This is a genomic window from Streptomyces sp. NPDC057307, assembly GCF_042667665.1.
Classification (GTDB): Bacteria; Actinomycetota; Actinomycetes; order Streptomycetales; family Streptomycetaceae; genus Streptomyces.
The window spans coordinates 1-113,770 of sequence record NZ_JBHUZM010000007.1; the positions used below are offsets into that span (position 1 = coordinate 1).

Sequence of the window (113,770 nt, forward strand, 5' to 3'; positions counted from 1 at the left end):
CATCAGCCCGGCCGGCGCTCTCTCTACGTACGAAGGACAGGTTCAGCCGTACATCCGCCGCATCGCGAAGTCGACCATCTGCTCCACGGCCTTCGCGTCGAAGACCATCCGGTGGTCCCCCTCCATGTCGATCACGAAGCCGTACCCCGTCGGCAGCAGATCAATGACCTCCGCGCCCGTGATCACGAAGTACTTCGACTCCTTGCCCGCGTACCGCCGCAGCTCCTTGAGCGTGCTGAACATCGGGATGACCGGCTGCTGGGTGTTGTGCAGGGCCAGGAACCCGGGGTTGTCACCGCGCGGGCAGTAGACCTTCGACGTCGCGAAGATCTGCTGGAAGTCCTCGGCGGAGAGCGACCCGGTCGTGAACGCCCGCACCGCGTCCGCCAGCGACGGAGGGGACGGCTCGGGGTACAGCGGCTGCTCCCCGTAACCGCCGCCGCCCATCGGCTGCTGCGGGGGTGCGTACTGCTGCTGAGCGCCAGCGTTCTGGTCGTAGCCGTACATGCGCCCAAGACTACTGAGGAAAGGCCCGCCGATGGGCCGCATGCGCTCCTCGTCGTCCTCGTCACAGATGTCCGGTAGGGGTTGCATCTTATTACCGACGGGTAGCATCATCGGAGTCACTACTGATACGCGCCACTGATCGCGTACGAGGAATTCGCCTCCCAACCGCTTACGGAGCCGTCGCCATGGGGCACTACAAGTCGAATCTCCGCGACATCGAGTTCAACCTCTTCGAGGTCCTCGGGCGCGACAAGCTGTACGGCACAGGCCCGTTCGCGGAGATGGACGTCGAGACCGCCAGGACCATCCTTGCCGAGGTCACCAAGCTCGCCGAGTCCGAGCTGGCCGCCTCCTACGCCGACGCGGACCGCAATCCGCCCGTCTTCGACCCGGAGACCAACACTGCTCCCGTCCCCGCCTCCTTCAAGAAGAGCTACCAGGCCTTCATGGACTCGGAGTACTGGCGCCTCGGCCTCCCCGAGGAGATCGGCGGCACCACGTCGCCCCGCTCCCTGATCTGGGCCTACGCGGAGCTGCTGCTCGGCGCCAACCCGGCGATCTGGATGTACACCTCGGGCCCGGCCTTCGCCGGCATCCTCTTCGAGGAGGGCAACGAGGCGCAGAAGAAGATCGCCGAGATCGCCGTCGAGAAGCAGTGGGGCTCCACGATGGTGCTCACCGAGCCCGACGCAGGCTCGGACGTGGGCGCCGGCCGGTCGAAGGCCGTGAAGCAGGACGACGGCTCCTGGCACATCGAGGGCGTGAAGCGCTTCATCACCTCCGGCGAGCACGACATGTCGGAGAACATCCTTCATTACGTACTGGCCCGCCCCGAGGGCGCCGGACCCGGCACCAAGGGCCTGTCGCTCTTCCTCGTACCGAAGTACGAGTTCGACTGGGAGACCGGCGAGCTGGGCGAGCGCAACGGCGTGTACGCGACGAACGTCGAGCACAAGATGGGCCTCAAGGCGTCCAACACGTGCGAGCTGACGTTCGGCGACCGGCACCCCGCCAAGGGCTGGCTGATCGGTGACAAGCACGACGGCATCCGCCAGATGTTCATGATCATCGAGTTCGCGCGGATGATGGTCGGCACGAAGGCCATCGCCGCGCTCTCGACGGGTTATCTGAACGCGCTGGAGTACGCCAAGGAGCGCGTCCAGGGCCCCGACCTCTCGCAGTTCATGGACAAGAGCGCGCCCAAGGTCACCATCACGCACCACCCGGACGTGCGCCGCTCGCTGATGACGCAGAAGGCGTACGCGGAGGGCATGCGCGCGCTGGTGCTCTACACCGCCTCCCTCCAGGACGAGATCGCCAAGAAGGAGACGGAGGGCGAGGACGTCAAGGCGGAGCACGCGCTGAACGACCTGCTGCTGCCGATCGTGAAGGGCTACGGCTCCGAGAAGTCGTACGAACAGCTCGCCCAGTCGCTCCAGACGCTCGGCGGCTCGGGGTACCTCCAGGAGTACCCGATCGAGCAGTACATCCGGGACGCCAAGATCGACACTCTGTACGAGGGCACCACCGCCATCCAGGGCCAGGACTTCTTCTTCAGGAAGATCGTCCGCGACCAGGGCCAGGCGCTGAACACCCTCTCCGAGGAGATCAAGCAGTTCCTCGCCGTCGGCACCGGCGGCGCCGAGCTGGCCCCGGCCCGCGACGCGCTCGCCAAGGCGGCCGTCGACCTGGAGGCGATCGTCGGGCGGATGCTGACCGACCTCACCGCCACCGCCGAGGACGTCAAGAACATCTACAAGGTGGGCCTCAACACCACCCGCCTGCTGATGGCGTCGGGCGACGTCGTCGTCGGCTATCTGCTGCTGCGCGGTGCGGCGGTGGCCGTGGAGAAGCTGGAGACGGCCTCCGCGAAGGACGTGCCCTTCTACCAAGGCAAGATCGCGGCGGCGAAGTTCTTCGCCGCGAGCGTCCTGCCGGGTGTCTCGGTGGAGCGCGCGGTGGCCGAGTCGGTGGACAACTCGCTGATGGAGCTGGACGAGGCGGCGTTCTGACGTCGCCGCGGTAGTGCGGTGACCGGAATCGGTCACCGGGTCCGCCCGGTGACCGATTCCTACAAAGTTCCCCGGCCACAGCGCGCCTTGCCCACACGAACGGGCCAACCGTGTCTCGTTATGGTGATCCCATGAGCACATCCGCCCGCTTCGACCGCGGCCACACCGACGACCTCATGACCTTCCTCGCCGCCAGCCCGACGCCGTACCACGCGGTGGCGAACGCCGCCGAGCGCCTGGAGAAGGCCGGTTTCCGGCAGGTCCGGGAGACGGACGCGTGGGAGGGGACCACCGGCAGGAAGTACGTCCTGCGCGGCGGGGCGCTCATCGCCTGGTACGTCCCCGAGGGGGCCGAACCGCACACGCCGTTCCGGATCGTCGGCGCGCACACCGACTCCCCCAACCTGCGCGTGAAGCCGCTGCCGGACACCGGGGCGTACGGCTGGCGGCAGGTCGCCGTCGAGGTGTACGGCGGGCCGCTGCTCAACACCTGGCTGGACCGCGACCTCGGACTGGCCGGCCGTCTCTCCCTGCGGGACGGCACCCACCGCCTCGTCAACGTGGACCGGCCGCTGCTGCGCGTCCCGCAGCTGGCCGTCCACCTGGACCGCGGGGTCAACACCGACGGTCTGAAGCTGAACCCGCAGCGGCACATGCAGCCGATCTGGGGTCTCGGCGAGGCCGAGGAGGGCGACCTGATCCGCTTCGTCGCCGAGGAGGCCGGGGTCGACGCGTCCGACGTCACGGGCTGGGACCTGATGCCGCACTCCGTCGAACCGCCCGCCTACCTCGGGCGCGATCGCGAGCTGCTGGCCGGGCCGCGGATGGACAACCTGCTGTCGGTGCACGCCGGTACGGCCGCGCTGGCCGCCGTCGCCGGTGCCGCCGACTCGGGCACGGCCCTCCCGTACATCCCGGTGCTCGCCGCCTTCGACCACGAGGAGAGCGGCTCCCAGTCCGACACCGGCGCCGACGGGCCGCTGCTGGGCACGGTGATGGAGCGCTCGGTGATGGCACGGGGCGGTTCGTACGAGGACCGGGCGCGGGCGCTGGCGGCCACGGTCTGCCTCTCCTCCGACACCGGGCACGCCGTGCACCCCAACTACGCGGAGCGCCACGACCCGACGCACCACCCGCGCGTCAACGGCGGCCCGATCCTCAAGGTCAACGTCAACATGCGGTACTCGACGGACGGCGGCGGGCGCGCGGTGTTCGCGGCGGCGTGCGAGCGGGCGGGCGTGCCGTGGCAGTCGTTCGTCTCGAACAACTCGATGCCCTGCGGCACGACGATCGGCCCGATCACGGCGGCCAGGCACGGCATCAAGACGGTCGACATCGGCGCGGCGATCGTGTCGATGCACAGCGCGCGCGAACTGTGCGGCGCGGAGGACCCGTTCCTGTTGGCGAACGCGCTGGCGGCGTTCCTGGAGAGCTGAATTCCCCTCTCCTGCATGGGTGTTCCCGCGCCGGGTACCCGCGTAAGCGGCCCTGGAATGGCCACCATTCGTATCAGGAGGCGGGATTCATGGGCGTTGGCGGATGCATCGCACTCATCGCGGTGGGAGCGATCCTCACTTTCGCGACGGACTGGGAGGCGGAGAGCGTCAACCTCGACCTGGTCGGGGTGATTCTCATGGCGGTCGGCCTCATCGGCATCGCGACGTTCACGAGCATGGCGAAGCGCCGGCGGGCGATCGTACAACCGCCGACGGTGATCGAACGCGACCGGTAGGCCGACTCGACGCGCGCGGCGGGCACCTCAGGCCCGTCCGGCGATCGAGGACGAACCGGCCACCGGACGGCCCCGGTTGCACCACCCCCGCCCGGAGCCCTACGCGTCGAGGCCGGCCAGTACGAGGCCCAGGCGGCCCGTGCCCGACGCGGTGACGCGTACCGGCACACCCCAGTCCTGCTGGTGGACATGGCACGCGGGGTACTCGATCTCCGGGGCGTCGTCGCAGGACGCGGCCATCGCCGAGACGTGCAGCACGCCCTCGGTGACGCCGTCCGCCAGCACCAGCTCGCGGCCCAGGTCCGTGCCGGCACCGGAACCCTCCGCCAGCAGCTCCGGCGGTGTGGCGGAGACCAGGAGCCGGGTCGAGGGACCGTAACGGGTGTCCAGCTTCTGCCCCTTGGGCGCCTCGAAGACGACGTCGAGCCGCAGCGTGCCCGGCGCGACATCGGTCGCGGCGCGCCGGGTGCGGTGCGCGACCGACTCGACGCGGACGGCCTCCTCGGGCAGCCGCAGCCGGGTGAGCCGGTGCCGGGCGGACTCGACCACGACGATGTCGGCACCGACGAGCACCGCGTCGGACGGCTCCCGCAGATCCGTGGCGAGCGTCGTGACCTCGCCGGTCGCCGGGTCGTAGCGGCGCAGGGCGTGGTTGTACGTGTCCGACACGGCCACCGAGCCGTCCGGCAGCGCGGTCACGCCGAGCGGGTGCTGGAGCAGGGCCTGTTCGGCGGGGCCGTCGCGGTGGCCGAAGTCGAAGAGTCCCGTGCCGACGGCGGTCCGTACGACGAAGCCCTCCCCGTCGCCGTCCCCGTCGCCATCGCCGTCGCGGTCCCGCTGCACGTAACGCAGGGCGCTCGTCTCGGAGTCGGCGACCCACAGCCGGTCCTCGGTCGCGGCGAGCCCGGACGGCTGCGCGAACCACGCCTCGGCGGCGGGCCCGTCGACCAGGCCCTCGTTGGTGGTCCCGGCCGCGACGCCGACGGTGCCGGTCGCCGGGTCGTACGTCCACAGCTGGTGCACCCCGGCCATCGCGATCCACAGCCGGTCGTTCCACCAGGCCACGTCCCACGGCGAGGAGAGCGCCACGTCGAGGGCGGGCCCGTGGGTGGGTGAACCCTGCCACCACTGCCGGCCGGTGCCGGCGAGGGTCTCGACGGTGCCCGTGCCGGGGTCGTAGGCGCGGATCGCGTGGTTCACGGTGTCGGCGACCGCGATCCGCCCGTCGGGCAGCGGGGCGAGGCCCTGCGGCTCGTTGAAAGCCCCCGGACCGAGGCCGCGCTCGCCGTCGCCGATCCGCCGTACGACGCTCTCGCCGTCGGCCGCCAGCTCGACCAGCTGATGCCGGGTGGAGTCGGAGACCAGGAAATTCCCCGAGGGCAGCGCGAGCACCTTGCCGGGAAAGCGCAGGTCGGTGGCGACGGGTTCGGGCGCGACGTAGGGCCCGTCGCCGCGCCGCAGGGTCCCCTTCGCGGCGTGCTCGGCCTCCAGCTCCTCGACCAGCTTCTCGATGGCGTGCGCGTGGCCCTCGCCCGCGTGCTGCGCGACGACGTACCCCTCGGGGTCGATGACGACGAGCGTGGGCCAGGCCCGTACCGCGTACTGCTTCCAGGTCGCCAGCTCCGGGTCGTCCAGGACGGGGTGGTGCACCTCGTACCGCTCGACGGCGTCCACGACGGCCGCGTGCTCGGCCTCGTGGACGAACTTCGGCGAGTGGACGCCGATGATCACGACGGTGTCGCTGTGCTTCTGCTCCAGCTCCCGCAGCTCGTCGAGGACATGCAGACAGTTGATGCAGCAGAAGGTCCAGAAGTCGAGCAGAACGATGCGTCCGCGCAGGTCGGCGAGGGTGTACTGCTTGTCGCCGGTGTTCAGCCAGCCACCCTTGCCGATCAGCTCCGGAGCACGTACCCGGGCGCGGCGACGGGGTGCGGGGGCGGGTACGGATGCGTGCGCGTCGTTCATGGTTCAAGGGTGCCACCCGGCTCGGACAACGCTGCCCCGAGGCCGGTCGTCGCGCATGACAGTCGTGTGACGGCTGTTGCGGGTGGGACAGGCCGGGGCCGTCGTCGCCCACTGTCCTGAAAAGGGTGTACGGGCTACCGCCTACCGTGCCGCCCCGGCCGGCCGGGGGCAGGTGGGTCCCCTCGTGCGCGCCGTCGCGGACTACCCCGGGCGGTGACCCGCCCTTCCGCCGGGCGGTGACCGGCCGTTCCGTGGCTAGCCGGCCAGGTCCTCCGCCGGGTCGCCCGCCCGCACCAGTGCCTCGCCCGCCTCCGTACGGAAGTACAGCACCGAGCGGCCCGAGCGGCGCCGGCGGATCAGGCCCGCGTCCAGCAGCACCTTCAGATGGCGGCCCACCGACCCGAGCCCCTGGCCGGTCAGCGCCACGAGCTGGGTCGTGCTCTTGGGGGCGCCGAGCAGGACGAGGACCCCCGCCCGCGCGGGGCCCAGCAGCGCGCGCAGCGGCTCGGGCACCCGCGCCCGGTCCGTGTCGGCGAGGGCGCCCGCGCACGGGTACACCACCGCGTAACGGTCCGCCTGCCAGGACACCCAGCCCGTGTGCGGGGTGACGGGCACGAACATCAGCCGCACGCCGGGGATCACCTGCGAGGGGTTCAGGGGGCCGGCGCGCGTGGTGATCTGGAGGCGGCTGCCGCCCAGCCAGCGCATGCCGGGACGCATGTCGCTCAGCGCGCTCGCCCAGCCGCCCTGGCTCAACTGGGCGGTACGCGCGACCACATCGGCCTCGATGAGACGGCGGCGGCGCGGCCAGTACGGCAGCACGGCCTCCGTCCACACCCACTCCAGGACGGCGGCGGCACGCTCCGGCAGGTCGGAGCGGTTCAGCCGGGCGGGGAGGGGGCCCTCCACGGAGAGGAGCAGATCCTCACGGGCGCGCTCGGGCGACGTCTCCCGGATTCGTACGACCTCGTCCTCGAAAGCGGGCTCGCGGTCGCCGCAGCCGGAAGGCGGCGGGGTGATGAAGTCCGCGTTCCAGAAGCGGCCGAAGGCCGACCGTACGAGCAGCGCGGTGAGGGGGTCGGCCGCCTGGCGGGCGCGGTAGGCCGGCAGGTGCGCGTCCAGCCAGGCGCGCTCGCCGGGGTGCGCGCCCGTGTGCGCGGCCGTTCCGCGCTCCAGCGCCTTGAGGCTCGCGACCGTCTCCGCCAGCGGGGAGACCACGAACCGGCTGCCCGCCAGCGTGTCGGCGTCGATCTGCCACCAGCCCATGCGCCGCGCCCCTCCCCGCCTCCTGATGTTTCGCTCCGACGCGAAACATTAACGTGCCGCCAGTCGCCCCACCGAGACTCCCCGGCATGCGTACCTACCGGGAACTCTTCCGTACGAAGGAGTTCACTCCGCTCTTCCTGACCTCCGCCGCACAGGTCGCCGCCCAGACCGTGAGCGGACTCGCCCTGGGCACGCTCGTCTTCACCGCGACCGGCTCGCCCCTGCTCTCCGCGCTCGCCATGTTCGGCCCCAACCTCGCCCAGGTGATCGGCGCGACGACGCTGCTCTCGGCGGCCGACCGGCTGCCGCCGCGCGCCACACTGACCCTCGTCGCGGCCGTCTTCGCCCTCGGCACGGCGGCCACCGCCCTGCCCGGACTGCCCATCACCGCCGCCCTCGCGATCACCCTCGGCCTCGGGGTGGTCTCGGCGCTCGGCGGCGGGGTACGGCTCGGGCTCCTCAACGAGATCCTCTCCACCGAGGGCTACCTCCTCGGCCGCTCCACCCTCAACATGTCGAGCGGCCTGATGCAGATCGGCGGCTACGCGACCGGCGGCCTCCTGCTGACGGTCCTGTCCCCGCGCGGCACCCTGCTCACCGGCGCCGCCCTGTATCTCACCGCCGCCGTCGTGGCGCGGCTCGGCCTCAGTAGGAGGCCGTCCCGGGCGACCGGCCGGCCGTCGATCTCCGCGACCTGGCGCAACAACGCGCTCCTGTGGGCGTCCCGGCCCCGCCGCAGCGTGTTCCTGGGGCTGTGGGTACCCAACGGGCTGGTGGTGGGCTGCGAGTCCCTGTACGTGTCGTACGCGCCGGAGCACGCGGGTGTGCTGTTCGCCGCCGGCGCGGCCGGGATGCTGACGGGCGACATCCTGATCGGCCGCTTCGTGCCCCGCCGTTGGCGGACGCGGCTGGCCGTCCCGCTGTTGCTGCTGCTCGCCGCCCCGCATCTGCTCTTCGTCCTGGGTCCGCCGCTGCCGCTGGCCCTGGCGGCCGTCATGCTCGCCACCGTCGGCTTCGGGGCGAGCCTGGTGCTCCAGGAGCGTCTGATGGAGCTGACGCCGGAGGGACTGAGCGGGCACGCGCTGGGGCTGCACTCCGCGGGAATGATCACCATGCAGGGCGTGTGTGCGCTCCTGGCCGGCGCGGTGGCCGAACTGACGTCTCCCGCCACGGGAATCACGGTGATGGCGGCCGCCTCCCTGACAGTCACGCTGTCGTTGGCGCGGGGGCTGCGGGCGGGGGCGCGGGCGGAGGGTTCCGTCATCCGTACGCGTACAGCTGACCCAGCACCGCCGTCCCCCGGCAGCCCGGTGGGTACGGATACGGCATGAAGTACTTGGTGCGCGACAAGATCTTCGCCATCGGCGACGACTACTGGATCGAGGACGAGCAGGGCCGCCAGGCCTTCCTCGTGGACGGAAAGGCGCTGCGGCTGCGCGACACCCTGGAGTTGAAGGACCCTCAGGGGCGCGTCCTGGTCACACTCCGTCAGAAGCTGCTCAGCCTGCGCGACGCGATGACGATCGAGCGGGACGGCGAGCCGCTGGCCACCATCCGTAAGAAGAAGCTGTCGCTGCTGCGTAACCACTACCGGGTCGCCCTCGCCGAGGGCACCGAACTGGACGTGAGCGGGCGGATCCTGGACCGCGAGTTCGCGATCGAGTACGACGGGGAACTGCTGGCGCACGTCTCGCGCCGGTGGTTCCGGGTGCGGGAGACGTACGCCGTGGACGTCATCAGGGACGACGCGGATCCGTCGCTGCTGATCGCGGTCGCGGTGTGTGTGATCCGGATGGCGGAGAAGGAACGCGAGGAGGGCTGAGCGGCGGATCCGCCCACACCGTGACAGCCCGTGTGACGGCCCCCGTGGCGGCCTCCCGGGGCTCAGCGCCGGGGCGCCGTCACGCCCAGCAGACGGTCCTTCAGGACCGGGAACCGCTCGCGCGTCGTCGCGACCCTCGCCGGGTCGAACTCGACGGTCAGGACCTCCTCGCCCGTCCCCGCCTCCGCCAGCACCTCGCCCCACGGATCGACCACGATGCTGTGCCCGGACTGCTCCACGCCGGCGTGCGTCCCGGCCGTCGAGCAGGCCAGTACGTACGCCTGGTTCTCCACCGCGCGCGCCTGCGCCAGCAGTGTCCAGTGCGCGCGGCGGCGGGCCGGCCAGCCGGCCGGGACCACGAAGACCTGCGCGCCCTCGTCGAGCAGGCCCCGGAACAGCTCGGGGAACCGCAGGTCGTAGCAGGTCGCGAGGCCCAGCACCGCGTCCGGCAGCGCGACGGTCACCAGCTCGTCGCCCGCGCCCATCAGGGTCGCCTCGCCCTTGTCGAAACCGAAGCGGTGGATCTTGCGGTACGAGCGCACGAGAGCGCCGTCGGGCGAGATGACCAGCGCGGTGTTGTAGAGGTCGGCGGCGCCGTCCAGGACGGCCTCGGGGGCGCGTTCCACGATGGATCCGGCGTGCAGCCAGACACCCGCGTCTCTCGCCGCCTCCGACATCGCGCGGAACGTCGGACCGTCCAGCGCCTCCGCCTCGGCGGCGAACGACTCGTACGCGAAAGCACCCACCGGCCACAGCTCGGGCAGGACCACCAGGTCGGCGCCGCGCTGCTGCCTTACCAAAGAGGCGGCGCGCTGCCTACGGGAATTGACCGCTTCGTCCGGGTCTACTGCGATCTGGATGAGGGAGGCGCGCACACTACCACCGTCCTGGCATTCGAGCCTTCTACACGGGCCTACGATCGTCACACGAAAGCACTGCCGGGGTGCCAACGGGCAGCGTAACTTAGGCTCTCGAACCTCCCACGCAGCACGCAGCCCGCCGCCCGCATCCAGCAGCCCAGCCCGCTAACCGCAGAACCGTCGAGGGGTCCCGTGACCGTCCATCCCAGCCTTCAAAACTACGCCGATGCCTGGTCCCACTCCATTGAAGCCATAGCCGAGCTGGTACAGCCACTCGTCGAGGGTGAGTGGAACCGGCGCACGCCGTGCCCCGGCTGGTCGGTGCGGGACATCGTCTCGCATGTCATCGGGCTTGAATGCGAGATGCTCGGCGACCCGCGGCCGATCCACACGCTGCCCCGCGACCTGTACCACGTGCAGAGCGAGATCTCCCGCTACATGGAGATGCAGGTGGACGTACGGCGCCACCACACCGCTCCGGAGATGACCTCCGAGCTGGAGTACACGATCATCCGCCGCAACCGTCAGTTGCGGAACGAGAACCGCCAGCCCGGCACCATGGTCCGCGCCCCGCTCGGCACCGAGCAGACGCTCGAACACGCCATGCGGAACCGCGCGTTCGACATCTGGGTGCACGAGCAGGATCTCCGTACGACGCTGAGCAAGCCCGGCAACCTCGCCTCCGCCGGCGCGCTGGTCACCCGCGACGTACTCCTCGAAGCCCTCCCGAAGGTCGTCGCGAAGGAAGCGGGCGCGCCGCCGAACACGGCGATCGTGCTCGACGTGCACGGCCCGGTCGAGTTCCTGCGGACGATCCGGGTCGACGCGGACGGCCGCGGCACGATCGACGGCTCGCCCTCGCTCGGCCCCGCGGTGACGCTGGTGATGGACTGGGAGACGTACTTCCGGCTGGCGTGCGGGCGGGTACGGGCCGCCGCGGTGCCGGACCGGATCAAGACGGACGGCGACGCGGAGCTGGCGGCGGCGATCCTGCGGGAGTTCGCGGTCACGCCGTAACGCGCGGCGCCGCCCCCCTCCTTACAGAGGCCGCGTTCAGGCGGGTACGTGCACGGCCTCCACCCGGCTCGCCACCAGCCGCTCCCGCTCCCGCCGCGCCGTGCGCGCCCGCAGCCGCAGGATCTGGACGATCCCGAGCGCTTCGAGGACGAAGACGGACGAGAACGCGACGCGGTAGTTGCCGCCGGTCGCGTCGAGGAGCACGCCGACCGCGAACAGTGTCGTCATCGAGGCCACGAAACCGCCCATGTTGACGATGCCGGAGGCGGTGCCCTGACGGGCGGGCGGGTTCGCGGGCCGGGCGAAGTCGAAGCCGATCATCGACGCCGGTCCGCAGGCCCCGAGGACGACGCAGAGCGTAATCAGCAGCCACATCGGCGCGTGGGCGCCGGGGTAGGCCAGCGTCGATCCCCACACGAGCGCGGTCACACCGACCGTGCCGAGGGCGAGCGGGGCCCGGGCGGCGTGGTGGCGGGCGATGATCTGCCCGTAGACGAGGCCGATCACCATGTTGACGAGGACGATCAGGGTGAGCAGATCGCCCGCCGTGGCCCGGGACCGCCCCTGGGCCTCGACGAGGAACGGCAGGCCCCACAGCAGCAGGAAGACCATGGCGGGGAACTGGGTGGTGAAGTGCACCCAGAGCCCCAGCCGGGTGCCGGGCTCCCGCCACGACTCGGCGATCTGCTTCCGTACATAAGTCGCGCCGGCGTGCTCGGACGGCGGCGGCTCGTGGCCCTCGGGGTGGTCCTTGAGGAAGAACAGCATCAGTACGAGGACGACGACACCGGCCATCGAGCTGCCGACGAACGTCGTGGTCCAGCCGAGGTCGGTCAGCAGCCGGGCGATGACGAGGGTGGAGACGAGATTGCCGGCCATCCCGAAGAGCCCGGTGAACTGCGCGATCAACGGGCCCTGGCGGGCGGGGAACCAGTGGGCGCCGAGGCGCAGTACGGCGATGAAGGTCATCGCGTCGCCGCAGCCGAGGAGGGCGCGGGCGGCGAGGGCCATGCCGTAGGTGGGGGCGAGGGCGAAGCTGAGCTGGCCGAGGGTGAAGAGCGTCACGCCGAGGGTCAGGACCCGGCGGGTGCCGAGCCGGTCGACCATGAGGCCGACGGGTATCTGCATCCCGGCGTAGACGAGGAGTTGGAGGATCGAGAAGGTGGAGAGGGCGGAGGCGTTGACGTGGAAGCGGTCGGCGGCGTCGAGTCCGGCGACGCCCAGGCTCGTACGGAAGATGACGGCCACGAAGTAGACGGCGACGCCGATGCTCCACACGGCGACGGCGCGACGGCCGCCGGGCGGGTCACCGGGAAGACTCGGGGCCGGGCCGCGGCCGGACTTTCCTCCCGGCTCTCCTGAAGAGGCCGCGCTCACCTGGCCTCACCCCGGATGAGCACCTTGACCCGGCTGACGTGGGCGCGCACGCACCGCGCGGCGGCGTCGGCGTCACCGGCGCGGATGGCTTCGAGCAGTTCGGCGTGCTCGGTGATGCTGGTCCGTACGCGCTCGGGGTGCGCCTCCATGACGGCGACGCCCATTCTCAACTGCCGGTCCCTGAGCTGGTCGTAGAGCTTCGACAGGATCTCGTTGCCCGCGTTGCGCACGATCTCGGCGTGGAAACACCGGTCGGTGACGGCCACCGCGGCGAGGTCCCCCTCGTCGGCGAGGCGGCGCTGCTCGTCGAGGAGTTCCTCCAGGCGCGCGACGAGCCGCGCGGACGCGGGGACGGCCTTGCGGGCGGTGAACTCCTCGACCAGCAGGCGCGTTTCGACGACATCGGCGATCTCCTGCGCGGAGACGGCGAGGACGAGGGCGCCCTTCTTCGGATAGAGCTTGATCAGCCCCTCGACCTCCAGCTTGAGCAGCGCCTCGCGCACGGGAGTACGGGACACCCCGACGGCCTCGGCGAGTTCGCCCTCCGTAAGGAGGGTCCCGCCCTGGTAGTGCCGGTCGAGCACGCCCTGCTTGATGTGGCTGTAGACACGGTCGGCGGCGGGCGCGGGGGAGGTGGCGGCAGGCATGCGTACAGCTTAGATACAACAGAGATACGACGGGGATCCCGTCCACATCGCGGAACGACGGATTTCCCGGGCGTGCCGTACATCCCTCCGGGCGGCTCATGCGTCTTTCAGTGGACTCCCCCTTTATGGGCGCGCGTCCAATTCACTTCAGACCAATGCATTTGCGACATCGGAGCGTTCCATTGATAACCAGCCTCCCGGCCGTGCGCAGAAACGTGCGTAGGACCACCGTGGTCGCCCTCACCGCCGGCGCCATGCTGACGGGCACGGCCCTGGTCGCCCCGGCGACCGTGGCGGCCGAGTCCGCGCCGGCCGCCAAGGCCGCCGCTCTGCCGACGCTCTCCGCCAAGGGCGCCTTCCTGCTGGACGACACCACCGGCGCCAAGAAGTACGGCAAGGGCGCGGACGTCCGCCGCCAGATGGCGAGCACCACGAAGATCATGACCGCGGCCGTCGTGCTCAACACCAAGGGCATCGACCTCAACCGCAAGGTCACCATCAAGCAGACCTACCGCGACTACGTGACGCGGGAAGGCGCGAGCACCGCGGACCTGCGCACCGGCGACAAGGTGACGATCCGTCAGCTCCTCTCCGCCCTGATGCTCCCGTCCGGCTGCGACGCGGCGTACGCCCTGGCGGACGCGATCGGCACCGGCTCCACGGTCGCGGCGCGCACGAAGTCGTTCATCGGGAAGATGAACACGAAGGCCAAGGACCTGGGCCTGAAGAACACCAAGTTCGACTCGTTCGACGGCATCTCGGCGGCCGGCGACAACTACACGACCCCGCGTGATCTGGCGACGATCGCCGACTACGCGATGAACAACTCCACCCTGCGCACGGTCGTCAAGGCCACGAGCTACAAGGCCGCGGCGACGACGAGCACGGGCGGTACCCGCACCTACACCTGGTACAACACGAACCAGCTGCTCGGCTCGTACTCGGGCGCGTTCGGCGTCAAGACCGGCACCGGCACGGCCGCGGGCCCCTGCCTGATCTTCGCCGCCACCCGTAACGGCAAGACGCACATCGGCGTCATCCTGAACGGCACGGACCGCTACGGGGACGCGGCGAAGCTGCTCGACTACTACTCCGGCGCGTCGACGGCGAAGACGATGAAGCTCCGCCAGCTCCCGGCGGGCGCCCAGCGCGACTGACCCCCCTGCGGGATGCGGTAAGAGGCGCGGCCACCGGACGGTGGCCGCGCCTTCGTGTACGGGCCGGGCCCCGCGCGCCCCCCTGTAACCTTCCTCGGTCAGACGTCGGCCGACATCGAGGAGGACGGGTGGCCGGTCAGCGGATCACAACCCGCAACGCCCGCTTCCAGCAGTGGCACGCGCTGCTCGCCAACCGCAACAAGCGCAAGCGCCAGAACGAGTTCCTCGTCCAGGGCGTGCGCCCCATCACGATGGCCGTCGAACACGGCTGGACCGTACGCGCCCTGCTGTACGACGCGAGCCGCCCGCTCTCGCGGTGGGCCGAGGAGCTGCTGCGCGGCATCGTGACGGACCGTGTCGCGATGGCCCCCGAACTCCTCGCCGAGCTGGGCGAACGCACCGACGGCGCGCCCGAGGTCCTGGCCGTGGTCGAGATGCGGCCGGACGACCTGAGCCGTATCCGCGTCCATGACGCCTTCCTGGGCGTGCTGTTCGACCGCCCCAACCAGCCGGGCAACATCGGCAGCATCGTCCGCTCGGCGGACGCCTTCGGCGCGGACGGACTGATCGTCACCGGCCACGCGGCGGACGTCTACGACCCGAAGGCCGTACGCGCGACCACGGGCTCCCTGTTCGCGCTCCCGGTGGTCCGCAGCCCGTCGCACCACGAGGTGGGCGAGTGGCTGGCGAAGGAGCGGGCACAGGGCCACCCCGTCACGGTCGTCGGCACGGACGAGCACGGCGAGTCCGACGCGGACCAGTTCGACCTCACCCAGCCGGTGCTGCTGCTGATCGGCAACGAGACGACGGGCCTGAGCACGGGCTGGCGCGAGCTGTGCGACCACCTGGTGAGCATCCCGATGTCAGGCTCGGCAAGCTCCCTGAACGCGTCGAACGCGGCGACGGTGGTGCTGTACGAGACAGCGCGCCAGCGCCGGCGGGCCTGAGCCGGGGGGTTACGCGGACCGCCGCGCGTACGCGGTCAGCGCACGCCACGCACCGGGGCCGTCCGACCGTCCGCCCCCGCGTACCGCGCCCGGGACTCCGCCATCTCCGGCTCGTGGCGCACCGCCCAGTCCGCCAGGGCCGACAGTGGGGCGAGCAGCGTGCGGCCGAGTGGGGTCAGGCTGTACTCGACGGCCGGGGGCACCGTCGGGTGCACCTCGCGGCGGACCAGGCCGTCCGACTCCAGGCCGCGGAGCGTCCGCGTCAGCATGCGCTGGCTGATGCCCTCGATCGCGCGTTGCAGCTCGTTGTAGCGATGCGGACGACCGCCGAGCAGGACCACCACCAGCACGCTCCACTTGTCGCCCACCCGCCGGAACACCTCGCCGACCGGGCACGCTGCGAGTTCGTCCGCCGGGACGGGTCGCGGCAGTTCATGGGCCAGCATCGAGGGCAGCGACGGCGACGAGGGCACATCGGTGTGCGTACCGGACATGAAACTGCCTTCTTTCAGCATCCGACAGGGCGGCCCACGATGGACCGGTCGAGGCCGAGGCGGCGCCTCGGCACCGAGTCTATGGAGGACACCGTGACGGGCCACCCGACCAAGACCGTAGTCATCAGCGGCGGGACCGACGGCATGGGCCGGGCGACCGCGCTCGCACGCCTCGCGCGGGGCGACCGCGTCACCGTCATCGGCAGCAGCGAGTCCAAGGGGCGTGCACTGCTCGACCGGGCCGGAAACCCACGGCTGCGTTTCGTACGGGCGGACCTGTCGTCGATGGCGGAGGTCGAACGGGTGGCCGCTGTCGTGGCCGAGCAGTACGACGCGCTCGACGCGCTGGCGCTGTTCGCCAACCGGGTGAGCCCGAAGCGCCAAGAGACCCCGGACGGACTGGAGTTCACCTTCGCCCTGTACTACCTGAGCCGCTATCTGCTCGGCCGGCGGCTGCGCCCGTTGCTCGACGCGGCCCCCGACCCGCTGATCGTCAACGTCGCGGGCGTCGGGGCCACCGCGGGCCGGATCCTCTGGGACGACCCCCAACTCACCCGCCGCTACGGCCAGGTACGTGCCCAGCTCCAAGCCGGCCGGGCGAACGACCTGCTCGGTGTCGCGTTCGCCAACCAGGCGGAGGGCAAAGCCCGTTACGTGCTCTACCATCCCGGATTCACCCGCAGCGGGGCGGACGGGCACAGCAATCCGCTGGTCCGGGGCACGATCAAGCTGCTCGGGGCGTTCTTCGCGCGGCCCGTGGCCGACGCGGTACGGCCCGTCGTCGAGTGGATCGACCGGCCCCCCTCGGAGCCGCTGACCGCCATCGACCGGGGCAAGCCGGTCCCGAAGACACTGAAGACGCTCGACCCCGGCGACGCGGTCCGCCTCGCCACGTACACCGAGAGCCTGTTGCGGGGCCGTTGAGACGCACAGGCACCAGAAGGACGACAGGCGCCAGAAGGACCCAACTGACCGACGCGCGGCTCACTCAGCGGGAAATCGAGGGCGTCCCACCAGATTCTTGGGCTCGTCCAGCCATGTCTTCTGCCGCCCCCGCGGCGTCACCGTCAGGCCGAAGCGGGTCAGGGACGGGCGGTCCCGGGATTCCCACCAGGTCCGTGCCAAGGCGATCTCGTCCCAGAGGCGGCGGGTGCCCCACTGGCGTACCGCGTCCGGGGCGTCCCAGGTCTCGTAACGCACCGACGCCCACGAGCCGTTGCCGTCCGAGAGGGTGATCCGGTCCCAGGTGTGGACGTAGCACGCGTCCGGGACGTGGAGGCCGATCGTGAACGCCGCGTCCACGTTCGACAGCGCCAGGTCCGGGGCGATCGCGGACGGGCCCAGCCGGTCGGGGGGCACAGGGGGGAGGGTCACCTCGTGGGGGCGTTGGGCGCGCATCCACATGAAGCTGACGTTGTCCACGAAGCGGCCGTACGAGGGGGCGCCCGGCTCGCCCCGTACCAGGCGCAGCAGGCCGGTGTTGGCGTACGGGGTGCCCCACGGCGTCACGATGGTCGCGCCCGGGCGGGTCTGTGCGATCCAGGTGCGGGGAACGCGGCGTACGGCCGCCGTCGAGTGGATGTGGTCGTACGGCGCGCCCTTGGGCCAGCCCGCCAGGCCGTCGCCGACCACCACCCGCTCGGGCACCAGCCCGGCGGCCTTCACCCGGTCCGCGGCCTCCGCCGCGACGTTGGCGTCGACCTCCACCGTCGTGACGGACTCGCGGCCGAGTCGGGCCGCCAGCAGGGCACTTGTCCAGCCCGTGCCCGTGCCGATGTCGAGTACGCGGGCGCCGTCCACGACATCCAGCCGCCGCAGCATCGTCGCCACCTGCGAGGGCTTGGAGGCGCACGACGTGGGGACGCCGGGGCCGTCGTGGGCGCCGTCGTCCAGTTGCGTGACGATCACCTCGTCCGCGTCGACCAGCGCCCACCACGTCTCGGGCTCGACGACCCGGGAGACCCGTCGGTAGCCGGTGGGGATGGCGGCGTCCGGCGCCCATACGGACTCCGGGACGAACACCGGGCGGGGGGCGCGTTCGAACGCGCCGAGCCACCCTTCCTCCAATGCGCCGGACAGGGTCAGGCCGGCCAGCAAACGCTCGTAGCCGTCGCGCACTTCTTCGGGGTCTCCCTCTGCCGTGGGACCGGACGACTGCGTTCGGTCACCGAAACAGATATACCCGCTTCGCTCCGTAACCACAGGGGCGTACGGAAGCACGCCCGCCCCACCCGTCACGTACCGGCGTGAGAAACGAGAGAAGGGTCGCGACTCTGCGATGAGTCGCGACCCTTTTCCACGCCAGGTGATCAGCCCCAGGTGATCAGCCCCAGGTGATCAGTCGCTTCGGCTGTTCCAGGATCGCCGCGACGTCCGCCAGCACCTTGGAGCCCAACTCGCCGTCCACCAGCCGGTGGTCGAACGACAGGGCCAGCGTGGTGACCTGACGGGGCTTCACCTTGCCCTTGTGGACCCACGGTTGGAGCTTGATCGCACCGACCGCCAGGATCGCGGACTCGCCCGGGTTGAGGATCGGGGTGCCCGTGTCGACGCCGAAGACGCCGACGTTCGTGATGGTCACCGTGCCGCCCTGCATGGCCGCCGGGGTCGTCTTGCCCTCGCGGGCCGTGGACACCAGTTCGCCCAGGGACTGGGCGAGTTGGGGCAGGGTCTGGGCGTGCGCGTCCTTGATGTTCGGGACGAGCAGGCCGCGCGGCGTCGCCGCCGCGATGCCGAGGTTGACGTAGTGCTTGAGCACGATCTCCTGGGCGGCCTCGTCCCAGGTGGCGTTGACCTCGGGGTGGCGCTTGATGGCCACCAGGAGCGCCTTGGCGATGAGCAGCAGCGGGTTGACCCGTACGCCCGCCATGTCCTTGTCGGACTTCAGCTCGTCGACCAGCTTCATCGTGCGCGTCACGTCGACCGTCACGAACTCCGTGACGTGCGGCGCGGTGAACGCGCTGCCCACCATCGCCGCCGCCGTGGCCTTCCGTACGCCCTTGACGGGGATACGCGTCTCCCGGCCGACGGGTGCCGGCGCAACAGGCGCGGCGGTCACCGAAGCGGGCGCCGGGAGCGGTGCCTCAGGCGCCGCCGTGACCGCAGCCGTGACCGCAGCCGTCGCCGCGTGCACGTCCTCGCGGGTGATGATCCCGTCCGGGCCCGTCGGCGTGATCGTCGCCAGGTCCACGCCCAGGTCCTTGGCGAGCTTGCGCACCGGCGGCTTCGCCAGCGGGCGCGACAGGTCCTCGGCCACGGGGGCCGAAGCGACCCCGTTCATCTCCGCCTGGATCGCGGCGGCCGCGGCGCCCTGCTCGGGGACCGCCGCCGCTCCCCTGCGCGGACGCCGCTTCGTGGAAGCCTCCGAGACGCCGTAGCCCACGAGCACCGGCTGGCGCCCCTTCGGCTCGGCGGCCTCGGCCTCAGGCGCGACGGGCTCCACGGTCGGCGCGGCAGCAGGAGCCTCCGACGGAGTCCCCGGCGCCACGTCCACCGTGATGATCGACGCCCCGACATCCACGGTCGTGCCCTCGTCGAAGCGCAGCGCGTGCACCACCCCGTCGTAGGGGATGGGCAGTTCGACGGCCGCCTTCGCCGTCTCCACCTCGCACACCACCTGGCCGTCGACGACGGTGTCGCCCGGCTGTACGTACCACTTGAGAATCTCGGCCTCGGTGAGTCCTTCGCCCACGTCGGGCATCTTGAACTCTCGATAGCGGGCAGAAGTGTCAGTAGTCATGGTCACGGCACTCCTCAGTACGCGAGCGAGCGGTCGACGGCGTCGAGCACCCGGTCCAGACCCGGAAGGTACTCCTCCTCCAGGCGCGCCGGCGGATACGGGGCGTGGAAGCCGCCGACCCTCAGCACCGGAGCCTCCAGGTGGTAGAAGGAGCGCTCCGTGATCCGGGCGGCGATCTCCGCGCCGGAGCCGTAGAACACCGGCGCCTCGTGGACCACGACCAGCCGGCGGGTCTTCTCCACCGACGTCTGGATCGTGTCGAAGTCGATCGGGGACATCGAGCGGAGATCGACGACCTCCACCGACTTGCCCTCCTCGGCCGCGGCCGCCGCCGCCTCCAGACAGACCTTCACCATCGGGCCGTACGCCGCGAGCGTCAGGTCCGTGCCGGTCCGGGTGACCCGGGCCTTGTGCAGCGGGTCCGGGATGGACTCGGTGTCGACCTCGCCCTTGTCCCAGTAGCGCCGCTTGGGCTCGAAGAAGATGACCGGGTCGTCGCTCTGGATGGCCTGCTGCATCATCCAGTAGGCGTCCGCCGACGTCGACGGCGAGACGATCTTCAACCCGGCGACATGCGCGAACAGCGCCTCCGGCGACTCCGAGTGGTGCTCGACGGCGCCGATGCCACCGCCGTACGGAATACGGATGACGACCGGCATCTTGATCTTGCCGAGCGCGCGGGCGTGCATCTTGGCGAGCTGCGTGACGATCTGGTCGTACGCGGGGAAGACGAAACCGTCGAACTGGATCTCCACGACCGGCCGGTAGCCGCGCAGCGCGAGGCCGATCGCCGTACCGACGATGCCCGACTCGGCGAGCGGGGTGTCGATGACCCGGTCCTCGCCGAAGTCCTTCTGGAGTCCGTCGGTGACCCGGAAGACACCGCCGAGCTTGCCGACGTCCTCGCCCATGATCAGGACCTTGGGGTCGGTGTCGAGGGCGACGCGCAGCGACTCGTTGATCGCCTTCGCGAGGGGGAGTTTCTGTACGGCCATGGCTACTTGCCCTCCTCGAACGACGCCTGGTACGCGGCGAACTGCGCCCGCTCCTCGTCGACGAGCGCGTGCCCGTCCGCGTAGACATGATCGAAGATCGCCATGTGGTCCGGGTCGGGCATCGCCCGCACCGCCTCACGCACCCGCTTGCCGAGCGCCTCGCTCTCCTCCTCCAGAGCCGCGAAGAACGCCTCGTCGGCGGCCGACTCCCGCTCCAGATACGCGCGCAGCCGCAGGATCGGGTCCTTCGCCTCCCACGCCTCGCGCTCCTCGTCGGCCCGGTACTTGGTCGGGTCGTCGGAGGTGGTGTGCGCGCCCATCCGGTAGGTGAACGCCTCCACGAGCATCGGGCCCTGGCCGGTGCGGGCGCGCTCCAGCGCGGCGCGCGTCACGGCGAGACAGGCCAGTACGTCGTTGCCGTCGACCCGGACGCCGGGGAAGCCGAAGCCCTGCGCGCGCTGGTACAGCGGCACGCGCATCTGCTTCTCGGTCGGCTCCGAGATCGCCCACTGGTTGTTCTGGCAGAAGAACACCACCGGCGCGTTGTAGACGGCCGAGAAGGTGAACGATTCGGCAACATCGCCCTGGCTGGAGGCGCCGTCGCCGAAGTAGGCGATGACGGCCGAGTCCGCGCCGTCCTTGGCCACGCCCATCGCGTAGCCGGTGGCGTGCAGCGTCTGCGAGCCGATGACGATCGTGTACAGGTGGAAGTTGTTGGTCTTCGGGTCCCAGCCGCCGTGGTTCACACCGCGGAACATCCCCAGCAGGTTGGTCGGGTCCACGCCCCGGCACCAGGCGACGCCGTGCTCCCGGTAGGTCGGGAAGACGTAGTCGTCGTCGCGCAGCGCGCGTCCCGAGCCGATCTGGGCGGCCTCCTGGCCGAGCAGCGAGGCCCACAGGCCCAGCTCGCCCTGGCGCTGCAGGGACGTGGCCTCGGCGTCGAAACGGCGCGTGAGGACCATGTCGCGGTACAGCCCGCGCAGGGATTCGGGGGTGATGTCGGCTACATAGCCGTCGTACTCGGCGTTCTTGACGCGTTCGCCCTCGGGCGTCAGCAGCTGTACGAGCTGGGGCTCGGAAGCCTTCGGCTGCGGCGCCGTCTTGGCGCCGGCGCGCTTGGTGCCGCTGCTACGTCGCGGCTTTCGCGCGGCGGCAGTGCTCTCCACGGTCACGTGCGTGCTCCTCCGTCGGTCCGGTCCCCGGGATCCGCCGGGAACCAGTGCGGCTCGCCTGCTTCCGGACGCGTGCACGGGGTGGGTGCGGCCCGGCCGGGACAGGCGTGACAAGGTGCCCCGGCGAGCGCCCTGTCACAGGCACGTTACCCAGTGAGTCGCATTCCTGCGAAACCCCTGTTGACCTGCAATTTTGCTTGGATTTCCAAGTAAATCGCCAAACTCGGGGACAACCACTGGTCACAGCCTTGCAGGCCGCCGGAACAACGGCACGTTATCCCGACGGCCCACGACGGGGATAGGGGGAAGTGTGTTTGACTGATCTCGTGCCTGAAAAGGGAAAAATCACCGTATTTCTGCTGGACGACCACGAGGTCGTCAGGCGGGGCGTGCATGAGCTGCTCGCCGTCGAGGACGACATCGAGGTCGTGGGCGAGGCCGGTACGGCCGCGGACGCGCTGACCCGGATCCCGGCGACCCGGCCCGACGTCGCGGTGCTGGACGTACGACTGCCGGACGGCAGCGGGGTCGAGGTCTGCCGCGAGATCCGGTCCAGGGACGAGGGCATCAAGTGTCTGATGCTCACCTCGTTCTCCGACGACGAGGCGCTGTTCGACGCGATCATGGCCGGTGCCTCGGGATACGTGCTCAAGGCCATCCGCGGCGACGAGCTGCTGACCGCCGTACGGGACGTGGCGGCCGGCCGGTCCCTGCTGGACCCGGTGGCGACGGCGCGGGTGCTCCAGCGGCTCCGCGAGGGCAACACCCCCAAGGGCGACGACAAGCTCGCGAACCTCACCGACCAGGAGCGCAAGATCCTGGATCTCATCGGCGAGGGACTGACCAACCGCGCGATCGGCGAGCGGCTGCATCTCGCCGAGAAGACGATCAAGAATTACGTCTCCAGCCTGCTGTCCAAACTGGGCATGGAGCGCCGCTCGCAGGCCGCCGCGTACGTGGCGAGAATCCAGGCCGAGCAGCGCTGAGAGGAGCCAGCCGAACCGGGCCGGGCAGTGCGGGGACGGGCCCGCCGAACCGGCCCCGGCGGCCCTGAAACCTGTCGAAGGGCCTCACCCTGCCCGGGTTCCCCGAAGGCCCGGCAGGGACCAAGGTCCCCTTCATCCGGGGCGGGCGGCTCTGTTCCGTGGACGATCGGTGACAGAGAGTGGATGGCATGTCCACCGATGATCTGCGCGCGATCGAGCTGCTCAACCGGGTCCGCTACGGACGGGTGGCCACGAGCATGCGGGCGATGCCCTTCGTGGCACCGGCCCGGCACATCGTCAAGGACGAGAGCGTCGTCCTGCGGATGCACCGGGGGATGGGCTACCACCGCGCGTGCAGCGGCAGCGTGGTCGCGTACGGCGCCGACAACTTCAACACCGGCGAGCCCGATCTCTGGTCGGTCCAGTTCACCGGCACCGCGAGCATGATCAGGCCGACGACGGACGAGCTGGCGCTCTTCGGCCCGGGTCCGCACCATGTCGACGGCGAGCCGTTCGAGCCCGTCTACATGAGCCTGACGCCGCAGTTCGTGACCGTGCACATCCTTGAGTACTCGACCGAGCGGTCGGCAGAGCCCGCGGCCGAGCAGTCCGGCGAGCACCCGGCCGAGCCCGCGGCCGAGCTGAGCGGGAGCGGAAGCGGACGGCGACACGATCGCCACGCTGCGTGATCTATCATCTGAAGGGTGCCGTGCTCATCTGCAACGACCGCGACGATGCCCTATGTCGCGACCGCTCCACCCGTGGTGGACCTGCCCTTCGGTCTCCTGCCTCTCGGTGACCTGCTCCGACGCTACGACTACGGCGGCGAACCACTGGCCTGCCGACCCGTCGCCCAGGGCCTGCTGAACCGGGGCTACCGGCTCACCACCACCCACGGCACCTACTTCCTCAAGCACCACCTCGACGGCGACCGCGAGTCCATCGCCCGCCAGCACCTGGCCACCCACCGGCTCCAGGCGCTGGGCGTCCCCGTCGTACCGCCCGTCCGGGACACCGAGGGCGGCACCGTCGCCGTGGTCGGCGGCCACTGCTACGCGCTGCACCCCTGGATCGACGGCCGCCACCGCACCGGCGCCCAGCTGACGCTCGCCGCGTCGCGGCATCTCGGGTCGCTCCTCGGAGCCGTACACACCTGTCTGGCACAGGTCATGGAGTCGGCGACGGACCGCTTCACGTACCAAGGCGCGTACGACAGCGCCGCCCCCGCCGACACCTTCGCGCTCATCGACGAGTTACTCGCGCTCGCCCGCGGACGCACCCCGGGCGACGGCTTCGACTCACTCGCCGAACACCGGCTGCGGGAGCGCCGCGCCCTCCTGGAGCGGCACGCCCACCACCGGCCGCCGGCGGCCGCCGAGACGGCCACCGGCTGGGTGCACGGCGACTTCCACCCGCTGAACCTGCTCTACCGGGGCACGGACCCCGTCGCGATCGTCGACTGGGACCGGCTGTCCGTCCAGCCCCGCGCCGAGGAGGCCGTCCGGGCGGCGGCGATCTTCTTCGTACGGCCGTCGGGGGAGCTGGACCTGCCGAAGGTACGGGCGTACGCGCGCGCCTACCGGCTCGTCTCCGGGGCCGACACCGCCGAACTGGCCGCCGCCGTCCACCGGGTGTGGTGGGAGCGGCTGAACGACTTCTGGATACTGCGCTGGCGCTACCAGCTGGACGACCGAAGGGCCGACCCGCAGTTCCCTGCGGTGTCGGCCCTGGCGGTGTGGTGGACGCGGCGGTACGAAGAGGTGTCGGACGCGTTCGCGGGGTGAGCGGAGCGGTCAGCCGCTGTCTCCGACGCCGGCCGCGGTGCCCTCGACGACCCCTTCGGCGTCGCCCCCGCCGCCCGGCTCTCCGGTGCTGCCCTCGGTGGTGCCCGTGTTGGTCCCGCCTTCCACCGTGCCCGGGTCGGACGTCGACGGGTCGCCGGACGGCTCCCCGTTCCCGCCTTCCGTCGTGCCCTCGGTGTCACCGGGATCGGTGGACGACGGCGGGTCCGTCGGCTTGTCCGACTCCGACGGCTTCTCGCTCGGGGTGTCGTCCGTCGGGTAGCCCGGCTGTTGATTGCCGCCCGTGGAGGTGTCCGTGTCGTCGTCGTCGGAGGGAGCGGACTCCTCGTCCGACTCCGACGGCTTGTCGCTCGGGGTGGTGGACGGGCTCTGCGAGGTCTTCGTGTCCTGCTTGTTGTCGTCGCCCGTGCCGGAGATGTTGTTCACCGCGTACGCGGCACCCGCCAGGATCGCGACCACGGCGAACAGCGCGAACAGCCACATCTTGCCGCGGCCGCCGCTCCCGTTGCCGTGGTGACCGCCGTCGTAACCGCCGTCGTTCGGGTTCTGCGGCGGCAGCAGCGGGCGCTGCGCGGTGTCGCCGTGCGGCGGGTGACCGAGCGCGGTCGTCGCGGCGACGCCCATCGCCGGGGTGCCGCCCTCGTGCATGTCGACGGGGCCGGTGTTCCAGGTGCCCGTGTGGCTGCCCTGCTGCTGGAGCATCTGCATGCCGTACTGGACGAGGCCGCGCATCTCCTCGGCGCTCTGGAACCGGTCGTCCGGGTCCTTCGCGAGCGAGCGCATGACCAGCCCGTCCAGCTCCGGCGGCACCACGTCCGAGACCTCGGACGGCGGGACGGGGATGTCCTGGACGTGCTGGTACACGACGGAGAGCGGCGTCTCGCCGGTGAACGGCGGGCGCAGCGACAGGAGTTCGTAGAGCAGACAGCCCGTGGCGTACAGGTCGGACCGGTGGTCGACGGCCTTGCCGAGCGCCTGCTCGGGGGAGAGGTACTGCGGCGTGCCCATGACCATGCCGGTCTGGGTCATCGTCGACTGTGCGCCGTGCAGGGCACGCGCGATGCCGAAGTCCATCACCTTGACCGCGCCGCTGTCCGTGATGATCACGTTCGCGGGCTTGATGTCGCGGTGCACGATGCCGTGCTGGTGCGAGTACGCGAGCGCTTCGAGCACACCGGAGACGATGATCAACGCCTGCTCCGGCGGCGGCGCCTCGGCGTTGAGCAGCAGATCGCGGATCGTGCGGCCCTCGACGAGTTCCATGACGATGTACGGGACGGTCTGGCCGCCCACGACATCCTCACCGGAGTCGTACACCGCGACCACAGCATGGTGGTTGAGACCGGCCACCGACTGTGCCTCACGGGTGAAGCGGGCCTTGGAGACCGGGTCCTCGGCGAGGTCGGACCGCAGCAGCTTGACGGCCACGGTGCGGCCGAGCCGGACGTCCTCCGCCGCGTACACCTCCGCCATACCGCCCCGGCCGAGGCGGTACGTCATCCGGTAGCGGCCGTCTCCGACCAGCCCGCCGACGCCCCATGAGTCAGCGGCATCAGGCACTCCGCCGCCGCCTGCTTCGGGTTCGGGTGCCATCAGTCCTCGCCGTCGTTTCTGTCCGCGTGCCGCCCGCGTGCGCGGGGTCGCGGTGGTGCACTGGGATGGATGGAAGATACGGGGTCCAGGAGCCGGTACGCATCCTGGCTGGTGCTGTGCCGGTCACGCTACAGGCTTCGCGCGGCACGCCAATTGCAGACGGACCGGCCATCAAACCCGCTACGGCGGCGCGCACGCAAATTCCATGCTTTTCCTGTAACGCTTCCGAGACTCTTGTTGTGCGTACGGTCACGGATCGGGCACCCGGCTTGACGTGTCACTGCCCTGCGGCAGACTTGGCCCGTAAATACGGGATCAGCGGGATCACGCGAGCACGGGTCAGCGCGGAACTACTGACATCACCGCGTCGCCGCGCCGAGGGGGAAGCACAGTCATGAGCCACGACGGCGCACAGGGCCGCTACGCGGGCGGTTCGGTCGCGGGCGGCCGGTACCAGCTTCGTGACCTGCTCGGCGAGGGCGGCATGGCGTCCGTCTACCTCGCGTACGACGCGGCGCTCGACCGGCAGGTCGCGATCAAGACGCTCCACACCGAACTCGGCCGGGAGCAGTCCTTCCGCGAGCGCTTCCGGCGCGAGGCGCAGGCCGTCGCGAAGCTGTCGCACACCAACATCGTCTCGGTCTTCGACACGGGTGAGGACGAGCTGGACGGCTCGCTCATGCCGTACATCGTCATGGAGTACGTGGAGGGGCAGCCGCTCGGCTCCGTGCTCCAGACGGACATCCAGCAGTACGGCGCGATGCCGGCCGACCGCGCGCTGAAGGTGACGGCGGACGTGCTCGCCGCGCTGGAGACCAGTCACGAGATGGGGCTGGTGCACCGCGACATCAAGCCCGGCAACGTGATGATGACCAAGCGCGGCGTCGTCAAGGTGATGGACTTCGGCATCGCGCGGGCCATGCAGTCCGGTGTCACGTCGATGACGCAGACCGGCATGGTCGTCGGAACGCCGCAGTACCTCTCCCCCGAACAGGCGCTGGGGCGCGGCGTCGACGCCCGCTCCGACCTGTACTCGGTCGGCATCATGCTCTTCCAACTGCTGACGGGCCGGCTGCCGTTCGAGGCGGACTCCCCGCTGGCGATCGCGTACGCGCACGTGCAGGAGGAGCCGGTCGCCCCCTCCTCCATCAACCGCTCGATCACGCCGGCGATGGACGCGCTCGTCGCGCGGGCGCTGAAGAAGAACCCGAACGAGCGGTTCCCGAGCGCCGCCGCGATGCGCGACGAGTGCGCGCGGGTGCTTCCGCAGGGCCACACCGGCGCGCCGGTGATCGTCCAGGGCGCCCCGTCGGCGAGCGGCTCGGGCGTGGGCTCGGCGGTCTTCCCGCCGGTGGACCAGGGCATGCCGGCGCCGCAGGGCGGCGTGCAGACGCCGTACCAGCCGGGCGCGTACGGCCCGCCGACACCGGCCATGCAGACCCCGAACCCGATGCAGACGCCCCCTCCGACCTACGGCTACCCGCCGCAGCCCAACCAGGGCTACCAGACCCCGGTGCCGTCGTACTCGATGTCGCCGCAGCAGCCGCCGATGGGACCGCACGGCGGCCAGGGCGGCGGCAACAGCGGCGGCGGCAAGCGGAACCTGCCGGTCGTCATCGGGTCGATCGTGGTCGCCATCGCGGCGATCGGCGGTCTGACCTTCGCGCTCACACAGGGCGGCGACGAGGGCGACGACCCGGACGCCAAGCCCAGCGGCTCCGCGGTCGCGGGCCACCGGCCGCCGGAGCGCAACCGGACCATCGACAAGGAGAAGTGCGCGGACGCGTACGAGGACGGGGTGGACCCGACCAAGGTCCAGGCACCCGATCTGCGCTACAAGGACATCCTCTCCGTCAAGGAGTGCCTGCGGTCGGCGGGGTGGACGTGGACGGAGACCCAGGTCAACGACCCCACGCAGGCGCAGGACATCGTGGTCGACCAGTTCCCGCGCCAGGGCTCGGCAGTGCTGCCCAAGGACCAGGAGTTCGAGCTCAAGATCTCCACGGGCAACCCGGAGTAGCCGACGGCCTGGGGTGGCCTACCGCCGGGCGGTGACCGACAGCCCGCGGTGACGGGCGCCCCGAAGCCGTGCGCGCGGCCGACCGTGAGCGCGGGAGTGTACGGCGGCCGTGAGGGTCGGCCGTCGCCGAGATGCCGCTTCTGTCACCACATGTGACGCTGAGTCGGTGATGTCACGGCTCCACGCACGGCTCCCCACCCCTCGCGCGATCGCAGTCGCGGTCGCGGTCACGCTCGCCTCTCTGTTGTTCGCCGCGCCCCTCGCGTACGCCGAGGAGCGTGAGCCGCCGCGCGCCGACCCGTCGCGTTCGCCGAGTGCCACCTCCTCGCTGGCCGGGAACCAGGCCGGGCAGGGGCGGCCCCGGCCGGGGCGGACGACGGCGAGCCCCGAGGCGTCCGAGTCGGGGGCCGTCGACGAGCCCGGGGACGGCACGTACGCGCCGACTTCGCCGAGCACGAGCGGAAGGCCCTCGTCCGGTTCCGCTTCGCCGTCGCCCAGCCGGTCCGCGTCGGGCTCCGCCGAGCCCGAGACCGACAAGAAGAAGGACCCGAGGACGGAGCGCGAGCGGGAGCGGGACCGCCGGGACGAGGGTGACGACGAGGGCGCCGGGGACGACGACGTAGACCTGTCGGACGACTCGGAAGCCTCGGCGGACGCGCCCTTTTCACCCCGTACGCCCCCTCAGGACGCCAACGCGCAGGAGCAGAACAGCCAGGCCGTCTCCCAGCCGGCCGCCCGCGCCGTCCCCGCACTGACCCTCGGCATCGGGATGGCGCTCATGGGGCTCGGTATCGGTTTTCTGGGCGTACGGCTCCGTCGACACTGACTCCGAACGCCCCGTACGCACCCCTGCGTACCGCCCCTGAGCTGCAGCTTTGTCACCCTCGTACATCTCGCGTCGCCCTTACCTCCTCCTTACGACTGACGCGTGACGTCCCCCTCAGGGCCCTTGCCGTCGGCCCCATACTCGGTATACATACTGAGTATGTCGATCCGCCACGGCCTTCTGGCCCTCCTCGAACCGGGACCGCGCTACGGCTCTCAGCTCCGTACGGAGTTCGAGTCCCGCACCGGTGCCACCTGGCCCCTGAACGTCGGCCAGGTCTACACGACGCTGGGCCGTCTGGAGCGCGACGGCATGGTCGTCCAGGACGGTGAGGACGAAGCCGGCCACGCGCTGTACGTGATCACGGACGCCGGTCGCGAGGAGCTGCGGAACTGGTTCCGGTCACCGGTCGACCGGCGCAGTCCGCCGCGCGACGAACTCGCCATAAAGCTCGCGATGGCCGTCGGCGCACCCGGGATCGACATCCGGGAAGTGATCCAGTCCCAGCGCCACCACACGGTGCAGGCGATGCAGGACTACACCCGTCTCAAGGCCCAGGCCACCGACGTCTCGCCGGAGAACCGCGACGACGTGGCGTGGCTGCTCGTCCTCGAACAGCTCATCTTCCAGACCGAGGCCGAGGCGCGCTGGCTCGACCACTGCGAGGCGAGGCTCGTCCGGCTCTCGCTGATGGCCGCGGAGAAGGAGAAGAAGCAGCGGAGGGACGAGAAGGAGGGCGGCGCACCGTCGCCGGGGGAGAAGCCCGCGCGCGCCTCCCGGGCCGGCCTCGGCCGCTCCAAGCGCCGCTGACGCCTCATCTCCCCGCACCGCCCGTCCGCCTCGTAGACACGCACCGCCCCAGACCTACGCACCACCCCACACCTACGCACCAGATCCGTTCTCAAGGGGGATCCACCCATGCCTGACCAGGCACCGCATCCTGTGCTCCAGCTCAAGGACCTGACCCGCGTCCACGGCAGTGGCGCCACCGAGGTCCACGCCCTGCGCGGGATCAACCTCGACGTCTTCCCCGGCGAACTCGTCGCCGTCATGGGCCCGTCCGGCTCGGGCAAGTCCACGCTGCTCACCATCGCCGGCGGCCTCGACACCCCCACGTCGGGCCAGGTGATCGTCGAGAACACCGACCTCACCACCGCCGGCCGCAAGCAGATAGCCGCGCTGCGCCGCCGCAGCATCGGCTACGTCTTCCAGGACTACAACCTCATACCGGCCCTCACCGCCGCCGAGAACGTCGCCCTCCCCCGCGAACTCGACGGCACTTCCGCCCGCAAGGCCCGCGGCGAGGCCGTCGCCGCGCTGCGCGAGATGGACCTCGACCACCTCGCCGACCGCTTCCCGGACGAGCTGTCCGGCGGCCAGCAGCAGCGCGTGGCCATCGCCCGCGCGCTCGTCGGCGACCGCCGTCTCGTCCTCGCCGACGAACCCACCGGCGCCCTCGACTCCGAGACCGGTGAGTCCGTGCTCGCCCTGCTGCGCAGCCGCTGCGACGCGGGCGCGGCCGGCGTCCTGGTCACGCACGAGCCGCGCTTCGCGGCCTGGGCGGACCGCGTGGTCTTCCTCCGGGACGGCGCGGTCGTCGACCAGACGATCCGCAGCCAGGCCGACTCGCTCCTCACGGGCCAGGCGGCCGAACGGTGAAGAACTGGTACCACTCCTGGCGCGCCGCGATCCGCATAGCCCGCCGTGACGCCTGGCGCTTCAAGGGACGCAGCTTCCTCGTCCTCGCCATGCTCGCCCTGCCGATCGTCGGTGTGAGCGCCGCCGATCTGACGGTGCGCAGCTCGACACTCTCCACCGCCCAGACGCTCGACCGCGATCTGGGGAACGCCGACGCCCGGATCCAGGACCCGCGACTCGGCGGCGTCCCGATCATGCAGAACGTCAAGGGCGACAACTACCAGCCGGTCAAGGACTACGACGACGAGCCGTGGCCCGAAGGCGAGACGGACATCGCGGCGACCCTCCCGGCCGACGCGAACACCCTCGTCGACTCGGAGGGCATGGCCAAGCTCAAGACCACCCACGGCCTGCTCAACACCTCCGTCCGGGAGCTGAAGGCGGCGGACCCGCTGGCCGAGGGGATCATGGTCCTCGACCGCGGCCGGTTCCCCCGGCAGCCCGACGAGGTCGCCGCGACCACCGAATTCCTGGAGAGCAGCGGTCTGCGCGTCGGTTCGGAACTGACGGCACGCGGACTCGACCGCACCTACCGGATCGTCGGCGCGTACGAGCTGCCCAGCTCCCTGGAGACCCCTCAGGTCAACGCCCTTCCCGGCGCCCTGCTGGCTCCGCTGGACAAGGCGCTGGCCGCGGCCGAGCTGCCCGGCACGGAGACGACCAGCACCTATCTGGCGGCCGTCCCCGGCGACGCCGGTTTCACGTGGAACATGGTCGAGAAGTCCAACGCCAAGGGCGCCACGGTCGTCTCGCGTGCGGTCATGCTCAACCCCCCGCCGGACTCGGACGTGCCGCTGTACGAGAAGGAGGGCATGTCGTCGCAGAACATGGGCGGCTCCGACAACGCCACCGAGCTGGCCATCCTGAGCACCGTCGTCGGCCTCGTGATGCTGGAGATCTGCCTGCTGGCAGGCCCCGCGTTCGCCGTCGGCGCCCGCCGATCCCGCCGCCAGCTCGGCCTGGTCGGCGCCAACGGTGGCGACAGGCACCACATCAGGGCCATCGTCCTGAGCGGCGGTCTGGTGATCGGTGTGGTCGCCGCCGTGGTCGGTACGGTGCTGGGCGTCGGCCTGACCTTCGCACTCCGGCCGGTCCTGGAGAACTACCTGGGGCAGCGCTTCGGGGACTTCGACGTACGGCCGCTGGAACTGATCGGGATCGCGCTGCTCGCGGTCGTCACCGGCCTGCTGGCCGCGATCGTGCCCGCCGTGACCGCGTCCCGGCAGACGGTCGTCGCCTCGCTCACCGGGCGCCGCGGCATCCGGAAGTCCAGCCGGGTGCTGCCGATCCTCGGCCTGACCGCCGTCGTACTCGGCGCGGGCATCGCGCTGTACGGCTCGGCGGTCTCCGACCAGGCCGCGATCGTCGGCGGCGGCAGCGCGCTCGCCGAGCTGGGTGTGGTGGCGCTGACACCCGCCCTGGTGGGCCTCTTCGGCCGGATCGGCCGCTGGCTGCCGCTCTCACCGCGGCTCGCGCTGCGGGACGCCGTACGGAACAGGGGGCGTACGGCTCCGGCGGTGGCGGCGGTGCTGGCGGCCGTCGCGGGCACGGTGGCCGTGGCGACGTACACGGCCAGCTCGGACGCCCAGGCCAAGGCCGGGTACGAGGCTCAACTGCCGTACGGCACGGTCGCGATCCTGTCCCCGGAGTCCGCGGTGGATGTCCCGTCGATGCGGGACGACGTGCAGAAGCTGCTGCCGACCGACGTGCGGGCCGATGTGGACCGGGTCGTGGTCGGCAAGAAGAACTGCTCCGCCTACGGGGGCGGCGACGACTGCGGACGGTACGAGATCGTCCTGCCCGAGGGGCACGAGTGCCCGCTGTGGTCGTACGACAGCTCGGGCGAGGACCCCGCCGCGAAGTTCTCCAAGGCCGAGCGGCGCAAGCTCGCCAAGGACTGGCGCTGCAGCCAGGACGATTACGGGCTCGGCAACTCCGGCGGCGAGATCCTGGTCGGTGACGACAAGCTGCTCAAGGTACTGAAGATCAACAATCCGGACGCGAGCGAGGCGCTGGCGAACGGGCGGGCGGTCTCCTTCATCAGCAGGAACATCAACCCCGCCGGCGCCGACGGCAAGGACGCCGACGGCAAGAGCGGCGACGAAAAGGCCAAGGGCGGGGCGCGCGGCGGCGTGGTGTCCGCCAAGGACGCCGCGGCTCCCAGGGCCGGGGCGGACGGCACGATCGGGATCCGCGTCATCTCCGCCGACCAGCTGAGCGAGGCGGACGCCGCGAGCTCGAAGGGCGAGGAGCCGCCGGGCACCGTCACATCCATCCCCGCCCACCAGTTCTCCGGCAGCCAGAAGGCGTACGGCGTCACGATGATCGTGCCCCCGGACGTGGCCGCGAAGGCGGGCTTCACGACCGTCCCGTTCGGTTCCTTCTTCACGACCGAGCGGCTGCCGAGCGACGCGCAGGAGCAGAAGCTCAACGGCGAGCTGGCCAAGACGGGCAGCGATTCCATGCTGACCATCGAGAAGGGCTTCACCCCCGAGAACGACACCACGCTGCTGGCACTCGCCGTCTTCGCGGGGCTGATCACCATCGGTGCCGCCGGTATCGCCACGGGCCTCGCCCAGGCGGACGCCGAGCCCGACCTCAAGACGCTCGCCGCCGTCGGGGCGCCGCCCAGGGTCCGCAAGGCCCTGAGCGGGTTCCAGTGCGGGGTGGTGGCCGCGATGGGTGTCGTGCTCGGTTCGGCGTCGGGGATATTGCCCGCCATCGGGCTTCGCTTCACCGAACGCCGCGCCGAGGAGTCGATGTACGCGCGGATGCTGGACGAGGGATGGTCCGGCGGACAGGAGGCCACGGCACCGTTCGTGCCCGTGGTCATCCCGTGGGAGACGCTGGGCCTGCTGCTCGTCGTGGTCCCGCTCGGCGCGGCGGTACTGGCCGCGGTGGTCACCCGCTCGCGAGGCGCGCTGGCGCGCCGGGCGGCGATCTGACACCGGCCGGATCGGGCGGACGGGGCCTGTGGGAGAGCGGATCGCTCTCCCACAGGCCCCACCGCGCGTCCGCACCCAGGTGCGAGACAATGAACATATGGAAATGCCGAGGAACGAACGGTCGCAGGAGAGCAACCCCCATGTCCTCGTGGTGGGACAGGACGGGATGGCGCTCGGCGGCGGACACGGGGACGACGAGCCGCGCGAGATCCCGGTGACGGAGATGGTCGAACAGCCGGCGAAGGTCATGCGCATCGGCAGCATGATCAAGCAGTTGCTCGAAGAAGTACGGGCGGCTCCTCTGGACGAGGCGAGCAGGGTACGGCTCAAGGAGATCCACGCCGGTTCGGTCAAGGAGTTGGAGGACGGGCTCGCCCCCGAGCTCGTCGACGAGTTGGAGCGGCTCTCGCTCCCCTTCACCGACGAGGCCATTCCCTCGGAAGCCGAACTGCGCATCGCACAGGCCCAGTTGGTGGGCTGGCTGGAAGGTCTGTTCCACGGGATCCAGACGGCGCTGTTCGCCCAGCAGATGGCGGCGCGGGCACAGTTGGAGCAGATGCGCCGGGCGCTGCCGCCCGGTGCGTCGCACGAGGACGAGGACGGCGAGGATCCCGGCGGTCACGGCGCGATCCGCTCGGGGCCGTATCTCTGAAGTCTCTGAGGTCTCTGAAGTCTCCGACGGTCTGACGGGCTGACGGGAATCTCAGACGCGTGACGGGCCCGGTCGACGCGGTCGTCCCCACGTCGCGGTACTTCTCGTACGCGACGGGGCCGGGGGGCGACCCCCGGCCCCGGCCGTGTTCCCGCTACGGGCGCCGCAGCAGGATCTTGCCGATGTGTTCGCCCGCCTCCAGCGCGCGATGCGCCTCGGCCGCGTCCGACATCGGGAACGTACGGTCCACGATGGGCCGCACCTGCCCGGCGCCGATCAGCGGCCAGACATGCTCCCGTACGGCGGCGACGATCGACGCCTTCTCGCCGAGCGGGCGTCCGCGCAGCGAAGTCGCCGTGATCGCGGCGCGCTTGCCCAGCAGGGCGGCCAGGTTGAGTTCACCCTTCACGCCGCCCTGGAGACCGATGACGGCGAGCCGCCCGTTGACGGCCAGGGCCTTCACATTGCGGTCGAGATATTTCGCGCCGACGATGTCGAGAATGACGTCCGCGCCCGCCCCGTCCGTGGCCTTCTTCAACTCCTCGACGAAGTCCTGCTCCCGGTAGTCGATCAGGATGTCCGCGCCCAACTCGGCGCAGCGCGCCAGCTTCTCGGGGCCGCCCGCCGTGACGGCGACCCGCGCGCCGACCGACTTCGCGAGCTGGATCGCCATCGTGCCGATACCGCTCGCGCCGCCGTGCGCCAACAGCGTCTCGCCGGGCCGCAGATGGGCGATCATGAAGACGTTCGACCAGACGGTGCAGGTCACTTCGGGAAGTACGGCGGCCGTCGCCAGGTCCAGGCCGTCGGGTACGGGGAGCAGCTGGCCCACGGGCACGGCGACCTTCTCCGCGTAACCGCCGCCCGAGAGCAGGGCGCACACCTCGTCGCCGACCGACCAGCCCGACGCCTCGGTGCCGGGGCCGAGCGCGGCGACGCGGCCCGCGCACTCCAGACCGGGGTACGGGGAGGAGCCGGGCGGCGGATCGTAGAAGCCCTGGCGTTGCAGCAGATCGGCGCGGTTGACCGCGCTCGCCACGACGTCGACGAGGACTTCGCCCTCGGCGGGTACGGGATCGGGCACTTCGGCCCAGACGAGCGCCTCGGGGCCACCGGGTTCCGGAATCGTGATCGCATACATGGTCGGGAGGCTACCCCCCGGCCCTGTCCGCAGTACCGATACCGGGCCAGGTCCTGTTGGGGCTGCTGGGGGAGGGTGGCCGGCCGGGTCAATCCGCCTTGTTCTGCTCCGGGTTGGGGGTATCCGCCCGTACGATCGTGATCAACCGGTCGGTGAGTTGGAGCGGGCTGGCCGCCGGGTCGTCGTACCCCAGCAGCCGGTGCCCGCGCAGGACGCTGACGATCAGGTCGTCCGTCTCCCGTACGCCACGCCCCACCTCGGCCTTTATCACCGGCCGTTCGATGAGGTCGAGACCGCTGCCCTGCTGGATCAGGTCCTCCATCACCGTGCCCGCGACGGGGCTCAGCACGGAGAGCCCGAGCAGCCGGCCCGCCGCGCTGGCGCTGGTGATGACGGCGTCCGCGCCGGACTGGCGCAGCAGCGGCGCGTTCTCCTCCTCGCGCACGGCGGCGACGATCTTCGCCCCGCGGTTGAGCTGACGCGCGGTCAGCGCGACCAGCACCGCCGTGTCGTCGCGCTGAGTGGCGATCACGATCTGCCGTGCCCGCTGGAGTTCGGCCCTCAGCAGCACATCGCTACGCGTCGCGTCGCCGATGACACCCACGAATCCGTCCGCGTTGGCCGCCTCGATCACCTTCGCGCTGGGGTCGACGATGACGATCTGGTCCTTCTTGAGCCCGGTGGCACAGAGGGTCTGCATCGCCGACCGGCCCTTGGTACCGAAGCCGACGATGATCGTGTGGTCACGCAAGTTGGACCTCCAGCGGTTCAGCCGCCACTCCTCCCGGGTGCGCTCCGTGAGGACCTCAAGAGTGGTGCCGACCAGAATGATCAGGAAGAGCACGCGCAGCGGCGTGACCAGCACGACATTGATGAGCCGGGCCGCGTCGCTGTACGGGACGATATCGCCGTAACCCGTGGTGGAGAGGGTGACGGTGGCGTAGTAGACGGAGTCGAGCAGATCGACCGAGTTGTCGGAGTTGTCGTGGTAGCCCGTGCGGTCGATCCAGACGATGAAGACCGTGGTGGCCAGCACCCCGAGCGCCATCAGCAGCCGCTTGCTGACCTGCCGCAGCGGCTGCTCGACGATCCGGCGCGGCAGCTTCACCCGGCTGGTGACCAGGTGTTCGTCGGCATGACGCGCCATCGCGTCGTGGCCGGGAAGTTTCACGTGAAACACCCGTCGTCGATGGAGGCGGTGGCGTCCGCCCAGGCGGCCCAGGGCAGATCGAGGACTTCCAGCTCGTCCCCCGGCCGCGCGCCGCCGGGCGGCACGACCGCCAGTCCGTCGGCGACGGCGATCCCGCGCAGCATGGCGGGACCGTTGTAGCGCAGCGGCACGAGCCGGTCGTCACGGTGGACGAAGGGCACGAGCCTGGTGTCGTACGGGTGGCCGTGCACCTCGTCGCGTACCGGGGCGTGGTACGCGGGCTGGGCCGTCCGCCCGCCGAGTGCCCGCAGCAGGGGCTCGGCGAGCGTCAGCAGCCCGGAGACGGCGGCGAGCGGATTGCCGGGGAGGCCCACCAGATGGCGGCCGGAGGCGAGCCTGGCCAGCAGCATGGGGTGGCCGGGGCGTACGGCGACGCCGTCCACGAGCAGCTCGGCGCCCGCCGCGGCGAGCACGGGGTGGACATGGTCGACGGGGCCGGCGGCCGTACCGCCCGTGGTGAGGACCAGATCGGCCTCGGACTCGGTGACCGCCCGGTGCAGGGCCTGGGCGTCGTCGGCGACACGGCGGGTGTCGATGACCTCGGCGCCGAGTGCGCGCAGCCACGGCGCGATCATCGGGCCGAGCGCGTCGCGGATGAGGCCGTCGTGGGGAAGTCCGCGGACGAGCAACTCGTCGCCGAGGACCAGGATGTCGACGGTCGGGCGGCGGGCGGTGAGCAGTTCGTCGTAGCCGGCGGCGGCGGCCAGGCCGAGCACCGCCGGGGTCACCACGGCGCCGGCGGGCAGGAGTTGGTCGCCGGAGCGGCACTCCTGGGCGCGTGGGCGGATGTCCTGGCCGTGGACCACCTCGCGTTCGGCGTGGAGATGGCCGGTGGTGTCCGTGCGGGCGTGCTCGCTGCGGACCACGGCGGTGGTGTCGGGCGGGACACGGGCGCCGGTGGCGATCCGTACCGCTGTGCCGTCGGGGAGCGCGGTGGTGGCGGCGTGCCCGGCGAGGATGCCGGGGGCGGACGCCGTGTCGTGGGCCTTGTCGTGGGCGGTGTCGTGGGCTTTGTCGTGGGCGGGCTGTACCGGTCGTACGGACCAGGGGCCCGGTCCGGAGACCGCCCAGCCGTCCATCGCCGAGGTGTCGAAGGAGGGCAGGTCGGTGAGCGCGGCCAGGGGCTCGGCGAGGACGTGTCCCAGAGCCTGTTCGAGCGGGACGCGGCGGGTGCGGGGGGTGACGGTCGCACCCTGTGCGGTGGCGCCAGCGGTGGCGGTGGCCGCCGAGCGGCCGGAGCGGGCGGCGATCGCACGGGCCTCGGCCCACGGCGCCGCGTGGTGCCTGCTCGTGTCGCCGGGCCCGGACTTCGGGGGCGGGGCGGCCTGGTCGCGGCGTCGGTCCTGGGCGTGGCGCCGGTCCTGGGCGTGGCGCGGCTCGGTGGCCGATTCGTCGCCAGGCGCCGGGTGCGGCTGCGGCTGCGGCTGCCTGGCGAACAGCGCGAGAACGTCCTCGACGCCGTCGACCTCGCGGTCCTGAGCCGTCATCCGGCGTCGGCCCCCTTGGCCTTGCCGCCGTCCTCGGCCGCCTCGTCGGCCCAGCGCAGGGCGAGCGCCGTGGCCTTCCGGGACGCCTCGGCCACCGCCTCGGGACCTCCGCCGCCGGCCGCGGCGCGGCCCGCCGCGTACCCGACCAGGAAGGTCGTCAGCGGCGCGGCTGGCCGGGCCACACCGTGCGCGGCGTCGCGGGCGAGATCGAGGAGGACGGTGATGTCGACGTCCAGCTCGTAGCCGAGTTCGTCCTTGACTGCGGTGATCCATTCGTCCAGCACGGTCCCATGCTCCCTGATGCGTGCCCGCGCCGCGGAGATGTCTTCCCAGGTGTCGCAGTCGAAGGACGCGAGCGGGTCGGCATCCGCAGCGACCCGGGCGAGGTCGAGTTCATGCGTCAGCAGTCGTAGCGGCAGCCCGGCGAGGCTGCCGTACTCGGTGGCCAGGAGGGCGATCTCGCGGCGCAGCGGTTCCGTACGGTACGCCGCGACCAGCGGCTGGTCTCGACCGTCGGGGTCGGTGAGCAGCGCGCCCTCGCGTGCGCCGTCCGCCGCGAGTACGTCCAGGAGCCGGGACGTCGTCTCCCGCTTGAGGAACGGCAGGTCGGCGGAGAGGACGAGGACGGTGTCCGCCTCGACGTGCCGGACCCCCGCGTCAAGCGCGGCGACCGGGCCGCCGCCGGGCGGCTCCTCGCGCGCCCAGTGCACAGGTCGCGCCGTGGGCCGCCGACCGCCCACGACCACGGTGCGCGCGGCACCGCCGCACGCACCGAGCACCCGGTCGAGCAGAGCCCGCCCACCGACGCTGACGGCGGGCTTGTCGGCTCCGCCGAGCCGCTTGGCGGCACCTCCGGCGAGCACGATGGCGTCATGGGCGCTCATGGTCATGACTGAAGTATGGGCCGCGATCGCGCGTCAGAACGTATGCGATGTACGACCGTGATGTACGACCGCACCGCCTGACGGGTGCACGGGCACTTCCCCGGGCCCCTACCCGGGCGCGTACTCGGGCCCGGACCCGCGTCCGTATCCGGGCGCGCCCTACAACGTGCGCAGCAGCACCGCCGGTTGTTCCACGCAGTCCGCCACGTACCGGAGGAAACCGCCCGCCGTGCCGCCGTCGCACACCCGGTGGTCGAAGGTGAGGGAGAGCTGGACGACCTGGCGTACGGCCAACTCCCCCTGGTGAACCCACGGTTTGGCGACGATGCGGCCGACGCCGAGCATCGCGGCCTCCGGGTGGTTGATGATCGGTGTGGAGCCGTCGACGCCGAACACGCCGTAGTTGTTCAGTGTGAACGTCCCGCCGGTCAGATCGCCCGGGGTCAGCCTCCCCGACCTGCCCGCCTCCGTCAGCCGGGCGAACTCCCCGCTCAGCGACTCGGCCGAGCGGCTCTGCGCGTCCCGTACGACGGGGACGACCAGCCCGCGCTCGGTCTGGGCCGCGAACCCGAGATGCACGTCGCGCAGGCGGACGATCTCCCTGGCCTCCATGTCCACCGTGGAGTTGAGCTCCGGGAAGCGCGCGAGCGCCGCCGTGCAGATCCGCGCCAGCAGGGCGATGAGGGAGATCTTCGGGCCACCCGCCGCGTTCGCGGCGGTCCTCGCGGCCATCAGCTCCGTCGCGTCCGCGTCGACCCAGCAGGTCGCTTCCGGGATCTCACGCCGGCTGCGGCTGAGCTTGTCGGCGACCGCGCCCCGCACACCGCGCAGCGGTACGCGCTCGGTGACCGCCCCGGACGCGGCGGGTGCGCTCGTGGACGCGGGCGCCGTGTCCGCCGTCTGTACGGCCTGTTCGATCCGCTCGATGGCCGACTCGACGTCGCACCGCAGGATCAGCCCGTCCCGGCCCGATCCCACCAGCTCTCGGAGGTCGAGGCCGTTCTGCCGGGCCAGCCGTCGCACGAGGGGCGAGATGACCGGCACGGGCCCGGCATGATCGGGCCCGGAGCGATCGGATGCGGGCGCCGGCAGCGGATCGACAAGCGCGACAGGTGCGGCCGTGGGCGTGACAACGGCCGTCGCGGGGCGGACCCGGCGGCGTCGGGCGGCCGGGGCACCGGTGCCGTAGCCGACCAGCACGTTCCCCGACGTCTCGGCCGATCCGGCCCCGGCGTCCGAACCCGTGCCCGAACTCCCGGCGGCGACCGGTGCCGGCTCCGACGCCCCCACGGCGACCGTCAGCAGCGGCGCGCCGACCGGCAGCTCCGTGCCTTCCTCGCCGTACCGCGCGGTGACCACGCCCCCGTAGGGGCACGGCACCTCCACCATCGCCTTGGCCGTCTCGACCTCGACGACGGGCTGGTCGATCGCGACGACGTCGCCGACCGCCACCAGCCAGCGGACGATCTCGGCCTCGGTCAGCCCCTCGCCGAGGTCCGGCAGTTTGAATTCGAGCACCTGGGCCATCAGCTGTCCGCCTCCCACTGAAGCCGCGCGACCGCGTCGAGCACCCGGTCCACACCCGGCAGATGGTGCTGTTCCAGCATCGGCGGCGGATACGGGATGTCGAATCCGGCGACCCGCAGCACCGGCGCCTCCAGATGGTGGAAGCACCGCTCGCTGATCCGGGCGGCGATCTCCCCGCCGGGCCCGCCGAAGCCGTTGGACTCGTGGACGACCACCGCGCGGCCCGTGCGCCGTACGGAGGCGACGACCGTCTCGTCGTCGAAGGGCACCAGCGAGCGCAGGTCCACCACTTCCAGGTCCCAGCCCTCCGCGCGCGCCGCCTCCGCCGCCTCCAGACAGACGGTGAGGGAGGGGCCGTACGTGACGAGCGTGGCGCTCAGTCCCGTACGCCGCACGACGGCGCGGCCGATCGGCTCCACCGTGGCAGGCGCCTCGGGCGACCACCGCGCCTTCGACCAGTAGAGCCGCTTGGGCTCCAGGAAGACCACCGGGTCGTCGGAGGCGATGGCGGCCCGCAGCAGCCCGTACGCGTCGTCGACCGTCGCCGGGGTGACGACATGGAGGCCGGGCGTCGCCATGTAGTACGCCTCGGAGGAGTCGCTGTGGTGCTCGACCCCGCCGATCCCGCCGCCGTACGGCACGCGGATGGTGATCGGCAGCGGCAGCGCGCCGCGCGTGCGGTTGCGCATCTTGGCGACATGGCTGATCAGCTGCTCGAACGCGGGATAGGCGAAGGCGTCGAACTGCATCTCCACGACGGGCCGCAGCCCGTACATCGCCATGCCGACCGCCGTGCCCAGGATCCCCGCCTCGGCCAGCGGTGTGTCCGTACAGCGGTCCTCGCCGAACTCGGCGGCGAGTCCGTCGGTGACCCGGAAGACCCCGCCGAGCGTGCCGACGTCCTCACCGAGGACGTGCACGGTCGGGTCCTCGGCCATCGCGTCACGCATCGCGCGCTGCAGCGCCTGCGCCATGGTGGCCGGCTTCGCCGCCTTGGCGGTCCCGGCCGCCTTGGCGGCAACGGTGGTGGTCATCGCGCCTCACCCTGTCCCGATACGCCGCCGGCCGACTCGGCCGGCTCTTGCGACGCGTCCAGCTCGGCCCGCAACTGGGCCGCCTGCTCGCGCAGTTGCGACGTCTGCTCCGCGTAGACGTGCGCGAAAAGGTCCATGGGGTCCAGCTCCGGCTCGGCGTTCATCCGGTCGCGCAGCCGCGCGGCCATCGCGTCGGCGTCGTCCGCGGCCTTCCTGATCCCGTCCTCGTCGAGCATCCCGCGCTCCGTCAGCTCGTGCTCCAGCAGCCGGACCGGGTCGTGGGCCCGCCACGCCTCGACCTCGCCGTCGCCGCGGTAACGCGTCGCGTCGTCCGCGTTCGTATGAGCCTCGATGCGGTAGGTCACGGCCTCGATGAGCGTCGGGCCGCCGCCGCTCCGGGCGCGCCGCACGGCCTCGCCGAGCACCGTGTGCACTGCGGGCGCGTCGTTCCCGTCGACCAGCCTGCCCGGCATTCCGTAGCCGACGGCCTTGTGGGCCAGCGACGGCGCCGCGGACTGCTTGGCGAGCGGGACGGAGATGGCGAAGCCATTGTTCTGCACGAAGAAGACGACAGGTGCCTTCCACACGGCGGCGAAGTTCAGCGCCTCGTGGAAGTCGCCCTCGCTGGTGCCGCCGTCGCCGACCAGGGCGAGCGCGACCACGTCGTCACCCTTGAGGCGCGCGGCGTGCGCCAGCCCGACGGCGTGCGGCAGCTGGGTGGCCAGCGGTGTGGAGAGCGGGGCGATGCGGTGCTCGCGGGGGTCGTATCCCGTGTGCCAGTCGCCGCGCAGCAGCGTGAGGGCCTGGACGGGGTCCAGGCCGCGCGCCACGACGGCGAGGGTGTCGCGGTAGCTGGGGAAGAGCCAGTCCTGCTCCTGGAGCACCAGGGCCGCGGCGACCTCGCATGCCTCCTGACCGGTGCTCGACGGGTAGACGGCGAGTCTGCCCTGCTTGGTGAGGGCGGTGGCCTGCGCGTTGAACCGACGGCCGCGGACCAGCTCCGCGTAGAGCCGCAGCAGCAACTCGGGGTCGATGTCCGCCGCGGCTTCCGTACCCAGTACGCGGTACGGCTCGCGGTCGGGGAGCAAGGGGGCGGGGTCCGTGCGGGGCTGCCACGCCGGGGGCGGGGTGGACCGGTGGACGACGGCACCCGGGGGCTCCTGGACCGTCGTGCTGCTCTTCTTCAACGCGTGCACCTCCTCATGGGAGCGGGCATGGGCGGCGCGCGGAGATGTGGTGCGCCTCACCTACCGATTGTTCGGTCGCCGTGCCAATTTGGCTACTGGCGCCTTCAGCCTGTGGACAAACGGTTCTGCACAGCCTGGGATGGGCACAAGGTGTCCAAGAGCGGAGAGGTGGGGGACATGACGGCTGAACAAATGGCCGAGGGCTGGGAGCGGACCGGGCAGGAGCCCCCGCCCCGGCCGCTGGACGCGATCGACCGCGACATCCTGCGCATCCTCCAGACGGACGGCCGCGCCTCGATACGGTCGGTGGCCGAGCGCGTCCATGTCTCGCGCGCCAACGCGTACGCCCGGATCAACCGGCTCATCGAGGACCGGGTCATCCGGGGGTTCGGCGCCAGGATCAACCACGAACGGGCAGGTCAGGGCGCCTCCGCCTACATCACGCTCAAGATCGTGCAGAATTCCTGGCGCACCGTGCGCGAACAGCTCCAGGAGTTGCCGGGCGCCACGCACATCGCGCTGGTCAGCGGTGATTTCGATGTGCTGCTGCTGGTCCACGCGCCGGACAACCGGACGCTGCGGGAGCTGGTGCTGACGCGGCTCCAGTCGATCCCCGAGGTGCTGTCCACCCGCACCCTGCTGGTCTTCGAGGAGACCGACCTCGACCCGAAGGCCCCGCCCGCGCCCTGAGACGGCGCCGGGGCGGGTCGGGGGCGAGTGTTACGAGGGTTCCGTACGCAGCCCGTCGAAGGCCATCCGTACGACCGCCTCGGCCACCTGGTCGCTGTCGTAGCCACCGGCCGCCTGCGGGCGGTACCACTCCACCAGCGAGTTGATCATGCCGAAGAGCAGCCGCGTCGCGAGCCGGATGTCCATGTCCGCGCGGAGGTCGCCGTCGGTCGCCGCCGCCTTGAGCAGATCGGCGACCCGCTGGTCGAACTCACGCCGCCGCTCCATGGCCCAGCGCTCGGTCCTGGTGTTGCCCCGCACCCGCAGGAGCAGCGTCACGTAGGGCAGCTCCGCCATCAGGACCTCGACGGTGCGGCGCGTCACGTACTCGACCTGCTCGATGGCCCGGCCGCGCCCGGCGCCCGGCTCGTCGAGGATCCCGAAGAGACCGTCGATGGCGCGGCTGACCGCACGGCGCAGCAGCTCCTCCTTGCCCGCCACATGGTGGTAGATCGAGGACTTGGAGATGCCGGCGGCCTTCGACAGATGCTCCATGGAGGTGCCGTCGTAGCCGCGTTCGTTGAAGACGCCGACGGCGACGGTCAGCAGTGTCTCGGGGGTGTACGTGTCCCGCTTGGCGGTCGTCATGAGCCCGCTCCTTCCGACGCGGCCTCGGCGGCGGCGCGGCGGCGCAGCGCCTGGGAGGCGGCGTACCGGCCGGACGGATACTCCTCGTGCAGCCGCTCCAACAGATGGAGCGTCCGGCCGGCCCCCAGCTCGGCGCCCCAGTCGAGCGGCCCGCGCGGGTAGTTCACCCCGAGCCGCATCGCGGTGTCGATGTCCTCGGCGGACGCGACGCCGCGTGCCTCGGCGTCGAGCGCGAAGTCGACGAGCATGGCGACCGTCCGTCCCACGATCATGCCGGGGACGTCGGCGATCACACTCACCTGCTTGCCGAGCGCCTGGAAGAGCCCGACGGCCGCCCGGACCGACTTCTCGGCCACCGTGGCGGACGGCGCCAGGGCTATCCGGGTCGCGGTGCGGTAGTCGAGCGCGAGGTCGAAGTGGATCAGCGGTACGGAGGAGCTGTCCGCCGCTTTGCCGTCCGTGAGGAACAGCCGGGTGCCGCAAGGGAGTTCGAGCCACCCGGGACGGCCGGGGAGGGCGCCTTCCTTACGTATGACATCGATCCCGGCCTCCTCGATCAGCTCGGGCAGCGCCGCCGCCGCGAACAGCTCGCCGTGCACGACGACGGACGACGGCGGTTCGGCGGGCGGCGCGGTGTCCGGTACGGGCGCGGGGGCGCCGTCCTCGTAACCGAACCAGCCCCGGCCCGACTTGCGGCCCAGCCGGCCCGATTCCACGAGGCGCCGCTGGGCGAGCGAGGGGGTGAATCCGGCGTCCTGGAAGAAGGACTCCCAGACGGAGCGGGTGACCGCCTCGTTGACGTCCTGGCCGATGAGATCGGTCAGTTCGAAGGGGCCCATCCGGAAGCCGCCGCACTCGCGCAGGACAGCGTCGATGGTCGCCGGGTCGGCGGCCCGCTCCTCGTGCAGGCGCAGGGCCTCGGCGTAGTAGGGGCGGGCGACGCGGTTCACGACGAAGCCCGGGGTGTCGGCGCAGCGCACCGGGGTCTTGCCCCACGCCGCCGCCGTCGCCCACGCGCGCGCGGCCGTCGCCTCGTCGGTCGCGTGGCCGCTGACGACCTCGACCAGCGGCAGGAGGGGGGCGGGATTGAAGAAGTGCAGGCCGACGAAGCGGCCGGGGTGGCGCAGGGCGCCGGCGACGGCCGTGACGGAGAGGGAGGAGGTGTTGGTGGCGAGCAGGCAGTCGTCGCCGACGATGTCCTCCAGCGCCGTGAACAGCTCCTGTTTGACTGCCAGTTGTTCCAGGACGGCTTCGACGACGAGCGCGGCGTCGGCGAGTTCGGACAGGTCCGCGGCGGGGAGCAGCCGGGCCTTGGCGCTGTCGCGGGCCGCCGCGTCCAGCCGGCCCTTCTCCGTCAGCCGGTCCAGCCGGGCACCGACGGCCTCCGCCGCCTGCCGGGCACGGCCGGGCAGGGCGTCGTAGAGGCGCACGGGATGGCCGGCGACAAGAGCCACCTGGGCGATTCCCTGTCCCATCGTGCCGGTGCCGACCACCGCGACGACGCGGGAGCGCTCGATTGCAGTCATGAGCCCGATCCTCCTGTATGGACTTCCGCCGCGGTACGGGACCTCCCCAAGGCGGCCGGTCTCGGGTGGCGATCAGCCGGAACTGACCGGAACGACACCGTCCGCGCCGACGGGCCGGACGGCGGGAGAGGCGGCCGGAAAGCGCGGGTTTTCCACAGCCCCCCTTGTCCCGACCGATCGTTCGGTTACTCTAACTCTGTCCGTTGCCCATGTCCCCTTGTCGCTCCTGTCCCTGTCCCGCCCAGCTCGAAGAGGAGTTGGTCAGTCATGGCCGCCCAGCTCAGCCCCCAGCAGCTCACCGAGAAGCACCGGCCCACGCTCGACCAGGCCCTCGACGCGATTCGCACGCGTGCCTACTGGTCGCCGCACCCCGAGCACCCGAAGGCGTACGGCGAGAGCGCGCCGGCCGACGGCCTGGCCGCGTTCAAGGCCCTGCACGGCACCCGTATCGACCTCGGCCAGCCGGGCACCGACGGCTGGACGGGCGGCGAGGTCTCGCCGTACGGCCCGGAGCTCGGCGTCGAGTATCCGCACGCCGACGTGGACGTCCTGCTGCCCGCGATGCGCGCGGGCATGAGCGCCTGGCGCGCGGCGGGACCCGAGACACGCGCTCTGGTCTGCCTGGAGATCCTGGCCCGGATCAGCGCCCGCACCCATGAGTTCGCCCACGCCGTGATGCACACGAGCGGACAGGCGTTCATGATGGCGTTCCAGGCGGGCGGACCGCACGCCCAGGACCGCGGCCTGGAGGCGGTGGCGTACGCGTACGGGGAGCAGACCCGTACGCCCGGCGACGCCGACTGGTCCAAACCCCAGGGCAAGCGCGACCCCCTGGAGCTGCGGAAGTCCTTCACGGCCGCGCCGCGCGGTGTCTCGCTGCTGATCGGCTGCAACACCTTCCCGACGTGGAACGGCTATCCGGGCCTGTTCGCCTCGCTGGCCACCGGCAATCCGGTCCTCGTCAAGCCGCACCCGCGCGCGGTGCTGCCCCTCGCCCTCACGGTGAAGGCGGCCCGCGAGGTGCTCGCCGAGGCCGGCTTCGACCCGAATCTGGTCGCGCTGGCCACCGAGCGCCCCGGCGAGGGCATCGCGAAGACCCTGGCCGTACGGCCCGAGGTCAAGATCATCGACTACACCGGGTCCACCGCCTTCGGCGACTGGCTGGAGACCAACGCCCGCCAGGCGCAGGTCTACACGGAGAAGGCGGGGGTCAACACGGTCGTCGTGGACTCCACCGACGACTACAAGGGCATGCTCGCCAATCTGGCCTTCTCGCTCTCGCTCTACAGCGGCCAGATGTGCACGACCCCGCAGAATCTCCTGATCCCGCGCGACGGCATCGCCACGGACGCGGGCCCGAAGTCGTACGACGAGGTGGTCGCCGACCTGGCGGCCTCGGTGAGCGGCCTGCTGGGCGACGACGCCCGCGCCAACGGCCTGCTCGGCGCCCTGGTCAACCCGGACGTCAAGGGGCGGCTCGACGCCGCGGCCTCTCTGGGCGACGTGGCGCTCGCGTCGCGCGAGATCGCCAACCCGGACTTCCCGGACGCGGTGGTCCGCACACCGGCGATCGTCAAGGCCGACGGCTCGCGCAAGCAGTGGGACGCGGCGGCGGGCGGCGACGGCTCCGAGGCGCCGTATCTCGCCGAGTGCTTCGGCCCGGTCTCGTTCGCGGTCGCCGTGGAGTCGACCGAGGAGGCGCTGGAGCTGCTGCGCCGTACGGTGCGCGACAAGGGCGCGATGACCGTCGGGGCGTACACGACCTCGGCGGCCACGGAGCGGGCCGTCGAGGACGTCTGTGTGGAGGAGCTGGCCCAGCTGTCCCTGAATCTGACGGGCGGCGTCTATGTGAACCAGACGGCGGCCTTCTCCGACTTCCACGGCTCCGGCGGCAATCCGGCGGCGAACGCGGCGCTGTGCGACGCGGCGTTCGTGGCCAACCGCTTCCGTACGGTGGAGGTCCGCCGCCAGGCGTGACGGCCGCACTCGTGCCCGGCCGTCCAACGGCGGCCGGGCGCGGGTCAGTTCGGGCCGCCCCAGTGGAAGAGCGTCATGGCGACGCTGGTGGCGAGGTTGTAGCTGGAGACCTGGGGCCGCATCGGCAGCGCCAGCAACGTGTCGGCCCGCTCCCGCAGTTCGGCGGAGAGTCCGTGCCGCTCGGAGCCGAAGGCGAGCAGCCCGCCGTCGGGGAGCGTCACCGACCGGATGTCGTCGCCCTCCGGATCCAGGGCGTACAGCGGTCCCGGCGGCAGGGTCTCGGGGGACAGCCGCTCCACGACGGTGGCGAAGTGCAGCCCGGCGCCCGCGCGGACGACGTTCGGATGCCAGGGGTCGAGGTCCCCGGTGGTCACCACCCCGGTCGCCCCGAAACCGGCCGCGAGCCGCACCACGGCCCCGACGTTCCCGAGGTTGCGCGGATTGTCGAGGACGACGACCGGCGAGCGCCGGGGCGCCGCCGCCAGCGCGGCCAGATTCTCCGTACGCCCGGGCCTGACCGCCAGGGCCACCACCCGCGTCGGGTGCACCTTCGGCACCAGATCCCGCAGGTCGTCGGCCGGCACTTCGACGACGGACCACCGGAGTGTGCCGGTCAGGTCGTCGGCGAGTTCGGCCGCGAGGGCGAGGACGGACTCCTTGTCACTGGTGACGGCGAGCCGTACGTCCGCCCCGAACCGCAGCGCGTGCTTCAGCGCGTGGAAGCCGTCGAGCACCACCGCGCCGGGGGCGCTCTCGTGCCACAGCCGCAGGGCGCTCGCGGGATCGACGTCGTTCATCGCCCCAGCGTAGGCGGGCGCGCGGGCAGGGCCGTCACCGGACGAGCGGGGAGTCCACGCCGGTGCCGGGCGGCACGGGAGGGGTCGGGTCGTGCGCACCCGACCCGACGTCGTCCTTCCGTCGCCGGTCCGGCACGCTGTCCCCACCTCTGCCCCCGCCGCTGTCCCGGCCGTCTCCGTCCCTCTCCCCGCCGTCGGCCTCGTGAGGCGAGTGCGCGGTGAGCCGTCGCCGCAGCCTGGTCGTCGTGTCGCCGACCCACACCAGGAAGCCCGTCGGCAGGAAGACGGCATCGGCCGCGATCATCGCGAGCGAGAAGAACGGCAGCCCGAGCAGGACGGCGATGCCCGCGTGCTCCAGGATCATGGCCACCAGCAGGACGTTCTTGACGCGCCGGTTGAACAGCGTGAACGGGAACGCGACCTGCACCATGACGGTCCCGTACGTCAGCAGCAGCACGATCACGCCGCTGGACGCCAGGATGTCGGAGAGAGCGGGCCAGGGGGCGAAGTAGTCCAGGTTCAGCGGGTAGTACAGCGCGGTACCGTCCTGCCAGCGCGAGCCCTGGATCTTGTACCAGCCGGCCGTGGCGTAGATCAGACAGACCTCCACCATGATCACGACGAGCGTGGCGTTGTGCGTGAGGTTCGCGATGACGTCCAGCAGCGCGCGCGGCTCGCTCCTCGGCGCGTGGCGGTTCACCGCCCACCACAGCCCCTGGGAGAGCCACAGCGTCCACAGCAGCGCGATCACCCACCACTCGCCGCCGGTCGTGTCCAGCAGCGTGCCCAGCAGGGCCACGCCGAGCACGCCCCACAGGAGCGGTCCGACCCGGTCCGGCGGCGCGGTCCCGCCGGCCGCCACGACGCGCTCGGCGCGGACCTTGCGGCGGGCGTCCAGCGACCAGACCTGGCCGCAGCGCGTGAGCACCAGATAGATCGCCATCAGGTGGATGACGTTGTCGCCGCCGTCGCCCATGAAGATGCTGCGGTTCTGGAGGGACAGCACGCCCACCATGAAGAGCACGGACATGGTGCGGGTGCGCCAGCCGATCATCAGCAGGGCGCTGGACAGTACGGCGACGGCGTACACGATCTCGAACCAGACGCCGCTGTCGGACCACATGAGCGTGGTGAACGCGCCGTTGCCCGCGATCAGTTGCTGGGCCATGTCCCAGCTCCACGGGCCGCCGGGCCCGTACAGCTCACGGCGGTTGGGCAGTTCACGCAGCAAGAAGAGGAGCCAGGCGGCGGCGAAGCCGATGCGGACGACGGCGCTCTGGTGCGGGCCGAGGGCCCGGGACGTGACGCGCCGGAGGGCGAGCGCGGCCTTGCGGTTGACGGACACCACGGACATGGCGGAGGGCGCGGGCGCCCCGGACGTCTCGGACTCGGGCGCCTCGTGGGCGGGGCGGGCGGGGCGGCTCATCCGCGGGCCTCCGTACGGCCGTCGGCGGTTACGTCGCCGGTGCCGGCGCCTTGGTTCCGTACACCCTCGGACAGGTCCTCGGGGGTCACGGTCCACCACGGGAAGACCCGGTAGCCGGGCTTCGTGTTGATCTTCTCGTCACTCCACGGGGGCGCCGCGACGGACCTGGTGGCGGACCTCAGCTGGAAACGCTCGACGGGCCCGCCGAGATCGTGCGACTCCAGGCGCAGCATCACTATCCGGCGTATGTAGCTCTCGGAGAGCTGGCCGCGCAGACCCTCGGGGCGGGCCTTGTCGTCGTGGGAGTTGACGAAGAAGTCCCAGCCCCGGCGCAGCTCGTTCTGGTCGACATGGCTGGGGAGGGGGTTGCCGCGGATCGCCGCGCCGTCCTCGGCGGTCAGATTGATCCAGCCGGTCGTGCCGCTCGATCCGTCCGCCCTGTCCACCTCGGCGCGCACCTCGACGGCGATGTTCTGCTGGAGCGGGTTGGGCGCGAAGAGTTTCCAGTTCTGCTCGAACTCCGGAAAGACCCAGTCGCCGACCTGCTCGCCGTACTTCTTGGAGACCGTGTTGTCGGGCGCGACATGCAGGAACACCATGGCCACATGGCCCACGGCGACCAGTCCGACGACCGCGAGGGCGAGCGCGGCGGCCACCTGGTACCGGAAGGAGAGCCCCGCTATCCCCTGAGACGGATCCGGCGCCGGAGCCGGTGGTGGCTCCGGATTCTCACCCTTGTCGTCGTACGAATCCATCCCGCCCCGATCCCCGTCTTTCCACAGTCGGTTATCCACAGGGTTGACACCCTACGGGCCGCCGACCGACCATTGAAGTCCATGAACCGAACGATCGGTCGGTAGGGGGCCCGGATGACGGCAGTGACCGAGGGGACGGCTGTGGAGGCGACGATGGAAACGACGGCAGAGGCACACGAGGCGGCGTTCGACACCGCCGTGGCCGCCGACGAGCGCATCGAGCCCCGCGACTGGATGCCGGAGGCCTACCGCGCATCGCTCGTCCGCCAGATGGCCCAGCACGCGCACTCGGAAATCATCGGCATGCAGCCGGAGGCGAACTGGATCACCCGCGCCCCCTCGCTGCGGCGCAAGGCGATCCTGATGGCCAAGGTGCAGGACGAGGCGGGGCACGGACTGTATCTCTACAGCGCGGCGGAGACGCTGGGCACGAGCCGGGACGAGCTGCTCGACAAGCTCCACGCCGGCCGCCAGAGGTATTCGTCGATCTTCAACTATCCGACGCTGACCTGGGCGGACGTCGGCGCCATCGGCTGGCTGGTGGACGGCGCCGCGATCACGAACCAGGTCCCGCTCTGCCGCTGCTCGTACGGCCCGTACGCCCGCGCGATGGTCCGTATCTGCAAGGAGGAGTCCTTCCACCAGCGCCAGGGGTACGAGTCCCTGCTCGCCCTCAGCCGTGGCACCCCCGCGCAGCACGAGATGGCGCAGGACGCGGTGAACCGCTGGTGGTGGCCCTCGCTGATGATGTTCGGCCCGCCCGACGACGAGTCGGCCCACTCCGAACAGTCGATGATCTGGAAGATCAAGCGGCACTCGAACGACGAATTGCGCCAGCGCTTCGTGGACATCTGCGTCCCCCAGGCCGAGGCACTCGGCCTCACACTCCCCGACCCGGACCTGAAGTGGAACGAGGAGCGGGGACAGCACGACTTCGGGGCGATCGACTGGAACGAGTTCCGCGAGGTCCTGAAGGGCAACGGCCCCTGCAACGAGGAGCGGATCAGCCAGCGGCGCCGCGCGCACGAGGAAGGCGCCTGGGTACGCGAGGCGGCGACGGCGTACGCGGCGAAGCACAGCGGCACCGCCGACGGCACCAACCCGGAGAATGAGGCGACGGCATGAGCGGATCGACCCAGTGGCCTCTGTGGGAGGTGTTCGTGCGGTCCCGCCGTGGGCTCTCGCACACGCACGCCGGAAGCCTGCACGCCCCGGACGCGGAGATGGCCCTGCGCAACGCGCGCGATCTCTACACCCGCCGCAGCGAGGGCGTGTCGATCTGGGTGGTTCCCTCCGCCTCGATCACGGCGTCCTCGCCGGACGAGAAGGACTCGTTCTTCGAGCCGGCCGGCGACAAGCCGTACCGGCACCCGACGTTCTACGAGATCCCGGAGGGGGTGCGTCACCTGTGAGCGCCCCGACGGACACGGCCACCACGACCGCGGCCCTCGCCCTCGCCGACGACGCGCTGATCCTGTCGCACCGGCTGGGGGAGTGGGCGGGACACGCACCCGAGCTGGAAGAGGACGTGGCCCTCGCCAACATCGCCCTGGACCTGCTCGGCCAGGCCCGGATCCTGTACTCCCTGGTGGGGGACGAGGACGAGCTGGCCTATCTGCGCGAGGAGCGCGCCTTCCGCAACCTCCAGCTGGTCGAGCAGCCGAACGGCGACTTCGCCCACTCGATCGCCCGCCAGCTCTACTTCTCCACCTACCAGCGGCTGCTGTACGGCCGGCTGGCCACCGGGGACGGTCCCTTCGCCGGACTCGCCGCCAAGGCCGTGAAGGAAGTCGACTACCACCAGGACCACGCCGAGCAGTGGGCCCTGCGGCTCGGTGACGGCACCGCCGAGAGCCATGAGCGGATGCAACGGGCCTGTACGGCGCTGTGGCGGTTCACCGGCGAGATGTTCCAGCCCATCGGCGACGGCGTCGAGCTGGACGGTGTCGACAGGCAGGAGCTGGAGGAGCGTTGGCTCTCCTCCGTCACCGCCGTGCTGGAGCGCGCGACACTGACGCTGCCCGACGGACCACGCTCCGGAGCGTGGACGGCGGGCGCCGGCAGGCAGGGCCTGCACACCGAGTCGTTCGGCCGCATGCTCGCCGAGATGCAGCACCTGCACCGCAGCCACCCGGGGGCGTCATGGTGACCGGGACGAGCCAACCGACCGCGCTGGAGAGCGAACTGCGCGCGCTCGCCGGCTCCGTGCCCGACCCCGAGCTGCCGGTGGTGACGCTGGAGGAGCTGGGCGTGCTGCGCGCCGTCCATGTCTCGGGCCCCGGCCGGGTCGAGGTCGAACTGACCCCGACCTACACCGGCTGCCCGGCGATCGAGACCATGTCCTCGGACATCGAACGCGTGCTGCACGAGAACGGGATACCGGACGTCACCGTCGTCACGGTGCTCTCCCCCGCCTGGTCGACGGACGACATCAGCGCCGAAGGCCGCCGCAAACTCGCGGAGTTCGGCATCGCACCGCCCCGCCCGCACAGCACGGACGGACCGGTCCCGCTCACCCTCGCCATCCGCTGCCCGCACTGCGGCTCGACGGACACCGAGCTGCTGAGCAGGTTCTCCTCCACCGCGTGCAAGGCGCTGCGCCGCTGCTCGGCCTGTCGTGAACCGTTCGACCACTTCAAGGAGTTGTAGATGTTCCATCCGCTCCGCGTCAGCGAGGTCGAGCGGCTCACGGACGACTCGGTGACCGTCACCTTCGCCGTGCCGCCCGAGCTGGACGAGACGTTCCGGCACACACCGGGTCAGCACATCGCGCTGCGCCGTGTCGTGGACGGCGAGGAGATCCGTCGTACGTACTCGATCTGCGCGCCCGCCGGTGAGCGCCCCGAGCTGCGGGTCGGCATCCGGCTGGTCGAGGGCGGCGAGTTCTCGACGTACGCCCTCAAGGAACTCACCGTGGGCGACACGGTCGAGGTCATGGAGCCGACCGGCCGCTTCGTGCTCGCGCCGCGCGCCGGGCACTTCGCCGCGATCGTCGGCGGCAGCGGCATCACCCCGGTGCTGTCCATCGCCTCGACGCTCCTGGCCCGGGAGCCGGACGCCCGGTTCTGTCTGATCCGCAGCGACCGCACGGTGGCTTCGACGATGTTCCTGGAGGAGGTCGCCGACCTCAAGGACCGCTACCCGGACCGCTTCCAGCTGGTCACGGTCGTGTCCAGGGAGGAGCAGCAGGCCGGGCTTCCCTCGGGCCGGCTGGACGAGGAGCGGCTGGCGGAACTGCTGCCCGCGCTGGTCCCGGTGGACAGCGTCGACGGCTGGTTCCTGTGCGGCCCGCTCGGCCTGGTCAAGGGGGCGGAGCGGGCGCTGCGCGACCTCGGCGTCCGGCGGACCGTGATCCACCAGGAGATCTTCCACGTGGACGACGGCGCGCTGGGCACAGCCACACCCGCCGCCGCGTCGGTCACCCCGGCCGGGAGCACGCTCACGGCGACGCTCGACGGCCGTTCCGGCAGCTGGCCCGTCCACGACGGGGACTCCCTGCTGGAGACCGTGCTGCGCAGCAGGGCGGACGCTCCGTACGCGTGCAAGGGCGGCGTCTGCGGGACCTGCCGGGCCTTCCTCGTCTCGGGCGAGGTACGGATGGACCGCAACTTCGCCCTGGAGCCCGAGGAGACGGAAGCGGGTTACGTGCTGGCCTGCCAGTCCCATCCGGCCACCGCCGAGGTCGAGCTGGACTTCGACCGCTGACCATCCCCGACAATCGTCGGCAACCACCGGCAACGGCCCACCGAGCCACCGCACCCGCGTCCCGCCCGCCCGCCGTCAACGGGCGGGCCCGTCGGCCGGTGGGCCCAGTACGGCCAGGTCGAGGCCGCGCAGGCGCCCGGGGTCGGCGAACACCTCGAACGCGGTGATCCTGTCGCCCTCGACCGTGCACGTGAGGGCGTAGAGCAGCCGTCCGTACGGCGCCACGACCACGCCGACCGCCCCGTTCACGAGCGCCGTCTCCGCGAACCGCGACCTGCGCTTGAAGTGCACCGTCTCCCGCGCCACCGCCCGCGCGCCGCGGACCTCGGTGGCCGCTCCCCCGGGCAGTGCCTGAGGGTCCGCCCGGCGTACGACGTCGGGGGCCAGCACCGCGAGCAGCGCGTCGAGGTCGCCCCCGCGCGAGGCGGCGAGGAACGCGTCGACCACCACCCGGTGCCGGTCCAGCTCGGCGCCGGGGATCTCGGTGGTCCCCCGCACCCGCTGCCTGGCCCGGCTGGCGAGTTTCTTCGTGGTGACCGGTGACCGTCCCACCAGCGGGGCGATCCGGTCGAACGGCATCGCGAACATGTCGTGCAGGACGAAGGCGACCCGCTCGGCGGGGCCGAGGGTGTCCAGCACCACGAGCATCGCCCGGCCGACCGAGTCGACCAGCACCGCCTCACCCTCGGGATCACCGCCCGCCCGCTCGGCGCCGGCGGCCCACGGCCGGTCGGGGACCCGCTGCCCCACCGGATCCTCCCGCCGTGACGTACGGGAGCGCAGCATGTCGAGACAGACGCGGGAGACGACCGTCCGCAGCCAGGCGGCCAGATTCCCCACCTCCGCGCCGTCGACCCGGCTGAGCCGCAGCCAGGTCTCCTGGACGGCGTCGTCCGCCTCGGCGAGCGAGCCGAGCATCCGGTAGGCGACCGCCCGCAGCTGGGCGCGGTGCGCCTCGAACCGCTCCGCCAGCTCGTCCTGCCCCCGCCGCCGCGCTCTCTCGTCCATCGGTCAGGTCACCTTTCCTCGCCCCGGCCCGTCCAGTGAATGACGTAACCGAACGAGCAGAAGTGACGGAGCGACCCCTATGACCACCGACACACCCCACGCGCCCGAGGCGATCCAGGAAATCCCGGCAGCCCGGTCCGGTACGCCCACCCTGCTGCAGCTGGATTCCAGCGCCGACAACACCAAGGAATCCGTCAGCAGGCAGCTGACCGCCCTGTTCGCGGACACCTGGCGCGCCCTGCACGGCCCGGCCGGCCACCGGTACCGCGACCTGGCCGCCGACCCCGTACCGCTGGTGTCGTCCGCCTACGCCACCCTCGGCCGTCGGGTGGAACGTCACGGCACCGTCCCGCCCTCCGCCGTGGCGGCGCTGGCCGACGGCGCGGCCGAGCGCCGGGAGTGGGCGCTGACCCTGCCGCTGATCACGGAACTGCTGGCCGCGGACACCGTGCTGGTCGGCGTCCCGATGTACAACTTCTCGATACCGGCCTCGCTGAAGGCGTGGATCGACCGGCTGACCTTCCCCGGCGCCTATGTGGACCCGGACACCGGAGGGAGCCTGCTGCGCGATACGCGGGTGGTCGTCGTCACCGCGCGCGGCGGCGGATACGGCCCCGGCACCCCACGGGAGGCGTACGACTTCCAGACGCCCTATCTGCGTACGTATTTCGGCGCACTCGGGGTGGCCGACGAGAACCTGCTTTTCACGCACGCCGAGATGACGCGCTCGGGCGACGTCCCGGGACTGGCCCGGTTCCAGGAGATGGCGGCGCACTCCCTGGCGGCGGCCCGGACCGCCATGACCACCGCGGCGGGCCGGGCCGACGGGCCTGCGGAGAAACGCCGGTGACGACTCGTCAGAGCACGAACGCCGGGCTGCCGTTGTCGGTGACCATCGGGCGGCCGGCGCCGTCCCAGGCCTGCATCCCGCCCTCGATGTTCGCCGCGTCGATGCCCTGCTGCACCAGATACTGGGTGACCTGCGCGGACCGGCCACCGACCCGGCACATGACGAACGCCTTGCGCCCGTCGGCCACCGCCTCGGTCACCTCACCGAAGCGCGCCACGAAATCGCTCATCGGGATGTGCAGCGCGCCTTCGACATGGCCCGCCGCCCATTCGTCGTCCTCACGGACGTCGAGCACCAGACCGTCGGACGGTACCGCCGCGACATCCACCGCGGGCAGCTGGGCGAAACTCATGTGATGTGCCTTCTCTCGTACGTGTGTGTCTGCCGGTGCGGCAGGTGCAGCGGGTGCGACGGGTACAGCCTCGCGTACGGGACGCGCTACTGCTGCACCAACCTGGCCAGTTCGGACTCGCGTCCCGAAACCTCGGCGAGCAGTTGCTCGGCGATCTCCTCCAGCAGCCGGTCGGGATCGTCGGGCGCCATCTGAAGCATCGCGCCGATCGCGCTCTGCTCCAGATCCTTCGCGACCAGCGTCAGCATCTCCTTGCGCTGGGCCAGCCACTCCAGCCGGGCGTACAGCTCCTCGCTCTCGCTCAGGCGCGGCTCCTGCGGCGCGGGCCCCGCCGCCCACTCCTCGGCGAGCTGCCTGAGCAGCGCCTCGTCCCCACGCCCGTAGGCCGCGTTCACGCGGGCGATGAACTCGTCGCGCCTGGCCCGCTCGGTGTCGTCCTGTGCGAGATCCGGATGCGCCTTGCGGGCCAGGTCGCGGTAGAGCTTGCGCACCTCGTCGGTCGGCCGCACCCGCTTCGGCGGCTGCACGGGCTGATCGGTCAGCATCGCCGCGGCCTCCGGCGACAGACCGTCGGAGTCGAGCCAGTCGTGGAACAGCTCCTCGATCCCCGGCATCGGTTGCACCATCGCCCGCGCCTCACGCGCCTTGCGCAGATCCTCGGGGTCGCCCGACCGGGACGCGCGGGCCTCGGCGATCATCGCGTCCAGCTCGTCCAGCCGCGCGTACATGGGGCCGAGCCGCTGGTGATGCAGCCGGGAGAAGTTCTCCACCTCGACCCGGAACGTCTCCAGCGCGATCTCGAACTCGATCAGCGCCTGCTCGGCGGCCCGCACGGCCCGCTCCAGCCGCGCCTCCGGCCGCTCGCGCCCCGGCGCCTCCGCGACGCCCTCCGCGCCCTCCGCGCCCCCGGCGGCACCCGTCGTCGTATCCGTCGTCGCATCGGGCACGTCTGGCACGTCCTGCTCGTCGTCGTTACGGATCGTCGGCTCCCCGAAGGCGTCCTGCGTCACCCGTCCAGCCTACGGGCCGAACGCACCCCACTCCTTCACATCCCCGGCCCCACGCCCCGCCTCGCCGCTCGGATCCCGGGCCCCGCCCCGGATCCCGCCACCCTCACACCCCGAGCTCGGCGGCTATCCGTCCGCTCCTGACGGCCGTCACCAGCTCCGCGTGATCCGCCTCGGTCCGGTCCGCGTACGCGACGGCGAAAGCCGCGACCGCCTCGTCCAGCTCCTCGTTCTTGCCGCAGTAGGCCGCGACGAGCCGCGGGTCCACGCTGTGCGCATGAGCCCTGGCCAGCAGCGCCCCGGTCATCCGCGCGTAGTCGTCGACCTGGTCGGCCGGGAGCGCCGCCGGATCCACACTGCCCTTGCGGTTCCTGAACTGCCGTACCTGATACGGCCTGCCGGCCACCGTCGTCCAGCCCAGCAGGTTGTCGCTGACGACCTGCATCCGCTTCTGCCCGAGCACCACCCTGCGCCCCTCGTGCTCCACACCCGGCGTCTCGAACCCCGCCGCCTCCACGAACGGCAGCAGCGCCGACGCCCGCGCCTCCTTCACCTGGAGCACCAGCGGCTCGCCCCGGTGGTCCAGCAGCAGCACCACGTACGACCGCGTCCCGACACTGCCGGTGCCGACCACGCGGAACGCCACATCGTGGATCGCGTACCGCGCGAGCAACGGCAGCCGGTCCTCCGAGAGCGTGCCCACGTACTCACCCAGCGCGGCCGCGACCGCCGCGGCCTCCTCGTCCGGCACCCGCCGCAGCACCGGCGGCGCGTCGACGAAGCGCCGCTGCGCCACCGCGTCCGCGCTCCCCGCGTCGTCCACGACCTCGGTCGACTTGGCCGCGAACCGCGCGCTCGTGTTCTTGCGCGCCTTCTCCGACACCCGCTCCAGCGTCCCCACCAGGTCACGCGCGTCCGTGTGGGAGACAAGCTCCTCGTCGGCGATCGCGTTCCACGCGTCCAGGGCCGACAGCTTCGACAGCAGCCGCATCGTGCGCCGATACGCGCCCACCGCGTCCTGGGCGCCGCGCCGGCACGTCTCCTCGTCGGCGCCGGCCTCCCGCCCGGCGAGCACCAGCGAGGTCGCGAGCCGTTTGACGTCCCACTCCCAGGGGCCGACCACCGTCTCGTCGAAGTCGTTCAGATCGATGACGAGGCGGCCTCGCGCGTCCCCGTACAGCCCGAAGTTCGCCGCGTGCGCGTCACCGCAGATCTGCGCGCCCGCGCCCGTCACCGGCGTCCCCACCAGGTCGTACGCCATCAGTCCGGCCGCGCCCCGCAGAAACGCGAAGGGCGTCGCGGCCATCCGGCCCACCCGCAGCGGCGCCAGCTCGGGCACCCGGTCGCGGCTCGACTCCTCGACGGCCCGCACCGCGTCCGGCCGCGCGGCCGACAGCACCAGCGAATCGTGCGAAGACCTCGGCACCCGCTCCCGCAGCGCCTTCCCCGCGTCCTTCGGCGTGCTCCCCGTCCCGCCCGCCGTCACGCGCCGCGCGAAGCCCGGCACCACCGGAATGCGCTCGTCCGTCACCACCGAACCGACCTCGCCCATGGCGCGCCGCCTCCCCCGCTGTCCTCGCCAACATCAACTGCCCACGACGGTACAGCCGTGCCCCGACGGCCGCCTCCCCCTGTGGATAACCCCTCAACTACCCCGGGTGACCCCACTCCGGGCAGCCGCTACTCCCGCTCCGGGCACCCGCTCTCGCCGGCCAGATGCTTCTCGGCCCACCGCCCCAGCTCCCGTAGCGCGGGCTCCATCGCCGCCCCCGCCTCCGTGAGCCGGTACGCCACCCGCAGCGGCGGCCCTTCCTCGACCTCGCGCACGAGCAGTCCGGCCGCCGCCAGCTCCGTCAGCCGGTCGGAGAGCATGCGTTCGCTGATGCCCGGGATCGCCCGCCGCAACTCCGCGAAGTACACGGCGCGTTGCAGGAGGACGGACACGATCAGCCCCGTCCACCGCTTGCCGAACAGCTCGAAGACGCGCGTCATCCCCACGTCGGCCGGCTTGCACGGATCAGCCGGCCCGCACGGGTCCCCACAGGTTCCCTCCATACGGCCAGCGTACTGCGAACCCATGAGGACCTAAGAAAAAGTAAGCTACTGTGTTATCCGTAGGTACGAACGAATCCGCTCACCCCCACCCATGGAGACCCTCATGGCCACACTGCTGCACCTCGACTCCGCCGTTTCCCCGCAGGGATCCGCATCGCGTGACGTCACCGCCGCCTTCGTACAGGGCTGGCGCGAACAGCACCCGGAAGGCGAGGTCGTCTACCGCGATCTCGCCGCCGCCCCGCTGCCGCACCTGAACATCTCCGCCGTCGCGGCGGGCGCGGAGAACGCGCTCCGCGCGGAACTCGCCGCCGAACTGGCGGCCGCGGACGCCGTTCTCATCGGCGCCCCGATGTACAACTTCACGATCCCGTCCACCCTGAAGGCGTGGCTGGACCACGTGATCATCGTCGGCCACAACGCCGGCGAGGACAGCCCGATCAAGGGCAGGCCGTTCACGGTCGTCGCCAGCCGGGGCGGCTCGTACGCGTCGGGCACCCCGCGCGAGGACTTCGAGTTCGTCCAGAACTATCTGGAGAAGGTGCTGAACGGCATGTTCGGCGTCGAGGTCGACTTCATCGTCCCCGAACTGACCCTGGCCCACACGGTGCCCGCGATGGCCGAGCTGATCCCGCTCGCCGAGGCGTCCCGCGCGAAGGCACAGGAAGAAGCCGCACAGAAGGCCAAGGCCCTCGCCGCCCGCCTCGTCGCCTGACACGAGCCCGCGAAACGGCCCCGAACGCTCAGCCCGGGAACGCGACCCCGCCGCGCGGACCGCGAGCACGGACCGCAAGCACGGACCGAACACACAGACCGAGCAACGCTGACCCGCACCCCAGGCCGTACCGGGTGCGGGTCAGTTCGTCGCCGCCCCCGTCCGGTGACATGCGTCACCGCACGAGTCACGCCGCACAGTAGGATCCGGACATACGAGAAACGGGCCCCCGCCAGGACTTTCGTCTCTGGCGAGAACCCGTCACATCGGTTTCTCTGGTGCGCGAGGGGGGAGTTGAACCCCCACGCCCTTTCGGGCACTGGAACCTGAATCCAGCGCGTCTGCCTATTCCGCCACCCGCGCATTGGGTGTGCCGTCCGGTCTCTCACCTGCTGGTGTGATCGCCTGGCGACATCGAAAAGATTAGCACGCTGCACAGGGTGGAATCACATCCGTTTGTGTCGGCAACCCTGCCGGGGAACAAGCAACCTGGAGCGGCCTCCCCCACTCCTCCGGAGTGCACCCCGCATGCGGGACACTGTCCTGGGGCCGCCTCTACGATCCGTGTGAGAGGTGACACTCATCGACGGGGCAGACAAGGGGAACCACCCGATTTCCCCACGCGTGGATACGATCAGTAAGCAGTACCAGGACGGCAACGACGGAGGAGGTGCCCCATGGGAGTCCTGAAGCGCTTCGAGCAGCGACTCGAAGGTCTGGTCAACGGCACCTTCGCGAAGGTGTTCAAGTCCGAGGTCCAGCCCGTGGAGATCGCCGGCGCCCTTCAGCGTGAGTGCGACAACAACGCCACGATCTGGAACCGCGAGCGGACCGTCGTCCCCAACGACTTCATCGTCGAGCTGAGCGCGCCCGACTTCGAGCGCCTCAGCCCGTACTCGGGACAGCTCGGCGACGAACTCTCCGGGCTCGTACGCGACTACGCGAAACAGCAGCGCTACACGTTCATGGGCCCCATCAAGGTCCATCTGGAGAAGGCCGACGATCTCGACACCGGTCTGTACCGGGTACGCAGCCGCACCCTCGCGTCGAGTACGTCACAGGGCCCCGAACAAGGCCCGGGACCCGCACCCGCCCGCGGGGCGGCCCCCGGCCGGGGCCCCGCGGCCCCGCCGGCCGCACCGCCCGGTGGCTACGGCTACCCTCCCTCGTCCCCGCCCCCCATGCCTCCGACGCCCCCACCGGGCGCCGGGCGCCCAGGACCGGCCGCGCAGCCTCCCTCGACACCGCCCCCCGGGGCGATGCCGGGCGCCCAGGTCCGCCGCTGGATCGAGATCAACGGCAACCGCCACCAGATCTCGCGCCCCACGCTGGTACTGGGCCGCAGCACCGACGCCGACGTGCGGATCGACGATCCCGGCGTCTCCCGCCGGCACTGCGAGATTCGGACCGGAACGCCCTCGACGATCCAGGATCTCGGGTCCACCAACGGCATCGTGGTAGACGGACAGCACACCACCCGCGCTACGCTCCGCGACGGCTCGCGGATCGTCGTGGGCCAAACCACCATCGTTTACCGGCAAGCCGAAGGGTGAAGCGGGGGCAATGTCAGAGCTGACCCTGACGGTCATGCGGCTAGGTTTCCTAGCTGTTCTGTGGCTGTTCGTGATTGTGGCCGTCCAGGTCATTCGGAGCGATCTGTTCGGCACACGTGTCACGCAGCGCGGCTCACGCCGCAACGCCGACGCGCGTCCGCCGCAGGGCGCCGCCCGCCAGACCGCCGCGCCTCCCGCGCAGCGGTCGCAGGGCGGGCGCCAGCGCCGGGGGGCGCCCACGAAGCTGGTCGTCTCGGAGGGGATCCTCACCGGCACCACGGTGGCCCTCCAGGGACAGACCATCACCCTGGGCCGGGCGCACGACTCAACGATCGTGCTGGACGACGACTACGCGTCCAGCAGGCATGCCAGGATCTACCCGGACCGGGACGGCCAGTGGATCGTCGAGGATCTCGGGTCCACCAACGGCACGTATCTCGACCGGACCCGGCTCACCACCCCGACACCGATTCCGCCGGGCGCGCCGATCCGCATCGGCAAGACCGTCATCGAGCTGCGGAAGTAGTACGACAATGAGCGAGCGGAGCGAGCGAGCCGCGGCGGTCCTGACGTGGGACCGCGGCAGGCTCCCGACCGGAGGGTGGGCAGTGTGGCTCGAGACCGGCTGGCGCCACATTCGGCTGGCGAACCGACAGGAGAGGCGCGCATGAGTCTTTCTCTGCGCTTCGCCGCCGGGTCGCACAAAGGCATGATCCGGGAGGGGAACGAGGACTCCGGCTACGCCGGTCCCCGCCTCCTGGCCATCGCCGACGGCATGGGCGGCCAGGCCGCCGGTGAGGTCGCCTCGTCCGAGGTGATCTCCACGCTCGTGCAGCTCGACGACGACGTGCCGGGATCGGACATCCTCACCTCGCTCGGTACGGCGGTCCAGCGCGCCAACGACCAGTTGCGCGTGATGGTCGAGGAGGACCCCCAGCTGGAGGGCATGGGCACCACGCTCACCGCCCTCCTGTGGACGGGCCAGCGCCTCGGCCTCGTACACGTCGGCGACTCCCGCGCCTACCTCCTGCGCGACGGTGTGCTCACGCAGATCACCCAGGACCACACCTGGGTGCAGCGCCTCGTCGACGAGGGGCGCATCACCGAGGAAGAGGCCACCACACATCCGCAGCGCTCCCTGCTGATGCGCGCGCTGGGCAGCGGCGACCATGTCGAGCCCGATCTCTCGATCCGCGAAGTCCGCGCGGGCGACCGGTACTTGATCTGTTCCGACGGCCTCTCCGGCGTCGTCTCGCACCAGACCATGGAAGAGACCCTGGCGAGCTACCAGGGCCCGCAGGAGACCATCCAGGACCTCATCCAGCTCGCTCTGCGCGGCGGCGGTCCCGACAACATCACCTGCATCGTCGCCGACGTCCTGGACGTCGAGTCCAACGACACCCTCGCCGGGCAGCTCAACGACACCCCGGTCGTCGTCGGCGCCGTCGCCGAGAACCAGCAGCTGCACGCCGCCGAGAGCGACCCGTCGATGCAGACGCCCGCCGGCCGCGCCGCCGGCCTGGGCCGTCCCGTACCGCAGCAGCACCAGCCCCCTGCGGGGGGCTTCGGCCCGCCGGGCAGCGGAGACGGGGCCGGTTACGGCGGCATGCCGCCGGACGCCTCCTTCGGGGCGTACAGCGACGACGACTTCGTCAAGCCGCGCACCGGCCGCAAGTGGCTCAAGCGGTCGTTCTACATCGTGCTCGCGCTGGCGGTCGTCGGCGGCGGTCTGTACGGCGGCTACCGCTGGACCCAGACGCAGTACTACGTCGGGACCAACGACGAGCACGTCGCGCTCTACCGGGGCATCAGCCAGGATCTGGCCTGGGTCTCGCTGTCGAAGGTCGAACAGGACTTCACCAAGATCGAACTCAAGTACCTACCGCCGTACCAGCGCAAGCAGGTCGAGGACACCATCGCCGAGGGCAGCAAGGCCTCCGCGCGTACCAAGATCGACGACCTCTCCAAGCAGGCCGCGGCGTGCAAGAAGGACGAACAGCGCCGCGAGTCCGAGCGCGCGGCGAACGCGATCACCGGCGAGGGCGAGGCCGGCGGTACGACCGGGACGAAGCCGCAGACCGGCACCACCACCAACTCCAAGCCAGAAACGCCGAAAACGGCGACTCCCACTCCGGGCCCCAGCCTCTCGGAGGAGGAGCAGAAGCTGGCCTCGAACTGCGGTAAGCAGTAGCCGGCCGTAGGGGGCCTTCACCACCATGAGCGTTGTCACCAACACGACCACCATCGGCGCGATCGAAGCGCCGAGCCGCCGCAACACCGAGCTCGCGATGCTCGCCTTCGCCGTCGCCATCCCGGTCCTCGCCTACCTGAACGTCGGCCTCGCGGTCAACGACGAGGTACCCAGCGGCATGATCGGGTACGGCCTGGGCATCGGGCTGCTGGCCGGTATCGGCCATCTTGTGGTGCGTAAGTTCGCCCCGTACGCCGACCCGCTGCTGCTGCCGCTCGCCACCCTGCTCAACGGCCTGGGACTCGTCCTCATCTGGAGGCTGGACCAGTCACCCCGGCTGATCAACCGCGCGGAGCAGCAGTTCGGCGGCTTCACCCCCGACGCCCCCAAGCAACTGCTGTACTCGGCGATCGGCATCGCGCTCTTCGTCGCCGTCCTGCTGCTGCTCAAGGACCACCGCATCCTCCAGCGCTACACCTACATCTCCATGGCGGTGGCGCTGGTCCTGCTGATCCTCCCGGTCTTCTTCCCGGCCGTGAACGGCGCGAAGATCTGGGTCAGCATCGGCCCGTTCAACGTCCAACCCGGCGAGTTCGCGAAAATCATCATCGCGATCTTCTTCTCGGGCTATCTGATGGTGAAACGCGACGCCCTGGCACTGGCCAGCCGCCGGGTGATGGGCCTCTACCTGCCGCGCGGTCGCGACCTCGGCCCGATCCTCATGGTCTGGGCCATGTCGATCCTGATCCTGGTCTTCGAGACCGACCTCGGCACCTCGCTCCTCTTCTTCGGTCTCTTCGTGGTGATGCTGTACGTCGCCACGGAGCGCACCAGCTGGATCGTCTTCGGCCTGGTGATGTCCGCCGCGGGCGCGGTCGGTGTCGCGACGTTCGAGCCGCACGTCCAGCAGCGCGTCGAGTTCTGGCTGAACCCCTTCGCGGACTCCACGTGGGAGCAGAGCGAGCAGGTCGGCCAGGCCCTCATGTCGTTCGGCGCCGGTGGCACGCTCGGCACCGGGCTCGGACAGGGCAACTCCGACCTGATCGGCTTCGCGGCCAACTCCGACTTCATCCTGTCGACCGTCGGCGAGGAGTTCGGGCTCGCCGGCACGATGGCGTTCCTGCTGATCTACGGCCTGATCGTGGAGCGCGGCGTGCGGACAGCGCTCGCCGCCCGCGACCCGTTCGGCAAGCTCCTGGCGATCGGCCTCTCCGGCGCCTTCGCCATCCAGGTCTTCGTCGTCGCCGGCGGTGTCATGGGCCTCATCCCGCTGACCGGTATGACGATGCCGTTCGTCGCGGCCGGCGGTTCCTCGGTGATCGCCAACTGGGCGCTGATCGGCATCCTCATCAGAATCAGCGACACCGCGCGCCGCCCCGCACCGGCGCCCGCCCCGTCACCCGACGCCGAGATGACCCAGGTGGTCCGACCGTGAACAAGCCCCTGCGACGTATCGCGATCTTCTGCGGGCTCCTCATCCTGGCGCTGCTGGTGCGCACCAACTGGCTCCAGTACGTGGAGGCCGACGAGCTGAACAGCCACGAGCGCAACCGCCGCGTCCTGATCGAGCGGTACGGGAGCGAGCGCGGCAACATAGTGGTCGACGGCAAGCCGATCACCGGGTCGAAGAAGACGGACGACACGGACTTCAAGTTCAAGCGGACCTACCTCGACGGCCCGATGTGGGCGCCGGTCACCGGATACGCCTCGCAGGCCTTCGGCGCCACACAGATCGAGAGCATCGAGGACGGCATCCTCACCGGCAACGACGACCAGCTCTTCTTCGACCGCACGATGGCGATGTTCACCGGCGACGAGGAGAAGGGCGGCAATGTCGTCACGACCCTCGACGGTGCCGCGCAGAAGGCGGCCTTCGAGGGACTGGGCAACAAGAAGGGCGCCGTCGTCGCCCTGGAGCCGGGGACCGGCAAGATCCTCGCGCTGGCGTCCACCCCCTCGTACGACCCCTCGGTGTTCGCCGGCAACTCGCTCGACAAGGACACCCCGGCGTGGGAGAAGCTCAAGGACGATCCCGACAAGCCGATGCTGAACCGCGCGCTGCGCGAGACGTATCCGCCCGGCTCCACCTTCAAGGTCCTGACGGCCGCGGCGGGGCTGGAACACGGTGTCGTGGACGACGTCGACGCGAAGACCGAGTCCCCGCTCCCGTGGATCATGCCGGGCACGACGACGCCGCTGGTGAACGAGGGCAATATCCCGTGCGAGAACGCGACGCTCAGGGACGCGCTCCGGGTCTCCTGCAACAGCGTCTTCGGCAAGCTCGGCTATGACGTCGGCGCGGACAAGATGCTGGAGACCGCGAAGAAATTCGGTTTCAACGAGGAGCAGTTCGTCCCGGTCCGCGCCAACGCCTCGATTTTCCCTGAGGAATTGAACGATTCGCAGACGGCGCTCTCCTCCATCGGCCAGTTCGACACCCGTACCACCCCGCTCCAGATGGCCATGGTCGTCTCCGCCATCGCCAACGACGGCAAGCTGATGAAGCCGTACATGATCGACCAGCTCGAAGCCCCGAATCTTGACGTGATCAAGAAGACGGAGCCCGAGGAGATGGGCCAGCCCCTCAGCCAGGAGCACGCGCAGATGCTCCAGGAGATGATGGAGACGGTCGTCGACGAGGGCACCGGCAAGAACGCGCAGCTCCCCAACGTGAAGGTCGGCGGCAAGACCGGCACCGCGCAGCACGGCGAGAACAACAGCAAGAACCCGTACGCCTGGTTCATCTCGTACGCCAAGGACGACAACGGGTCGCCGGTCGCCGTGGCGGTCGTGGTCGAGGACAGCGACGCCACCCGTGACGACATCTCCGGTGGTGGTCTCGCCGCCCCGATCGCCAAGGACGTCATGAAGGCCGTGATCGACGGCAAGAAGTAATCGGGATATCCCGCAATGGCCCGGACAGCTGCCGACGCTGTCCGGGCCATTGTCGGACCGAACGGCAAACCGCACGACGGGGCCGCCGATAAACACGGGATAAGTTTCCCTCTACACCGAACCCGACGAACACGACGAACACGGCGTGGACATAGCGGCGGACATAGCGGCGGAATTTCCGAAGAATCGAAATTCGGCCGCCGATGTCCGGCCGGTGATCTGTCTCACCATCAGCGCCGCGAGCATTAACGACCGATATGTGGCCATTCAAGTACCAGTCCTGTATCAGCTACCAGGGACGGTCGGACCGGATGCGGCGTGCCCGGTAGCGTATGCGCGAACAGCACACCGCCGGACCGCACACCGGTGCGGTCGGGACAGACGGAGAGGGCTGGAACAGTATGGAAGAGCCGCGTCGCCTCGGCGGCCGGTACGAGCTGGGCTCGGTGCTCGGCCGTGGTGGCATGGCCGAGGTGTACCTCGCGCACGACACCCGGCTCGGCCGCACCGTCGCTGTGAAGACGCTGCGGGCCGATCTCGCCCGCGACCCGTCCTTCCAAGCCCGGTTCCGCCGAGAGGCCCAGTCGGCCGCCTCGCTCAACCACCCCGCGATCGTCGCTGTCTACGACACGGGTGAGGACTACGTCGACGGGGTGTCCATCCCGTACATCGTGATGGAGTACGTCGACGGGTCCACCCTGCGAGAGCTGCTGCACTCCGGGCGCAGACTGCTGCCCGAGCGCACGCTGGAGATGACCGTAGGCATCCTCCAGGCGCTGGAGTACTCGCACCGCGCCCAGATCGTCCACCGCGACATCAAGCCGGCCAACGTCATGCTGACGCGCACCGGCCAGGTCAAGGTCATGGACTTCGGCATCGCCCGCGCCATGGGCGACTCCGGCATGACGATGACCCAGACCTCCGCGGTCATCGGCACCGCGCAGTACCTCTCGCCCGAGCAGGCCAAGGGCGAGCAGGTCGACGCGCGCTCCGACCTGTACTCGACCGGCTGTCTGCTCTACGAGCTGCTGACCGTGCGACCGCCCTTCATCGGGGACTCACCGGTCGCCGTCGCGTACCAGCACGTACGGGAGGAGCCGCAGGCGCCGAGCAACTTCGACCCCGAGATCACGCCCGAGATGGACGCGATCGTGCTGAAGGCGCTCGTCAAGGACCCGGACTACCGCTACCAGTCGGCCGACGAGATGCGCGCCGACATCGAGGCATGCCTCGACGGCCAGCCCGTCGCGGCCACGGCGGCGATGGGCGCGGTCGGTTACGCGGGCGGCTACGGCGGCTCCGACGACCAGCCCACCACGGCCCTGCGCGCCGCCCCGCCCGGCGGCGGCCAGACGTCGATGATGCCGCCGGTCAACCCCGACGACGGCGGCGGCTACGGCAACTACGACGACCGTCCGGACCGGCGCCGGCAGAAGAAGTCCAACACCTCGACGATCCTGCTGATCCTCGCCGGCGTCCTGGTGCTCGCGGGCGCCATCCTGATCGGCAAGGCCGTCTTCGGCGGCGACAGCGGCAGCTCGGGCAAGATCGACGTGCCGCAGCTCGTGGGGGAGACCTTCGAAGAGGCGAAGGGGCTGGCGAGCAACGCGTCGGTCGAGCTGTCCCAGTCCGGGACGGAGCGGTGCGACCAGCCCAAGGGCGCCATCTGCTCCCAGAATCCGGCGTTCGGCGGAAAGATGACCCAGGGCGACACCATCCAGGTCGTCGTCTCCGAGGGTGCGCCGAAGGTCCAGGTGCCCGACGTCGCCGACGAGGCCGTCGAGGACGCCACGAAGACCCTTGAGGACGCGGACTTCAACGTCGAGACCAAGCAGGTCGAGAGCGACCAGGACCCGGGCACGGTCGTCAGTCAGAAGCCGAACGGCGGCTCGGAGGCGGAGAAGGGCTCGACGGTCACGCTCTCCGTCGCCAAGCAGGCGCAGGTCCCGGTGCCGCCCGTGACGGACAAGCCGTTCGAGGAGGCGAAGAGCCAGCTCGAAACGCTCGGCTTCACAGTCGCGCGTACCGACGTGGACTCCGACAAGCCGGCGAACACCGTCGTCGACCAGAACCCGGCGGGCAACTCCAAGGCGCCCAAGAACAGTCAGATCACGCTCCAGGTGTCGAAGGGTCCGCCGCAGCCGGAGAAGGTGCAGATCCCCGGTGACCTCGGGGGCAAAACCGTCGCCGAGGCGAAGGCCCAGCTGGAGGGCCTCGGTCTGGTGGTCGCACTGGCACCGAACTCGCCGAACGATCCCAACGCGCGGGTGATCACGAGCAATCCGCAGCCCGGCCAGCCGGTCGACAAGGGCAGCACCGTGACGCTGTTCGTGAATCCCGTGGGCAACGGGAACGACGGGGGCGGGGACAACGGAGGCTTCATCGGCGGCGGGCGGGGCGACGAGGACTGAGGCCGCCGCCTCCTGAGAAGAATCCTGAGCAGTTGAAGAAGCCCCGGCATCCTTGAAGAGGATGCCGGGGCTTCTTCGTGTGCCGTCGCGCTGCGATCCCGGTCCCGTCCCGCTCGCGTTCCGCGTCGTACGGGACGGCTCAGCGCAGCTCGTCGGGCTTCGTGCGCTTCTCGTCGACCTTCTCCGTGCGCTCCAGTTCGGCCCACACGATGTAGCGGTAGTCCGACGTGTAGACGGGCGTGCACGTCGTGAGCGTCAGATAGCGGCCGGGCTTCTTCTTGCCCGACTCCTTGGGGACCGGCTGGAGCACGTCCACGTTGTACTTCGAGGTCTTCGGGAGATCCTTGAAGACCTTGTAGACGTACCAGGTGTCCTTCGTCTCGAAGACGATCGCGTCGCCGGTCTTGAGCTTGTGGATGTTGTGGAACTTCGCGCCGTGCCCGTCGCGGTGCGCGGCCAGCGAGAAGTTCCCCTTCTTGTCCTTGGGCAGCGCGGACTTGACCGGGTCGGTGTAGTAGCCGGCGACACCGTTGTTGAGGGACTTGAGGTCCGTGCCCTTCTTTACGAGGACCTCGCCGTTCTTCATCGCCGGTACGTGCAGGAAGCCGATGCCGTTCTTGATGTCGAGGGCGCCGGGGCCGCCGCGGCCGTCGGCCCAGCCGTCGCGTACCTCGTTGCCCTGCTTCGTGGCCTCGCGGTCGGCCAGCACATTCGTCCACCACAGCGAGTAGACGACGAAGAGACCGAGCACCAGGCCCGCGGTGATGAGCAGTTCGCCGAAGACACTGACGGCGGCGGCGACACGACCGCGCCGCGGGCGGACCGGCGCCGTGGCCACGGCCGAAGCGGGTTCAGGGTCGGGCTCCGAAGGCTCGGGCTCCAGGGGCTCGGGCTCCAGGGGCTCGGGCTCTGACGACCCAGGCTCCGAAGGCTCGGGCTCCGGGGATTCCGGCTCCGAAGACCCAGCGGCGGGCTCGACCACCCCGGTTGTCGCGGATGTATCGTTTTTCCCGGCTTCTTCGGGTGTGCTCGCATGCCCGTCGTCGCGCCCTGTTCCCGCTGCCACAGCACCCGTCCCCTGGTCCCTGGTCTCCGTCGTGATTCGTTCAGCCGACGAGAGCGTCGGGCTTCCCCTTGTCGCGTGGCCGTTCCTCAACCATCTTGCCCCACACGATCATTCGATACGTACTGGTGAATTCCGGCGTACACGTCGTCAACGTGATGTATCGCCCCGGCTCTGAGAAGCCGGACCCGGGCGGCACGGGACCGATCACGCCCGTGTTGGACGGCGCGGTCTGCGGGAGGATGCTCGCCATGTCGTAGGTGAAGTACGCGTCCTGCGTCTCCACGATGATCTTGTCGCCGGGCTCCAGGCGGTTGATGTACCGGAACGGCTCACCATGGGTGTTGCGGTGTCCCGCGACCGCGAAGTTGCCCTGCTTGTCGGACGGCATCGCCGTCTTGAGCCTGCCCTGCGAGTAGTGGCCGACCATGCCCCGGTCCAGGACCTTCGCCTTGTCGATGCCCTCGGCGATCGGAACGACCACGTCGAGCTTGGGGATGTGCATGATCGCGAATCCCTGGCCGGGTGCGAAGACACCGGGCTGACGCCCCTTCGCCCAGCCTTCCTGGATCTTGTCCGTCTCCTTGCCCGCGTACAGATCGGCCTGGATGTTCGTCCACCACAGCTGGTACGTGACGAACAGCAGCATCAGCACACCGAGGCTGATGAAGATCTCGCCGACCGCGCGGCTGAGGATCACGCCCGGACTGTCCTTGAGCGCACGGGCGGCCCGCCGCGCCTCGACCCGGGAAAGCGGTCTGGCGGGCGCTGAGGCTCCCGGAGCACCCGCGGGGCCCCCGGCGCCCGGCGGGCGCGTACGACCGCGCCCACGGCCGCCCTTGGCCGCTTTACGCCGCTCGGCACGGCCCCCGGTGGGCGGTTCGGGCCGCGCGGGCCGCTCCGGGCCGGCGTCGGCCTCGGAGTCGGAGTCGGAGATGGTGGGCAGGAGGGCCGTGGCCTCCTCGGCGCCTCCGGCGCTCATGCCGTCCCGGACGGGGACGTACGGCAGACCGGGACCAGAACCCGGACCCGGATCGGGCCGGGGCGCGGGCACAGACACGGATACGGGCGGAGGCGTCGGCACGGGCGGAGGTGTGGGGATCGGCACCGGCTCCGGGGCGACCTGTGACGCCCAGTCCTGCCCGTACTCGGCGGGCGTCTCCGTCGTGTACGGGTACGGCCCGTACCCCGACCACTCCCGCTCGGCGGGCGGCGGCCCCGATATCCCGTCACCCGCCGCCCAGGGCCCGGGCGACGAAGGCCGCGTGGGAGCCACAGGAGCCGTAGGAGCGGGAGGAGTCGCGGGGTTCACGGGTGGCGGGACAGGAGGCGGCGCGGCGCTCCGCCCGGGAAGGGGATCGTTCAACGGATCCGCGAGTCCGTCCACCGCCGCCTCGAACGCGCCTGGTTCCTCGTACGGTTCCCGCTGCTCGTACGAGGCGCCGTATCCCGCGTCGTGCTCGGGGCGGAGTGCGGTCACGCGACCGCCTTGCCCACCACCGGCGCCAGGCCCGCCGACCGGCCTACGGCGCCCGGATCCCCGCACTGCGCCAGCCAGTTGGCCAGCATCAGATGACCGTGTTCGGTCAGCACGGACTCGGGGTGGAACTGCACGCCCTCGACGGGCAGTTCACGGTGGCGCAGCCCCATGATGATGCCGTCGGCCGTGCGCGCGGTGACCTCCAGCTCGTCCGGCAGTTCGGCGGGCTCCGCCGCCAGCGAGTGGTAGCGGGTCGCCGTGAAGGGCGAGGGCAGCCCGGCGAACACGCCCTTGCCCTCGTGGGTGACCGGCGAGGTCTTGCCGTGCAGCAGCTCGGGGGCCCGGCCGACCACGCCGCCGTACGCCACCGCCATCGACTGCATACCGAGGCACACCCCGAAGACGGGGACGCCGACGGCGGCGCAGTGGCGCACCATGTCGACGCAGACACCGGCCTGTTCGGGCGTGCCGGGACCGGGGGAGAGCATCACCCCGTCGAAGCCGTCCTGCGCGTGCGCCGTCGACACCTCGTCGTTGCGCAGCACTTCGCACTCCGCGCCGAGCTGGTACAGGTACTGGACGATGTTGAAGACGAAGCTGTCGTAGTTGTCCACGACGAGCACGCGGGCCCGGCTCACGGGGTGCCTCCCGCGCCGGTCACCGTCGCGTCCCCGAACGGGAGGATCGGCTCCGCCCACGGGAAGACGTACTGGAACAGCACGAAGACGACCGCCAGCGACAGCACGAGCGCGATGACCGCCCGCACCCACACGTTGCCCGGCAGATGCCGCCAGATCCAGCCGTACATGCTGTCCCTTCCGTTCCGTACCCGTTCCCCGCCCACTCCGTCGTCCCGGCGCGCGCGATACCGAACCAGACTAAGGGGCCGGGGGGTCACGTGGGCGGCGCATGGGTCAGGTGTGCCGTTGCCCTCTTCTTCCCGACGAGGGCCGCCTCCTGAGGAGGGTGACGGGACCGAACCGCTCGGCCCGCTACTTCACCGGCTTCGCGTAGTGCAGATCCACGGTGCCCGTGTAGCCGGGAAGCGTGGTCTCGGCGTGCTCGTCGACCTTCCAGCCGAGGCCGTACGCCTGCACGTACAGCTGGTAGTTCTGGATCGCCGGCGACTCGTCGAGCGCCTTGCGGAGCTTGCCCTGGTCCCCCACGGCCGTGATCTTGTACGGCGGTGAGTAGACCCGGCCCTGCAGGATCAGGGTGTTGCCGACGCAGCGCACCGCGCTGGTGGAGATCAGCCGCTGGTCCATGACGCGGATGCCGCTCGCGCCGCCCTGCCAGAGGGCGTTGACGACGGCCTGCAGATCCTGTTGGTGGATGACCAGGTCGTTGGGCTGCGGCTCGGGGTAGCCCGGATTGGCCGTGGCGTCCGGCGGAGCGTCGTCCAGGGTGACGGTGAGGGCCCGGCCCGAGACCTTCTTGGTGCCCGCCGCGTTCTCCAGACCACGGAGTCTGGCGTCCTCCGCCTTCGTGGAACCGTCGTCGCGGTTGGCGAGACCGTCGACGTTCTCCCGTACAGCGCCGGTGGACTCCTCCAGCTCGGCGTTCTTGTCGCTGCGCTCCTGGATCAGGTCGGAGAGCTTGAGCAGGGAGTCGTCCGTACGGAGGTTGGTGCCCTTCGCCGTGTTGAAGCTGGTGACGAAGATGAGGCCGGCCAGGGCGAAGACTCCGGCCGTGAGCAGCCGGACCGGCCGCCAGATCGGTCGGCGGACCGGCCCTTCGGGGGAGTCGGCAGAATTGCTCAACGTACCCTTATCTCCTTAGGCGCCACGGAAGCACTACGCTAACGGACGCCCGGGGGAGGCAGTGTTCCCCCTGCTCCTCACCCCCGGCACACCGTTTCAGTTACCTGCGCGGTCACGCAGCGCATCGACAGGAGAGTCCCTCGTGCCGAAGTCACGTATCCGCAAGAAGGCCGATTTCACGCCGCCCCCCGCGGCGAAGCAGTCGACCACGATAAGGCTGTCCAACCGGAGCTGGGTCGCACCGGTCATGCTCGCCCTGTTCCTCATCGGGCTGGCCTGGATCGTCGTCTTCTATGTGACCGAGGGCTCGCTGCCGATCGACGCCTTCGGAAACTGGAACATCGTGGTCGGCTTCGGGTTCATCGCCGCCGGCTTCGGTGTCTCCACCCAGTGGAAGTAGCGGCGTGGCGGTAGCGGCGGCGGCCGGCGTCAAGCTCTGCCCAGAGACTTATCCACAGTGCTGTCCACAGCCGGGGGAAAAGGTCAGACGATCTGTGGATAACTCCACGGCAGGTTGACGCCGGTGTGACTGGAACACCCGCTTCGGCCGTTGTGATGAAGCGTCTCGCCCCTTGTCTCTGCTGGGAAAACCCTGATCAGCGACAAGGGGCACTGATGTTCCCCCACAGATTGCACAAGATCCGGCACACGCTGTGGACAACTGTGTGCTTCAAGGGTCTCCGAGGGGCCCTCAGGACGTCGGGAACCCGGGGCCCCGGAACGTCAGGTGAGTTGACTGGTTCTGATGACGACGGTCGCGACGGTCGCCAGCAGCACCACCGCGCAGGTGCCCCACTGGACCAGCGTTCGGCGCTCACGCGGCGCGTGCACGAGGCCCACCGCGATCAGCGTGCCCGCGACCAGGCCGCCGACATGCGCCTCCCAGGCGATCCCGGACCAGGTGAACGTGAAGAGCAGGTTCAGCGCCAGCAGCGCGAAGACCGGCCTCATGTCGTAGTTCATCCGGCGCATCAGTACGGCCGTGGCGCCGAGGAGACCGAAGATGGCCCCCGACGCACCGAGCGACGGCTGGTTCGGCGCGGCGATCAGATAGGTCAGGGCGCTGCCCGCCAGACCGGAGATCAGATACAGCGCGAGGAAGCGCACCCGTCCGAGCGCCGCTTCCAGCGGCCCGCCGAGCCACCACAGCCCCAGCATGTTGAACGCGATGTGCCACACGGCCTGGTGCAGGAACATCGCCGTGAACAGGCGGTACCACTCCCCGTCGGCGACGCCCACGACCTCGCCGATCTCCGGGTTGAAGGCGTGCCCGATGAGATCCAGCTCGCCGACGACGCGCTGTTCGCTGACGAGGACACCGACGAAGACCGCGAGATTCAGACCCAGCAGGATCTTCGTGATCAGCCGGGGGTCGGCGGCGACGGTGCCGCCGGCGATCGTGCGCGGGCGGGCGGCGGTCGGCGACATGCCTGTACCGGACCCCTCCCGTACGCAGTTCGGGCACTGGAATCCGACGGACGCGCTGATCATGCAGTCCGTGCAGATGGGGCGCTCGCAGCGGGTGCAGCGGATGCCCGTCTCACGGTCCGGGTGCCGGTAACAGTGGGGTGTGGTGTCGGCGGCGGGCCGGTCCGGGCCCCCGGGCTGCTGGTCCATCGGTCCCCTCGGTGCTCGTTGCGGCGGGAGGGCACACAGCGCTCCGCCCTCCCCGTCCGGTATGTAACCACTACGGACGGGCAGGGCGGGATGGTTCCCCGAAGGGGAATCCGAGACGTCGTGACGCGTCCCCAGGGGCGGTACGCCCGACGGACGGCACGGTGCCGACGGCGCTGGGCACGGCCCTAGCGGGACTCGACGACGACCGACTCGATCTTGACTTCCTCCACCGGGCGGTCGGTGCGCGGGTTGGTCTGGGTGGAGCCGATGGCGTCCACGACCTTCTTGCTCGCCTCGTCGGTGACCTCACCGAAGATGGTGTGCTTGCGGGTCAGCCACGCGGTGGGCGCCAGGGTGACGAAGAACTGCGAGCCGTTGGTGCCCGGTCCCGCGTTCGCCATGGCCAGGAGGTAGGGCCTGTCGAAGGAGAGGTCCGGGTGGAACTCGTCCCCGAACTCGTAGCCCGGCCCGCCGGTGCCGTTGCCCAGCGGGTCCCCGCCCTGGATCATGAAACCGCTGATGACCCGGTGGAAGACGGTGCCGTCGTACAGCCGGTCGCTGGACTTCTTACCGGTCGTCGGGTTGGTCCATTCACGCTCGCCCTTGGCGAGCTCCACAAAGTTCTTGACCGTCTTCGGCGCGTGGTTCGGCAGGAGCCGGATCTCGATGTCGCCTTGGTTGGTCTTCAGGGTGGCGTAAAGCTGCTCGGCCACGATCTGCCTTCCGTGAGTCTGCTCTGACCCTGTCGATCCTCGCACGGCCGACGGGCGCGCCGGCCGCCCCGTACCCCTCAGGCGCTCGCGGCGTCCCGTGACGGGGAATCAGTGGCCGTCGACGGGGCAGACGCGAGAGCGAGCGCCGGATCGAACGACCGCGAGGCGGCGGCAGGGCGACGACGGGACATAGGTGAGGCAGTCATGGCCTTAACGGGGCACGGCACGGCGAAGCGTGGCATTGTCGTCGACAAGCTCCCCTTGCACCGCAATGCCCAGGCATCGCCCCAAGTCGTCTTCCATGACCCGGATGCCCGCACCGCATGCCGGTACGGCGGACGGCAGGCATGATTTCGATCTGGGTGGACAGGCGGATCTTTGTCCAATAACGGGGGAAACCCCCAAGCCCCTGACCGCCACCGAGGAGGAGGATCCTGTGACCCGCATGGACAGCGTGCGCGCCGCTACCGATTCGGCGAAGGAGAGCGTGCTGCACGCCGCGGAAGCGGTGGCACCCTACGCCGATACGGCCAAGGAACAGGCCGCGTTGTACGCCGAAGAGGCCCGCGTCCGGCTCGCACCGAAGGTGCAGAAAGCCGCGAAGCAGGCTCGTGTTCAGTACGGCGCCCATGTGGCGCCGCATGTGCCCCCAAAGGTCGACGTGGCCGCACAGCGCGCGGCGGCGCGGACGCGCAAGGCGGCGCGTCAGGCAGCCGACTACACGGTGCCGCGCGTCGAGCACGCGGTCTCCGTCGCACAGCCGGTCGCCGGGGAGGCAGCGGCTCGTTCCGCTGCCGCTCTCGCCGCGCTGCGCGGTCAGATCACGGTGAAGGAGGTCCAGAAGCTTGTGCGGAAGCATGAGCGACGGGCCAGGGCCGGACGGCTCGCCAAGGGCCTGGTGGTCCTCGGTGTACTGACCGGTGGCGCTTTCGCCGCGTGGAAGTGGTGGGACAAGCAGGCCAATCCCGACTGGCTGGTGGAACCGCCCGCTCCTACAGAGGTCTCCGAGCACAACGCGTCACTGTCGTCCGTCGACGGCAGCCCGGGTGCGCTCGATCCGGAGGTACAGGCCAAGCAGGCTGAGGAAGAAGAGGCGAAGGACCGCGACGACCGCCCGTGACGGGTGACCGTTGATCCGTGGGACCGGTGGTGCTGTCGCCGTACGAAGACTGTCGAGGCCGGCGCAGAAGATGCGACGGACCGGCTGGTGCGGTACGGCGGGCACTGCGGGTGATTCGGATGTCTCCGGTGACGCGGGTGATGCGGGTGACGCGCGTGGTGCGGGCGCCGGGAGTCCTCAGGGAATCCCGGTTCCTCACGCCGCGGCCGCGAGAGCCGCGTCGGCGGCCGCCTCGTTGTCACGCGCCACGTCGGCGGCCGTACGGGTGTCGACGGGCAGGCGCCGGACCGAAGGTGACGAGCCGTGCGCTTCGGCGCGGATACGCTGCTCGATGGTCGGCGGCCGGGACGTGTCCGTCGGCCGCGCGTTCTCCGGCAGTGCCCGTCGCACCGCGGGTGCCGCCTCACCTCCGCCCCGCTCCTCGGCGACGGGGGCGACCGGCGAGCGACCCTTCGCGGGCTGCTCGGCGGGCTGCTGTACGGCGGCGTCCGCGGCCGCGGCGGGGGCGGTCAGCCCCAGGGTGGTGAGCACCGCGAAGAACGCGGTCAGGAAGACGGTCCACAGATTCTTGACCTTGAAGGCGGCCATGACCCCTCGCTTTCAGGTTGCGCTCGGGTTGAGCGATCTACATACCTTCCTCATGATGTGTACGCATCTTGGGAATCGAGGGACCAACGCCGCCACTGCGCAGTTCTTCTGATGAACACCACCCGTACGGTGCAACGGGCGCCGTTAATCGTTTGTGAGACCGCGTCGGACGGGCCTCCGGCACCCTCTGGAGCGAGCGTTCTATCCAGTAGAATTCCCGTGTGAGGACAGTGGAGCAGGACCCCACCACGGGAGCGGAGCGTCCGGTCGGCACGCGCGAGAGAATCGTCCGGGCCGCCTCGCTGCTCATGCAGCGCCAGGGCTACGACGGCACGGGGATCAAACAGATCTCCACCGAGGCCGGAGCCACACTCGGGTCGGTCTATCACTTCTTCCCCGGCGGCAAGCAGCAGGTGGCCGTCGCCGCGATCGGGCACGGGGACCGCGAGTTCGCCGACGAACTGCGCCTCACCCTCGACGGAGCCACCGACCCGGCCCAGGCGGTGATCGACTGCGCGCACCGCCTGGCGGAGGGGCTGCGCGAGTCCGACTGGATCGAGGGCTGCCCGGTCACCGCCACGGCCCTCGGTACGGCGGGCCGCGCGCCCGACATCCAGGAGGCCGCGGCTGCCGCGTTCGCGAACTGGCGCGACCTGGTGTACGCCCGTCTTCGCCGCGCCGGCATCGCCGAGGACGACGCCCACGACCTGGCCCACACGGTGATCAGCACCCTGGAAGGCGCCGAACTGGCGGCCCAGGTCTCGCGGAGCGAGCGCCCGCTGCTCACCGCGGGCCGCCACCTCGCGCAGCTCATCGACCTCTACGCCCCGACGGGGAACGATTCCTGAGTCCGGGTCAGGCCATTGGTGCGACGCCCTGGCCAGGGCAGGGCAACGATCCGATCCTTGTCGGTATGAACGATGGCGTGGTGTGGCTCCTCCTGAGCACGAGTGGGCTGCTGGTGCTGCTGAACGCGGGGATCGGCGTCCTGGCCCTGTGGAGTCACCGGTCCGATCTGCGCGTGACGGAACGTCTGATCGCTTCGGGAGAGCTGGACGTGTACCACGCGACCTGGCTGACCGGGTGCGGATACAGCCGGACGTGGACGTCGACCTGGTACCGGGAACGTGTCGCGGCGGAACTCGCCCTCCGGGCGCTGGACGCCGCGGGCCTGGTGCGCGCCGACGGGCAGGCAGGGCTCGTACCGCCATCCGACGCGCCGGATCCCGCTGACGCGGCGCCTCCGGACCATCCACCGACGCGCGCCGCGTGGCGGTTCGTCCGCGACTCCTGGTCCGCCGGACGCCCGGTGACGGTGAGGGCGCTCGCCGATCACCCCGCTTTCAGGACGGCCTGCGCGGCGCACCGTGAGCGGTTGTCCGGTCATCTGCCCGTGCGCCGCACGCGCCGGGACAACCGCGCCGAGCGGGCGCCGTGGACCGCGGCGCTGATCGGCGCGGGATGGATCTCGCTCAACACCACCGTCCTGATGGCGACGGACTCCTTCGGCGACACCGGCGCCGGGCCGGCGGGATTCGAGAGGGTCCTCGCACTGCTCGCGCTGGCGGCCGGCGCCGCCGCCCTCCCCGCCCTCGTCCTGGTCGTCCTGCACGTCTTCCTCTGGCGGGCCTGGCGGGACCGCTGGCCCCGCCGGCTGCGCACGCACTGCGAGGAGCTGATCCGGCGGGAGTCCCGGGACTGGGTGCCGCTGTCACGTATCCCCGTGGGGTGAGCGTCCTGGCGCCATGACCTCTCACGAAGCGGCTTCCGCCGATTTCCGCCCTGCCGGCGCGCTCCTACCCGTCGGCGCCCGCGCCGACCGGTCATGATCCCGCTCAGCCTCGCCGAGATCGCCGCCGGGCTTCTCGCACCATGAGATCCGGGCCGGATCGCGAACGCGCCTTCCGCCTTGAGGCAGGCCGCCAGCGGGTCGAGCCACGCGTCGATCTCGCCGGTCCAGTCGATGACCGGGCCCTCGGGGAGGTAGGCCAGGGTGAAGCGCTCGAACCGCGGCACCGGGCGGTGCAGGACGAGTGCCGCACCGACCGGTCGCCGGCCGTCGTACCAGCCGAGGGACTCGCTGCGCCACTCGGTCTTGACGCGGCCCCACGCCGGGGTCTGCAGGAAGCTGACCGACCGCCGCGTCCGTACGAACGCCAGGTGCTCGGCGGCGCCGATCGGCCGGACGGTCAGGCTCGGGGCCGCTGTTCGGGCTGGTTCACTGGAGGACATGCCTGCAGTCAAGGCAGGGCGGTGTTGCCGGCGCGTATGCGGTTTTCGATACGCCGACGATATGCGTCACACGGTGGTCACCAGCTGATTCCCGCCGCCACCGGCAGGTGGTCGCTGCCGGTGGCCGGCAGCACCCACGAACTCTCCGGCTCCACGCCCCTGACCAGGATCTGGTCGATCCGCGCCACCGGGAACCTCGCCGGCCAGCTGAAGCCGAAACCGTCCCCGGCCACCTCCTGGGCCGAGTTCAGCCGCGAGGTGATGCCGTTGAACGCGCGGTCGTCCGTGGTGCCGTTCAGGTCCCCGAGCAGCACCACCCGCTCGTTCCGCTCGGCGGCGACGGCGTCGCCGAGCGCCTGGGCGTTCCTGTCCCGCGAGTCCGTCGAGAAGCCGTCGCCGGGCAAGACCCGTACGGAACCCAGGTGGGCCACATACACCGCCAGCGGCCCGTGGTCCGTGGCCACCGTGGTGCGCAGCGCCCGGTTGTCGACCAGCTTGACCTCGGCCGGCTTCGTGTCCCCCAGCGGCCCGACATCCTGCCTGGTGTCGACCGGCCGCGTGTCCGACAGCGGCAGCTTGCTCCACAGCCCGACCGTGCCCAGCACCGCGTGGTACGGGTACGCCTGCTGCAACTCCCTCTCGTACAGCGGCTTCGCCCGCGCGGTGATCTCCTCCAGGGCCAGCACGTCCGCCTCGGAGGCGACCAGATCGCGGGCGGTGCCGGCCGGATCGGAGTTGTCGGCGCCGACGTTGTGGCTGACCACGGTGAGGTCGCCGCCCGAGTGGGACTTGTCGCCGAGCAGCCCGCCGAAGAGGCTCAGCCACACCGTGACCGGCAGCAGCAGCGCGGCCACCGCGACGGCGGAGCGGCGCCACAGCGCGCCGGCCAGCAGCAGCGGGATGAACAGGCCGAACCACGGCAGCAGGGTCTCCACCAGACTGCCGAGCCCCGCGCGGTCGGTGATCCGCGTGTGCAGCAGCATGAGCAGGCCGAGCAGCAGCGCCGGCACGGCGAGAAGCGGGCCGCGTTTCCAGGGCCCCGGCCGGGCGGCGAGGCGCGGTGTCCGGCGGATCCGCGCACGCCAGGTGACCGAGCTGGTGGCGCGGCCGAGGCGGACGAGGCGGACGAGGGATTGGCGCCTGTCGGGCCGACCACCACCAGCCACCGGGTCCGGCGCTTCCGCGTGCGTGCTGACGGTGGGGGTTCGAGTCATGCCGCCAGTCAAGGCAACGCGGTGTTGCCACCACGTATGGGGATTTCGATACGCCGACGATATGCGCGGGCTCGTAGCCTCGGAGTATGCGCGTACTGATCGTCGAGGACGAGCCTTACATGGCAGAGGCCATCCGCGACGGTCTGCGTCTGGAGGCGATCGCGGCCGACATCGCGGGTGACGGCGACACCGCGCTGACCCTGGTGAGCGTCAACACCTACGACATCGCCGTCCTCGACCGCGACATCCCCGGACCGTCCGGCGACGAGATCGCCAGACGCATCGTCGCCTCCGGCAGCGGCATCCCGATCCTCATGGTCACCGCCGCCGACCGCATCGACGACAAGGCTTCCGGGTTCGAACTCGGCGCCGACGACTACCTCACCAAACCGTTCGAGCTCCGGGAACTCGTCATGCGGCTGAGGGCGCTCGACCGCAGACGCGCGCACGCCCGACCGCCGGTCAGGGAGATCGCGGGCCTGCGGCTGGACCCCTTCCGCCGGGAGGTCTACCGCGACGGACGGTACGTCGCCCTCACCCGGAAGCAGTTCGCCGTGCTCGACGTCCTCGTCGGCGCCGAAGGCGGTGTCGTCAGCGCCGAGGAACTGCTGGAGCGCGCGTGGGACGAGAACGCCGACCCGTTCACCAACGCCGTACGCATCACGGTCTCGGCACTGCGCAAGCGCCTCGGCGAGCCCTGGATCATCGCCACCGTGCCCGGCGTCGGCTACCGCATCGACACAGCGCCCGGCACCGGACACGAGGGAGGCGACCGTGGATAGAGCCCCTGGCCTGAGTGTCCGGCTCAAGCTGACCCTCAGCTACGCCGGGTTCCTGATGGTGGCCAGCGCCCTGATGCTCATCGCCGGGTGGTTGTTCCTGACTCGTGTGAAGCACGTCGGTCTCGTCGTCGTGATCACGCCCGGCTACCAGCTCTCCGTCGCGCGCGACTTCGCTCCGATGGCTGCCGCCACGCTGACGTTCCTGCTGGTGTTCGGCCTCGGCGGAGGGTGGCTCCTCGCCGGCCGTATGCTCGCCCCGCTGAACCGCATCACGCACGCCACCCGCACGGCCGCGACCGGCTCACTCTCCCACCGCGTCCAACTGCCGGGCCGGGAGGACGAGTTCCGCGAGCTGGCCGACGCCTTCGACACGATGCTCGCACAGCTCGAGGCGCACGTAGCCGAGCAGCGGAGGTTCGCGGCCAACGCCTCCCACGAACTGCGCACCCCGCTGGCGATCTCGAAGTCGCTTCTCGACGTGGCCCGCACCGACCCGAACCGCGACACCGGCGAACTCGTCGAGCGCCTCCACTTCGTCAACACCCGCGCGATCGACCTCACCGAGGCACTGCTCCTGCTCAGCCGCGCCGGTCAGCGGTCCTTCACCCGCGAACACGTCGACATGTCCCTCATGGCGGAGGAAGCCACCGAGACACTCCTCCCCCTCGCCGAGAGGAACGGCGTCACCCTCGAAACCAGCGGCGACATCGCCCCCACGCTCGGATCACCGGCGCTCCTGCTCCAGCTGACCACGAACCTCGTGCACAACGCGATCGTCCACAACCTGCCCGAGCGGGGCACCGTGTGGGTCACGACCAGCCTTCGCCCCGGAAGCGTGGTGCTGATCGTCGAGAACACCGGCGAGACGCTCACCCCGCAATTGGTCCCGACACTCGTCGAGCCGTTCCAGCGCGGCACCGAGCGCGTACGCGGCGACCACCCGAGGGTCGGCCTCGGTCTGGCGATCGTCAAGAGCATCGCCGACGCCCACAACGGAACGCTCACCCTCACCCCGCGCTCCGCCGGCGGGATCCGCATCACCGTCGAACTGCCGATGCGACGACCGACGACAGCCCCGCGCTCCGGCGGATAACGCATCGGATCGGCGCGAAAAAGCCCCTCCGATCCACGTTTCCGCAGATCGGAGGGGCTATCCAAGTGGAGCCTAGGGGAGTCGAACCCCTGACATCTGCCATGCAAAGACAGCGCTCTACCAACTGAGCTAAGGCCCCGGAAGGGGTGTACGACGGCGCCGCGGAACGTCTCGGTGACCGCCGGGGACCAGAGTACCGGGTGTCCACCGTGATCCCGCAAAAGGATTGGGACTCCCGGTGCGCGACCCCGCTCCGTAGGATGCCCCAGAGGTTCGCAGCAGCGAAGCTGCCGCCTGGGGAAGCGATGGGGAGACGCGAATGGACGCCGCACAGCAGGAATCGACAGCAAGAGCCAGAGAACTCCAGCGCAGCTGGTACGGAGAGCCACTGGGAGCACTCTTCCGACGGCTCATCGACGACCTGGGGCTGAATCAGGCCAGGCTCGCCGCGGTGCTCGGTCTGTCGGCCCCGATGCTCTCCCAGCTGATGAGCGGCCAGCGTGCCAAGATCGGCAATCCCGCCGTGGTCCAGCGCGTTCAGGCGCTCCAGGACCTGGCCGGTCAGGTCGCCGACGGCAGCGTCAGCGCCGCCGAGGCCACCGCCCGGATGGAAGAGGTCAAGAAGTCGCAGGGCGGCTCCGTCCTCACCGGCACCAGCCAGACGACGAACAGCACGGGCGCACCGACCGTGCGGCGCGTCGTCCGCGAGATCCAGTCACTGCTGCGGTCGGTCGCCGCCGCCGGTGACATCATCGACGCTGCCGACTCCCTCGCACCGAGCCACCCCGAACTGGCAGAGTTCCTCCGGGTGTACGGCGCCGGGCGCACCGCCGAGGCCGTCGCGCACTACGAGGCGCACCAGAACTAGGCCGAAGCCGGGACTGGGCACGGCAGGCACAGCAGGCACGGGAGAGACCGCGGCCGAGGGTGACGGTCCGCCGGACAGGACGACTGGGAGCGAGCGCGGCGCAATGGGTGAGGTCTTCGCTGGTCGGTACGAGTTGGTCGACCCGATCGGACGTGGCGGTGTGGGCGCCGTCTGGCGTGCCTGGGACCACCGGCGCCGCCGGTATGTGGCGGCCAAGGTGCTGCAGCAGAGCGACGCGCACACCCTGCTGCGCTTCGTACGCGAGCAGGCCCTGCGGATCGATCACCCGCATGTACTCGCACCGGCCAGCTGGGCCGCCGACGACGACAAGGTCCTGTTCACCATGGACCTGGTGAGCGGCGGATCTCTGGCGCATGTGATCGGCGACTACGGGCCGCTGCCGCCGCGTTTCGTCTGCCTCCTCCTGGACCAGTTGCTCTCCGGTCTCGCGGCGGTGCACGCGGAGGGCGTCATACACCGCGACATCAAGCCCGCCAACATCCTGCTGGACGCCACCGGGACCGGCCGGCCGCATCTGAAGCTGTCCGACTTCGGGATCTCCATGCGCAAGGGCGAGCCACGCCTGACGGAGACCAACTACGTGGTGGGCACGCCCGGTTACTTCGCGCCGGAGCAGATACAGGGCGCGGAGCCGGACTTCCCCGCCGACCTCTTCGCCGTCGGCCTGGTCGCGCTCTATCTGCTGGAGGGGCAGAAGCCCGACGCCCAGGCCCTGGTGGACTACTTCACCGCGCACGGCACCCCGGGAGCACCGCAGGGGATTCCCGAGCCGCTGTGGCAGGTCCTCGCCGGGCTGCTCCAGCCGGACCCGGACGCCCGATTCCGTACGGCGACGGGCGCGCGCAAGGCACTCACGTCGGCCGTCGAGCTGCTGCCCGAGCAGACGGAGGACGACGAGCCCGTCGAGATCTTCGACCAACTCGGGCCGCTGCCGCCCTCGTTCGGCCCCACCGGGCCTGTCCCTCAGTCGGACCCGGGCGCGCACGCCCCAGCTCCCCGGTCGGAGACCCCGTATCAGGGTGGAACCACCGGGCCGACGACCGGCGGGTCCACGGGCGGAGTCACCGGGGGGCAGCCGCCCCAGAGCGCCCAGAACACCCCCTGGACGGCCGGCACACCCTCCGTACAGCAGCAGCCCGCCCCGCACCCCTCCATGTCGGAGACCGGCAGCTTCCACCTCCCCCCGCCGCCCTACCCGGACCAGCGGCAGGCACCGCAACACCACCCCCAGCAACCACAACACCACCAACCCCCCTCCGGGCCACACCCGTTGCAGCCCTCCCCGCCGGCCACTTCGTACTCCGCGCCCACACATCCGCTCGCGTCCCCTTCCCCCGCCCTGCCCGATCCGTCGCAGGCGCCCACCGCCGAAGTCCCGCACGACGTCCAGGACACTCGTAGATACACCGCTCACCGGCCCGGGGTTCCCGTCCAGTACCCACCGGCCCCGTACGCCCCGGCCCCCGTACCCGTCCCGCACAGACGACCGGGACCGCCACCCAAGGTGACGATCCCGGTTCTGCTGCTCGCACTGGTCTGTTTCGCCGTGGGGTTCTGGGCCCTCTCTCAGACCTGACGGCCCTGCCGCCGCGCGACCAGCATCCACCCGCCGAGCCCCAGCAACAGCACGGTCCCCGTCCCGATCCCGCCGGCGGCGACCAGCTTCATGGTGCCGCTGTCCTCGGCGGGCGCAGGTGGGGCGGCCTGCTCCAAGCTGTCGTCCGACACATCGAACTCACCGGCCGAACCGTCGTACCCCGGCCCGTCCTTCGCCTCGCCGTCGACCGTCACGCGCAACGTCAGGTCGTACGGCTTCTGCCCGAACTTCTCGCCCACCTCGGGGCTGAGGCTCACCCGCACGTAGTACCAGCCCGCGAAGCGCATCGCCCTCTCGCCGCTGGTGGAACCGAACCGGTTCGCGTAGTCCACCGGCGGCGCCGGATCCGGCGCCAACGACTTCTCCTCGCCGTTGTACGACATCGTTTCGGTGGCGCCGACGAGCCCTCTCGCCGGGTTGTACACGTCGAGGGACAGCGCTCCGCCGACGACGCCTTTCCCCTCCGAACCGCCCAGCTCGGCGCTGGTGAACAGTTGCTGCCCCCAACTGACGGGCACACGGTAGAAGAGCGACTCACCCGGATCGATCCTCGCCGTCCACTCGCCCCCGCCGAGATCGGCGGCGTCGGTGAATCCGGCGCCGCCCGCCCGCGGCTTCGAGTCGCCCGACGGCGGCTCGGGGGAGGCGCTCGGCCAGTCCTCGGGCGCCTCGGTGGCCCCGGCGGCCGTCAGCTTCGGCTCGGACAGATAGCGCAGTTCCAGGTCCCACGCGTCCTGCGTGGACGTGGCTTTCGACTGCCGCTCCACGATCACGTAGTACGGACCGGCTTCCCGGCAGGCCCCGTACTTCTTTCCCTCCAGAGTCCGCGACGCGTAAGCGGTCAGCGGCTGCGGATACTCACCCGACATCGGGACCCGGACCTGGTCGGAGTCGCAGTCCCCGCCGTCGCTGTCCTGCACCGTGATCGTGAGCTTGTCGCCGTAGCCCACCCGTGACCCCAACTCGGGCACGGCGGTGGCCGACACGTACGCGTTCTTCGCGTCGTCCAGGTCCAGCCGGTAGAAGAGCTTCTTGCCCGGCCCGATCGAATCGCGGTAGGTGAGGCCCGCTTCGAGCTGCTGCGCGGCACTGATCCTCGCGGCGCCCTCGATGCGCCCGGCCCTCGGATCGAAGGCGTACGGACTCGGCTCCTCGGCCGCTCGAGCCGTACCGGCCAGTCCAGGCAGCCCAGCCTGCCCGCCCGTCAGCCCCGGCTGCGCCGCCACCGCGCACATCGCCGCCGCGACCAGCGCGACCCGGCCCATGCTGCGCAGCCTCTTCACGAGCTTCCCCTTGTCGTCCCGGCGACCCAGCCGCCCACCGCCAACAGCTCGCACCCTCCGCACGGCGGTCAGGGTGCCGGTCCATCCTCCCCCGCCGCTCCCGCCCCTGTCTGCGCGGGCAGCCGATCCGTACGCGTCCGCCAGGTCCGGAACTTCACAAAAGCAACTAAATCGTTCGCCAAGGCGAACTCCGCAAGCCCTCACGACAGCGCGAAGCCCCGGCCGCCTCAGCGACCGGGGCTCGCGTACCGACTACTCGGTCTCACACACCCGAACCTGCGGGCACGGAGTCGGTCGCCTCCGTCCACAGATCCTGCTCGGCGCGATCCGCCTGGATCTGGCGGTACACGAGGAGCCCGCCGATGGCGGCCAGTGCGACCAGGAGAAGCTTCTTCACCGCGCGACCTCGTCTTTCCTTGTCCTAGGGGCTTCTGGCGCCCGACTATACACACCGACCGATACCGATCGGTGACCTACATGCGCCCCCAACTCAAGGGCCGCGACGACCAGTCAACACCCGCACAACACAAAGCGATCCGCCCGGACAGGAGTCTCACTGTCCGGGCGGATCGGCCCTTGTGGGGGTGGCGGGATTCGAGCCTGTGGCGTCATCCTCGTCAGGACTCGCCGCGCGGTTCGATTGGTCCCCAGGTCGGCACCGTACGACTCCGACCCGCGTCTTCAGCTGTCCGTACGGGCGGGCGGGGCTTCGACCACCGCCGCGTCGGCCGTCGTCGCCCCGATGCCGCTACGGACGCGGCCTGCCCCTGTCTCGCGAGGGTTGGTTACTCGCCGCCGCCGAGGATCTCTTCGACCGTGCTGGTGAGACCGTCGGCGATGGCGGTGTCGACCTCGGAGCCGACGATCGCCGCGATGATCAGGGCCACCAGGACGATGACACCCACGTACTCGACCGCACCCTGACCCTTGTCACTGCGACGCTTCATCGCGGTGACAGCGGTGTTCGCCCAGGTGCCGACGTAGAGCTTGGCGTTGACAGCGGCCTTCAGCGTGACGTTCGACATGATGATCCCCTTTGTGTCGGCCGGCCGACTACCGGCCGACTCGTACGAGTCCTCAGTTACAAGTCCTTGGTGCCACCCACGCTTCCGACTTCCTCCTGGCCGGTCTCGCTGGCGACATGAGAAACATACGACCGGCCAACACCCACCGGCATGGGCCCCAAGGCCCAACCCCAGGCCCAAGCAACAGGTTGGGCCCGCCCGCCGCGCCGCCCTGTGGGCACCGACAAGTTACGGGCCAGTAACCTGCAGTAAAGATCGGCTCATGACAGAAGCCCGGCGGATCCTGAGATCCGCCGGGCTTCTGACCAGCACGTTCAACTCTGGTGGGGCTAACAGGATTTGAACCTGTGGCCTCATCCTTATCAGGGATGCGCTCTAACCAACTGAGCTATAGCCCCGCGCTGCCCCTGAAGATTAGCGCACTCCAGGGCCAGTCCCAAAATCGATAAGGGGGCCGCACCCACCCTCTCGTCCAGCCTCTTACTCGTCCTCGGCGAGCGTCAGCTCGACGCCGCCCACGAAGCCGGCCGACAGGTTGTAGATGAAGGATCCGAGCGTGGCCAGAGCGGTCGCCAGCACCACGTCGATCACGGCGATCACCGACGTGAAGATGAGCACCCGCGGCAGCGAGAGGAACGACTGCAGGTCGAAGCCGTTGCTCTCGTTCGAGCCCGTCGCCTCGCTGATCGTCCCGCCCACCGTCGAGAAGACGCCCATCGCGTCCATGACCATCCACAGCACCGCCGCGGCGATGACCGTGCACACACCCAGCGCGATGGAGAGCAGGAAGCTGACCTTCATCACCGACCACGGGTCGGCCTTCGCCACCCGCAGCCGCGCCTTGCGCGTACGCGGAGTCGTACGCGCTCCCGTACGCGGCAGGCGTACGCCCGCCGTCGTCGTGGACGGCCGGCCGCCGGCCGTCTGTGTCTGTCCCGGCTGACCCGGCCCCACGCCCTGCCCCTGTCCCTGACCTTGACCAAGCTGGACGTGCGGCTGGGCCTGCGACGGCTGTGCGGCCGATCGCTGCTGTCCGCCCTGAGTCCCCCCGCCCGACGGCGTCGGATACGCCTGCGGCGGGTGGTACGGCTGCGCCGCCTGCTGCTGCGGCTGCTCGGATCCGTACGTTTCGTAGGGGGGCTGCTGCCCCCGGGTGTCGGTCACCGTAACCCCCTGGGAGTCCGTGGCAGGGCCACGGGCACCGTTCGCTCCGGAAGCGGCCGATCCGGCGCCCGTGGCTCCACTCACGCTGTCTACTCCTCGTGCTCCGCGACCGAGGGCTGGGTGCCCTCAGCGTCCTCGGCAGGCGCGACTCCGTCGGTCACCGGAGCCTCGTCGGCGTCCTCGCCGACAACTCCTTCGACCTCTTCAGCCTCACGACCGGCCTCGGCATTACGAGCGATGCCGACCACGGCATCGCGCTTGCCCAGGTTGATCAGTTGGACACCCATCGTGTCACGGCCCGTCTCCCTGACTTCGTTGACTCGCGTGCGAATGACACCGCCGCCCAGGGTGATGGCGAGGATCTCGTCCGTCTCCTCCACCACCAGCGCACCGACCAGCGACCCGCGGTCCTCCACGATCTTCGCGGCCTTGATACCGAGGCCGCCACGTCCTTGGACGCGATACTCGTCGACGTTGGTTCGCTTCGCGTAGCCGCCGTCAGTAGCAGTGAACACGAACGTACCGGGCCGCACCACATTCATCGACAGCAGTTCGTCCCCTTCACGGAAGCTCATCCCCTTCACACCCGATGTCGCCCTGCCCATCGGACGCAGGGAGTCGTCCGTCGCGGTGAACCGGATGGACTGCGCCTTCCGGCTGATGAGCAGCAGATCGTCGTCCGCCGACACCAGCTCGGCGCCGATCAGCTCGTCGTCCGCGCCCGAGTCCGTCTCACGGAGGTTGATCGCGATCACGCCACCGGAACGGGGCGAATCGTAATCCTTCAGCGACGTCTTCTTCACCAGACCGGCCTTGGTGGCCAGAACCAGATACGGCGCCGCCTCGTAGTCCCGTACGGCGAGGATCTGCGCGATCTTCTCGTCCGGCTGGAACGCCAGCAGGTTGGCCACGTGCTGGCCACGCGCGTCCCGGCCGGCGTCGGGCAGCTCGTACGCCTTCGCCCGGTACACCCGGCCCTTGTTCGTGAAGAACAGCAGCCAGTGGTGCGTCGTCGACACGAAGAAGTGGTCGACGATGTCGTCCGACTTCAGCTTCGTGCCGCGCACGCCCTTGCCACCGCGCTTCTGCGAGCGGTAGTCGTCGGTCTTCGTACGCTTCACATAGCCGCCACGCGAGATGGTGACGACGATGTCCTCCTCGGCGATCAGGTCCTCGACGGACATGTCACCGTCGTACGGCACCAGCTTGGAACGCCGGTCGTCACCGAACTTGTCGACGATCACCGCCAGTTCCTCGCTGACGATCTGCCGCTGCCGCTCGGGCGAGGCGAGGATCGCGTTGTACTCGTTGATCTTCGCCTGCAGCTCGTCGTGCTCGGCGACGATCTTCTGCCGCTCCAGCGCCGCCAGGCGGCGCAGCTGCATCTCCAGGATCGCGTTCGCCTGGATCTCGTCGATCGACAGCAGCGTCATCAGGCCGCCGCGCGCGATCTCGACGGTGTCGCTGCGCCGGATCAGCGCGATGACCTCGTCGATCGCGTCCAGCGCCTTGAGCAGACCACGCAGGATGTGCGCGCGCTCCTCGGCCTTCCGGAGCCGGAACTTCGTACGCCGGACGATGACCTCGATCTGGTGCGTCACCCAGTGCCGGATGAACGCGTCGATCGACAGCGTGCGCGGCACACCGTCCACCAGCGCCAGCATGTTCGCGCCGAAGTTGGTCTGCAGGTCGGTGTGCTTGTACAGGTTGTTCAGCACGACCTTGGCGACCGCGTCGCGCTTGAGCACGACCACCAGCCGCTGCCCCGTACGCGAGGACGTCTCGTCACGCACGTCGGCGATGCCGCCGACCTTGCCGTCCTTCACCAGGTCGGCGATCTTCTGCGCGAGGTTGTCGGGGTTGGTCTGGTACGGCAGCTCCGTGACGACCAGGCACTGCCGGTTCTGGATCTCCTCGACCGCGACGACCGCGCGCATCGTGATCGAGCCACGGCCCGTGCGGTACGCCTCCTCGATGCCCCGGCGGCCCACGACCAGCGCGCCGGACGGGAAGTCCGGGCCCTTGATCCGCTCGATCAGCGCGTCCAGCAGTTCCTCGTGCGAGGCTTCCGGGTGCTCCAGCGCCCACTGCGCGCCCGCGGCGACTTCCCGCAGGTTGTGCGGCGGGATATTGGTGGCCATACCGACGGCGATGCCGGCCGAGCCGTTGATCAGCAGGTTCGGGAAGCGCGCCGGCAGGACCGTCGGCTCCTGGTTGCGGCCGTCGTAGTTGTCCGTGAAGTCGACGGTCTCCTCGTCGATGTCCCGGAGCATCTCCATCGACAGCGGCATCAGCTTGCACTCGGTGTACCGCATCGCGGCGGCCGGGTCGTTGCCGGGAGAGCCGAAGTTGCCGTTGGAGTCCACCAGCGGCATCCGCATCGACCACGGCTGCGCGAGACGGACCAGCGCGTCGTAGATCGAGGAGTCGCCGTGCGGGTGGTAGGTGCCCATGACGTCACCGACGACGCGGGCGCACTTGTAGAAGCCCTTCTCGGGCCGGTAGCCGCCGTCGTACATCGCGTACAGCACCCGGCGGTGGACGGGCTTCAGACCGTCCCGTACGTCGGGCAGCGCGCGCGACACGATGACGGACATCGCGTAGTCGAGGTACGAGCGCTGCATCTCCGTCTCGAGCCCCACGGGCTCGACACGCATGCCCACGCCTTCCACGGCGGGCACCTCTTCGGGCATCACAGGAGTGTTCTCGTCGGCCATTGCTGGTCAAAATCCTTTCGAAGCGGTCAGCGGGAGACCGACTCAGATGTCGAGGAAGCGGACGTCCTTGGCATTGCGCTGGATGAACGAGCGCCGGGCCTCGACGTCCTCACCCATCAGCACCGAGAACAGGTCGTCGGCCTGCGCCGCGTCGTCGAGCGTGACCTGGCCGAGCACACGGTGGTCGACGTCCATCGTCGTGATGCGCAGCTCCTCGGCGTTCATCTCACCGAGGCCCTTGAAGCGCTGGATCGAGTCTTCCTTGATCCGCTTGCCGTTCTGCTTGCCCAGCTCCACCAGGGCGTCGCGCTCCCGGTCCGAGTACGCGTACTCGAAGTCGTCCCGGCCCCACTTGATCTTGTACAGCGGCGGACGCGACAGATACACGTGGCCGGCCTCGACCAGCGGGCGCATGAAGCGGAAGAGGAACGTCAGCAGGAGGGTGTTGATGTGCTGGCCGTCGACGTCGGCGTCCGCCATCAAGATGATCTTGTGATAGCGGAGCTTCTCGATGTCGAAGTCCTCGTGCACACCGGTGCCGAACGCCGAGATCAGCGCCTGCACCTCGGTGTTCTGGAGGATCTTGTCGATCCGCGCCTTCTCGACGTTCAGGATCTTTCCGCGGATCGGAAGAATGGCCTGATACTGCGGGTTGCGGCCGGACTTCGCGCTGCCGCCGGCCGAGTCGCCCTCGACGATGAAGATCTCGCACTTGGCCGGGTCGTTCGACTGGCAGTCGCTCAGCTTGCCGGGCAGCGACGCCGACTCCAACAGGCCCTTGCGGCGGGTCAGATCCCGCGCCTTACGGGCCGCGACCCGGGCCGTGGCGGCCTGGATCGACTTGCGGATGATGTCGGCCGCCTCATTGGGATGCCGGTCGAACCAGTCCGTCAGATGCTCGTGCACGATCTTCTGTACGAAGGTCTTCGCCTCCGTGTTGCCGAGCTTGGTCTTCGTCTGGCCCTCGAACTGCGGCTCACCCAGCTTCACCGAGATGATGGCCGTCAGACCCTCGCGGATGTCCTCGCCCGCCAGGTTGTCGTCCTTCTCGCGCAGGAACTTCTTCTCGCGCGCGTAGCGGTTGACCAGGCCGGTCATCGCCGCGCGGAAGCCCTCCTCGTGCGTACCGCCCTCATGCGTGTGGATCGTGTTCGCGAAGGAGTACACCCCCTCGCTGTACTGCGAGTTCCACTGCATCGCGATCTCCACCGAGAGCATCCGCTCCTTGTCCTCGGCGTCGATGTCGATGACCGTGGGGTGGATCAGCTCGCCCTTGCGGGAGTTCAGGTACTTCACGAAGTCGACGATGCCGCCTTCGTAGAAGTACGTGACGGTGCGCACGGGCTCCTCGCCGGCCTTCTCGGCCGCGTCGCCGGCGACATCGGCGCCCACGACGGCCTTCGCCGACTCGCGCTCGTCGGTCAGCTTCAGGGTCAGGCCCTTGTTGAGGAAGGCCATCTCCTGGAAGCGCCGCGACAGCGTCTCGAAGGAGTACTCCGTCGTCTCGAAGACGTCGGGGTCGGCCCAGAAGGTGACCGTCGTGCCGGTCTCGTCCGTGGCCTCGTTCTGCGCCAGCGGCGCCGTCGGCACCCCGAGCTTGTAGTCCTGCGTCCAGCGGTAGCCGTCGGTCTTGACCTCGACGGCGACCTTCGTCGACAGCGCGTTCACGACGGAGACACCCACGCCGTGCAGACCGCCGGAGACGGAGTAGCCGCCGCCGCCGAACTTGCCGCCCGCGTGCAGGACCGTCAGCACGACCTCGACGGCCGGCTTGCCCTCGGACGGGACGATGCCCACGGGGATGCCACGGCCGTTGTCGATCACGCGTACGCCGCCGTCGGCGAGGATCGTGACGTCGATGGTGTCCGCGTGCCCGGCCAGAGCCTCGTCGACGGAGTTGTCGACGACCTCGGTCACCAGGTGATGAAGCCCACGTTCACCGGTCGAGCCGATGTACATACCGGGACGCTTGCGGACCGCGTCCAGGCCCTCCAGCACCGTGATGGCACTGGCGTTGTACGAGGCCGTTACCTCGCCGTTCTCACCAGTGGCTACGGACGGAGTCTTCTCGTTGGGGTTGCCGGAATCGGCCACGAAGCGCCCTTTCTGGCACAGCACAGGCCGTTCTCCGGACAGGCGGGAGCGGCTGCGTCGTTCGGCTTGCGACAGTGTTTGACAGTCTTGGAAAGCGAGTCCCGCCGACGAGGCGGGATTCTCCATCAGTCTACCGGTAGCGGCGACCCGAATGGGGGTTTGCCGGTACCTGAGTCCGCATGTGCCGCCCTGAACCAGCGGCTGCCGACTCCCCATATTCGGGAAGGGGCTCCAAGAGGCTCACACGGGCTTTGAGCGCTTCGGGCTGTCAACCTCCGGCTACCGTGAGGGACACCTCACACTCCGCAGCCGTACGACGAGGTCACAGGGGTCCCCGGAAGGACCCGGAGCGGTGCCGGGCAACGGGTGTGAAGTGGGGCTGGCGGAGGGCCTGTTGGGACCCGCTCGGCGCCCCGGCGGGCCGGTCCGGGCGGCTCCGGACGGCGCGGAGGTCAACGGCGGGGCGACCCGGTCAGCCGTACGGGGAGGCCGTGGATACGTACGGAACGGGTCGGGCGGTACGACCGTCGGTGCGGGCAGCGGTACGGCCGACGGGCTCGCGTCCCGGCGTACGCCTCCGTACGGCCGTACGCGACCGGCGCGGGACGCCCGCCCGGAGCCGTACGGTCGCGCTCAGCCGTACGTGTCCCCCGGGCCCTTGCTGCCGGGCGCCCGCAGCGCGCCGAAGCGCCGCGGCGGACCGGCCGGGCCGCGCACCTTGATCACCTTCACCGTGCCGTGTCCCAGGTCCTCGTTCAGCCGGGCCACCAGCCGCGGGGCCAGCAGTCGCAGCTGCGTCGCCCAGGCCGTCGAGTCGCAGATCACCGTGAGGATCCGCTCGTCCTCCTCGTACCGCTCGGGCACACAGTGCCTGGCCAGGTCGTCACCCACGATCTGCGACCAGCGGCCCATCACACCGCCCACCGCCGCGGGCGTCTCCCAGCCGCGCTCGGTGATCAGACGGTTGATCGCGGCGCCCAGCGACAGCGGATCGCGGCCGTCGGCCCCCGAGCCCGACCGCAGGCCACCACCCCGTCTGACGTGCTTCTTCTGCTGCGCCGCCGCGCCACGGGCCCGCGCCTGCTCCTTCGCCGCCCGCAGCGCGACCCGCGCCAGGTCGACACCCGAGGACTCGACGGGCGCGGGTGCGGCCGGCTCCGGCGCGGCCGCGGGGTCGGGCAGCACGCCGCTCCCCTTGTCCTGCCCGTCCTTCTTCTGCCTGTCCGGCCGCTCCGCGCCGCTCATGCCCGCTCCACCGTGCCGTCGGCCACCGTGAACCGCACCCCGGCCAGAATGTCCGGCACGTCGTCGTCCACCGCCGCCGTGACGAGCACCTGCTCGCCCGGCGCCACCAGCTCCGCCAGCCGCTCCCGCCGCCGCGCGTCCAGTTCGGCGAAGACGTCGTCGAGGACCAGCACCGGCTCGTTGCCCTCGGCGCGCAGCAGGTCGTACGAGGCCAGCCGCAGCGCCAGCGCGTACGACCAGGACTCGCCGTGGCTCGCGTATCCCTTGGCCGGCAACTGGCCCAGCTTCAGCAGCAGTTCGTCCCGGTGCGGACCCACCAGCGTGACTCCCCGCTCGATCTCCTGCTTGCGGGTCCCCGCCAGAGCGGCCATCAACCGGGCGTACAGCTCCTCGCGCGTACGCGGCACCTCACCGCCCGGCCCTTCCGGGTCGGCGGCGGAGGAACGGTACTCCAGGGCCACCGGCCCGCCACCGGGCGCCAGTTGCTCGTACGCCTTGTCCGTCAGCGGCTGCAGCGTCTCGATCAGGTCCAGGCGCTGCGCCAGCAACTCCGCGCCCACCTGCGCCAGATGCTGGTCCCACACGTCGAGCGTGGAGAGATCCATCCCGCGCCCGCCGTGCCGTCGCGCCATCGCCGCCGACTTCAGCAGGGTGTTGCGCTGCTTGAGCACCCGGTCGTAGTCCGAGCGCACGCCCGCCATGCGCGGGGAGCGCGCCGTGATCAGCTCGTCGAGAAAGCGGCGACGCTCACCGGGATCGCCCTTCACCAGTGCCAGATCCTCCGGCGCGAACAGCACCGTCCGTACTATCCCCAGCACGTCACGCGGTCTGACCTGCGAAGATCTGTTGATCCTGGCTCTGTTCGCGCGGCCCGGATTGAGTTCCAGCTCGATGAGCTGCGAGCGCTCGCCCTGGGTGACGGCGGCCCGGATCACCGCGCGCTCGGCGCCCATCCGCACCAGCGGGGTGTCCGAGGAGACCCGGTGGCTGCCGAGGGAGGCGAGATAGCCGACCGCCTCGACCAGATTGGTCTTCCCCTGCCCGTTGGCCCCCACGAACGCGGTGACGCCCGGATCGAGCGGCACCTCGATCCGGGCGTACGAACGGAAGTCGGCCAGCGAGAGATGCGTGACATGCATGGACGTGACCCGACCTCCCCTGTACCTGCGCCCCTCCGCGAGTGCGAAGGGCTACTTCTTGTTCTTGGGACCGGCCGGCTTGGTGGGCTTACCGGGCTTGCCCGGCGTGCTCTCGTCCGCCTGCTCGACCGCGTGTCCGCCGAACTGGTTGCGCAGCGCGGCGACCATCTTCATCTGCGGCGAGTCCTCCTGCCGCGACGCGAACCGGGCGAACAGCGACGCGGTGATCGCGGGCAGCGGCACCGCGTGGTCGATGGCCGCCTCGACGGTCCACCGGCCCTCGCCGGAGTCGTCGGCGTAACCCCGCAGGGCGGCCAGGTGCTCGTCGCCGTCCAGCGCGTTGACCGCCAGGTCCAGCAGCCAGGAACGGATGACCGTGCCGTCCTGCCAGGAGCGGAACACCTCGCGCACGTCGGTGACCGAGTCGACCTTCTCCAGCAGCTCCCAGCCCTCGGCGTAGGCCTGCATCATGGCGTACTCGATGCCGTTGTGGACCATCTTCGCGAAGTGGCCGGCGCCGACCTTGCCCGCGTGGACCGAGCCCTTGTCGCCCTCCGGCTTGAGCGCGTCGAAGATCGGCTTGACCTTCTCGACGTGGTCCGCGTCGCCGCCGTACATCAGCGCGTAGCCGTTCTGGAGGCCCCAGACGCCGCCGGAGACACCGCAGTCGACGAAGCCGACGCCCTTGATGCCGAGCTGCACCGCGTGCTTCTCGTCCTCGGTCCAGCGGGAGTTGCCGCCGTCCACGACCACGTCGCCGGGGGACAGCAGCCCCGCCAGCTCGTCGATCGTCGACTGCGTCGCCGCACCCGAGGGGACCATCACCCAGACGACCCGGGGGCCCTTGAGCTTGCTCACCAGCTCTTCGAGGCTGTGGACGTCCGCGACGTCCGCGTTCCGGTCGTATCCGATGACGGTGTGGCCTGCGCGGCGGATGCGCTCGCGCATGTTGCCGCCCATCTTGCCGAGGCCGACGAGACCGAGCTCCATCAGTGGTTCCTTAAGCGTTGAGCCGACAATCGTTCAGGCACGGGGCGGACGGCGACAGTGCCGCGCGGCCCCGGCCCGAGCCTACGCCGGGCCTGGTGGGACGGTCCGAAGGCCCGGCGGGGGGACGCGATCAGCCCGACAGCCGCACCGGCATGATCAGGTACTTGTACGCGTCGTCGGCCTCGGCATCCAGCGCCGGCTTCCCACTGAGGAGCGCGGGCTTGGTGGAGGTGGTGAACGAGAGCTGAGCGACGGGCGAGTCGATGGCGCTGAGGCCGTCGAGCAGGAACGTCGGGTTGAAGGCGATCGAGATGTCGTCGCCGTCGAGCTTCGCGTCGACCCGCTCCACAGCCTGTGCGTCGTCGCTGGAACCGGCTTCGAGGATGAGCACGCCCTGCTCGAAGCTGAGCCGCACCGGGGTGTTGCGCTCGGCGACCAGGGCCACGCGCTTGACGGCCTCGACGAACGGCGCGGTCTCGATCACCGCGACCGAGTTGAACTCCGTCGGGAACAGCGTCCGGTACTTCGGGAGGTCACCCTCCAGGAGCCGCGTGGTCGTCCGGCGCCCGGCGCCCTCGAAACCGATCAGCCCTTCGCCCGCACCGGAGCCCGAGAGCGCCAGGGTGACCGTGTCGCCGCTCGTGAGGGCCTTGGCGGTGTCCAGCAGCGTCTTGGCGGGCACCAGGGCGACCGCGGAGATGTCCGAGACCTCCGGCTTCCACAGGAAGTCGCGGACGGCGAAGCGGTAGCGGTCGGTCGAGGCGAGCGTGACCGTGTCGCCCTCGATCTCGATCCGTACGCCGGTGAGCACCGGGAGTGTGTCGTCACGGCCCGCCGCGATGGCCACCTGGGCGGCGGCGGAGGCGAAGACCTCACCGGGCACGGTGCCGGTGGCGGTCGGCATCTGCGGCAGTGCCGGGTACTCGTCCACAGGCAGGGTGTGCAGCGTGAACCGCGAGGAGCCGCAGACCACCGTCGCCCGTACACCGTCTGTGGAAATCTCCACCGGCCGGTTGGGGAGAGCGCGGCAGATGTCGGCGAGAAGCCGGCCGGAGACCAGGACCGTGCCGTCCTCCTCGACCTCGGCGTCCACCGAGACCCGGGCCGAGACCTCGTAGTCGAAGCTGGAGAAGCTGAGCGCGCCTTCCTCGGCCTTCAGGAGAAGGCCCGCAAGAACGGGGGCCGGCGGACGGGCCGGGAGGCTACGGGCCACCCAGGCCACCGCCTCCGCCAGTACATCGCGCTCCACCCGGATCTTCACCGGAACCGCCTCCTGCTGTTGCTGACTCGCCCTGCCGGCCTTCTTCGTCGTCGGCATGAGCTCACTCCGCCATGGGCAGGGTGAGGTTGCCGGGGACCAGTCTGACGTACGGCACCGACACTCGGTGCTGCTCGGGGTCAAGTCGCGACAACCGGGCGGGAGTGCTCCGGCACCGAGTTGTGCACAGCACCCACTTCGAAGCAGATTCCCAGGTAACTCCAGGTGTTAGTAGTAGTAGGGCCTGTGGATTCCGTGGATAACGTCGTTTTCGCAGGTCAAGGCCACTTTTTTGTCCACCGGCCCTGTGGGCGCCGACGGTGGACAACCCCGTCGCTCTGTGGACGGCCGAAAGTTCTGCACAGGCGGTGCACAGGACACCCCGACTTCTCCCCAGGGTCGTCCCCAGCTTTTCCGACGTTCCCCACAGGGTCCGAGGCAACCTTGGTGTGACGCCTTTCACTCGACACGGTGAACAGTCGTGTTCTGTTGCCGAACAGTGGACAGCGATGTGGAGAAGCGGGTCGAAGCTGTGGGCAACAGGCCGGTGCCTGTGGGCCGCCGGTGGACAACCGGACCTCGTGCCTGTGGGCGAGAAAACTGTCCACAGGCTGTGGAAGAAAGTTGGCCACAAATCCCCAGGGGTCTGACCTGGCATGATCCACTTCCGGTCGGCCCGCCTGTGGACGCAGTCTGGACAACTTATCCATCCCCAGGGTGTGGACGGGAGATCGGGCCGTTTTCTGTGGAGAACCCGGCCTCGACACCCCTTATTCGAACAGTGGTTGAGGGCGTGTCACACCCCGATGACCCGCCGGACACGCCGCCGGGCATCACGAAGGGCATGACGAAGGCGCCCCGGGACGGTGTCCCGAAGCGCCTCGAAGCGTCCTGAAGCCGGTCGCGGACGTGTCCGCCCCGGCCCGGTCAGGCCGTCGCCCGCCGCTGTCAGCCGTTCTTGATGCGGTTGGTCAGCTCGGTGACCTGGTTGTAGATGGAGCGCCGCTCGGCCATCAACGCGCGGATCTTCCGGTCCGCGTGCATCACCGTCGTATGGTCGCGGTTGCCGAACTGCGCGCCGATCTTGGGCAGCGACAGATCGGTCAGCTCACGGCAGAGGTACATCGCGATCTGGCGCGCCGTCACCAGCACCCGGCTGCGCGAGGATCCGCAGAGGTCCTCCACGGTCAGCCCGAAGTAGTCGGCCGTCGCCGCCATGATGGCGCCCGCGGTGATCTCGGGCGCCGAGTCCTCGCCCCCCGGGATGAGGTCCTTGAGCACGATCTCGGTCAGCCCGAGGTCCACCGGCTGCCGGTTGAGCGAGGCGAACGCCGTCACCCGGATCAGCGCGCCCTCCAGCTCACGGATGTTGCGGGAGATCCGCGAGGCGATGAACTCCAGCACCTCGGGCGGGGCGTTCAGCTGCTCCTGCACGGCCTTCTTACGGAGGATCGCGATACGCGTCTCCAGCTCCGGCGGCTGCACGTCGGTGGTGAGGCCCCACTCGAAGCGGTTGCGCAGCCGGTCCTCCAGGGTGATCAGCTGCTTGGGCGGCCGGTCCGAGGACAGCACGATCTGCTTGTTCGCGTTGTGGAGCGTGTTGAAGGTGTGGAAGAACTCCTCCTGCGTCGACTCCTTGCTCGCCAGGAACTGGATGTCGTCGACGAGCAGGATGTCGACGTCCCGGTAGCGCTTGCGGAAGGTGTCGCCCTTGCCGTCGCGGATGGAGTTGATGAACTCGTTGGTGAACTCCTCCGAACTCACGTACCGCACCCGCGTGCCGGGATAGAGGCTGCGCGCGTAGTGGCCGATCGCGTGCAGCAGGTGCGTCTTGCCGAGTCCGGACTCGCCGTAGATGAAGAGCGGGTTGTACGCCTTGGCCGGGGCCTCCGCGACGGCGACGGCGGCCGCGTGCGCGAACCGGTTGGACGCCCCGATGACGAAGGTGTCGAAGAGGTACTTGGGGTTGAGGCGCGCGTGGTGCTCGCCGGGCCCCGGCGGCGGCGACGCCTGGGCGCCGAGCGGCCCCGTCGCCCCGCCCCGGCCGCCGTGCCGCGACTGCTGCGGGTCCAGGTCGTGCCGCTCGGGGCGCTGCTGCCGCTGCTGCTCGTAGGGGTGGCTCTCCTGCGGCTGCGGCGGCCGGTAGTCGTGCTGGGGCTGCTGCGGCCGCGCGGTCGCGTACGGATCACGGTCCTGGAAGCCGCCGAGCCGCTGCTGCTGCCAGGACAGGTCCTCCTGCGTCCGGGGCCAGGCGCCGGGGTCGGGGCGCTGCTGCTGGTAGTCGGGGTACGCGGGCCGGGCCGTCGGCATGCCGTCGTCGTCGGAGGAGCGGCGCCCGTAGGGGTGGTAGCCGCCGTCCGGGCGCATGTCGTCGTGCCGGGAGTCGTCCGACCGCGGGTCGTCGTGACGGGGATCGCGGCCGTCGTCGTGCTGCGGGTTCTGGTAGCGGTTCTGCTGGGGCGGCAGCGGTGCGGGGTCGCCGGCCGAGTCGTCCACGGTGATGGCGATACGGATCGGCCGGCCGCACTCGCGGCTCAGGGTCTCGCTGATGAGCGGGGCCAGGCGCCCTTCGAGCACCCGCTTGCCCCACTCGTTGGGCACGGCCAGCAGGGCGGTGTCGGCCACCAGTGCGAGTGGCTGGCATCGCTCGATCCACTGTTTGTCCTTGGGCTCGACGCCCTGCTGGCCCTCCCTGAGGAGCTGCTCCAGCACTCGTGGCCACACTGCGGCAAGATCGGCAGGTACGTCAGCCACAGGGCACGCTCTCTCGCTGGTCCCACGAATATGTGGTTCTCGGGACGGGTGGGAAGACCGGCGGAAAAGAATCCGGAGTTCAGCCACGGTAGTCAGGCCGACCCACGCGGTTCAAGTTGTTGTCCACAGGCTGTGCATAATGGAACGTGGCAGCTAGCTGGTTTGACCGTATGGCGTAGCCGCGCGTACCGTGACCAGGTCGAGTTGTCGATGGCTGCTGCCGCCTGCCTCCGATGGGCAAGGATCACGATCTGTGGTCGTGAAGCGGTGCACTCGGGCGTAATCGCGAGCTTCTCGTGGGCGCACGGTGACAGCCAGGCGATGTCCCGCCCTCCCAATCATCATTTCTGGAGCCCCCGAGTGAGCAAGCGCACCTTCCAGCCGAACAACCGTCGTCGTGCCAAGACCCACGGCTTCCGGCTCCGTATGCGCACCCGTGCCGGCCGCGCGATTCTCGCGAACCGCCGTGGCAAGGGTCGCGCCAACCTGTCCGCCTGATCGCCAACAGGTTATGACGTGCTGCCTACCGAGAATCGGCTGAGGCGGCGCGAGGATTTCGCGACCGCGGTACGCCGGGGACGACGGGCCGGACGCCCGCTTCTTGTCGTACATCTACGTAGCGGTACTACGGGCCCGCACGCGCCTGGGGAGAGCGATCCCCCGACGCGGGCGGGTTTCGTCGTAAGCAAAGCCGTGGGCGGGGCCGTCGTACGGACCCGGGTGAAGCGGAAACTCCGTCACCTCATACGCGATCGGCTGTCCCGGCTGGCCCCCGGTAGCCTGGTTGTCGTACGAGCGCTGCCCGGTGCGGGCGACGCCGACCATGCACAGCTGGCCCGAGACCTGGACGCCGCCCTTGAGCGGCTGCTGGGAGGGGGCGCGCGATGAAGTACCCGCTGCTGGCTCTGATCAAGCTGTACCAGTGGACGATCAGCCCGTTGCTCGGGCCCGTCTGCCGGTACTACCCATCGTGTTCCCACTACGGCTACACGGCCATCGACCGGCATGGCGCGGTCAAGGGCACCGGTCTCACGGCCTGGCGCATTCTGCGGTGCAATCCGTGGTCGCCGGGCGGTGTGGACCACGTCCCACCGCGCAAGCGCCCGCGATGGCATGAACTGCTGCGCAACGCGTGGCGCGGCACCAAGGGCGGGCAATCCGCCGCCGGCGTGCCTTCCGGGGGTTCGGCCTCGGCCCCCGAAACTCCGAGTCCGGCCGCAGAGACCTCGTCCAATGCTCAAGGAGCTTGATTAGTGGACACGATTGCCAGTTTCTTCAGTTTCATCACCACGCCAGTCTCGTGGGTCATCGTCCAGTTCCACAGTGTGTACGGGGCGATCTTCGGCCCCGATACGGGCTGGGCCTGGGGACTGTCCATCGTGTCCCTGGTGGTTCTGATCCGGATCTGTCTGATCCCGCTGTTCGTCAAGCAGATCAAGTCGACCCGGAACATGCAGGTCCTTCAGCCCAAGATGAAGGCCATCCAGGAGCGCTACAAGAACGACAAGCAGCGTCAGTCCGAAGAGATGATGAAGCTGTACAAGGAGACGGGCACCAACCCGCTCTCCTCGTGCCTTCCCATCCTGGCGCAGTCACCGTTCTTCTTCGCCCTCTACCACGTGCTCTCCAGCATCGCGTCGGGCAAGACGATCGGCGTCATCAACCAGTCGCTGCTCGACAGCGCGCGACAGGCGCACATCTTCGGTGCCCCCCTGGCCGCCAAGTTCACCGACAGCGCCGACAAGGTCGCGTCCCTGGACGCCACGCAGGTCTCCGTACGCGTCGTCACCGCGATCATGATCGTCCTGATGTCGGCGTCGCAGTTCTACACGCAGCGCCAGCTGATGACGAAGAACGTCGACCTGACGGTCAAGACGCCGTACATGCAGCAGCAGAAGATGCTGATGTACATCTTCCCGCTGATCTTCATGGTGATGGGCATCAACTTCCCCGTCGGTGTCCTCGTCTACTGGCTGACCACCAACGTGTGGACCATGGGCCAGCAGATGTACGTGATCAACCAGAACCCGACTCCGGGCAGCAAGGCCCAGGACCAGTACCTCCAGCGGCTGCTCAAGAGCATCGCCACGCACAACGAGGTCCGCTCGAAGCGCAGGCGCAACATCGTCTCGGCGATCGTGGCCAAGGGGCCCGACCGCAACGACAATGAGCGTAAGTTCGTCAACAGCCTCTCCAAGACCGGTCTTGTCGCCCAGCCGGACGGCACGGTGATCAAGGGTGAGGCCCTGCCCGAGGGCGAGTCGCACGGTGCGAAGCGGCAGCAGCCCAAGCGTCAGCCCAAGTCGAAGCGACAGGCCGGCGGTCAGCAGCCCGCGTCGAAGACCTCGGGAACGAAGCCTTCGGACGATGACGTCGCCGACGCCGCGCCCAAGACGTCGCTGCAGAAGAACGACGAGCCGAAGGACAGCCAGCCCAAGCAGCCACCGCGCAAGAACGGCAGCGGTGGCGCACGGGCCAAGGCCGGGGCGCGCAAGGGCCAGCAGCGGCCCAAGCACCCGACCAAGAAGTAAGCGCAGCTTCCCGTAGCCCGAAGGCCCGTAGCCAGCCCGTAGTAAGAAGGAGTCCATCCGTGTCGGAAGGCACCATCTCCGCCGCCGCCGAGGGTAGCGACACCCTCACCCGTCTTGAGCAGGAAGGCGAGATCGCGGCCGACTATCTCGAAGGTCTGCTCGACATCGCCGACCTCGACGGCGACATCGACATGGACGTCGAGGCCGACCGGGCCGCGGTTTCGATCATCAGCGATGTGAGCGGCCGTGATCTGCAGAAGCTCGTCGGGCGGGACGGCGAGGTGCTCGAAGCGCTCCAGGAGCTGACGCGGCTCGCGGTGCACCGGGAGACCGGCGACCGCAGCCGGCTGATGCTGGACATCGGCGGCTTCCGGGCGAAGAAGCGCACGGAGCTGGCCGAACTGGGCGCCAAGACGGCCGACGAGGTGAAGAGCACCGGTGAGCCGGTGAAGCTGAACCCCATGACGCCCTTCGAGCGCAAGGTCGTGCACGACGCCGTCGCGGCGGCCGGACTGCGGAGCGAGTCCGAGGGCGAGGAGCCGCAGCGCTTCGTCGTCGTACTCCCTGCCTGAGCGGTCTCTCGGTTCTCGGCCCCGTCTGTCCACAGGCGGGGCCGAACTTTGTCAGCCACACAGTGACTGTGAGCCACACCCTGGTGGTTCAGAACGGAAGGACGGTTCCCGTGACGGAGGCAGAAGAGCTTCCCCCTGCGCCGGACGAGGCGAGGACGGTGTTCGGGGACTCCTTCCCGGCGGCCGTCCGGTACGCGGAGCTTCTCGCTGACGCGGGAGTCACCCGTGGTCTCATCGGGCCGCGTGAGGTGCCGCGGCTCTGGGAGCGGCACCTGATGAACTGCGCGGTGCTCTCCGAGGTCGTGCCCGAGGGTGTGAGCGTCTGTGACGTCGGCTCGGGCGCCGGGCTGCCGGGGATCCCGCTGGCGCTGGTACGGCCGGATCTGCGGATCACGCTCCTGGAGCCGCTGCTCCGGCGCACGAACTTCCTCCAGGAAGTGGTCGAGCTCCTGGGCCTGGACCATGTGACGGTGGTACGGGGGCGCGCCGAGGAGGTACTCGGGACGCTCCAGCCCGTCCATGTGGTGACGGCACGCGCCGTGGCACCGCTGGACCGGCTGGCCGGCTGGGGCGTACCACTGCTGCGCCCGTACGGAGAGATGCTGGCGCTCAAGGGGGACACGGCCGAGGAGGAGCTGAAGGGCGCCCGGTCGGCGCTGAGCAAGCTCGGTGTGGTCGATTCCTCGGTGCTGCGGGTCGGCGAGGGTCTGGTCGATCCGCCGGCCACCGTGGTGCGCGCGGAGGTCGGGGAGAGTCCCGGCGGGGTGCGGTTCGCCACCAAGCGCGCCAAGGCCGCCCGCGCGGACCGGGTACGCCGCCGCCGGTGACGCCGCCGCCGACGGTGACCGGTGGTCCCCGTCGGCGATCTCTGCCGGTGCTGCTCCATAGAAGCAGCCCGGACCATCCACTGCGGAGTGTCGTGACGGTCTGACCCCGCAGCGAGTGCATCGTGTTTCACGTGAAACGTCGCTCACTGCTGCAGGGCATTATCGGCCGAGGTCGCGCCGCTTCCACACCGCGGGGCAAGAAACCCCTCGTAAGGGGTACCGGGTTGGCCACAGATATGGATTCATCCACAGAACCACGGGCCTCGCTGGTTCCCGACCCCGAAAGCATGGCAGGCTCTCCTCATTGCGAGCCTGAAGTCGAGGAGAGTGAATCCTTGCGGTCCGACGCCAACATCGCGGGACCGATGACCGATCCGGTCCCCGGTCCCCGTTCCGAGTCGTCGGGCGGCGATGTTTCACGTGAAACATCACCGCCCCCGATGGACGACACCCCCATCGGCCGCGCCGCCCAGCTGGCCGTGGAGGCCCTGGGTCGCGCCGGTGAGGGCCTGCCACGCCCGGAGCAGACACGGGTCATGGTCGTCGCCAACCAGAAGGGCGGCGTCGGCAAGACCACGACCACGGTCAATCTCGCCGCCTCGCTCGCGCTGCACGGCGCGCGCGTCCTCGTGGTCGACCTCGATCCCCAGGGCAACGCCTCCACGGCGCTCGGGATCGATCACCACGCCGAAGTCCCCTCGATCTATGACGTCCTGGTGGAGAGCAAGCCGCTCTCCGAGGTGGTCCAGCCCGTCGTGGACGTCGAAGGTCTCTTCTGCGCGCCCGCCACCATCGACCTCGCCGGTGCGGAGATCGAGCTGGTGTCGCTGGTCGCGCGGGAGAGCAGGCTTCAGCGGGCGATCGAGGCGTACGAGCAGCCGCTGGACTACATCCTGATCGACTGCCCGCCGTCGCTCGGCCTGCTGACCGTCAACGCGCTGGTCGCCGGCGCCGAGGTGCTGATCCCCATCCAGTGCGAGTACTACGCGCTCGAAGGGCTGGGGCAGCTGATCCGGAACGTGGACTTGGTGCGGGCGCATCTGAACCCCACCCTGCATGTGTCCACGATTCTGCTCACCATGTACGACGGCAGAACCCGGCTCGCCTCGCAGGTGGCCGACGAGGTCCGCAGCCACTTCGGTGAGGAGGTGCTGCGGACGAGCATCCCTCGGTCGGTCCGCATCTCGGAGGCACCGAGCTACGGGCAGACGGTACTGACCTATGATCCGGGTTCCAGCGGCTCGCTGTCGTACCTTGAGGCCGCTCGTGAAATCGCCCTGCGTGGGGTCGGCATGAGCTACGACGTCAAGCATGCCCACGCGATCGGCAACAGTCAGCAGAGCATTTCGGAGGGGACGCAGTGAGCGACCGACGTAGAGGTTTGGGGCGTGGGCTCAATGCGCTAATCCCCGCGGCTCCGCAGGAGAAGCAGGCGACCTCTTCCGGGGAGGCCAACTCCTCCGGGCAGGGGCCGGTCCTGACGGCGGAGCGGGGTGTCGCGGCGGCCAAGGTGACGACGCTGCCGCAGACGCCCGCGCCGGCGACGGCGGAGATTCCCGCCCAGGACACGCCGGTTCCGGCCGAGGTGACCGCGCCGGAAGGCGTGTACTTCGCCGAAGTGCCGATGGACTACATCACGCCGAACCCGCGGCAGCCCCGTGAGGTGTTCGACGAGGACGCGCTCGCCGAGCTGGTCACCTCCATCAAGGAGGTGGGGCTGCTCCAGCCCATCGTTGTACGGCAGTTGGGGCCGGAGCGCTTCGAGCTCATCATGGGCGAGCGGCGCTGGCGGGCCTGCCGGGAAGCCGGTCTGGAGCGCATTCCGGCGATCGTCCGCGCCACCGAGGACGAGAAGCTGCTGCTGGACGCTCTGCTGGAGAACCTCCACCGCGCACAGCTGAACCCGCTGGAAGAGGCCGCCGCCTACGACCAGTTGCTCAAGGACTTCCACTGCACGCACGATCAGCTGGCCGACCGGATCGGACGCTCGCGTCCGCAGGTCTCCAACACGCTGCGGCTGCTGCGTCTTTCGCTTCCCGTGCAGCGCAGGGTCGCCGCCGGGGTGCTGTCGGCCGGGCACGCCAGGGCGCTGCTCTCGGTGGACGACTCGGACGAGCAGGACCGGCTGGCCCATCGCATCGTGGCCGAGGGGCTGTCCGTGCGTGCCGTCGAGGAGATCGTGACCCTGATGGGTTCACGGCCCAAGAGCACGCCCCGGTCGAAGGGGCTGCGGGCCGGCGCGCTGCCGTCGCCCGCGCTGAACGATCTGGCCTCCCGGCTGTCGGACCGCTTCGAGACCCGGGTGAAGGTCGACCTCGGGCAGAAGAAGGGGAAGATCACCGTCGAGTTCGCCTCACTGGTCGATCTGGAGCGCATCCTCGGCACTCTCGCCCCCGGTGAGGGGCGCGTCCTGGACAGGGGACCCGCAGACGAGGACGGGGACGACACCGACGGCGTGGACGGCCCGGACCGGTCGAACGGACTGGAACCCGACGAGGGCTGACCCTCCGCACACCGCTATCAGGGCGGGCCTTGTCCGGTGCGTACCGGAACACGGCCCGCCCTTTGCCGTCCCCCGCTGTGCGAGGCACCTCTGGGTGGATACGATGCGTTCTGGTATGGCGCATCCACCTTGATCCACCTCAGAGGAAGGGCGGGGCCATGCAATTGGTGAGCCGCAGCCAACTGATGTCAGCTGGACTGGGCCTGGGGGTCGTCGGCGGCTTCGTCGGCAGCCTGCTTCGGGAGCGCAGCGCGCTGACTGCGGCTCGTGGCGCGGCAGGCGCAGGAAGTGAGGAACTGCCTCGATGGGGCGTCGGCTCGTACCGCTCACGCTGGACAACCTTCCCGACCTCCCCCGGCGATGCGGGGAGTGCGTCTTCTGGGAGCTTGATCCGGTCAGGGGAAAAGCGGCGGTAGGAGCCGGCAGGGCCCGCCAGGAGAAGGAAGCCTGGATCTCGGCCGTCCTGTTGGAGTGGGGGTCGTGCGGCCGGCTGGTCTATGTGGACGATGTGCCCGTCGGCTTCGTTCTGTACGCGCCTCCGGCGTACGTGCCCCGCGCCACGGCGTTCCCGACGAGTCCGGTCTCTCCCGACGCCGCACAGCTGATGACCGGCTGGATCATGCCGGGCTATCGGGGGCAGGGGCTCGGCCGTGTGCTGGTGCAGACGGTCGCGAAGGATCTGCTGCGGCGTGAGTTCAAGGCGATCGAGGCGTTCGGGGACGCGCGCTGGAAGGAGCCGGCCTGTGTGCTGCCGGCGGACCATCTGCTGGCGGTGGGGTTCAAGACCGTACGGACGCATCCCGCGTACCCGCGGCTGAGGCTGGATCTGCGGACGACGCTCTCCTGGAAGGAAGACGTCGAGCACGCGCTGGACAGGCTGCTGGGCGCGGTGCAGAAGGACCCGGCGCTCAGACCGCTCTGATCGGACAAGAAACGGGCCCGTCCCCCTCTGCGGGGGGACGGGCCCGTTTCACGTGAAACATCGCGCGTGGTGCGTGGTGCGTGTGCGCGGTGCTTAGTTGGTGGCTTCCTTGCTCACCGGCGCACTGTCACCGATGAAGCTCTCCAGGTCGCGCACGATGGCGGCCTTGGGCTTGGCGCCGACGATGGTCTTGGCGACCTCGCCGTTCTGGTAGACGTTCAGCGTCGGGATGGACATGACGCCGTACTTGGCTGCGGTGGCCGGGTTCTCGTCGATGTTGAGCTTGACGACCTCGATCTTGTCGCCGTGCTCGGCCGCGATGGCTTCGAGCGACGGAGCGATCTGGCGGCACGGTCCGCACCAGGCGGCCCAGAAGTCCACCAGTACGGGCTTGTCGCTCTTGAGGACGTCCTCATCGAACGAGTCGTCGGTCACATGCTTCAGGTCGCCGGCCACGGCGGCCTCCTCACTTCATGGGGTGTGGGTATGCGGTGCTGCTGATCAGACGGAGGCGGTCTTCTCCGCCTCGGCGCTCTTCTCCGGCTCGGCGGCGTTCTCGCCGTCGGCCAGCGCGGAGAGGAAGCGTTCGGCGTCGAGGGCCGCGGAACATCCGGTGCCCGCGGCGGTGATCGCCTGACGGTAGGTGTGGTCGACGACGTCGCCGGCGGCGAAGACGCCTGTGAGATTGGTGCGCGTCGAGGGTGCGTCCACCGTGAGGTAGCCCTCGCCGTCGAGGTCGAGCTGGCCCTTGAAGAGCTCGGTACGCGGGTCGTGGCCCACGGCGATGAACAGCCCGGTCACCGGCAGCTCGGACGTCTCACCGGTCTTGGTGTTGCGCAGGGTCAGACCGGAGAGCTTCTGCTCGCCGTGGATCTCCTCGACCGCGCTGTCCCAGGCGAACCGGATCTTCGGGTCGGCGAAGGCCCGGTCCTGCATGGCCTTGGAGGCCCGCAGGGTGTCACGGCGGTGGACGATCGTGACGGACTTGGCGAACCGGGAGAGGAAGGTCGCCTCCTCCATCGCCGTGTCGCCGCCGCCGACCACCGCGATGTCCTGGTCCTTGAAGAAGAACCCGTCACACGTGGCACACCAGGAGACACCGCGTCCGGAGAGGGCGTCCTCGCGGGGCAGCCCCAGCTTGCGGTGCTGCGAGCCGGTCGTGACGATCACGGCCTTGGCCCGGTGCACGACGCCCGCCGTGTCGGTGACCGTCTTGATCTCCCCGGTGAGGTCGACCGAGATGACGTCGTCCGGGACGAGCTCGGCACCGAACCGCTCCGCCTGCGCCCGCATATTGTCCATCAGGTCGGGGCCCATGATGCCGTCGCGGAAGCCGGGGAAGTTCTCCACGTCGGTGGTGTTCATCAACGCGCCACCGGCGGTGACGGCACCCTCGAACACGAGGGGATGCAGCGACGCGCGTGCGGTGTAGAGCGCAGCCGTGTAGCCGGCCGGTCCGGAGCCGATGATGATCACATTACGAACGTCGCTCACGGGTTTCTTCCTCGTCTCTGCAGACTGCCTGCTACTGCCAACGGGGCGGTTCAGGACTCTCACCCCACCCAACGGATCCTACGGGCCTCGCATTCCCGCGAGGTCCCGGCGGCGCCGGGCAGTCTGTCAGCGGCGGGGGTAGGTCTGCGTGAGCAGGAGTTCACCCTTGACGGGCGGGACGTTGTCGACGCACGCCGCGTCGATGACATACGCCTGCACCAAGCTGCCGTCGGTGGGGTCCGACAGGACGAGGAGGTAGGCGTCCGTGCCCTCGTACGTACCCCTCTCGGCGGCGAGCGGCGTGTCCGGCCGGCCCGTCCCCTGCTGGATGCAGGGCGGCACCTGCTGCATCAGCTTGGGGGACGCCGAGGTGCTGGGCGCTTCCTTGGTGGATTCCTGGCCCTCGGCCACACGTGGCTCGCCGGTGGCGGGGGCGGGTTTGAGCAGGGTGTGGACCTTCTCCCGCATCCCGGTCCCGGAGAACGCACCGCCGCCGTCGGCCTGGCTCGCTCCCGCGTCGCTCTTGTAGGAGGACGCACCGTCTCCACCGGAGAGCGACGACGTCTGGAACAGCAGAACGCTCACACCGATCGCCGCCGTTCCGAAGACGGCGCCGAGGATCGCACCGCGACGGCGGCGCTGCTGCCGGGCGCGGCCGGGGCCGGTGGCCGCCCGTGGGCGGCCGGCGGGGCGGTCCGCGCGGTCCGTCCGGGGAGCGTCGGCGGCGGGGACGGGCTCGGACGCCGGCTCGCGCGAGTCCGGGGCGCCGTCGGCGGACGCTGCGGTGGTCTCGGTGGTGGTTTCGTCGGTGGCTTCGGTGATGGCTTTGTCGGTGGCTTCCGTGGGGCGCGATGTTTCACGTGAAACATCGGCGATCGACTCCACCACGAGCGGATCCGGTGCGGTCGCGCTCAGCAGCGCCTCGGCGGCCAGGGCGGCGTCGACCCGGGCGGCCACGTCGGCTGGCATACGCGGCGGGCCCGGCAGCGAGCCCAGCAGTCCCCGGATCTCCTCCAGTGACTCGTGGACATCGGCGCACAGCGAGCAGCTGTCGAGATGTTCGCGCAGCTCGGCGCTCCGCGCGGGGGAGAGCAGGCCCTCCGTGAGGTCGGAGATCTCCGAGACGTCCGGGTGCTCGGTCGTGCCGGTCGTGGTTGTCACGCGCGCCCACCTCCTCCCTTCACGGCGGCAGGACCCTGTGGTCCCGCGTCTGGTCCGGTGTCTGGCCCTGTGTCCGGTCCTCTGTTCGGCGGTCCCGGCTCCGATGGGACGGATGTCCCCGGCGTCCGGTTCCTTTGTGGTCCCAGACCGCCTCTCCCACCGGTGCCGCCGGTGCTCTCCCGTAGATGGGTGAGCATCGGCAGGAGCCTGGCCCGGCCCCGCGCGCAGCGGCTTTTTATGGTGCCGACGGGTACGTCGAGGACTTGCGCGGCCTCCGCTACGGGGTACCCCTGCATGTCGACCAGGACCAGCGCGGCCCGCTGGTCGGCGGGCAGCTTGGCGAGGGCGGCGAGAAGCTGGCGGTGGAGGTCCTGGCGCTCGGCGGGGGCCTCGGCGGACTCGTGAGGTTCGAGAAGCTGTTCCAGACGCTCCGTGTCGTCCACGGGAGACGTCTTGCGGGAGGCGGCCTTCCTCGCGCGGTCGAGACAGGCGTTGACGGTGATGCGGTGCAGCCAGGTCGTCACGGCGGACTGGCCGCGGAAGGTGTGGGCGGCGCGGAAGGCGGACACGAGCGCGTCCTGCACGGCGTCGGCGGCTTCCTCGCGGTCTCCCAGCGTGCGCAGCGCCACGGCCCAGAGGCGGTCGCGGTGGCGTCGTACGAGCTCACCGAAGGCGTCAGGATCCCCCTCGACGTGCCGGGCCAGGAGGTCCTGGTCGTTCACGTCGCCGAGTGTGGCGTCTTCCAACGGTGAGCCCCCTCCCCTGGTCCGCAGGGTCAGCCTATGACCTTGATCTCCGAGATTCCGCCCCGGAACTCGTTCGCGGAGGTGTCCGGAGCGAGTTCCGTGATGTGGATCAGTACGTATCTGGTTCTGACGGGCTTGTCCAGGGCGGCCTTCACATCGCTGCCGGTCTGCCCCAGTTCGGTGATGCGCTGGGAGAAGTCCGACAGGCCCGCCGGTGAGGAGGCGTTCTCGCCGGCGGCGAGGACCTGGACCTTCTGGCCGCTGCGGTACATGGCGACATCGACGCCGTACACATCCTGCACGCTGCCGAGATCCACGACTATCCCGCTGCCGCCCTTGCGGTTGGGCAGATTCCCGTAGTTCGCGTAGCCGTTGTACTTCGGGGTGATCCAGGCCGTGCCGGTGTTGCCGTCCGTGGCCAGGGGGACGTCCTGCTCCTTGACGCCGGAGCCGTCGGGCGCGAACACCGCGGCGTCGGCGATCTTCAGATTCTTCGGGGTCCGGGGCGGGGGCTTCTGCTGGTCGCCGTCCGCCGACTGGGACTGGGGCGTCTCGTCGGAGTTCTTGCGGTTGAGCATGTAGTCGGCGACCTGCCAGCTGGCGAGGCCCAGCACGGCGATGAGAAGCGCGGAGACCGTCCACTTCAACGCCTTGCCGGTACGGCTCTGCAGGGGCGGCGGCGGGACGGGCACGGGCCGTGCGGCCGGCTGACCGATGGGCCGGGTGGCGGGGCGCGCGTACGAGCCCTGCTGGTAGGTGGTGCGCTGGTACTCGGGCGGGGCGGCGAACGTGGGCTCCGGGGGCCGGACGCGAGGCATCTCGGCGACTGCCTTGGCCAGTTCGTCCGGGGTGGTGCAGGGCGGGTCCTGGCGCGAGGCGGTGGCGCCTTCGTTGACCAGGGCGCGCATGGCGAGTTCGGACAGGCCGCGGTGGACTCCGGCCCGTACCTGATCGGGGGCGATCAGACCGACGCCCTTCGGCAGCCCCGCGAGGCCGTACGCGTCCGTCTCGTACGGCCAGCGGTGCGTCAGCGCCGCGTACAGGAGCGCGCCGATCGCCTCGGTGTCGGTGCGCTGGGGGCGTTCCGCGCTGATGCCGCGCAGGGCGGCGTTCACGGCGAGGCCGCGGATCCGGTACTGGCCGGTGGAGCTGCGCAGGACGGCCCCGGGTGTCAGCTTCAGATGGGCCAGGCCCTCGCGGTGCGCGGCGGCCAGCGCCTGGGAGACCTGGCTGACGAGCTGGTAGGCGTCGTGGGCCTCCATCGGGCCGGCGGCGAGGATCGCGGTGAGTTCCGTCGCGTCGGGGAGCCACTCGTGGACGACGTAGACGAGGTCGTTCTCCTCGACGGCGTCGAGGACCTGGACGAAGCGCGGGTCTCCGAGCAGGGCGGAGGAACGGGCGGCCGCCAGCACGGAGCGGGCTCGGGGGTGGTCGGCGGGCAGGAGGTGGACACCGACGGCGCGGCGCAGCTTCTCGTCGACCGCGCGCCAGCTGCTGAATCCGTCCAGACGGGTGACGCACTCTTCGAGGCGGTAGCGTCCGGCGAGTTTGTGGCCGCTGTGGAGTTCGGGTGCCGCCACTGCCGGCCGGGTCTCCTGGCGCTTCTCGCCGCCCGCCTCGGCCGGTTTCCCGGCGCCGGACTTCGCCGACTTCTCGGCCTCGGACGTCCCCGGCTTCTCGGCCACGGGCTCCCCGGGCTTGTCGTCCTCTGTCTTCTGGGCTTTCGCCACCCCGTCGGTGGTGGCCTTGTCCGCCTGGGCGGCCGGCGGTTCGTCACCGCTGTTGTCGGCCACCTCGACGGCAGCCGTGCTCCGTTCCGCCACCGTCGCTCCTGCCTCCCCATCCGTTGCGCACTGTCCAACAGCCACGCCAATTGTGCCCACAGTTGGACGCTATGCACGACACACGGCGGCCGACGATGGTTGTGCTCGGGCGTCGCGCGCTAGCGCCCGAGAC

The 113,770-nt window shown here is 70.3% G+C and carries 105 protein-coding genes, 3 tRNA genes and 1 pseudogene (1 of these 109 cut by a window edge); 50 read left to right on the forward strand and 59 right to left on the reverse strand.

The window, feature by feature from the left end; translation table 11 throughout:
* Positions 1-42: 42 nt before the first annotated feature.
* A complete protein-coding gene (locus ACFUN8_RS04435; protein WP_242575068.1) occupies positions 43-507 on the reverse strand; it encodes an SseB family protein in 465 nt (154 codons plus the stop codon).
* 185 nt (positions 508-692) lie between these two features.
* On the opposite strand from ACFUN8_RS04435, the gene ACFUN8_RS04440 reads away from it, so the two are divergent.
* The 3 genes from ACFUN8_RS04440 to ACFUN8_RS04450 all read left to right on the forward strand — a co-directional run bounded on the left by ACFUN8_RS04440 (position 693) and on the right by ACFUN8_RS04450 (position 4,251).
* Positions 693-2,519 carry an acyl-CoA dehydrogenase gene (locus ACFUN8_RS04440; RefSeq protein WP_383631261.1) on the forward strand — a complete coding sequence of 609 codons (1,827 nt, stop codon included), beginning with the start codon at positions 693-695 and terminating at the stop codon, positions 2,517-2,519.
* A 131-nt stretch (positions 2,520-2,650) separates the two neighbouring features.
* A complete protein-coding gene (locus ACFUN8_RS04445; RefSeq protein WP_383631264.1) occupies positions 2,651-3,955 on the forward strand; it encodes a M18 family aminopeptidase in 1,305 nt (434 codons plus the stop codon).
* Positions 3,956-4,044: 89 nt separating this feature from the next.
* Positions 4,045-4,251 (forward strand): DUF6458 family protein, encoded by a 207-nt coding sequence (locus ACFUN8_RS04450; protein ID WP_023540170.1) that lies wholly within the window; start codon positions 4,045-4,047, stop codon positions 4,249-4,251.
* A 99-nt stretch (positions 4,252-4,350) separates the two neighbouring features.
* Here the strand turns inward: ACFUN8_RS04450 and ACFUN8_RS04455 are convergent, their stop codons facing one another.
* Both ACFUN8_RS04455 and ACFUN8_RS04460 read right to left on the reverse strand, forming a co-directional pair.
* Positions 4,351-6,216, reverse strand: a complete 1,866-nt coding sequence (locus ACFUN8_RS04455; RefSeq protein ID WP_383631268.1) for an NHL domain-containing thioredoxin family protein — start codon at positions 6,214-6,216, stop codon at positions 4,351-4,353.
* Between the two features lie 255 nt (positions 6,217-6,471).
* On the reverse strand, positions 6,472-7,482 hold the full coding sequence (locus tag ACFUN8_RS04460) for an ArsR/SmtB family transcription factor (RefSeq protein WP_383631271.1): 1,011 nt from the start codon (positions 7,480-7,482) through the stop codon (positions 6,472-6,474).
* An 86-nt stretch (positions 7,483-7,568) separates the two neighbouring features.
* Between ACFUN8_RS04460 and ACFUN8_RS04465 the strand changes: the two genes are divergently transcribed.
* Together ACFUN8_RS04465 and ACFUN8_RS04470 are read left to right on the forward strand one after the other, a co-directional pair.
* Positions 7,569-8,813: an MFS transporter gene (locus tag ACFUN8_RS04465; protein WP_383631273.1), complete on the forward strand. Its 1,245-nt coding sequence runs from the start codon at positions 7,569-7,571 to the stop codon at positions 8,811-8,813.
* Positions 8,810-9,304: an LURP-one-related/scramblase family protein gene (locus ACFUN8_RS04470; protein ID WP_382571877.1), complete on the forward strand. Its 495-nt coding sequence runs from the start codon at positions 8,810-8,812 to the stop codon at positions 9,302-9,304. The genes ACFUN8_RS04465 and ACFUN8_RS04470 overlap by 4 nt, the downstream gene beginning before the upstream one ends.
* A 62-nt stretch (positions 9,305-9,366) precedes the next feature.
* Here the strand turns inward: ACFUN8_RS04470 and ACFUN8_RS04475 are convergent, their stop codons facing one another.
* Positions 9,367-10,179 carry a carbon-nitrogen family hydrolase gene (locus tag ACFUN8_RS04475; protein WP_383631276.1) on the reverse strand — a complete coding sequence of 271 codons (813 nt, stop codon included), beginning with the start codon at positions 10,177-10,179 and terminating at the stop codon, positions 9,367-9,369.
* A 177-nt stretch (positions 10,180-10,356) separates the two neighbouring features.
* On the opposite strand from ACFUN8_RS04475, the gene ACFUN8_RS04480 reads away from it, so the two are divergent.
* Positions 10,357-11,181, forward strand: coding sequence for a maleylpyruvate isomerase family mycothiol-dependent enzyme (locus ACFUN8_RS04480; protein WP_383631279.1), 825 nt, complete (start codon positions 10,357-10,359; stop codon positions 11,179-11,181).
* A gap of 36 nt (positions 11,182-11,217) precedes the next feature.
* On the opposite strand, the gene ACFUN8_RS04485 is transcribed toward ACFUN8_RS04480, so the two are convergent.
* Complete coding sequence (locus tag ACFUN8_RS04485; protein WP_383631282.1) at positions 11,218-12,558, reverse strand: nitrate/nitrite transporter; 1,341 nt, start codon at positions 12,556-12,558, stop codon at positions 11,218-11,220.
* Positions 12,555-13,205: a GntR family transcriptional regulator gene (locus ACFUN8_RS04490; protein ID WP_383631286.1), complete on the reverse strand. Its 651-nt coding sequence runs from the start codon at positions 13,203-13,205 to the stop codon at positions 12,555-12,557. Before ACFUN8_RS04490 ends, ACFUN8_RS04485 begins: the two co-directional genes overlap by 4 nt.
* Before the next feature lie 254 nt (positions 13,206-13,459).
* Here ACFUN8_RS04490 and ACFUN8_RS04495 point away from each other — a divergent pair, with 254 nt between their 5' ends.
* Together ACFUN8_RS04495 and ACFUN8_RS04500 are read left to right on the forward strand one after the other, a co-directional pair.
* Entirely contained in the window at positions 13,460-14,362 is a 903-nt protein-coding gene (locus tag ACFUN8_RS04495) for a D-alanyl-D-alanine carboxypeptidase family protein (RefSeq protein ID WP_383631527.1), read from the forward strand.
* 128 nt (positions 14,363-14,490) lie between these two features.
* On the forward strand, positions 14,491-15,309 hold the full coding sequence (locus ACFUN8_RS04500) for an RNA methyltransferase (RefSeq protein WP_383631289.1): 819 nt from the start codon (positions 14,491-14,493) through the stop codon (positions 15,307-15,309).
* Between the two features lie 35 nt (positions 15,310-15,344).
* On the opposite strand, the gene ACFUN8_RS04505 is transcribed toward ACFUN8_RS04500, so the two are convergent.
* Positions 15,345-15,803: a winged helix-turn-helix transcriptional regulator gene (locus ACFUN8_RS04505; RefSeq protein WP_383631292.1), complete on the reverse strand. Its 459-nt coding sequence runs from the start codon at positions 15,801-15,803 to the stop codon at positions 15,345-15,347.
* A gap of 93 nt (positions 15,804-15,896) precedes the next feature.
* Here ACFUN8_RS04505 and ACFUN8_RS04510 point away from each other — a divergent pair, with 93 nt between their 5' ends.
* Positions 15,897-16,727, forward strand: a complete 831-nt coding sequence (locus ACFUN8_RS04510; RefSeq protein ID WP_383631295.1) for an SDR family NAD(P)-dependent oxidoreductase — start codon at positions 15,897-15,899, stop codon at positions 16,725-16,727.
* Between the two features lie 60 nt (positions 16,728-16,787).
* Here the strand turns inward: ACFUN8_RS04510 and ACFUN8_RS04515 are convergent, their stop codons facing one another.
* The 4 genes from ACFUN8_RS04515 to pdhA (ACFUN8_RS04530) all read right to left on the reverse strand — a co-directional run bounded on the left by ACFUN8_RS04515 (position 16,788) and on the right by pdhA (ACFUN8_RS04530) (position 21,709).
* Positions 16,788-17,921, reverse strand: coding sequence for a methyltransferase domain-containing protein (locus ACFUN8_RS04515; protein ID WP_383631298.1), 1,134 nt, complete (start codon positions 17,919-17,921; stop codon positions 16,788-16,790).
* A 205-nt stretch (positions 17,922-18,126) separates the two neighbouring features.
* A complete protein-coding gene (locus tag ACFUN8_RS04520; RefSeq protein ID WP_383631301.1) occupies positions 18,127-19,548 on the reverse strand; it encodes a dihydrolipoamide acetyltransferase family protein in 1,422 nt (473 codons plus the stop codon).
* Between the two features lie 8 nt (positions 19,549-19,556).
* The gene (locus tag ACFUN8_RS04525) at positions 19,557-20,537 is read right to left on the reverse strand and encodes an alpha-ketoacid dehydrogenase subunit beta (RefSeq protein WP_383631303.1); all 981 of its coding nucleotides are present in this window, start codon (positions 20,535-20,537) and stop codon (positions 19,557-19,559) included.
* Between the two features lie 2 nt (positions 20,538-20,539).
* Positions 20,540-21,709 (reverse strand): pyruvate dehydrogenase (acetyl-transferring) E1 component subunit alpha, encoded by a 1,170-nt coding sequence (pdhA, locus tag ACFUN8_RS04530; RefSeq protein ID WP_383631306.1) that lies wholly within the window; start codon positions 21,707-21,709, stop codon positions 20,540-20,542.
* A gap of 326 nt (positions 21,710-22,035) precedes the next feature.
* Between pdhA (ACFUN8_RS04530) and ACFUN8_RS04535 the strand changes: the two genes are divergently transcribed.
* The 3 genes from ACFUN8_RS04535 (at position 22,036) to ACFUN8_RS04545 (ending at position 24,479) form a co-directional block, all read left to right on the forward strand.
* Complete coding sequence (locus ACFUN8_RS04535; RefSeq protein ID WP_356591140.1) at positions 22,036-22,695, forward strand: response regulator transcription factor; 660 nt, start codon at positions 22,036-22,038, stop codon at positions 22,693-22,695.
* Positions 22,696-22,883: 188 nt separating this feature from the next.
* A complete protein-coding gene (locus tag ACFUN8_RS04540; RefSeq protein ID WP_383631309.1) occupies positions 22,884-23,384 on the forward strand; it encodes a pyridoxamine 5'-phosphate oxidase family protein in 501 nt (166 codons plus the stop codon).
* Between the two features lie 45 nt (positions 23,385-23,429).
* Positions 23,430-24,479 carry a phosphotransferase gene (locus ACFUN8_RS04545; protein WP_383631312.1) on the forward strand — a complete coding sequence of 350 codons (1,050 nt, stop codon included), beginning with the start codon at positions 23,430-23,432 and terminating at the stop codon, positions 24,477-24,479.
* Positions 24,480-24,488: 9 nt separating this feature from the next.
* Here the strand turns inward: ACFUN8_RS04545 and ACFUN8_RS04550 are convergent, their stop codons facing one another.
* Positions 24,489-26,090, reverse strand: a complete 1,602-nt coding sequence (locus ACFUN8_RS04550; protein ID WP_383631316.1) for a protein kinase — start codon at positions 26,088-26,090, stop codon at positions 24,489-24,491.
* Between the two features lie 394 nt (positions 26,091-26,484).
* On the opposite strand from ACFUN8_RS04550, the gene ACFUN8_RS04555 reads away from it, so the two are divergent.
* From ACFUN8_RS04555 to ACFUN8_RS04580, 6 genes are all read left to right on the forward strand, one after another.
* Positions 26,485-28,110: a protein kinase gene (locus tag ACFUN8_RS04555; RefSeq protein WP_383631319.1), complete on the forward strand. Its 1,626-nt coding sequence runs from the start codon at positions 26,485-26,487 to the stop codon at positions 28,108-28,110.
* A gap of 166 nt (positions 28,111-28,276) precedes the next feature.
* Positions 28,277-28,936: a hypothetical protein gene (locus tag ACFUN8_RS04560; RefSeq protein WP_383631322.1), complete on the forward strand. Its 660-nt coding sequence runs from the start codon at positions 28,277-28,279 to the stop codon at positions 28,934-28,936.
* A gap of 159 nt (positions 28,937-29,095) precedes the next feature.
* Positions 29,096-29,746 (forward strand): PadR family transcriptional regulator, encoded by a 651-nt coding sequence (locus ACFUN8_RS04565; protein ID WP_383631325.1) that lies wholly within the window; start codon positions 29,096-29,098, stop codon positions 29,744-29,746.
* A gap of 108 nt (positions 29,747-29,854) precedes the next feature.
* A complete protein-coding gene (locus ACFUN8_RS04570; RefSeq protein WP_383631328.1) occupies positions 29,855-30,595 on the forward strand; it encodes an ABC transporter ATP-binding protein in 741 nt (246 codons plus the stop codon).
* On the forward strand, positions 30,592-33,579 hold the full coding sequence (locus tag ACFUN8_RS04575; protein WP_383631331.1) for an FtsX-like permease family protein: 2,988 nt from the start codon (positions 30,592-30,594) through the stop codon (positions 33,577-33,579). The genes ACFUN8_RS04570 and ACFUN8_RS04575 overlap by 4 nt, the downstream gene beginning before the upstream one ends.
* Before the next feature lie 97 nt (positions 33,580-33,676).
* Complete coding sequence (locus ACFUN8_RS04580; protein WP_354607504.1) at positions 33,677-34,231, forward strand: bacterial proteasome activator family protein; 555 nt, start codon at positions 33,677-33,679, stop codon at positions 34,229-34,231.
* A gap of 154 nt (positions 34,232-34,385) precedes the next feature.
* On the opposite strand, the gene ACFUN8_RS04585 is transcribed toward ACFUN8_RS04580, so the two are convergent.
* From ACFUN8_RS04585 to pdhA (ACFUN8_RS04615), 7 genes are all read right to left on the reverse strand, one after another.
* Complete coding sequence (locus tag ACFUN8_RS04585) at positions 34,386-35,372, reverse strand: NAD(P)H-quinone oxidoreductase (RefSeq protein WP_383631335.1); 987 nt, start codon at positions 35,370-35,372, stop codon at positions 34,386-34,388.
* 88 nt (positions 35,373-35,460) lie between these two features.
* Complete coding sequence (locus ACFUN8_RS04590; RefSeq protein WP_383631530.1) at positions 35,461-36,519, reverse strand: potassium channel family protein; 1,059 nt, start codon at positions 36,517-36,519, stop codon at positions 35,461-35,463.
* A 20-nt stretch (positions 36,520-36,539) separates the two neighbouring features.
* A complete protein-coding gene (locus ACFUN8_RS04595) occupies positions 36,540-38,069 on the reverse strand; it encodes a molybdopterin molybdotransferase MoeA (RefSeq protein ID WP_383631338.1) in 1,530 nt (509 codons plus the stop codon).
* Positions 38,066-38,953, reverse strand: a complete 888-nt coding sequence (locus tag ACFUN8_RS04600) for an NTP transferase domain-containing protein (protein WP_383631341.1) — start codon at positions 38,951-38,953, stop codon at positions 38,066-38,068. Before ACFUN8_RS04600 ends, ACFUN8_RS04595 begins: the two co-directional genes overlap by 4 nt.
* 159 nt (positions 38,954-39,112) lie before the next feature.
* Complete coding sequence (locus ACFUN8_RS04605; RefSeq protein WP_383631344.1) at positions 39,113-40,480, reverse strand: dihydrolipoamide acetyltransferase family protein; 1,368 nt, start codon at positions 40,478-40,480, stop codon at positions 39,113-39,115.
* A complete protein-coding gene (locus tag ACFUN8_RS04610; RefSeq protein WP_383631347.1) occupies positions 40,480-41,514 on the reverse strand; it encodes an alpha-ketoacid dehydrogenase subunit beta in 1,035 nt (344 codons plus the stop codon). The genes ACFUN8_RS04605 and ACFUN8_RS04610 overlap by 1 nt, the downstream gene beginning before the upstream one ends.
* Positions 41,511-42,701, reverse strand: a complete 1,191-nt coding sequence (gene pdhA, locus ACFUN8_RS04615; RefSeq protein WP_383631533.1) for a pyruvate dehydrogenase (acetyl-transferring) E1 component subunit alpha — start codon at positions 42,699-42,701, stop codon at positions 41,511-41,513. The genes ACFUN8_RS04610 and pdhA (ACFUN8_RS04615) overlap by 4 nt, the downstream gene beginning before the upstream one ends.
* Before the next feature lie 192 nt (positions 42,702-42,893).
* On the opposite strand from pdhA (ACFUN8_RS04615), the gene ACFUN8_RS04620 reads away from it, so the two are divergent.
* Entirely contained in the window at positions 42,894-43,391 is a 498-nt protein-coding gene (locus tag ACFUN8_RS04620) for an Lrp/AsnC family transcriptional regulator (RefSeq protein WP_382562283.1), read from the forward strand.
* Between the two features lie 30 nt (positions 43,392-43,421).
* Here ACFUN8_RS04620 and ACFUN8_RS04625 read toward each other — a convergent pair whose 3' ends face one another.
* A complete protein-coding gene (locus tag ACFUN8_RS04625; RefSeq protein WP_382562050.1) occupies positions 43,422-44,018 on the reverse strand; it encodes a TetR/AcrR family transcriptional regulator in 597 nt (198 codons plus the stop codon).
* Entirely contained in the window at positions 44,015-45,544 is a 1,530-nt protein-coding gene (locus ACFUN8_RS04630) for a 3-hydroxyacyl-CoA dehydrogenase (protein WP_383631351.1), read from the reverse strand. The genes ACFUN8_RS04625 and ACFUN8_RS04630 overlap by 4 nt, the downstream gene beginning before the upstream one ends.
* Before the next feature lie 267 nt (positions 45,545-45,811).
* Between ACFUN8_RS04630 and paaN the strand changes: the two genes are divergently transcribed.
* Positions 45,812-47,521: a phenylacetic acid degradation protein PaaN gene (paaN, locus tag ACFUN8_RS04635; protein ID WP_383631354.1), complete on the forward strand. Its 1,710-nt coding sequence runs from the start codon at positions 45,812-45,814 to the stop codon at positions 47,519-47,521.
* A 44-nt stretch (positions 47,522-47,565) separates the two neighbouring features.
* Here paaN and ACFUN8_RS04640 read toward each other — a convergent pair whose 3' ends face one another.
* The 3 genes from ACFUN8_RS04640 to ACFUN8_RS04650 all read right to left on the reverse strand — a co-directional run bounded on the left by ACFUN8_RS04640 (position 47,566) and on the right by ACFUN8_RS04650 (position 50,499).
* Positions 47,566-48,318, reverse strand: a complete 753-nt coding sequence (locus ACFUN8_RS04640; RefSeq protein WP_383631357.1) for a TrmH family RNA methyltransferase — start codon at positions 48,316-48,318, stop codon at positions 47,566-47,568.
* Between the two features lie 34 nt (positions 48,319-48,352).
* The gene (locus ACFUN8_RS04645; protein WP_383631536.1) at positions 48,353-49,672 is read right to left on the reverse strand and encodes an HTTM domain-containing protein; all 1,320 of its coding nucleotides are present in this window, start codon (positions 49,670-49,672) and stop codon (positions 48,353-48,355) included.
* A 68-nt stretch (positions 49,673-49,740) separates the two neighbouring features.
* Entirely contained in the window at positions 49,741-50,499 is a 759-nt protein-coding gene (locus ACFUN8_RS04650; RefSeq protein ID WP_383631360.1) for a DUF5819 family protein, read from the reverse strand.
* Between the two features lie 153 nt (positions 50,500-50,652).
* Here ACFUN8_RS04650 and paaA point away from each other — a divergent pair, with 153 nt between their 5' ends.
* From paaA to paaE, 5 genes are read left to right on the forward strand one after another with little or no spacing between them, the layout of a single operon-like run.
* A complete protein-coding gene (gene paaA, locus ACFUN8_RS04655; protein WP_383631364.1) occupies positions 50,653-51,624 on the forward strand; it encodes a 1,2-phenylacetyl-CoA epoxidase subunit PaaA in 972 nt (323 codons plus the stop codon).
* The gene (gene paaB / locus ACFUN8_RS04660) at positions 51,621-51,911 is read left to right on the forward strand and encodes a 1,2-phenylacetyl-CoA epoxidase subunit PaaB (protein ID WP_189106154.1); all 291 of its coding nucleotides are present in this window, start codon (positions 51,621-51,623) and stop codon (positions 51,909-51,911) included. The genes paaA and paaB overlap by 4 nt, the downstream gene beginning before the upstream one ends.
* Positions 51,908-52,648: a 1,2-phenylacetyl-CoA epoxidase subunit PaaC gene (paaC, locus tag ACFUN8_RS04665; protein WP_383631368.1), complete on the forward strand. Its 741-nt coding sequence runs from the start codon at positions 51,908-51,910 to the stop codon at positions 52,646-52,648. Before paaB ends, paaC begins: the two co-directional genes overlap by 4 nt.
* Complete coding sequence (gene paaD, locus ACFUN8_RS04670; RefSeq protein WP_383631371.1) at positions 52,642-53,148, forward strand: 1,2-phenylacetyl-CoA epoxidase subunit PaaD; 507 nt, start codon at positions 52,642-52,644, stop codon at positions 53,146-53,148. Before paaC ends, paaD begins: the two co-directional genes overlap by 7 nt.
* Positions 53,149-54,204 (forward strand): 1,2-phenylacetyl-CoA epoxidase subunit PaaE, encoded by a 1,056-nt coding sequence (gene paaE / locus ACFUN8_RS04675; protein WP_383631374.1) that lies wholly within the window; start codon positions 53,149-53,151, stop codon positions 54,202-54,204.
* Positions 54,205-54,279: 75 nt separating this feature from the next.
* On the opposite strand, the gene ACFUN8_RS04680 is transcribed toward paaE, so the two are convergent.
* Positions 54,280-55,212: a sigma-70 family RNA polymerase sigma factor gene (locus tag ACFUN8_RS04680; RefSeq protein ID WP_383631377.1), complete on the reverse strand. Its 933-nt coding sequence runs from the start codon at positions 55,210-55,212 to the stop codon at positions 54,280-54,282.
* 79 nt (positions 55,213-55,291) lie between these two features.
* Here ACFUN8_RS04680 and ACFUN8_RS04685 point away from each other — a divergent pair, with 79 nt between their 5' ends.
* Complete coding sequence (locus ACFUN8_RS04685) at positions 55,292-56,062, forward strand: FMN-dependent NADH-azoreductase (protein ID WP_383631380.1); 771 nt, start codon at positions 55,292-55,294, stop codon at positions 56,060-56,062.
* A 7-nt stretch (positions 56,063-56,069) separates the two neighbouring features.
* On the opposite strand, the gene ACFUN8_RS04690 is transcribed toward ACFUN8_RS04685, so the two are convergent.
* The 4 genes from ACFUN8_RS04690 to ACFUN8_RS04705 form a co-directional block, all read right to left on the reverse strand.
* Positions 56,070-56,414, reverse strand: coding sequence for a rhodanese-like domain-containing protein (locus tag ACFUN8_RS04690; protein ID WP_382562069.1), 345 nt, complete (start codon positions 56,412-56,414; stop codon positions 56,070-56,072).
* Positions 56,415-56,500: 86 nt separating this feature from the next.
* Positions 56,501-57,424 carry a J domain-containing protein gene (locus tag ACFUN8_RS04695; RefSeq protein ID WP_383631383.1) on the reverse strand — a complete coding sequence of 308 codons (924 nt, stop codon included), beginning with the start codon at positions 57,422-57,424 and terminating at the stop codon, positions 56,501-56,503.
* Between the two features lie 103 nt (positions 57,425-57,527).
* The gene (locus tag ACFUN8_RS04700) at positions 57,528-58,973 is read right to left on the reverse strand and encodes a DUF2252 domain-containing protein (RefSeq protein ID WP_383631386.1); all 1,446 of its coding nucleotides are present in this window, start codon (positions 58,971-58,973) and stop codon (positions 57,528-57,530) included.
* Positions 58,974-59,101: 128 nt separating this feature from the next.
* Entirely contained in the window at positions 59,102-59,476 is a 375-nt protein-coding gene (locus ACFUN8_RS04705) for a winged helix-turn-helix transcriptional regulator (RefSeq protein ID WP_383631389.1), read from the reverse strand.
* A 103-nt stretch (positions 59,477-59,579) separates the two neighbouring features.
* On the opposite strand from ACFUN8_RS04705, the gene ACFUN8_RS04710 reads away from it, so the two are divergent.
* On the forward strand, positions 59,580-60,191 hold the full coding sequence (locus ACFUN8_RS04710; RefSeq protein WP_383631392.1) for an FMN-dependent NADH-azoreductase: 612 nt from the start codon (positions 59,580-59,582) through the stop codon (positions 60,189-60,191).
* A gap of 276 nt (positions 60,192-60,467) precedes the next feature.
* On the opposite strand, the gene ACFUN8_RS04715 is transcribed toward ACFUN8_RS04710, so the two are convergent.
* Positions 60,468-60,554 (reverse strand) — tRNA-Leu (locus ACFUN8_RS04715).
* A 314-nt stretch (positions 60,555-60,868) separates the two neighbouring features.
* On the opposite strand from ACFUN8_RS04715, the gene ACFUN8_RS04720 reads away from it, so the two are divergent.
* The 6 genes from ACFUN8_RS04720 to pknB all read left to right on the forward strand — a co-directional run bounded on the left by ACFUN8_RS04720 (position 60,869) and on the right by pknB (position 69,241).
* Positions 60,869-61,744: an FhaA domain-containing protein gene (locus tag ACFUN8_RS04720; protein ID WP_383631395.1), complete on the forward strand. Its 876-nt coding sequence runs from the start codon at positions 60,869-60,871 to the stop codon at positions 61,742-61,744.
* Positions 61,745-61,754: 10 nt separating this feature from the next.
* Positions 61,755-62,270 (forward strand): FHA domain-containing protein, encoded by a 516-nt coding sequence (locus tag ACFUN8_RS04725; protein ID WP_023540225.1) that lies wholly within the window; start codon positions 61,755-61,757, stop codon positions 62,268-62,270.
* A gap of 141 nt (positions 62,271-62,411) precedes the next feature.
* Positions 62,412-63,935 (forward strand): Stp1/IreP family PP2C-type Ser/Thr phosphatase, encoded by a 1,524-nt coding sequence (locus tag ACFUN8_RS04730; RefSeq protein ID WP_383631398.1) that lies wholly within the window; start codon positions 62,412-62,414, stop codon positions 63,933-63,935.
* Positions 63,936-63,960: 25 nt separating this feature from the next.
* Positions 63,961-65,370, forward strand: coding sequence for an FtsW/RodA/SpoVE family cell cycle protein (locus ACFUN8_RS04735; protein WP_383631401.1), 1,410 nt, complete (start codon positions 63,961-63,963; stop codon positions 65,368-65,370).
* Positions 65,367-66,830 (forward strand): peptidoglycan D,D-transpeptidase FtsI family protein, encoded by a 1,464-nt coding sequence (locus ACFUN8_RS04740; RefSeq protein WP_383631404.1) that lies wholly within the window; start codon positions 65,367-65,369, stop codon positions 66,828-66,830. Before ACFUN8_RS04735 ends, ACFUN8_RS04740 begins: the two co-directional genes overlap by 4 nt.
* Positions 66,831-67,231: 401 nt before the next feature.
* Entirely contained in the window at positions 67,232-69,241 is a 2,010-nt protein-coding gene (pknB, locus tag ACFUN8_RS04745; protein WP_383631407.1) for a Stk1 family PASTA domain-containing Ser/Thr kinase, read from the forward strand.
* Positions 69,242-69,380: 139 nt separating this feature from the next.
* Here the strand turns inward: pknB and ACFUN8_RS04750 are convergent, their stop codons facing one another.
* From ACFUN8_RS04750 to ACFUN8_RS04770, 5 genes are all read right to left on the reverse strand, one after another.
* Positions 69,381-70,079 (reverse strand): class E sortase, encoded by a 699-nt coding sequence (locus ACFUN8_RS04750; RefSeq protein ID WP_383631410.1) that lies wholly within the window; start codon positions 70,077-70,079, stop codon positions 69,381-69,383.
* Positions 70,080-70,347: 268 nt separating this feature from the next.
* On the reverse strand, positions 70,348-71,784 hold the full coding sequence (locus ACFUN8_RS04755) for a class E sortase (RefSeq protein ID WP_383631413.1): 1,437 nt from the start codon (positions 71,782-71,784) through the stop codon (positions 70,348-70,350).
* Positions 71,781-72,422 carry an aminodeoxychorismate/anthranilate synthase component II gene (locus tag ACFUN8_RS04760; RefSeq protein ID WP_383631416.1) on the reverse strand — a complete coding sequence of 214 codons (642 nt, stop codon included), beginning with the start codon at positions 72,420-72,422 and terminating at the stop codon, positions 71,781-71,783. Before ACFUN8_RS04760 ends, ACFUN8_RS04755 begins: the two co-directional genes overlap by 4 nt.
* Positions 72,419-72,592 (reverse strand): hypothetical protein, encoded by a 174-nt coding sequence (locus ACFUN8_RS04765; protein ID WP_354606614.1) that lies wholly within the window; start codon positions 72,590-72,592, stop codon positions 72,419-72,421. The genes ACFUN8_RS04760 and ACFUN8_RS04765 overlap by 4 nt, the downstream gene beginning before the upstream one ends.
* Positions 72,593-72,776: 184 nt before the next feature.
* Positions 72,777-73,544: a DUF881 domain-containing protein gene (locus ACFUN8_RS04770; protein ID WP_383631420.1), complete on the reverse strand. Its 768-nt coding sequence runs from the start codon at positions 73,542-73,544 to the stop codon at positions 72,777-72,779.
* Between the two features lie 142 nt (positions 73,545-73,686).
* On the opposite strand from ACFUN8_RS04770, the gene crgA reads away from it, so the two are divergent.
* Entirely contained in the window at positions 73,687-73,944 is a 258-nt protein-coding gene (crgA, locus tag ACFUN8_RS04775) for a cell division protein CrgA (protein WP_147873271.1), read from the forward strand.
* Positions 73,945-74,267: 323 nt separating this feature from the next.
* On the opposite strand, the gene ACFUN8_RS04780 is transcribed toward crgA, so the two are convergent.
* Positions 74,268-75,161, reverse strand: coding sequence for a rhomboid family intramembrane serine protease (locus ACFUN8_RS04780; RefSeq protein WP_383631423.1), 894 nt, complete (start codon positions 75,159-75,161; stop codon positions 74,268-74,270).
* 185 nt (positions 75,162-75,346) lie between these two features.
* The gene (locus ACFUN8_RS04785) at positions 75,347-75,874 is read right to left on the reverse strand and encodes a peptidylprolyl isomerase (protein ID WP_383631426.1); all 528 of its coding nucleotides are present in this window, start codon (positions 75,872-75,874) and stop codon (positions 75,347-75,349) included.
* 436 nt (positions 75,875-76,310) lie between these two features.
* On the opposite strand from ACFUN8_RS04785, the gene ACFUN8_RS04790 reads away from it, so the two are divergent.
* Positions 76,311-76,994 (forward strand): DUF5324 family protein, encoded by a 684-nt coding sequence (locus ACFUN8_RS04790; protein ID WP_382562287.1) that lies wholly within the window; start codon positions 76,311-76,313, stop codon positions 76,992-76,994.
* Positions 76,995-77,189: 195 nt separating this feature from the next.
* On the opposite strand, the gene ACFUN8_RS04795 is transcribed toward ACFUN8_RS04790, so the two are convergent.
* The gene (locus ACFUN8_RS04795) at positions 77,190-77,582 is read right to left on the reverse strand and encodes a DUF6344 domain-containing protein (protein ID WP_383631430.1); all 393 of its coding nucleotides are present in this window, start codon (positions 77,580-77,582) and stop codon (positions 77,190-77,192) included.
* 221 nt (positions 77,583-77,803) lie between these two features.
* Here ACFUN8_RS04795 and ACFUN8_RS04800 point away from each other — a divergent pair, with 221 nt between their 5' ends.
* Together ACFUN8_RS04800 and ACFUN8_RS04805 are read left to right on the forward strand one after the other, a co-directional pair.
* Positions 77,804-78,430: a TetR/AcrR family transcriptional regulator gene (locus ACFUN8_RS04800; protein ID WP_383631433.1), complete on the forward strand. Its 627-nt coding sequence runs from the start codon at positions 77,804-77,806 to the stop codon at positions 78,428-78,430.
* A 65-nt stretch (positions 78,431-78,495) separates the two neighbouring features.
* Positions 78,496-79,314: a hypothetical protein gene (locus ACFUN8_RS04805; protein ID WP_383631540.1), complete on the forward strand. Its 819-nt coding sequence runs from the start codon at positions 78,496-78,498 to the stop codon at positions 79,312-79,314.
* 146 nt (positions 79,315-79,460) lie between these two features.
* On the opposite strand, the pseudogene ACFUN8_RS04810 reads toward ACFUN8_RS04805, so the two are convergent.
* Positions 79,461-79,814 (reverse strand): annotated as a pseudogene (locus ACFUN8_RS04810) (peptidoglycan bridge formation glycyltransferase FemA/FemB family protein); the annotation flags it as partial.
* 77 nt (positions 79,815-79,891) lie between these two features.
* Complete coding sequence (locus ACFUN8_RS04815) at positions 79,892-81,028, reverse strand: endonuclease/exonuclease/phosphatase family protein (protein WP_383631436.1); 1,137 nt, start codon at positions 81,026-81,028, stop codon at positions 79,892-79,894.
* Between the two features lie 86 nt (positions 81,029-81,114).
* Here ACFUN8_RS04815 and ACFUN8_RS04820 point away from each other — a divergent pair, with 86 nt between their 5' ends.
* Positions 81,115-81,810 carry a response regulator transcription factor gene (locus ACFUN8_RS04820; RefSeq protein ID WP_383631439.1) on the forward strand — a complete coding sequence of 232 codons (696 nt, stop codon included), beginning with the start codon at positions 81,115-81,117 and terminating at the stop codon, positions 81,808-81,810.
* Positions 81,803-82,903: a sensor histidine kinase gene (locus ACFUN8_RS04825; protein WP_383631442.1), complete on the forward strand. Its 1,101-nt coding sequence runs from the start codon at positions 81,803-81,805 to the stop codon at positions 82,901-82,903. Before ACFUN8_RS04820 ends, ACFUN8_RS04825 begins: the two co-directional genes overlap by 8 nt.
* Positions 82,904-82,969: 66 nt before the next feature.
* On the opposite strand, the gene ACFUN8_RS04830 is transcribed toward ACFUN8_RS04825, so the two are convergent.
* Positions 82,970-83,042, reverse strand: a tRNA-Ala gene (locus tag ACFUN8_RS04830).
* A gap of 180 nt (positions 83,043-83,222) precedes the next feature.
* Here ACFUN8_RS04830 and ACFUN8_RS04835 point away from each other — a divergent pair.
* Together ACFUN8_RS04835 and ACFUN8_RS04840 are read left to right on the forward strand one after the other, a co-directional pair.
* Positions 83,223-83,771 carry a helix-turn-helix domain-containing protein gene (locus ACFUN8_RS04835; protein ID WP_382562119.1) on the forward strand — a complete coding sequence of 183 codons (549 nt, stop codon included), beginning with the start codon at positions 83,223-83,225 and terminating at the stop codon, positions 83,769-83,771.
* A gap of 103 nt (positions 83,772-83,874) precedes the next feature.
* On the forward strand, positions 83,875-85,368 hold the full coding sequence (locus tag ACFUN8_RS04840) for a protein kinase (RefSeq protein ID WP_383631446.1): 1,494 nt from the start codon (positions 83,875-83,877) through the stop codon (positions 85,366-85,368).
* On the opposite strand, the gene ACFUN8_RS04845 is transcribed toward ACFUN8_RS04840, so the two are convergent.
* The 12 genes from ACFUN8_RS04845 to dnaA form a co-directional block, all read right to left on the reverse strand.
* Complete coding sequence (locus ACFUN8_RS04845; RefSeq protein ID WP_383631449.1) at positions 85,359-86,672, reverse strand: hypothetical protein; 1,314 nt, start codon at positions 86,670-86,672, stop codon at positions 85,359-85,361. The two genes, ACFUN8_RS04840 and ACFUN8_RS04845, sit on opposite strands and share 10 nt — an antisense overlap.
* 262 nt (positions 86,673-86,934) lie before the next feature.
* Positions 86,935-87,069: a DLW-39 family protein gene (locus ACFUN8_RS04850; RefSeq protein ID WP_003958712.1), complete on the reverse strand. Its 135-nt coding sequence runs from the start codon at positions 87,067-87,069 to the stop codon at positions 86,935-86,937.
* Between the two features lie 388 nt (positions 87,070-87,457).
* Positions 87,458-87,697: a hypothetical protein gene (locus ACFUN8_RS04855; RefSeq protein WP_383631452.1), complete on the reverse strand. Its 240-nt coding sequence runs from the start codon at positions 87,695-87,697 to the stop codon at positions 87,458-87,460.
* Between the two features lie 321 nt (positions 87,698-88,018).
* Positions 88,019-88,095, reverse strand: a tRNA-Ile gene (locus tag ACFUN8_RS04860).
* Between the two features lie 82 nt (positions 88,096-88,177).
* Complete coding sequence (locus ACFUN8_RS04865) at positions 88,178-88,861, reverse strand: DUF3566 domain-containing protein (protein ID WP_382562126.1); 684 nt, start codon at positions 88,859-88,861, stop codon at positions 88,178-88,180.
* Positions 88,862-88,950: 89 nt separating this feature from the next.
* The gene (gene gyrA / locus ACFUN8_RS04870; RefSeq protein WP_383631456.1) at positions 88,951-91,578 is read right to left on the reverse strand and encodes a DNA gyrase subunit A; all 2,628 of its coding nucleotides are present in this window, start codon (positions 91,576-91,578) and stop codon (positions 88,951-88,953) included.
* 42 nt (positions 91,579-91,620) lie between these two features.
* A complete protein-coding gene (gene gyrB, locus ACFUN8_RS04875; RefSeq protein WP_383631459.1) occupies positions 91,621-93,696 on the reverse strand; it encodes a DNA topoisomerase (ATP-hydrolyzing) subunit B in 2,076 nt (691 codons plus the stop codon).
* A 609-nt stretch (positions 93,697-94,305) separates the two neighbouring features.
* Positions 94,306-94,917 carry a DUF721 domain-containing protein gene (locus ACFUN8_RS04880; RefSeq protein WP_383631462.1) on the reverse strand — a complete coding sequence of 204 codons (612 nt, stop codon included), beginning with the start codon at positions 94,915-94,917 and terminating at the stop codon, positions 94,306-94,308.
* Complete coding sequence (recF, locus tag ACFUN8_RS04885) at positions 94,914-96,056, reverse strand: DNA replication/repair protein RecF (RefSeq protein WP_383631465.1); 1,143 nt, start codon at positions 96,054-96,056, stop codon at positions 94,914-94,916. The genes ACFUN8_RS04880 and recF overlap by 4 nt, the downstream gene beginning before the upstream one ends.
* Positions 96,057-96,107: 51 nt before the next feature.
* The gene (gnd, locus tag ACFUN8_RS04890) at positions 96,108-97,046 is read right to left on the reverse strand and encodes a phosphogluconate dehydrogenase (NAD(+)-dependent, decarboxylating) (protein WP_383631468.1); all 939 of its coding nucleotides are present in this window, start codon (positions 97,044-97,046) and stop codon (positions 96,108-96,110) included.
* A gap of 130 nt (positions 97,047-97,176) precedes the next feature.
* Entirely contained in the window at positions 97,177-98,307 is a 1,131-nt protein-coding gene (gene dnaN / locus ACFUN8_RS04895) for a DNA polymerase III subunit beta (RefSeq protein ID WP_078079617.1), read from the reverse strand.
* Positions 98,308-99,252: 945 nt separating this feature from the next.
* Positions 99,253-101,058 (reverse strand): chromosomal replication initiator protein DnaA, encoded by a 1,806-nt coding sequence (dnaA, locus tag ACFUN8_RS04900; RefSeq protein ID WP_383631471.1) that lies wholly within the window; start codon positions 101,056-101,058, stop codon positions 99,253-99,255.
* A 360-nt stretch (positions 101,059-101,418) separates the two neighbouring features.
* On the opposite strand from dnaA, the gene rpmH reads away from it, so the two are divergent.
* The 9 genes from rpmH (at position 101,419) to ACFUN8_RS04945 (ending at position 108,413) form a co-directional block, all read left to right on the forward strand.
* On the forward strand, positions 101,419-101,556 hold the full coding sequence (gene rpmH, locus ACFUN8_RS04905; RefSeq protein WP_014047156.1) for a 50S ribosomal protein L34: 138 nt from the start codon (positions 101,419-101,421) through the stop codon (positions 101,554-101,556).
* A gap of 18 nt (positions 101,557-101,574) precedes the next feature.
* Positions 101,575-101,946 (forward strand): ribonuclease P protein component, encoded by a 372-nt coding sequence (gene rnpA / locus ACFUN8_RS04910; protein WP_189106262.1) that lies wholly within the window; start codon positions 101,575-101,577, stop codon positions 101,944-101,946.
* Positions 101,943-102,308: a membrane protein insertion efficiency factor YidD gene (gene yidD / locus ACFUN8_RS04915; protein WP_383631474.1), complete on the forward strand. Its 366-nt coding sequence runs from the start codon at positions 101,943-101,945 to the stop codon at positions 102,306-102,308. The genes rnpA and yidD overlap by 4 nt, the downstream gene beginning before the upstream one ends.
* 3 nt (positions 102,309-102,311) lie before the next feature.
* Positions 102,312-103,589, forward strand: a complete 1,278-nt coding sequence (gene yidC / locus ACFUN8_RS04920; RefSeq protein ID WP_383631477.1) for a membrane protein insertase YidC — start codon at positions 102,312-102,314, stop codon at positions 103,587-103,589.
* A 59-nt stretch (positions 103,590-103,648) separates the two neighbouring features.
* Positions 103,649-104,161, forward strand: a complete 513-nt coding sequence (locus tag ACFUN8_RS04925) for a R3H domain-containing nucleic acid-binding protein (protein ID WP_023540257.1) — start codon at positions 103,649-103,651, stop codon at positions 104,159-104,161.
* A gap of 110 nt (positions 104,162-104,271) precedes the next feature.
* A complete protein-coding gene (gene rsmG / locus ACFUN8_RS04930; RefSeq protein ID WP_383631482.1) occupies positions 104,272-104,988 on the forward strand; it encodes a 16S rRNA (guanine(527)-N(7))-methyltransferase RsmG in 717 nt (238 codons plus the stop codon).
* 287 nt (positions 104,989-105,275) lie between these two features.
* Positions 105,276-106,352 (forward strand): ParA family protein, encoded by a 1,077-nt coding sequence (locus ACFUN8_RS04935; RefSeq protein WP_079127908.1) that lies wholly within the window; start codon positions 105,276-105,278, stop codon positions 106,350-106,352.
* Entirely contained in the window at positions 106,349-107,491 is a 1,143-nt protein-coding gene (locus tag ACFUN8_RS04940) for a ParB/RepB/Spo0J family partition protein (RefSeq protein ID WP_383631486.1), read from the forward strand. Before ACFUN8_RS04935 ends, ACFUN8_RS04940 begins: the two co-directional genes overlap by 4 nt.
* A 304-nt stretch (positions 107,492-107,795) precedes the next feature.
* Positions 107,796-108,413, forward strand: coding sequence for a GNAT family N-acetyltransferase (locus tag ACFUN8_RS04945; RefSeq protein WP_383631489.1), 618 nt, complete (start codon positions 107,796-107,798; stop codon positions 108,411-108,413).
* 93 nt (positions 108,414-108,506) lie between these two features.
* On the opposite strand, the gene trxA is transcribed toward ACFUN8_RS04945, so the two are convergent.
* From trxA to murJ, 6 genes are all read right to left on the reverse strand, one after another.
* Positions 108,507-108,869 carry a thioredoxin gene (gene trxA, locus ACFUN8_RS04950; protein ID WP_382562148.1) on the reverse strand — a complete coding sequence of 121 codons (363 nt, stop codon included), beginning with the start codon at positions 108,867-108,869 and terminating at the stop codon, positions 108,507-108,509.
* Between the two features lie 45 nt (positions 108,870-108,914).
* Positions 108,915-109,907, reverse strand: coding sequence for a thioredoxin-disulfide reductase (gene trxB, locus ACFUN8_RS04955; RefSeq protein WP_383631492.1), 993 nt, complete (start codon positions 109,905-109,907; stop codon positions 108,915-108,917).
* A gap of 126 nt (positions 109,908-110,033) precedes the next feature.
* A complete protein-coding gene (locus ACFUN8_RS04960) occupies positions 110,034-111,068 on the reverse strand; it encodes an anti-sigma factor family protein (RefSeq protein WP_383631495.1) in 1,035 nt (344 codons plus the stop codon).
* The gene (sigM, locus tag ACFUN8_RS04965; protein WP_383631497.1) at positions 111,065-111,814 is read right to left on the reverse strand and encodes an RNA polymerase sigma factor SigM; all 750 of its coding nucleotides are present in this window, start codon (positions 111,812-111,814) and stop codon (positions 111,065-111,067) included. Before sigM ends, ACFUN8_RS04960 begins: the two co-directional genes overlap by 4 nt.
* A 29-nt stretch (positions 111,815-111,843) precedes the next feature.
* A complete protein-coding gene (locus ACFUN8_RS04970) occupies positions 111,844-113,637 on the reverse strand; it encodes a protein kinase family protein (protein ID WP_383631500.1) in 1,794 nt (597 codons plus the stop codon).
* A 119-nt stretch (positions 113,638-113,756) separates the two neighbouring features.
* Positions 113,757-113,770, reverse strand: the final stretch of a protein-coding gene (gene murJ / locus ACFUN8_RS04975) for a murein biosynthesis integral membrane protein MurJ (protein ID WP_383631503.1). Its footprint extends 2,275 nt past the window's final position; 14 of the gene's 2,289 nt are visible here — the last part of the coding sequence; the start codon falls outside the window, past its right edge; it ends in the stop codon at positions 113,757-113,759.

Bases quoted from the DNA above. Each gene is read 5' to 3' on its own strand.
- ACFUN8_RS04450 (WP_023540170.1), top strand. From the start codon at position 4,045: ATGGGCGTTGGCGGATGCATCGCACTCATCGCGGTGGGAGCGATCCTC.
- ACFUN8_RS04680 (WP_383631377.1), bottom strand. From the start codon at position 55,212: ATGGACGAGAGAGCGCGGCGGCGGGGGCAGGACGAGCTGGCGGAGCGG.
- ACFUN8_RS04570 (WP_383631328.1), top strand. From the start codon at position 29,855: ATGCCTGACCAGGCACCGCATCCTGTGCTCCAGCTCAAGGACCTGACC.
- ACFUN8_RS04795 (WP_383631430.1), bottom strand. From the start codon at position 77,582: ATGGCCGCCTTCAAGGTCAAGAATCTGTGGACCGTCTTCCTGACCGCG.
- paaE (WP_383631374.1), top strand. From the start codon at position 53,149: ATGTTCCATCCGCTCCGCGTCAGCGAGGTCGAGCGGCTCACGGACGAC.
- ACFUN8_RS04550 (WP_383631316.1), bottom strand. From the start codon at position 26,090: ATGGCACCCGAACCCGAAGCAGGCGGCGGCGGAGTGCCTGATGCCGCT.
- ACFUN8_RS04710 (WP_383631392.1), top strand. From the start codon at position 59,580: ATGGCCACACTGCTGCACCTCGACTCCGCCGTTTCCCCGCAGGGATCC.
- ACFUN8_RS04625 (WP_382562050.1), bottom strand. From the start codon at position 44,018: ATGACGACCGCCAAGCGGGACACGTACACCCCCGAGACACTGCTGACC.
- ACFUN8_RS04640 (WP_383631357.1), bottom strand. From the start codon at position 48,318: ATGAACGACGTCGATCCCGCGAGCGCCCTGCGGCTGTGGCACGAGAGC.
- gyrA (WP_383631456.1), bottom strand. From the start codon at position 91,578: ATGGCCGACGAGAACACTCCTGTGATGCCCGAAGAGGTGCCCGCCGTG.
- ACFUN8_RS04620 (WP_382562283.1), top strand. From the start codon at position 42,894: ATGGCCGAGGGCTGGGAGCGGACCGGGCAGGAGCCCCCGCCCCGGCCG.
- ACFUN8_RS04725 (WP_023540225.1), top strand. From the start codon at position 61,755: ATGTCAGAGCTGACCCTGACGGTCATGCGGCTAGGTTTCCTAGCTGTT.
- ACFUN8_RS04495 (WP_383631527.1), top strand. From the start codon at position 13,460: ATGCTGACGGGCACGGCCCTGGTCGCCCCGGCGACCGTGGCGGCCGAG.
- gnd (WP_383631468.1), bottom strand. From the start codon at position 97,046: ATGGAGCTCGGTCTCGTCGGCCTCGGCAAGATGGGCGGCAACATGCGC.
- ACFUN8_RS04455 (WP_383631268.1), bottom strand. From the start codon at position 6,216: ATGAACGACGCGCACGCATCCGTACCCGCCCCCGCACCCCGTCGCCGC.
- paaD (WP_383631371.1), top strand. From the start codon at position 52,642: ATGGTGACCGGGACGAGCCAACCGACCGCGCTGGAGAGCGAACTGCGC.
- ACFUN8_RS04820 (WP_383631439.1), top strand. From the start codon at position 81,115: ATGCGCGTACTGATCGTCGAGGACGAGCCTTACATGGCAGAGGCCATC.
- ACFUN8_RS04840 (WP_383631446.1), top strand. From the start codon at position 83,875: ATGGGTGAGGTCTTCGCTGGTCGGTACGAGTTGGTCGACCCGATCGGA.
- ACFUN8_RS04435 (WP_242575068.1), bottom strand. From the start codon at position 507: ATGTACGGCTACGACCAGAACGCTGGCGCTCAGCAGCAGTACGCACCC.
- ACFUN8_RS04855 (WP_383631452.1), bottom strand. From the start codon at position 87,697: ATGTCGAACGTCACGCTGAAGGCCGCTGTCAACGCCAAGCTCTACGTC.
- ACFUN8_RS04945 (WP_383631489.1), top strand. From the start codon at position 107,796: ATGGGGCGTCGGCTCGTACCGCTCACGCTGGACAACCTTCCCGACCTC.
- ACFUN8_RS04585 (WP_383631335.1), bottom strand. From the start codon at position 35,372: ATGTATGCGATCACGATTCCGGAACCCGGTGGCCCCGAGGCGCTCGTC.
- ACFUN8_RS04650 (WP_383631360.1), bottom strand. From the start codon at position 50,499: ATGGATTCGTACGACGACAAGGGTGAGAATCCGGAGCCACCACCGGCT.
- pknB (WP_383631407.1), top strand. From the start codon at position 67,232: ATGGAAGAGCCGCGTCGCCTCGGCGGCCGGTACGAGCTGGGCTCGGTG.
- ACFUN8_RS04935 (WP_079127908.1), top strand. From the start codon at position 105,276: ATGGCAGGCTCTCCTCATTGCGAGCCTGAAGTCGAGGAGAGTGAATCC.
- ACFUN8_RS04720 (WP_383631395.1), top strand. From the start codon at position 60,869: ATGGGAGTCCTGAAGCGCTTCGAGCAGCGACTCGAAGGTCTGGTCAAC.
- ACFUN8_RS04505 (WP_383631292.1), bottom strand. From the start codon at position 15,803: ATGTCCGGTACGCACACCGATGTGCCCTCGTCGCCGTCGCTGCCCTCG.
- ACFUN8_RS04610 (WP_383631347.1), bottom strand. From the start codon at position 41,514: ATGACCACCACCGTTGCCGCCAAGGCGGCCGGGACCGCCAAGGCGGCG.
- ACFUN8_RS04590 (WP_383631530.1), bottom strand. From the start codon at position 36,519: ATGGCGCGTCATGCCGACGAACACCTGGTCACCAGCCGGGTGAAGCTG.
- ACFUN8_RS04815 (WP_383631436.1), bottom strand. From the start codon at position 81,028: ATGACTCGAACCCCCACCGTCAGCACGCACGCGGAAGCGCCGGACCCG.
- ACFUN8_RS04600 (WP_383631341.1), bottom strand. From the start codon at position 38,953: ATGAGCGCCCATGACGCCATCGTGCTCGCCGGAGGTGCCGCCAAGCGG.
- ACFUN8_RS04690 (WP_382562069.1), bottom strand. From the start codon at position 56,414: ATGAGTTTCGCCCAGCTGCCCGCGGTGGATGTCGCGGCGGTACCGTCC.
- ACFUN8_RS04580 (WP_354607504.1), top strand. From the start codon at position 33,677: ATGGAAATGCCGAGGAACGAACGGTCGCAGGAGAGCAACCCCCATGTC.
- ACFUN8_RS04525 (WP_383631303.1), bottom strand. From the start codon at position 20,537: ATGGCCGTACAGAAACTCCCCCTCGCGAAGGCGATCAACGAGTCGCTG.
- ACFUN8_RS04490 (WP_383631286.1), bottom strand. From the start codon at position 13,205: ATGCCTGCCGCCACCTCCCCCGCGCCCGCCGCCGACCGTGTCTACAGC.
- ACFUN8_RS04780 (WP_383631423.1), bottom strand. From the start codon at position 75,161: ATGGACCAGCAGCCCGGGGGCCCGGACCGGCCCGCCGCCGACACCACA.
- recF (WP_383631465.1), bottom strand. From the start codon at position 96,056: ATGCATGTCACGCATCTCTCGCTGGCCGACTTCCGTTCGTACGCCCGG.
- paaA (WP_383631364.1), top strand. From the start codon at position 50,653: ATGGAAACGACGGCAGAGGCACACGAGGCGGCGTTCGACACCGCCGTG.
- ACFUN8_RS04835 (WP_382562119.1), top strand. From the start codon at position 83,223: ATGGACGCCGCACAGCAGGAATCGACAGCAAGAGCCAGAGAACTCCAG.
- ACFUN8_RS04545 (WP_383631312.1), top strand. From the start codon at position 23,430: ATGCCCTATGTCGCGACCGCTCCACCCGTGGTGGACCTGCCCTTCGGT.
- yidD (WP_383631474.1), top strand. From the start codon at position 101,943: ATGAAGTACCCGCTGCTGGCTCTGATCAAGCTGTACCAGTGGACGATC.
- ACFUN8_RS04595 (WP_383631338.1), bottom strand. From the start codon at position 38,069: ATGACGGCTCAGGACCGCGAGGTCGACGGCGTCGAGGACGTTCTCGCG.
- ACFUN8_RS04460 (WP_383631271.1), bottom strand. From the start codon at position 7,482: ATGGGCTGGTGGCAGATCGACGCCGACACGCTGGCGGGCAGCCGGTTC.
- ACFUN8_RS04880 (WP_383631462.1), bottom strand. From the start codon at position 94,917: ATGAGCGGCGCGGAGCGGCCGGACAGGCAGAAGAAGGACGGGCAGGAC.
- paaB (WP_189106154.1), top strand. From the start codon at position 51,621: ATGAGCGGATCGACCCAGTGGCCTCTGTGGGAGGTGTTCGTGCGGTCC.
- ACFUN8_RS04555 (WP_383631319.1), top strand. From the start codon at position 26,485: ATGAGCCACGACGGCGCACAGGGCCGCTACGCGGGCGGTTCGGTCGCG.
- ACFUN8_RS04565 (WP_383631325.1), top strand. From the start codon at position 29,096: ATGTCGATCCGCCACGGCCTTCTGGCCCTCCTCGAACCGGGACCGCGC.
- ACFUN8_RS04700 (WP_383631386.1), bottom strand. From the start codon at position 58,973: ATGGGCGAGGTCGGTTCGGTGGTGACGGACGAGCGCATTCCGGTGGTG.
- ACFUN8_RS04465 (WP_383631273.1), top strand. From the start codon at position 7,569: ATGCGTACCTACCGGGAACTCTTCCGTACGAAGGAGTTCACTCCGCTC.
- ACFUN8_RS04765 (WP_354606614.1), bottom strand. From the start codon at position 72,592: ATGTACGGCTGGATCTGGCGGCATCTGCCGGGCAACGTGTGGGTGCGG.
- ACFUN8_RS04645 (WP_383631536.1), bottom strand. From the start codon at position 49,672: ATGTCCGTGGTGTCCGTCAACCGCAAGGCCGCGCTCGCCCTCCGGCGC.
- ACFUN8_RS04730 (WP_383631398.1), top strand. From the start codon at position 62,412: ATGAGTCTTTCTCTGCGCTTCGCCGCCGGGTCGCACAAAGGCATGATC.
- ACFUN8_RS04630 (WP_383631351.1), bottom strand. From the start codon at position 45,544: ATGACTGCAATCGAGCGCTCCCGCGTCGTCGCGGTGGTCGGCACCGGC.
- ACFUN8_RS04735 (WP_383631401.1), top strand. From the start codon at position 63,961: ATGAGCGTTGTCACCAACACGACCACCATCGGCGCGATCGAAGCGCCG.
- ACFUN8_RS04470 (WP_382571877.1), top strand. From the start codon at position 8,810: ATGAAGTACTTGGTGCGCGACAAGATCTTCGCCATCGGCGACGACTAC.
- ACFUN8_RS04805 (WP_383631540.1), top strand. From the start codon at position 78,496: ATGAACGATGGCGTGGTGTGGCTCCTCCTGAGCACGAGTGGGCTGCTG.
- ACFUN8_RS04685 (WP_383631380.1), top strand. From the start codon at position 55,292: ATGACCACCGACACACCCCACGCGCCCGAGGCGATCCAGGAAATCCCG.
- ACFUN8_RS04605 (WP_383631344.1), bottom strand. From the start codon at position 40,480: ATGGCCCAGGTGCTCGAATTCAAACTGCCGGACCTCGGCGAGGGGCTG.
- ACFUN8_RS04705 (WP_383631389.1), bottom strand. From the start codon at position 59,476: ATGGAGGGAACCTGTGGGGACCCGTGCGGGCCGGCTGATCCGTGCAAG.
- ACFUN8_RS04540 (WP_383631309.1), top strand. From the start codon at position 22,884: ATGTCCACCGATGATCTGCGCGCGATCGAGCTGCTCAACCGGGTCCGC.
- ACFUN8_RS04440 (WP_383631261.1), top strand. From the start codon at position 693: ATGGGGCACTACAAGTCGAATCTCCGCGACATCGAGTTCAACCTCTTC.
- ACFUN8_RS04445 (WP_383631264.1), top strand. From the start codon at position 2,651: ATGAGCACATCCGCCCGCTTCGACCGCGGCCACACCGACGACCTCATG.
- paaN (WP_383631354.1), top strand. From the start codon at position 45,812: ATGGCCGCCCAGCTCAGCCCCCAGCAGCTCACCGAGAAGCACCGGCCC.